This window comes from Streptomyces sp. NPDC028419 (assembly GCF_055565515.1).
On record NZ_JBVHUE010000010.1, the window covers coordinates 1 to 112,985 of the forward strand.

Consider the following 112,985-nt stretch of genomic DNA (forward strand, 5'->3'; position numbering starts at 1 on the left):
GGCTCCACACCTACAATCACCACCGCGGACACACCGCACTCGCAGGCAAACCACCCGCCAGCCGCGTCCCCAACCTCACAGGGCAATACACCTAGCCCTCCTCGTGGGCGCGCGTGATCAGGTCCATCGCCACCTCCAGGGCGGCCAGCCGGGTCTCCTCCGGGTCGGCCTCCACGTGCTGGAGGAACATCATTCCCGCGTGCAGCGTGAAGATCGCGCTGACGCAGCGCACCTGGTCCGGCAGCGGGGCGTCGTCCGTGCGCAGCAGGTCGACCATCTTCAGCATCCGCTTCTTGACGGTCTCGCCGATGCTCAGCTCGCGCATCGTGGCCTGGTTCTCCTGCATGAAGCGGTACAGCTGCGCGCCCGAGCACATCGCCTCGCTGTAGCGGCGCAGCATCTCCTTCTTCGTCGCCAGCGTGCGCGGCTGCTCCCCGGCCCACGCGATCAGCTCGTCGATCGGACGCGTCGTGTCGTCGAAGATGCTGATCAGGATCTCTTCCTTGGTCTTGAAGTGGTAGTACAGCGCCGCCTTCGTGACCTCCAGTCGCTCCGCCATCTCCCGCAGTGACGTCTTCTCGTACCCCTGCTCGGCGAAGAGCTCCAGTGCGACGTCCTGGATGAGCTGGCGCGTGTTGCCACGGCGCTGCTGCGGACTGCTGGACATGGGGCACGCTCCAATTACTTACTTGACGCCCGGCTAGTTACGGGTCTAATTTCCCCAGTGTAGTGAACTAGCCGGGCGGCAAGTAAGTACCCGGGTGTCATTGGGGAGCGGACGGACATGAGCAAGACGACACAGGCGGAGCCCGGAGCGGGGACGGAGGCGCCGGAGGGCGGGGCCAAGCCGCGCAGCGTGCGCGTCGTGCTGCTCGCGCTCATGATCGCCATGCTATTGGCGATGCTGGACAACATGATCATCGGCACCGCGATGCCGACCATCGTCGGCGAGCTGGGCGGCCTGGAGCACCTCTCCTGGGTGGTCACCGCCTACACCCTCGCCACCGCCGCCTCCACCCCCATCTGGGGCAAGCTCGGCGACATGTACGGGCGCAAGGGCTCGTTCCTCACCTCCATCGTGATCTTCCTGATCGGCTCCGTGCTCAGCGGCATGGCCCAGAACATGGGCGAGCTGATCGGCTTCCGCGCGATCCAGGGTCTCGGCGCCGGTGGCCTGATGGTCGGCGTCATGGCGATCATCGGTGACCTCATCCCGCCCCGCGAGCGCGGCAAGTACCAGGGCATGATGGCCGGCGTCATGGCCCTCGCGATGATCGGCGGTCCGCTGATCGGCGGCACCATCACCGACCACTGGGGCTGGCGCTGGTCCTTCTACATCAACCTGCCCCTGGGCGTCGTCGCCCTCGCGATGGTCACCGCCGTCCTGCACCTGCCCAAGAAGAAGACGCAGGGCAAGATCGACTACCTGGGCGCGGCCCTGCTCACCCTCGCGATCACCTCCACCGTCCTCGTCACCACCTGGGGCGGCACCGAGTACGCCTGGGGCTCCGCCGAGATCATCGGCCTGATCGCCGTCGGCATCGTCTCCATCGCCGGCTTCCTCTTCGTCGAGACCCGCGCCGCCGAGCCGGTCATGCCGCTGCACATCTTCCGCAGCCGCAACTTCACGCTCATGTCGGTGATCGGCTTCCTGACCGGTTTCGCGATGTTCGGCGGCGTGCTCTACCTGCCGCTCTTCCAGCAGTCCGTCCAGGGCGCCTCGGCCACCAACTCCGGCCTGCTGCTCCTGCCGATGCTCCTGTCGATGATGGTCGTCTCGCTGATCGCGGGCCGCGTCACCACCAACAGCGGCAAGTACAAGATGTTCCCGATCGCGGGCGGCGGCCTGATGGTCGTCGGCCTGTTCCTGCTCTCGCAGATGGACACCGGCACCAGCCGCCTGATGTCCGGCGTCTACATGGCGGTCCTCGGCGCCGGCCTCGGCTTCCTGATGCAGATCACCATGCTGGTCGCGCAGAACAGCGTCGAGATGAAGGACATGGGCGTCGCCTCCTCCTCCGCGACCCTCTTCCGCACGCTCGGCGGCTCCTTCGGCGTGGCCCTGATGGGCTCGCTGTTCACCAGCCAGGTCACGCAGACCATGACCGACCGGCTCGGCCCGGCCGCCGCCGCCAAGTCCGGCTCCGCGCAGCTCGACGCGGCGCACCTGGCGCAGCTGCCGTCCGTGGTGCGTGAGGCGTACCAGCACGCGGTGGCCGCCGGTACGCACTCCGCGTTCTTGCTCGGCGCGGGCATCGCGCTGATCGGCTTCATCGCCGCCTGGTTCGTCAAGGAGGTGCCGCTGCGCGGCGCCGGCCCCGCCGCCGGCGGAGCCAAGGACGCCGGCACGGACAAGGCCGCCGCGGGCGCGGCCGCCGCGCAGGCCCCCGTGGCCCACTGATACCTGCCGCGACGCCCGGCCCCCGTGGATGGACGGATCCACGGGGGCCGGGCCTTTTCGTTCCCGGCGCGTCGCCGGGTCAACCGCCCCGCCCGGCCGCGGGCTTGGGGCGCCGCTCCGCGGGGTAGGAGTTCGCGTACATGTGGTGCGGTTCCCCACGAGACCCGAAAAGGGACGATCAAGGACCAAAGTCCCTAAGCCCCTATACGTAGATTTTATGGTCAAAGCACCTGGAACCGGCCGTGGTTCACCGTCATCCTCCCTCACAGGACCTGCAAAGGCGGATGGGGAGTGGACGGTTCATGGAGCGCATCACGAGTCACATGGCACAGCGAGGGGTTCGGGCCCGGATAGCCGTGGCGGGAGCGGCCGCGGCCGTCGCGGCCACGGTGTGGGGGGTGGCGACGCTCGCCGCACCCGCGCACGACCCCGGCGACGGGCGCGACCACCAGAACGTGTCCCGGCAGAAGGACGCCCCCGAGGAGCGCGGCGACCCCGCGGACGATCCGAAGGGCGCCGGCGGCGCGGCGCGCCCGGGTTCCGGTGACGCCGAGCCGGGCCGGGTCCCCGACACCATCGCCCACGCCTCGGAAGCGGGCGGGGACGCCGTCAACATCACCATCGACGACGGCCCCGACCCGACCTGGACCCCGAAGGTCCTGGAGGTGCTCCGCAAGCACGACGCGAAGGCGACCTTCTGCATGATCGGGCCGCAGGCCAAGGCCCATCCGGACCTGGTGAAGCAGGTCGTCGCGGACGGCAACCGACTCTGCGACCACACCATGGACCACGACATCGGGATGGCCAAGAAGCCGGTGGACTACCAGAAGCAGCAGATCCTGGACGCGCAGAAGCTGATCGAGGACGCGGCCGGGGACGGCGCGAAGGTCGAGTACTACCGCGCGCCCGGCGGGGCGTTCACCCCCGAGAGCCGCGCACTCGCCGCGGCCGCGGGCATGCGCCCGCTCGGCTGGAACGTCGACACCAAGGACTTCAAGAAGCCCGGCACCGCCGCGATCGTGAACGCGGTGAAGCAGGAGCTGCGCAGCGGCCCCACCGTCCTCTTCCACGACGGCGGCGGCGACCGCAAGCAGACCGTCGACGCCCTCGACCAGGTGCTGACCTGGCTGGCGGAGCAGAACCGCCCCACCGGCTTCCCGGTCCGCACCGCGCCCTGACCCGCGCCGCCCCTGACACGCCGTCGGGTGCCGAACGGGTGAAGGTCGGTGCGCGGGACCCGGCCCCGGTGTTCCCTGGTCGGCGTACGGGTCCCCCGTACGTTCCCGTACGTCCCGCCCGTACGCACGCCGCACAGGAGACCCCGTGGCCCTCTCGCCCGACCAGCTGACCGACCCCGCCGTCCGCGCCTTCGTCACCGCCGTCAACGCGGGGGACAAGGCCGCGTTCTTCGCGGCCCTCGCCCCCGGCGCGACCATGTCCGACGACGGCTCGGACCGCGACGTCCAGGAGTGGACCGACAAGGAGATCTTCTCCTCCGACGGGCACATGGACGTCGAGTCCCAGTCCGACGACGGACGTGCCCTCGTCGTGAACTACCGCAACTCCACCTGGGGCGAGATGCGCACCGCCTGGCGGTTCGTGGTCGACGGCGCGGGCTCGATCAGCAGGTTCGAGACCGGTCAGGCCTGAGCGGCCGCCCGGGCCGAGGCCAGCACCGCCGCCGTCAGCGGACCGTTCTCCGGGGCGGTGCCGCCCGGGAAGCCGAAGCGGCGGCGCGTGTACCCGTACGCCACCTGGGTCACCGGGTCGGCGAAGCCGAGGCCTCCCGCGGCACCGCAGTGGCCGAAGGCCTCCGGTCCGACCTGCGGCTGCCGTTCGAAGCCCAGTCCGAAATGATCCTTCTCCGGCGTCACGAGGTCGTCACCCGGGGTGTGCAGCCTCGCGAACTCGGCGGCCGTCTCCGGCTTCAGCAGCGCGGGCCGCCCGGCCAGTTCGCCGATCGCCGCCGCGTACATCCCCGCGACGCCGCGCGCCGTGCCGACGCCGCCCGCCGACGCGGGACCCCGCGACTTCACCGCGGGGTGGTTCGCGTAGGCCACCAGGTCCATCGGGGGCCGGGTGTGCCAGTTGAACGCGGTCTCCATCAGCGCCGGCGGCGGCGGGCCGCCCGCCAGCGCCGCCAGCCCCGCGGCCGTCGGGACCTGCGGCAGCACCGGCTTCCAGCGCGGCTCCAGCTCCGCGGGGAGACCGATGTACAGGTCCAGCCCGTAGGGCGCGCGGATCCGCTCCTCGTAGACCTCCGGCAGGGTCTTGCCCGTGGCCCGGCGCACCACCTCGCCGGTCAGCGCGCCGATCACGAAGGCGTGGTAGCCGTAGCCCGTCCCCGGCTCCCAGTACGGCTTCTGCCCGGCGAGCCGGGCGGCGATCAGCGCGTCGTCCGCGACCTCGTCGAGGGTGAAGCCCTCCGGGGTGTTGATCAGGCCGGACTGGTGCGAGAGCAGCTGGCGCAGCGTCAGGCGCTCCTTGCCGTCCCCGGTGAACTCGGGCCAGTACCGCGACACCGGACGCTCCAGGTCCAGTACGCCGTCCTGCACGAGCAGGGCCACGACCAGGTGGGCCGCCCCCTTGGTGATGGAGTAGACGCCGGTCAGGGTGTCCGCCGCGGTGTCCTCGCCCGCCCACAGGTCCACCACGCGGCGCCCCTGGTGGTGCACGGCCAACTGCGCCTCGGGAGAGGTCTCCTCGGCCAGCGCGAAGGCCGCGAACGCCTCCCGCACCGGCTCCCAGCCCGCCGCCACCGTTCCGCCCACCTGTACCGCCATGTCGTCCCCCTGCCGGATCCGTGGATCCTTGATCGTCCCGCACCATCTCGTGTCAGCTGCGCCAACGAGCGCCGGTGGGGTCATATTCCTGACGCGCCGCAGTCCGTCACCTCGGTGCGCTCCCTTACGGGTGAACGCGCGCCCGGTGTCGTTCCGGCCCGCCCCGGGGGCCCGTTGGGCAGCGCATGAAGCGCACCCGTATCGCCGCCGTCGCCCTCGCCACCGCCGCCGCGGCCCTCGTGCCCGCACTCGTCGAGGCCGAGGCGGCCGAGGTGTCGTCGTACCTCCAGGACCCGTCCGGTGGCGAGAAGGCGATGAAGTCCCGCTGGACCAAGGACGAGATGCACAAGCTGGAGGCGCAGTTCCGCTTCCACCCCGGCGTCCAGTACGAGACGAGGACCGTCCCGGGCCCGTCCGGCGCCCCGGAGTGGGAGGCGAAGAAGGCCGACCCCAAGACGCTGGCCTGGCAGCCGAAGTTCGAGTTCGCGTGGTCCATCTCGGACTCCACGCTGGTGAAGAAGGCCGTCACCACCAAGAACGGCAAGCACCCCATCACCCTGTACGCGGTGGTGCGCAGGGCCGACGGGGTCGAGGCGGCGAAGGTCAGCAGCGACTCCAAGGACCGCCCGGCCGCCGGCCGCGCCACGGTCGGCGGGGACAAGCGGATCGCCTGCGACACGGGGGCGTACACGGTCGAGTGGTCGGCCACCCGCACCGGCTACGGCACCGTGAACGGCAGCCTGCGCTGGAACTCCAGCTGCGAGCAGTACCGCACCGCCTTCAACGGCGGCAACGGCCGGCACTAAGGGGCGTTGCAGAAGGCTCGTCGCCGGGCATTGCTCTTGTATGGGTGGGGTGATGCGGGCTGAGCGGGTGGGGGCGGAGACGTTCACGGGCTCGGGATTTCCTCGGCGACGGTCTGCCGTGTCATCCAGCGCCTGCGACCGCTCCTCCCGCTGGAGCCGGCCCGCGGCCGGTAGCCGCCGTCGAACGCTTGTGGATCGTGGACGGCACCCTGACCCCGGTCCGTGACCGCATCGCCGGCGCTTCGTCGAAGGACTACCGATTCTCGGCAAGCGTGCAGGTCATCATCGACGCGGTCAGTCGTCGTCGCCCTCGTCCACAGGCTCGGTGGTCGGGTAGCCGTCCTCGGTGACGACCGCCTTGCCCGTGGCCTTCTCGATGGCCTCGACCAGGGCCCGCTGGCGGGCGTCGAAGAACCCCGCGAAGTCGTCCTTCGCGAGCAGCTCCGGATCGGCCAGGTGGGTGCGGATGTGGTCGGCCACCGTGTCCGCGTCCACTTCGGCGCTCTTGGCGAGCCGCGGGAGGTACGAGGAGGGTGCCGCCCCGCCAATGATCCGGTTGGTGCGCCCGGTCAGTGGGGTCTTGTTGACGATCGAGTTGTAGCTCCCCCGCTCGATGCCCTCCCGCTCACACCACGCCTGCGGGAAGATGTGGTGGATGTCCACGGCCTCCGCGAAGTACTCGGTGATCTCGGTCTTCTCGCCGGTCCGCCAGTCGACTGCGCCCTCCTTCATCAGTAGGGCGTAGATGCCCTTGTAGGCGGCGCTGTTGCGGGTGCGCAGGGTCAGCAAGCGGCTCGCACTGAACCGGGAGTCGCGGACGGTGCGGGGTTCGGGGCCGGCCCCGCGCACCCAGGCCACCGTCTCGGGAAGGTCGTGGCTCAGCCGGGTTTCCGTCGTACCGCCGTACAGCTCCCCGAACACGCCGCACCAGTACCAGCGGGCCAGCTTCTGCTGGGCACCCGCCGGTTCGGCGTGCTCACCGAGCACGCTGAGGATCGCGGCGAGCGGGATGAGCTGCGTCCCGTACGGCAGGAACTTGGTGTCGAAGAGGTACTGCTGGCGCAGGAACTTGGCGGAGTCCTTGAAGCCCCGGACGACCAACGGCGCGAAGCGGCGGTACTCGTCCAGCCCCAGCTCCAACATGTCCTTGCGCTTGCAGCCGATGCGGGGCAGCCGCTCCTCGTCCACCCCGGAGTCGGCGGCCCGGGCCCGCCGGTCGGCCGTCGCCATCAGTGTGACGGCCTGCAGGAAGTCGGTGTTGGACACCTGCGTGAGGACGCGGTACTCGGGCGCCTTCCAGTCGGCCCGGACCTCTTGGTCCCAATGGCTGCGCAGGTCGAACTCGTCGGCGGCGTAAGTGGCGGTGAGCAGCTCGAAGACCGTGAGGGTGACGCCGCCCGTGTTGACCTTCTCGAAGACCTGGCAGACGGCCTGGCGCTCGGTCTGCTTGCCGAGTTCGATCACCGGAACCTGGTACAGCTCGAAGGGGCGGACGAACGCCTCCTCGAAGTCCCGCCACCCCTTGCGGCCGTCCTCGCCCCGGGCCTTCCAGTAATCCTCGTAGCCGTAGCTCCACTCACGGTTGTCGAAGAGCCGGGAGAGCGGGAAGAGGCGGGCCGCGTACTCCTGCTCCGGGGTCGAGCAGTCCTCGACGGGCTCGCCCCGGAAAGTGCGGACCACCCGGTCCGCCGGGAGCAGTCGGATGGCGTCCTCGCGGTCCGTCTGCGGGTCGAGGGCCTTGTCCATGTCGACGTAGAACCAGCCGGAGATCGGCTGCTTGCGCTGGTTCTGGGTCTCGACCGGCTTGCCGAGCATGAGCGACTGGAAGAGCGAGGTCATCCGCTGCTGGCCGTCGAGGATCAGGGTGTCCGGCCGTGTGTCGGGGGGCGGGGTGGCGCCTTCGACCGGGCGGTACTTGAACCGGACGTCACCGCCGGTCTCGAGCAGCATCAGGGTGCCGACCGGGTATCCGCGGGAGATCGAGGCGAGCAGACCGATGATGTTGTGGTCCGGCCACACCCAACCGCGTTGGAACTCCGGTAGCTGGGCCCTGCCCTCGGCCACGCTCCGCAACAGTGTGATCAGTTGGATCTTGTCGATTCCGAACGCTTGCTCCGGCATGGCCCGTCCCCCTCGTGGTGCTCGACCCTCGCGAGGGTATCGGGTGACCGGGCGGGTGCGCTGGCCGTTCCGCAAGGGTGCCGGGGCTGGTGAGCGGGGGTGCGGAGGTTCGTCGGGACCCGTCGCCCCGCGCGCCTTGTGGGCGCGGTGCGGGCGACCGGGCTGCGGCCTCTGATCGAGTGCCGTGACAGCCATCCTGGCGCACGCGGGGGGTGGTGGAGGCGGGCCGAAGGTCCCTGATGTCAGGGCCGAACAGGCGGGACCTGCGGGATGTCAGTGGCGCTTGGACGCTTCGCGGGCCTTCTCCGCGATGCCCTCCAGGACGCCCTTCGGGTCGCCGGCGGGGTCCACGGCGCGGCCGACGTTGCGCTTGATGGTGTCGCTGACGGTCACCCAGGAGGGGTCGTTGACCGGGTAGAGCTGAGCGCCGCGCAGGGCGGTCAGGAACTGCTCGTCGCCCCTGTCGAGGCCGCCGCCCGCCGGGGTGCGCGACGCCGAGATGGTGGAGGGCAGCAGGTGGTAGCGGCCGGCGAAGTCGCTCAGGTTCTTGTCCTGGTAGACGAAGTCCAGGAAGCGGCCGATCTGCTCGCGGTGGCCGTTCTGCTTGAAGGCCATCATCCAGTCGGCGACGCCGACGGCCGGCGGGGTCTCGCCACTGCCCAGGGCGTCGTTGACCGGCATGGTGACCGTGCCGACGCCGATGCCCTTGGCCTTCGCCTCGTGGAGCAGCGACGGGTAGCCGTTGAGCATGCCGACCTCGCCGCGCAGGAAGGCGGCGAAGGCGTCCTGGCGGTTGAACTGGGCGGGCGGCACCGGCCCGAGCAGGCCCGGGCCGACCAGGTTGTCCTTGATCCAGCGGAAGGTCTCGACGTTGGCGTCGGAGGCCAGGCTGTAGTTGCCGCTGCTGTCGGCGTAGCCGCCGCCGTTGCTCAGCTCCCAGATCATCGCTTCCGCGTGGGCCTCTTCGGGGCCCAGCGGCAGGGCGTACGGGTACTTCACTCCCTTGTCCTTGAGCGCCTTGGCCGCGCTCTTGAGCTCCGACCAGGTCCGCGGGGCGTTCACGCCGGCCTTGGTGAAGAGGGCCTGGTTGTAGAAGAGCAGCCGGCTGCTCGCGACGAAGGGCAGGCCGTAGAGGGTGTTGCCGACCGAGCCCGCCTCGGCCAGCGGCGCCAGGAAGTTCGCCTCGGCGGTGACCGGCAGCAGTTCCTCGGCCGAGTAGAGCTTGCCCTGGGCAGCGAAGTCGGAGTACCCGCCCATGAGGGCCATGTCGGGCGCTTTGCCCGCCTTCACCATTTTGCTGACCTCGCGGTCGATGTTCGCCCACGGCAGCAGGGTGACCTCGACCTCGATGCCCGGGTGCGCGGCGGTGAAAGAGTCCGACATCTTGTCCCAGAAGGCCTTCGAGCTGGTGCTCGGGCCGTCTCCGTATTCGGCGGCGACCAGCCGCAGCGTCACGGCGTCCCCGCCGTCACCTGCGCCGGAACCGCAGCCCGCCAGGGGGAGCAGGAGACCGAGCACGGCCGCGCCCGCGGCCGTGCGGAATGTTCTTCGTCGCACGAGAGAATTCCCCGAATTTCTTTTGTAGCCCGACGTTACTTATGGGTTGCTCCGGGTCGGGGTGTCCCCGCACGGCCCGTTGGCCGGAATTCTCTCCTGGTGAAGGGCGATTGATTCCATTGGGGCACTACTTGTGGGCAATGCTCCAAGCGGTGGATTTCGCAATGGTGTTTTCCGATATGTGATCAACAATTCGGACGCGCGTAGACATACCGAAAAGCCCGCTTCCGGTCGGGAAGCGGGCTTTTCGGCAGGAGGAGTGTCGCGCCGGGGTCGCGGGTGGCGCGAAGCGGCCGTCAGTCGGCGAAGTCGCCCGCGTACGGGTCCGGCTCGCCCGTCTCGGGGTTGCGGCCCTCCTGCCAGCGGCGCTGGGCCTTGCGCCAGTGCACGAAGCCGAGCTGCTCGCCGTCCCAGAAGGTGATGCCGACGGGGCTCATGTCGAACTCGTCCGAGCACATCCGCAGCAGGAACTCCGCCATGCCGTACGGGTACACCGCGAAGACGTCGGCGGTGTGCCGCCCGCAGACCAGCACCGGCCAGCGGTCCGGATCGGGATCGGTGGTCAGCCAGCACAGGATGTCGGCGCCGCCGACCACGCCCCAGGCCAGGATCGACTCCGGATCGATGTCGAAGGCGGCCCGGCCGCCCTCCGCCGCCCACAGTGCACGGGCGTTCGCGGTCTCCTCGGCCATCTCGGCCGGGTCCCACTGCGGCCCCGGCTTGGGCAGCGGCAGCAGGATCGCCGCCTCGCCGTTGATCGTGCCCGCGCCGAAGCGCCCCATGAAGGCGACGTAGTCGGCGGGGAAGCGGGTGCCCCAGACCGCCTCGGCGGCCGGCCAGTCGATGTCCTCGTCGGCCCCGTGCGTGGCGGACATGATCTGTTCCAACGCCTTGACCCGCGCGTTCTCCGCCACGTCCGCTCCCCGACGATCCCTGCACCCCGCCCGATGCCCAACCGTCCCAACCTACCCCGCCCCGCGGGCCGGTCCCAGTGCGGTGCTCAGCCGGGGACGGACCCGTCCTCCGCCCCGCCCTCCGCCCCGTCCTCCACGCCGCCCCCGGCGCGCACCCGCACGCTCACGCCCGGCCGCAGTCCCCAGCCCGCCATCGCCCCCGCCGACGCCTCCAGCACGTGCCGCGCGCGCGGCCGCGGCAGCCCGAGCCGGCCCGGGACCATCGTGCGCACCGCCAGGACCCGCAGCCGCCGGTCCAGGTAGGCCACGTCGATCGCGAAGCGCATCCCGAAGGTGTGCACGCTGGCGGCCGGGGTCAGCAGCATCGCGCCCCCGATCCCGTCCCGTCCGAGCAGGCCCCGGGTCCGCGCGCGGTACGAGGCCGCGATCTCCAGGGCGACCGCGCCGCCCTCCGGGAGGTCGAGCGCGCCCGGTCCGTCCTGCCAACGCCGTGCCATCCGCATCCCCCGTCTCGGCGGCCGCCCGCCCCGGCGGGGCCCCGGCCGGGACCAGTCTCCGCCGGGGCGGGCGGCCGGGCCATGGGTCCCCGGGCCCATGACCCCGGGGGCGCGGGGGCCTACGGTCGGCGGGATGGGCGTGGTCGTGATCATCCTTGCCGCCGGCTACGGCGCGGCCGCCGGGCTGCTCCTGCCGCTGGCCGCCTACCGGCTCGGGGTCGAGCCGCGGGAGCCGTGGAGGGCGAGCTGCCCCCGGGGGCACCCGCTGGGCCGCGGGCCGCGCGGCTGGCTGGGGCCCGCGCGGTGCTCGGGCCGCCCGTACGGGCCGAGCGCCCCCCGTACGGCCGTACTCGCCGCGCTGGTCTGCGCGGCGCTGGCCGCGGCCGCCGGGGCCCGGCCGGAAACCGCGGTCTTCGTCGCGCTGGCGCCCGTACCGGTCCTGCTCGCCCTGGTGGACCTGGCCGTGCACCGGCTGCCCGACGTGCTGACCCTGCCGCTGGCGGCCGCGGTGGCCGCGCTGCTCGGGGTGGCGGCCCTGCTGCCGGGGACCGCCGGGTCCTGGCCGCTCGCGCTGCTGGGCGGGGGCGCGCTCGGGGCGGCGTACCTCGTGCTCTTCGTCGTCAACCCGGCCGGACTCGGCTTCGGGGACGTCAAGCTCGCGCTCCCGCTCGGGGTCGCTCTTGGGTGGTACGGGTGGGGGGTATGGGCGACGGGCGCCTTCCTGGGCCTCCTCTACGGCGCCCTGTACGGCCTCGGCCTTGTGCTGCGGGGCCGGGCGCGAGGTCGGGACCCCTTCCCCTTCGGACCCTTCATGGCCGCCGGCGCGCTCACCGGAATGCTGCTCGGTGGTTTCGGAGCGTAATGCCGGCGCGCCGATGCACGCAGCAGGCTTTACGAAGGGTTATGGTGGAACCCCCCCCTCGGGCCGGTCCGTATCCCCCCCACGGACCGGCCCGTTTTTCTTCCCCGGTCCCCCGGACCCGAGGGTGCGGGGAACGCGCAGGTCATCCCCGCTGGGCCCAGATGTTGGTCCCCGGAGTCGAGACCGCGAAGGAATCGATCTCCTTCAGCTCCTCCGCCGAGAGCGGCGCCGCCGCCAGCGCGGCCACGTTCTCCTCCAGCTGCTTCACGCCGGACGCGCCGATCAGCGCCGAGGTCATCCGCTCGTCGCGCAGCACCCAGTTCAGCGCCAGCTGCGACAGCGACTGCCCGCGCCGGGCCGCGATGTCGTTCAGGCCGTTCAGCCGCCGGACCACGTCCTGCGAGAGCAGGTCCGGGTTGAGGGACTTGCCCTGGGTGGCCCGCGAGCCCTCCGGGATCCCCTTGAGGTACTTGCCGGTCAGTAGGCCCTGGGCCAGCGGCGCGAAGGAGATGCAGCCCATGCCGGCCTCCTCCAGCGCGTCCAGCAGCCCGTCCTCCTCCGTCCAGCGGTTGATCATGGAGTACGAGGGCTGGTGGATCAGCGGTCGCACGCCGAGGTCGCGCAGGATCCGCACCGCCTCGGCCGTCTGCTCCGCCGTGTAGGAGGAGACGCCGACGTACAGCGCCTTGCCCTGCTGGACCGCGGACGCGAGGGCGCCCATGGTCTCCTCCAGCGGGGTGTGCGGGTCGAAGCGGTGCGAGTAGAAGATGTCGACGTAGTCCACGCCCATCCGCTTCAGGGACGCGTCGAGGGAGCCGAGCAGGTACTTGCGGCTGCCCCACTCCCCGTAGGGACCGGCGTGCATCAGGTAGCCGGCCTTGGTGGAGAGGACCAGCTCCTCGCGGTGGGACGCGAAGTCCTGGGCGAAGATCTTGCCGAAGTTCAGCTCGGCGGAGCCGGGCGGCGGCCCGTAGTTGTTGGCCAGGTCGAAGTGGGTCACGCCGAGGTCGAAGGCCCGCCGCAGGATCGCCCGCTGGTTCGCCAGGGACGCGTCGTCCCCGAAGTTGTGCCACAGGCCCAGGGAGATCTCGGGGAGCTTCAGGCCGCTGCGGCCCGAGCGGCGGTACTTCATGGAGTCGTAGCGCGAAGGCTCTGCCCGATAGGGATTGGTATCAGTCACGTTGTCCTCCCTATCACGGACCTGTGACAGACCGAGTTGGGTGAGGCCCCCGCAAGCGCAGTAATGTTGCGGCCCTGAGGGGGGACCGCAATTCGCACGGGGGCATTGCACGGAGGGGCTGGAAGATCGTGAATCTGCGCGACCTGGTGTACAGGCTCTACGCACGCCGGGTGGAAGGCCGCATCGACCATGACGCGGCGCCCAAGCACATCGGCGTCATCCTGGACGGCAACCGGCGCTGGGCCAAGGCCTCCGGGGGCACCACGGAACAGGGCCACCAGGCCGGGGCCGAGAAGATCTCCGAGCTGCTCGGCTGGTGCGACGAGTCGGACGTCGAGGTCGTGACCCTGTGGATGCTCTCCACGGACAACCTCGACCGCCCCGAGAACGAGCTCGGCCCGCTGCTGACGATCATCGAGAACACCGTGCGGGGCCTCGCCGCGGACGGCCGCTGGCGCGTCCACCACGTCGGGAACATGGACCTGCTGCCCTCCCGCACGCAGTCCGTGCTCAAGGAGGCCGAGGAGGCCACCCTCGACCGCGGCGGAATACTGGTCAACGTCGCGGTCGGATACGGCGGCCGCCAGGAGATCGCGGACGCGGTGCGCTCGCTGCTCCTGGAGCACGCCTCGAAGGGCACCTCCTTCGAGGAGCTGGCCGAGATCCTCGACATCGACCACATCGCCGAGCACCTCTACACCCGGGGCCAGCCCGACCCGGACCTCGTGATCCGCACCAGTGGGGAACAGCGGCTCTCCGGCTTCATGCTCTGGCAGAGCGCCCACTCCGAGTACTACTTCTGCGAAGTGTTCTGGCCGGCCTTCCGCAAGGTGGACTTCCTGCGGGCGCTGCGCGACTACGCGGCACGTCACCGGCGTTACGGGACCTGATCCCCGACCGCTCCACGCCCTGCCCCACCACGGGCCCCGGACCTCCGTCCGGGGCCCGTACGCGCGTCCGGGCGCTCACCGTCACGATCCGCGCGCGGCCTTCACCAGGGATTCACCGAGCGTCCGTCATATGCCGTGGCATGGCAGTGGGTGTTCGAGGGCATACCCCATGCAGGTCGACGCCCGGTCCACGGGTGTCGAGTCTCAGCGGGCGGCACAGGGCCGTCCGCCCGGGAGGCCCTTTGCACCAGGACGCGCGTGCGGTTCGCACGGACGGATTGGAGGGCCGGTGCTCGGCCCTGGCATCGCGGCCGATGACCGGTCCGGTCTTCATGGCCCGACCTCTTCCGAGGGGGTACGTCCTTCCGTGGTGACCAGCACAAAGCGCCGCCTGCCCGACAGGCGGACCTACGTCCTCGACACCAGCGTCCTGCTGGCAGACCCCAACGCGATCTCCCGCTTCGACGAGCACGAGGTCGTGCTCCCGATCGTGGTGATCACCGAGCTGGAGGCCAAGCGGCACCATCCCGAACTCGGCTACTTCGCCCGGCAGGCGCTGCGCCTGCTCGACGACTTCCGCGTTCGCTACGGTCGCCTCGACGCACCCATCCCGTTGGGCGATCTCGGCGGCACCCTGCGTGTCGAGCTCAACCACTCCGATCCGGGCATCCTGCCCGCGGGCTTCAGGTTGGGGGACAACGATTCACGGATCCTCGCGGTCGCGCGCAACCTCCAGGCCGAGGGGTACGACGTCACGGTCGTGTCGAAGGATCTCCCGCTGCGCATCAAGGCCTCCTCCGTGGGGCTGATCGCCGAGGAGTACCGGGCGGAACTCGCCATCACCGATGCCGGGTGGACCGGCATGAGCGAGATCGCCCTCTCCGGCGAGCAGGTGGACCTCCTCTACTCCGAGGACCGGCTGTACGTCCCCGAGGCGGCGGAACTGCCCGTGCACACCGGGTTGGTCATCCAGTCCGAGCGGGGCAAGGCGCTGGGCCGGGTCACCGCGGACGGCAACGTGCGGCTCGTGAAGGGCGACCGCGAAGCCTTCGGGCTGCACGGCCGCAGCGCCGAGCAGCGCATCGCGCTGGACCTGCTGCTCGACCCGGAGATCGGGATCATCTCCATGGGCGGCCGGGCCGGTACCGGCAAGTCCGCGCTCGCGCTCTGCGCGGGCCTGGAGGCGGTGCTGGAGCGCCGGCAGCACCAGAAGGTGATGGTCTTCCGGCCGCTGTACGCGGTGGGCGGCCAGGACCTCGGCTACCTCCCCGGTGACGCGGCCGAGAAGATGAGCCCCTGGGCCCAGGCGGTGTTCGACACCCTCTCGGCGGTCGCCGGACGGGACGTCATCGAGGAGGTGCTGGGTCGCGGGATGCTGGAGGTGCTGCCGCTGACGCACATCCGGGGGCGTTCGCTGCACGATGCCTTCGTGATCGTGGACGAGGCCCAGTCGCTGGAACGCAACGTCCTGCTGACCGTGTTGTCCCGAATCGGGGCGAACAGTCGGGTCGTGCTGACCCACGACGTCGCCCAGCGGGACAACCTGCGGGTCGGCCGGTACGACGGAGTGGTGGCCGTGGTCGAGAAGTTGAAGGGCCATCCGCTCTTCGCCCACATCACGCTCTCCCGCTCCGAGCGCTCGCCCATCGCCGCCCTCGTGACGGAGATGCTGGAAACTCTCTGAAAACAATCCGAAAGGACCCATAGCGGTACGGAAGTTGGCGCCGTCCGGCAAAGGCGAGAGAGCCTAGCCGGGCGGCGCCGCGCTGCACAGGGATTCATCGAAAACAACGGCGTCGCAGCAGGTGTGACCTTTCCCACGCAACGGAGAATTGCCTCGCGGCGTCGAGGTCCGGCAGAGTCTGGTCTCCGTAAGGCCCCGCATACGGCACACGTGTATCCCTCGTGGCTGCACAGCTCAGCAACAACTCCACAGACGACCGCCGTATGCCGCCCGCAAGCACCATGTGGCACTCCCGACGAGGGAGTTGCCCACGGGCCCGCGCCTCCCGTGACCACAGACCATGGAGGCCAGCGTCAGGGGCATTCCTGCGTCCTGCGAGGTCACCGTCCGGACGCTGCTGGAAGGACACCGTGTGAGCCGCATCTCGGTCAGGGGATTCGCCGTGGCATCAGCCACCGCGGTCACCACCGTCGGCGCCGTCGTGGGTGTTGCCACAGGCGACCCCCAGAACTCGAACAACCTCGAGACGACCGCGTCGGGAGCGACTCTCCTCGCAGACATTCCCGCGGGCGAGCAGGCCCGTGTGCAGAACGCCTCGCTGACGCAGCAGGCCGACGCCCTCTCGCACGCCGCGGACACCGACGCCAAGCGCTCGACCGAGGAAGCCGCGCGCGTCCAGGCGGCCAAGGACGCCAAGGACAAGAAGTCCGAGGCCCTGGCCAAGGAGAAGTCGGAAGCCGAGGCGAAGGCGAAGAAGGAGCGCGAGGAGAAGGACGAGGTGGCCAGCCGCTCGGCCGGTCGCGACGCCTCCTCCTTCACCCCGAAGAGCTCGTACACGATCGCCGACGTCAAGGCGATCGCCCGGCAGATCGTGCCGGCGTCGCAGTTCCAGTGCTTCTCGAACATCGTCGACGCCGAGTCGACCTGGAACTACCAGGCCGTCAACTCCAGCTCGGGTGCCTACGGCCTGGTGCAGGCCCTGCCCGGCTCGAAGATGAGCTCGGTCGCCTCCGACTGGCGCACCAACCCGGCCACGCAGATCCAGTGGGGCCTGAACTACATGAACGAGCGGTACAACAGCCCGTGTGGCGCCTGGTCCTTCCACCAGGCCAACGACTGGTACTAGGCCGCACCCCCCGCTCAACCCCGAGGAGCCCCGCACCGTCCTACGGTGCGGGGCTCCTCGCGTGTACCGTCGTCGGGGTCGCGTAGGGACGGGTGGGGGGAAAGGGACGACATGTCGAAGTGGTCAGCCTGGCTGGGCAGAGTGGGACGAGGGCTGAGCCAGGTCGAGGCGAAGCTGGACGAACGACGGGCCGAGGTCGAGGCGGAGAACGCGGACCCGGACCTCGTCGCGCCCGGGCCCGCCCCGGCGCGCGCGGCCGCCGGCGGCGTCGAGGCGTCCGGGGCCACCGAGCAGAGCGCGGCGCGCCTGCGGCCCGACCCGGTGGCCGTGGTGCCCTGGGGGATGCGGGTGGCCGCCGAGGTCAGCTGGCGGCTGCTGCTGGTCGCCGGGATGCTCTGGGTCGTCATGAAGGTGATCAGCGAAGTCAGGCTCGTGGTGCTGGCCTTCGCCGCCGCCCTGCTCGTCACCGCGCTGCTCCAGCCCTTCGTGGTCCGGCTGCGCCGGCTCGGCCTGCCCCGCGGGCTCGCCACCGCCGTCACCGCCATCCTCGGCTTCGTGATCATCGGGCTGGTCGGCTGGTTCGTGGTGTGGCAGGTCATGGAGAACCTCGACCAGCTCTCCGCCCGGGTCCGCGACGGCATCGAGGAGCTCAAGCGGTGGGCCCTCAACAGCCCGTTCCACGTGACCGAGCAGCAGATCAACGACATCGCCAAGAACCTCAGCGACACCATCGGCACCAACACCCAGGAGATCACCTCCGCCGGGCTCCAGGGCGTCACGGTGATGGTCGAGGTGCTGACGGGCATCCTGCTCGCCATGTTCTCCACCCTCTTCCTGCTGTACGACGGCAAGAAGATCTGGGAGTGGGTGCTCGGCCTGGTGCCCACCGCCGCGCGCGCCGGGGTCGCGGGCGCCGGTCCGCGCGCCTGGCGCACCCTGACCGCCTACGTGCGGGGCACGGTCATCGTGGCCCTCATCGACGCCATCTTCATCGGCCTGGGCCTATGGTTCCTCGACGTGACGATGGCCGTGCCGCTGGCCGTCTTCATCTTCCTGTTCGCCTTCATCCCGCTGGTCGGCGCGGTCATCTCGGGAGCCCTCGCGGTGGTCGTGGCGCTGGTGACCCAGGGCCCGTTCACGGGCCTGATGGTGCTGGCCGTCGTCCTGGCCGTGCAGCAGATCGAGGGGCACGTGCTCCAGCCCTTCATCCTGGGCCGGGCGGTACGGGTGCACCCGCTCGCGGTGGTGCTCTCGGTGGCCGCCGGTGGCATGATCGCCGGTATCGGGGGCGCCGTGGTCGCCGTACCGCTGGTGGCCGTCACCAACACGGTCGTCGGCTACCTGCGGGTGTATTCCAGGGAACAGGACGCGCAGTTCGGACCGGGCCCGCACGGGGCCACGGCCGTGGACCGGGCGGCGGTCGAACAGGGGGAGTAGCGCGGTGATATCCGAGCCCGAGGCGGATGCAGGCTGGACCACCGAGGTGACCGGGTCGGCCGGCGGGCCACCGGGGTCGCCCGGGGAGGACCTCGCCACGGGTCCCGGCAGCGCCGGCCGGGGCGCCTCGCGGGGCGGCCGGTGGGCGTGGGCCCTGGGCGGGGCGGTCGTGGCCTGCGCCCTCTGGGCGGGCGGGCTGTACGCCTACGGGGACCGGCTGGACGCGCCGCCGATGGCCTACGCGCTGCCGGACAAGCTGTGCGACGCGCTGAAGGCCAAGGCGCTCACCGCCGCCGTGGGGGACCTGAGCACGGGCAATCCGAGCAGTCAGACCGCCGACCATCCGGCGATGAGCTGGGCGATGTGCATGACGGGCAGCCCGGCCGACACGGACCAGGACGTCAAGTACAACGTGTGGGCGTCCGTGCAACTGCACAGGAAGACCGACCCGGAGGCGGAGTTCGACGTCCAGAGCCCGTGGATGACGCTGACGAACGCGGGGGACCGGACCTCCGTGCCGGACCTCGGCGAACGGGCCGTGATGGCCCGCGCGGGCGACGGCCAGGGGCCCGAGCTGAAGGTGTTGGACGGCGGCGCGGTGTTCACGCTCTCGGTCATGTCCGTGACCACCAGGGTGCGCGACCCCGGGGCGAGCGACACCGTCGACTACGCCCCGATCGAGGCGGCCATGATCTCGGACATGCGCGACCTGATGGCGGCCCTGAAGAAGTAGCGTCGCGCTCGAGGAGCCGGACGCACAACGGGCCCCGCTGCCGTGGTGACGGCGGCGGGGCCCGGTGCGGTGCACGCGCGGGTAGCGCGGATCCGTGGGGTGTTACACGGTGGCGGTGGCCTCGGCGAGCACGGCCTCCGCGTCGAGGGTGACCGCGACGGCCTGGATCACCGAGGCGACCTTGAAGGCCTCCTGCACCGTCTCGCGGTCGACGCCGGCCTTGCGCAGGACCTGCTCGTGCGAGTCCAGGCACTGGCCGCAGCCGTTGACCGCGGAGACCGCGAGCGACCACAGCTCGAAGTCGACCTTCTCGACGCCCGGGTTGCCGATGACGTTCATCCGCAGGCCCGCGCGCAGCGTGCCGTACTCCGGGTCGGAGAGCAGGTGGCGGGTGCGGTAGAAGACGTTGTTCATCGCCATGATCGCGGCGGCGGACTTGGCCGCGGTGTAGGCCTCCGCGGACAGGTTCGCCTGGGCCTCCGGCTCCAGCTCACGCAGGACGCGCGGGGAGCGGGCGGCGATCGCGCAGGCCAGGACGGTGCCCCACAGCTGCTGCTGCGAGAGCTTGTCCTGGTTGCCGATGACCGAACCGAGGTTCAGCTTCAGGTCCTTGGCGAAGTCCGGTACGGCCGACTTCAGCGTGTCGAGGGACACGGGTCACTCACCGGCCAGCAGCGCGCCGGCGTCGAGGGTGCCCTCGCCCTTGTTCCAGTTGCAGGGGCACAGCTCGTCGGTCTGCAGGGCGTCGAGGACCCGCAGGACCTCCTTGGGGTTACGGCCCACGGAACCGGCGGTCACCATCGTGAACTGGATCTCGTTGTTCGGGTCGATGATGAAGACGGCGCGCTGGGCGAAGCCGTCCTCGCCCTGGACGCCGCAGTCGCGCATCAGCTCGTGCTTGGAGTCGGCCAGCATCGGGAAGGGCAGGTCACGCAGGTCGGCGTGGTCCTTGCGCCAGGCGTGGTGGACGAACTCGGAGTCGCCGGAGACGCCGAGGATCTGGGCGTCGCGGTCGAGGAACTCGTCGTTCAGCTTGCCGAAGGCGGCGATCTCGGTCGGGCAGACGAAGGTGAAGTCCTTCGGCCAGAAGAACACCACGCGCCACTTGCCCTCGTAGGCCTTGTGGTCGATCTGGGCGAACTCGCTACCGGCCTCCAGGGAGACACAAGCGGTCAGATCGTACGAGGGGAACTTGTCACCGACAGTGAGCACACGCACTCCAAGCGGAAGGGAAAGTGGCCCTTTTGGGGGCTTTCCAAGGGGGTTGGACGTATCTCACATGCTGGCACACCTGGATTGATTACAGAAATAGCTACTCTTGTGGTGGGTGATCGGAGGTACCTATCAGTGGCTGCCAGTAAGAGTGGAATGAAGGGCGCCGTGTCGGCCCCCGCCAAGAGCGGCGCGAAGACCGGCTCGAAGAGTGGCTCGAAACAGCCCACGCTGGCCCAGCTACGCGCCTTCGCGGCCGTCGCGGAGCACCTGCACTTCCGGGACGCGGCCGCCGCCATCGGGATGAGCCAGCCCGCCCTGTCCGGCGCCGTCTCCGCGCTGGAGGAGGCCGTCGGCGTACAGCTCCTGGAGCGCACCACCCGCAAGGTGCTGCTCTCCCCGGCGGGCGAGCGGATCGCCGCCCGCGCGCAGGTGGTCCTGGAGTCCGTGGTCGCGCTGATGGAGGAGGCCGAGGCGGTACGGGCCCCCTTCACCGGAGTGCTGCGGCTCGGGGTGATCCCCACCGTCGCCCCCTACCTGCTGCCGACCGTCCTCGGGCTCTTCCAGCGGCGCTACCCGCTGATGGACCTCCAGGTGCACGAGGAGCAGACCTCCTCGCTGCTGGAGGGGCTCACCGGCGGCCGCCTCGACCTGCTGCTGCTCGCGGTACCGCTCGGGGTGCCCGGGGTCACCGAAGTCCCGGTCTTCGACGAGGACTTCGTGCTGCTGGTCCCGCGCGAACACCCGCTCGCGGGGCGCCGGGACATCCCGCGCGAGGCGCTGCGCGGGCTCCAACTGCTGCTGCTCGACGAGGGGCACTGCCTGCGGGACCAGGCCCTGGACATCTGTCGCGAGGCCGGGCGCGGCGAGGGCGCGGACGTCACCACGACCGCCGCCGGGCTCTCCACCCTCGTCCAACTCGTCGCGGGCGGCCTGGGCGTCACCCTGCTGCCGCGCACCGCGCTGCGGCTGGAGACCACCCGCAACGAGTACCTCGCCACCGGGTACTTCGCCGAACCCGCGCCGTCGCGCCGGATCGCGCTGGCGATGCGGACGGGCACGGCCCGGGCGCAGGAGTTCCGGGCCGTCGCGCAGTCGCTGCGGCACGCGGTGCGCCCGCTCCCGGTCTGGACCGCCGAGTAGGCCGCGGGCCCGCGGCGCTCACTCGGTCCGCAGGCCGTCCGGGCGCATCATCCGCAGCAGCGGCGGCAGGCTGAGCAGTGTCACCAGGAGGACCAGGGCGCCGCCGGCCCCGACCATCGCCAGGATCACGTTCCACTCGATCACCACGGGCAGCCCCGTCATCCGCAACAGGACCGAACCCAGGGTCAGGCCCACGGCGCTGGCGAGGACCAGGGCCAGCGCGATCGGCAGCGCCGTCTGCCACAGCACCGACAGGCACAGCGTGCGGCGTGGGGTGCCGAAGGCGACCAGCGAGGACAGCAGCCGCGCCCGTTCGCGCAGTTGCTCCAGCTGCGCCACCAGCAGGCTCAGCCCGATGAGTACCAGCACCAGCACGGATCCGATGTACAACCCGCTCCGGATGGTGTCGTACTGGCCGTTGGTCTTGGCGTACTGGAGCTGGTACGCCCGGGCGAGCGGGTCCGCCCGGTAGGTGGCCGTGCGGACGTTCTCCACCGCCTCCGGCACCGCCGGGTCGAGCATGACGTACGCGTTCGCGAAGACCTGCGCGTCGGCCACCGGCGGTGCGACGGACGGAGTGGTCAGCAGGCCGGTGCCGAGGCCCCCGTCCGGGTCGAGGCGGGCGGAGACCTTCCGGACGCCCTGGGGGACCGTCCACTCGACCGGCTTGCCGTCGTCCGGGTCTCCCGACACGGCGCCCACGAAGAGCTTGGTGCCGGCCCCGGGCGGGACGGCGTCCGACGATCCGTCCGGGTTCGGGCTCCCCGTCAGGGCGAAGGAGTCGCCCTCGGCGCAGGTCTGGATCACCGCGACCTCGCGCAGCGCGTCACAGGTGCCCACGGTGATCTGGAGGCTCGACTCGCCGGCCGGCACTTTGGGGGCCGCGCTGGTCCTGGTCAGGGCGACGGTCTTGGTGACGCCCTCGGCCTGCGCGACCTTCGCGGCGATGTCCTCGATCCGCAGGTCGGACCCGGGCTGGCGGTCCGCGGTCACGGCCATCTGGGCCCGCGCGGGGTCGACGCCGACGAGGGAGGTGTACACGGACTCGGTGCCGGCGAAGAGGATCTGCAGCGCGATGGCCCCGGCGACCGCGACCGCGACGCCGTTGACCAGTCGGGCCGCCGTACCGCTGGCGACCTGGAGGCGGCGCACGGCGAGCTGCCAGGAGACGGGGCCGCGGGACAGTCGGGAGACGCTCCGCTCGACCAGCCAGGGCAGCACGGCGGTGATGCCCACGAGCAGCAGGACGACGCCCGTGCTCACCTGGCCCTGGTGGAAGCGCGTGGGGTCGTCGGTGCTCCGGTTCGCCAGCGGCGCGAGGAGCGCGATCCCGCCGAGCGGCGGCAGCAGCCGCCACCAGATCCGGCGCTTGGCGGGGGGCGCGGCCCGTACGACGCCCAGCGGTTCGATGCCCACGCCGCGCAGGGTGAAGAGGGTGACCGCGACCGAGAGCAGCGGTACGGCGACGGCGACGAGCGCCGCGAGCCAGGGGCTCGGGTCGAGATCGCCGGGGAAGACGCCGCGCCGCCCCAGCGCCGGGCTGGCGACCAACTGCCGTGAGACGAGGAAGAAGAGGACGCCGAGGCCCAGGCCGAGGACGGCCCCGGCCAGCGCCTCGCCCGCGGCGATCCGGCGCACCATCCGGACGTCGGCGCCGACCAGGCGGAGCGCGGCGAGGCGGCGGTCGCGCTGCTCGCCGCCGAAGCGGGTGGCGGCGGCGATGAAGACGGTGACCGGCATCAGCAGCGCGACGAAGGTCAGGACGACCATCAGGGCCAGGACCGGGTCGAGCCGGTCGCCTTCGTCGGCGGCGCCGAAGGCGTCGTAGCGCTGGACCTGTCCGTAGCGGGCGCCGCTGGTGCGCAGGTCGTCGGTGCCCGCGTAGAAGAACAGCTCGCCGGGGCCGATCAGGCCCGCATCGCCGATCACGGTGAAGGACTTGGCCCCGAAGCGCTCGCGGAGCCGCTGCCCGTCGGCGGACTTCAGCAGCGCGTCCAGGGCGGGGGAGACGGCGAATTCGTCCGGGCGGGGGAAGCGGGAGAGGCCGGGCGGGGCGGGGGCGTCCGGCCCCTCGGCCTTGATGCGGAACCCCTCGATGGTCTTGTGGTGGTACTCCTGGGAGGCCCGCGCGATCAGGAAGGTGTCCGGCCGGGGGCGCTCGGGGCCGGTCAGCGACATGTTCGTGCGGGCGTCGCCGCGGTCGGTACGGGCGGTCAGCGCGCTCGGCAGCGCGGTCGTGACCAGCAGCAGGGCGACGCCGAGCCCGACGCCGACCCCGGTGAGCAGCGTGCGGGTCCACCCCTGGCGGCCGCCGTTCAGGGCGAACCGGGCGCCCATGAGGAGGTCGCGGGCCCAGCCCTGCGCAGCGGTCATACGATGCGCTCCATGTCCTGCGTCCTGCCGTCCCGCACGACGACCTCGCGGTCCGAGAAGGCGGCGACCCGGGCCTCGTGCGTGACCAGGACGACCGCGGTGCTGGCGGCCCGCGCGGCTTCGGTGAGCAGCTGCATGACCAGTTCGCCGTTGAGCGTGTCCAGGGCGCCGGTGGGTTCGTCGGCGAAGACCACCCGGGGGCTGGTGACCAGGGCGCGGGCGATCGCGACGCGCTGGCCCTGGCCGCCGCTGGCCTCGCCGGGCCGCTGGGCGGCTATGTCCTCCACCTCCAGCCGGGTCATCCAGGCCAGGGCGGTGGCCTCGGCCTGTTTGCGCTTGACGCCGTTCAGGCGCAGCGGCAGGGCCACGTTCTCCAGGCAGGTCAACTCCGGGACGAGCTGGCCGAACTGGAAGACGAAGCCGAACTCGCTGCGGCGCAGGGCGCTGCGCTGGGCGTCGTTCATGGCGGACAGCTCGCGCCCGGCGTAGGTGATGGTCCCCGCGTCGGGCGCGACGATCCCGGCCAGGCAGTGCAGCAGCGTCGACTTGCCGGAGCCGGAGGGCCCCATGACGGCGACGACCTCGCCGGGGTGGATGGAGAACTCCGCCCCGATCAGGGCGGAGTTGGAGCCGTAGGACTTGTGCAGACCTTCGGCGGCGAGCAGGGAACCGGCGGGGATCACGGGCGCACCTCGTGGCGGAGCTGGTCCAGGCGGGCCGCGGTCAGCTCCAGCCAGCGCAGGTCGGCTTCCAGGTGGAAGAGGGCGTGGTCACAGATCAGTTGGGCGGCCAGGTCGCCCTTGCGCTTGCGATTGGTCAGCAGGCGCATCGTGCGCAGGTGCTCGGCGCGCTGGGTGTCGAGGAGCTGTTCGGCGCTGCGGCCGGTGAGCAGGGCCAGGACGACCTTGGCGTAGAGGGTCGACTGGAGGTAGGACTCGGGCTTCTCCGGGGACCCCAGCCAGACCTCGACGTCGGTGATCCCGGCGTCCGTGATGGCGTACCGCTTGCGCTCCGGACCGCCGTCGCCCTCGACGCCGTCGACCTCGACGAGGCCGTTCTCCAGGAGCCGGGCCATGGTCGCGTGGACCTCACCGTAGGCGAGCGGCCGACCCTGGCCGAACGTCTCGTCGAAGGCGCGCTTGAGGTCGTAGCCGTCGCGCGGCCCGGCCTCCAGGAGGCCGAGCAGTGTGTGACCTATGGACATGGACCGACTCTACCCACGGCGCACACGCCGCCCGCATACGAGGGCCGCGGGCCCGGGGCCGGCGCGCGAACGCCCCCGGCCCGGTGGGGCGGGGGCGTTCGCGCGGGCTCCCTATTCGGGAGCCGCCTTCGGGGGGCGGCCGCGGCGGGGCATCGGGCCCGGTGCGGAGGGGAGCCGGCCGGACTCGGCGAGCGCGCGGCGGAGCAGGAACTCGATCTGGGCGTTGGCGCTGCGCAGTTCGTCACCGGCCCAGCGGGCGAGGGCGTCGTACACCTGCGGGTCGAGCCGCAGCAGCACCTGCTTGCGGGCCGCGCGCCGGGCCGGGCCCGTGGCCGCCGCGGGTCGGTCGTCCTCGCCGGCCCCGTCGGGGGCCGGCGGCTCGCCGCCCGCCTTCACTGGTAGAGGGTTCCGGTGTTCACGACGGGCTGGGCCGCGCGGTCCCCGCAGAGCACCACCATGAGGTTGGACACCATGGCGGCCTTGCGGTCCGGGTCGAGGTCCACGACGTCCTCTTCCTGCAGGCGGGTCAGGGCCAGCTCGACCATACCCACGGCGCCCTCGACGATCAGGCGACGGGCCGCGACGACCGCGCCGGCCTGCTGGCGCTGGAGCATGGCCGAGGCGATCTCGGGCGCGTAGGCGAGGTGCGTGAAGCGGGACTCGATGATGTGGACGCCGGCCGCCTCGACCCGGGCGTGCAGCTCGACCGCGAGCTTCTCGGTGATCTCCTCGGCGTTGCCGCGCAGGGACAGGCCGCCCTCGTCGTGGGCGTCGTAGGGGTACTCGATCGCGATGTGGCGGACGGCGGCCTCGGTCTGGGTCTCGACGAACTCGGTGAAGTCGTCGACCTCGAAGACGGCGCGCGCGGTGTCCTCCACCTTCCAGACGACGACCGCGGCCAGCTCGATCGGGTTGCCGTAGGCGTCGTTGACCTTCAGGACGGCCGTCTCGTGGTTGCGCACGCGGGTGGAGATCTTGTCGCGGGAGGTCAGCGGGTTGACCCAGCGCAGGCCGTCGGTGCGGATCGTGCCCCGGTAGCGGCCGAAGAGCTGGACCACGCGGGCCTCGCCCGGCGCGACCGTGTTGAGCCCGCACATCGCGTAGAGCGAGCCGAGGATGACGACGATGCCGAAGGCGATCAGACCCGCCTTGGCGCCCACGGCGGTGAGGACGGCACCGGTGGCGATCAGGCCCGCTCCGAGCAGCAGCCCCAGCAGTCCGAGCAGCAGCGCCAGCCCGCCGCCCACGCTCTTCGCGGTGAACTCCCGTACCTGTGGCGCCGGCATTTCATTGATGTTCGTCATGGTTCGCCCCGTTTCGTTCAAGAGGAGCCGGTCGGACTCCCTAGCAAAGTGATATCACTTTTTTGGCGCACCGCAACTCTTCTGGTCTGCTAGGCGTCGGTTCATAGGGCGCGGGTGCTGATTCTCACGTCCGAATTGACCGTTATTGATCAGGATTGTGCAGCCCTTGTCACAGCCGCCGGTGTTAGCTTTCTGAGCTGACGTCGGGGGTTATTGAGCGGAGCGGGAGCGATGGGCCGAGCAGAAGCGCGACGGGCGCAGCAGCAGCGCGGGACGCGGCGTGCGTCGCGCGGTCGCGCGTCGAAGAGCGACCGCGGGAAGAGCGGTGCGGGCGCCGGCAAACGGACCGGCATACGCAGGTTCTTCACCTGGAAGAAGATCCTCGGCACCTTCTTCGGCCTGATCCTGCTCGGCATGGCGGCCCTGGTCGGCCTCTACTTCTACGTCGACGCGCCCAAGCCCAACGAAGAGGCGACGCTCCAGAGCAACGTCTACCAGTGGTCCGACGGCTCCGTCATGACCCGCACGGGCAAGTACAACCGCGAGATCCTGCCCTTCGACAAGGTCCCCGAGGACGTGCGCACCACGTTCATCGCGATCGAGAACAAGAACTTCTACAAGGACCAGGGCATCGACTTCAAGGGTCTGGTGCGCGGGTTCATCTCCACGGTGACCGGCAAGGGCAAGGCCGGTGGTTCGACGATCACGCAGCAGTACGTCAAGAACTACTACCTGAACCAGGACCAGACGGCGACGCGCAAGCTGAAGGAGATGGTCATCTCCCTCAAGACCGACCAGGACATGGGCAAGAACCAGATCCTGGAGGGTTACATGAACACCAGCTACTTCGGTCGCGGTGCTTATGGGATCCAGGCCGCCGCCCAGGCGTACTACGGCGTCGACGCGCAGAAGCTCACCCTGGAGCAGGGCGCCTACCTGGCCGCCGTCCTGCAGGCCCCCAGCTCCTACGACTGGGCGACCGCGGGCCCCAACGGCAAGCGCCTCGTCATGATCCGCTTCAACGCGACCCTCGACAACATGGTCGGCATGGGCAAGCTCGACGAGGCCAAGCGCAAGACCCTGAAGTTCCAGGAGCCCATCAAGCCCAAGCCCACCCCCGGGCGCGAGGGCCAGAAGGGCTACCTGATGGAGGCCGCCGACGCCGAGCTGAACCGGCAGGGCGTCCCCAAGGCCGCGATCGACGCGGGCGGCTGGACGATCAAGCTCAACATCGACAAGAAGAAGCAGGCCGCCCTGGAGAAGGCCGTCAACGACGAGCTGGAATCCAAGCTGGAGCGCAAGAACACCGCGGAGCGCCCGGTCGACCAGAACGTCCAGGCCGGCGCCACCTCGGTGGACCCGAAGACCGGGGCGATCGTCGCGATGTACGGCGGTACCGGCCAGGCCGAGAAGTGGTCCAGCAACGCGCTGCGCACCGACTTCCAGCCCGGCTCGACCTTCAAGCCGGTCGTGCTCGCCACCGCCCTGCAGAACGGCGCCAAGACGCAGGACGGCAAGCCGATCAACCCGAGCACCCTCTACGACGGCACCAGCGGCCGCCCGGTGGTCGGCAGCGACACCCCCTTCTCCCCGCAGAACCAGGACCAGGAGAACTACTGGGAGATCGGCCACAACGTCACCGTGCAGAGCGCGACCAACTCCTCGGTCAACTCCGTCTACGCGCAGATGACCGTCGACGCGAAGCCGCAGAAGGTCAAGGAGATGGGCCTCGCCCTCGGCATGCGGGACCGCGACGGCTGGCCCGCCGACAAGCCCGCCATGGCGCTGGGCACCATGAGCGCGAGCACCGTCGAGATGGCCGGCGTCTACGCGACCTTCGACCACCACGGCAAGAAGGTCACCCCGTCGATCATCAAGAGCGCGCAGAACCACGCGCGCACCTACAAGCCGGTGGTCCCCATCGGTGACCAGGTGATCGACACCTCGACGGCCGACACCGTGACGAAGGTGCTCACCGGAGTGGTCAGCGACGGCTCGGGCAAGAAGGTCTACAGCGACGCCTACCAGGCGGCGGGCAAGACCGGTACGACCGAGTCCAACTACGCGGCCTGGTTCACCGGCTACACCCCCGAACTGGTCACCGTCGTCGCGATGTTCGGTGAAGAGGTCAGCGGCGGCAAGCAGACCACCCTGACCGGGACCGCCGGTCTCGGCCGCGCGGGCGGCTCCAGCTTCCCCGCCGCCATCTGGAAGGCCTACACGCTGGCCGCGCTCTCGGGCGTCGACACCAGCAAGTTCGAGCTCCCGGACGCGGACATGGGCACCCCGCCCCCGAGCCCGACCCCGTCCACCTCGGCCTCGACCAGCCGCACCCCGGCGCCGACCAACAGCCGCTCCTCGTCCGGGTCGAGCAGCCCGAACCCGACCGGTTCGAGCTCGCGCAGCTCCAGCCCGGACCCCGGCCACTCCTCGCCCGACCCCGGCCACTCGTCGCCGGACCCGGGGCACTCCTCACCGGGCCCGACCCGTACCCAGGGCTTCCCGCCCTTCCCGTAGGCGCCGGCGCCCGCGGGCGCGCACGCACCACGAAGACCGCCGCCCGGCAGCAGGAACGCTGCCGGGCGGCGGTCTTCGTTCATCCGCGTCCATCGGGGGCCTGCGCGCGCCCGGTCACGGCCGGTCGGGCGCCGCCCCCGGCAGCGCCAGCTCGAACCAGACGACCTTTCCGCTGCTCAGTCGGGTGGCGCCCCAGCGCCGAGCCATCCGGTTGACCAGGAACAGGCCACGGCCGCCCTCGTCCGTGTCCCGGGCCCGGCGCTGGCGCGGCAGCTGCGGGGAGTCGTCCCCGACCTCGCAGCGCAGGACGTCCGTACGCAGCAGGCGCAGCGTCACGGGCCGCTCGGCGTACCGCACGGCATTGGTGACCACCTCGCTCACCAGCAGCTCCAGGGAGTCGCTCAGCTCCTCCAGGCCCCAACGGGTCAGGGCGCGGCGGGCGAAGCGCCGGGCGCGGCCCGGAGCGGTCTCCTCCGGGTCCAGGAACCAGTACGCGACGTCGCTCGGGGCGATCCCGTCGAAGCGGGCCGCGAGCAGCGCGATGTCGTCGTCCCGGTCGCCCGGCCCGAGCATGTCCAGGACGTCGTCGCAGAGCGCTTCCAGCGGCGGCGGGTGGTCCAGGCCGGTGAGCTGCGCGGTCGTGGCGAGGCGCTCGCGCAGCTGCTCGATGCCGGTCCACACGTCCCGCAGCCGGGACTCGACCAGCCCGTCCGTGTACAGCAACAGGGTGGCCCCGGCCGGTGCGTCCAGCTCGACGGCCTCGAAGTCGACGCCGCCGACCCCGATGGGGGCGCCGGGCGGCACCCTGAGCACCTCGGCGCGGCCGCCCAGGTGCAGCAGGACGGGCGGCGGGTGGCCGGCGTTGGCGATGGTGATCCGGTGCGAGACGGGGTCGTAGACCGCGTACAGGCAGGTCGCCATCCGGTCCGAGCCGAGCCGCTGGGCCTGCTCGTCCAGGTGGTGCAACACCTCGGCGGGCGGCAGGTCCAGCTGTGCGAGGGTCTGCGCGGTGGTGCGCAGCTGGCCCATGATCGCGGCGGAGGTCATCGAGTGGCCCATGACGTCGCCGACGACGAGGGCGACCCGGCTGCCGGGCAGCGGTATCGCGTCGTACCAGTCCCCGCCGACCCGGGCCGTCTCGGCGGCCGGGAGGTAGCGGCTGGCGAGCCGGACCCCGGTGGGCTGCGGGAGGCTGTCCGGGAGCATGGTGCGCTGGAGTTCGTCGGCGATGTAGGCCTCGCGGCCGTACAGGACGGCCTTGTCGATGCCGAGCGCCGTGTGGGTGGCCAGCTGCGCGGCGACGAGCAGGTCGTTCTGCTCGAAGGCGGGCCGGTCCGGGGTGCGCAGGAACACGGCGGCGCCGATGACCCGGCGCCGGCCCCGCAGCGGGGCCAGGATCGCCCGTTGGCCGCGCGGTACGGGGTGGTCCGCGCCCAGCAGTTCGGGCAGCGCGGCGCGCGCGGCGGCGGAGGACCCGAAGACGGGCCGCACCCCGCGCAGCACTTCGGCGAGGGCTCCGCCGGAGCGGATCTCGCACAGCTCGGCCGCGGGCAGGTCGCCCTGCGGTCCGACGAGCGCCAGCTGGCTGAAGTCCAGCTCGCCCCCGGCCCCGGCGACCGCGGAGAGGTCCAGCCCGGCGCCGATGGTGTCGCCGCCGCCGCGCAGGGCGTCGGTGAGGTCGTCGATCGGCCGCAACCGGTCGGTCCGGCGCAGCCTCAGGACGACGGGGCCGATGGGGCGCTCGTCGCCGACGGGCAGCGGATCGCGCAGGTACACGAGGATCGCGTCGGAGAAGGTGGGCACGGTGGCCCGGCACAGGCCGAGGACGATCTCGTCGAGGTCGATGCCGCGGGCGATCCGGCGGGTGGCGGCGCCGACGAAGCGGAGCCGGTCGCCCTCGCGGCGGGCGGCCCCCGGGTCCGGGACGCCCGGTATGCCGGCGGGGTCCCCCGCGGCGGCGCCCCAGCCGGAGCCGGAAGCGGAAACCCCGGCGGACGCGTCCGCGGGGCCGACCGCGGCGGGCGCGGGCCAGGTGGTCGCGGCGGGATCCGGCGCGGCGGCCGGCCCGGTGGCCTCGGGGTGCTCCGGCGCCGGTCCCGCCGCGGCGGCGTTGCGGGCGGCGGAGGCGTCCCGGGAGGGCGTGGTGCCACCGCGGCGGGCGGCCGGGATCGGGGCGGACCGGTCGCTGTCGGAGCCGCCACCGCCATCAGCACCGGAACCCGAAGCGGAGTCAGAACCGGAACTGGAACCGGGGTCGGGGGACCCGGGCCGGGTGTCCTGGGCGGCCGGGGCCGGGGTCTTGCCGTGGCCCGGGTCGTGACCCTGATCGTGGCCGCCGTCATGGCCGCTGTCGTGGCCGCGGATGTCGCCCCGGTCGTCGGAGCGGGGACCGGATCCGCCGCCCACGACGGAAGCGGTCGCACCAGTGGTCGCCGCACCGGAAGCTTCCGCACCCCGCCGTGCCGGGCGGGGCCCGGGCAGGTCGGAGCCGCCCGGCGCCGGTGTCGCGGCGGCCGCGGCAGGCTGCGGGCCCTCGTACGAGGTGGGGTACTCCGTCACGCGTGGAATTCCGTCCGTTTGCGCTGGATGTGCGCTGCACTCAACTCGGTCAGTCGCGGTATACCCGCTCAGCGGCGGGGGCACCGTCGCCCGCGGCACCTCCCCACACTTCGTCGGGGGGACCCCCGCCTCTCCATCCCTCTCGGTCTGCGTTGACCTCCGGTCAAGTCCCGCGCACAACACGTCAATTACGGGTGTACACCCTCGCATGAAGCCCTGTCTGCAAGCTTGCGGAGGCTGATCCTACGTTTGGCACCCGGGGGCGCATCAAGGGTCTCATGAGGTCATATGCGCCGGGGTGCGGTCCCAGTCCTCGGGCAGTACCGGAACCTTCCAGCCCGGATCGGGCCGCCAGTTCTCCCAGCCGTCGGAGAACGGCGCCCCCCACTCCTCGATCAGTCGCACCGCCGCCCGCCCGGCTTCCCGCACCCGCTCGGCCGTCCCCTCGTCGATCAACCCGCAGCGCAGCGCCTGCGCGAACTCGTCCTCGTCCCGCCACGTCCAGGTGCGGTCGGGGTAGACGGAGATGTCGAGGAAGTGGTCCACGGAGTCGATGCCGCCGGACCATCGGGTCCTGGGCTCCTCAAGGTTCACGTACCAGCTCCGGAAACGCCAGCCGTGGTCCCAGAACAGCCAGACCGACCACGGATCGTCGGGCCGGGCCAGCTTCAGCACGCCGGTGCCGAACCACCGCGAGCGGGCGGTGGTGCGCGGGGCGGTGTAGCGGGTGGCCAGCGGCTCGTCGTGCACCGAGGTCCCGTCGGCCAGCACCGGCTTGACGAGCTCGGTGTCCGGGGCCATCCACACGGCCAGCAGCTCGGGCGTGTCCTGGACTACCGTCACCGGACGGCAGATGTGGACCGGCCCCTCCGGGCCCGGGGCGTGGTCGCGGTAGCGCCACAGGACGTGCTCCCCGGGCGCCCAGCGCGAGCCCGTGGCGGCCTCGTGCGCGCCTTCGTACGCGCCCTGGCGCGCGTCGCCGTACGGGCGGCCGCCTGCATCGCCGCGGGCGCCGCCCCGGGCGTCACCGCGCGCCCCGCCGCCCCCGCGGCCTCCGGTACCTGTCATGCGCAGATCTTAGGGCTGGGCCCCCCGCGCCCGCTGCGGTGCAGGTCACGGAGGGGTTCGGGGACGGCATTCGACCGAAATCCGGCCCTCGCCCGAGGAGCCTGTGGGTGGGCAGGGGCGGGTCAGGGGTGGGTCATCCGCAGCACGTCAAGGGCTTCGTCGAGCTGCTCCAGGGTGAGCGAGCCGCGCTCGATGTAGCCGGATTCCAGCACGACCTCGCGGATCGTCTTGCGTTCCGCGAGCGCCTTCTTGGCGACCTTGGCCGCTTCCTCGTAGCCGATGTAGCGGTTCAGCGGGGTCACCACGGAGGGCGAGGACTCCGCGTACTCCCTGGCCCGGGCCGCGTTGGCGGTGATCCCGTCCACCGTGCGGTCGGCCAGCAAGCGGCTCGCGCTGCCCAGCAGTCGGATCGACTCCAGGAGGTTGCGGGCCATCACCGGGAGCATCACGTTCAGCTCGAAGTTGCCCGCCGCGCCGGCCACGGCGACCGTGGTGTCGTTTCCGGTCACTTGGGCGGCCACCATCAGGACGGCCTCGGCGACGACCGGATTGACCTTTCCGGGCATGATCGAAGAGCCCGGCTGGAGATCCGGGAGATTGATTTCGGCCAATCCGGTGCGCGGTCCCGAGGCCATCCAGCGCAGATCGTTGGCGATCTTCGTGAGCGAGACCGCGACGGTGCGGAGCATGCCCGAGGTCTCCACCAGCGCGTCCCGCGCGCCCTGGGCCTCGAAGTGGTTGCGGGCCTCGGTGAGCGGCAGCCCGGTCTCGGCGGCCACTTCGGCGATGACCGCGGCGGAGAATCCGGGCGGGGTGTTGATCCCGGTGCCGACCGCGGTGCCGCCCAGCGGCAGTTCGGCGAGCCGGGGGAGCGCCGCCCGGAGCCGCTCGACGCCGTAGCGCACCTGGGCCGCGTAGCCGCCGAACTCCTGTCCCAGCGTCACCGGGGTGGCGTCCATCAAATGGGTGCGTCCCGCCTTGACCACCCCGGCGAACTCGTCGGACTTGCGCTCCAGGGCGGCCGCGAGGTGCTCCAGGGCCGGGACCAGCTCGCCGGTGACGGCGGCGGTGGCGGCGATGTGGATCGAGGACGGGAAGACGTCGTTGGAACTCTGCGAGGCGTTGACGTGGTCGTTGGGGTGCACCTCGCGCCCCAGCCGCTCGGTGGCCAGGGTCGCGATCACCTCGTTGGCGTTCATGTTGGACGAGGTGCCGGACCCCGTCTGGAAGACGTCCACGGGGAAGTGCGCGTCCCAACGTCCTTCGGCCACCTCGGCGGCGGCCGACCGGATGGCGTCGGCGACGTCCCGGTCCAGGACGCCCAACTCCGCGTTGACCTTGGCGGCCGCGGCCTTGACCCGGGCGAGGGCGGCGATGTGCGCCCGTTCCAGGCGCTGCCCGGAGATGGGGAAGTTCTCCACGGCGCGCTGGGTCTGGGCCCGCCACTTGGCATCGGCGGGGACCAACACCTCGCCCATCGAATCGTGTTCCACGCGGAATCCCGCCGTCTGACTGGCCTGCTGGTCTTCGGTCATGTTCGTGGCCTCCTCAAAAAGTTGAGCAATTGTCTTGTTCGAAGTGTTCCCAACTCCCCTACCGGCCAGTAAATACCGGGGGTAACACCGACACCGGGGAGACATCCATGGCCCGCACCACACCCAGGCTCAGATCTACCGTCGCCGCGGTCGCGGCGATCGCGGCCGCCCTCGGCGGCGTCACCGCCATCACCCCCATGGCTCAGGCGGCCACCACCGCCCCGGCCGCGGCGACGCCCCTGTCGCCCGAACTGGAGGCGGTCCGCGCGGCGGAGGCCACCAAGATCTACGGCGACCCGGCGATCCGCCCCGTGGCCGACCGCAAGACCGGGCTGATCTCGCTGGGCGACAGCGAGATCTCGGGCGAGGGCGTCGGCGCCTACGACCCCGCGACCAACACCTCGTCCAACCAGTGCCACCGCTCGCCGGACTCGGCCATCCACCGCACCGGCATCCCCGCCGACCTCACCTTCAACGTGGCCTGTTCCGGCGGCTACACCGGCAACATCCGGATCGGCGGCAGCAAGCAGTACGCCGACGAGCTGGTCCAGAGCGACAACCTCGCCATCAAGGCCCGCAACACCCGCATCAAGATGGTGCTGCTGGTCGCCGGGGCCAATGACGACCTCCAGTTCGGCCCCGTCATGACCGACTGCGTGACCCGCTGGGTGCTCAGCCAGGGCACCTGCGAGCCCAAGTACGGGCCGGGCTGGCAGGCCCGGGTGGACGGCCTGCGGCCCAAGGTCGAGTCGACGGTCGCCGACCTCAAGACCGTCATGCGGGACGCCGGTTACGCCGACACCGACTACAAGCTGGTCGTGATGGGCTACCCGAGCCCGATCGGCCCCGACTTCTACGACAACCCGAACTTCCCCGGCAAGCTCCCCGGAGGCTGCGCGGGCTACGACTCGGACGCCGCGTGGGGCCGCAACTACGCGGTGCCCACCTTCGAGAAGGGCATGCGCGCCGCCGCCCTCGCCTCCGGCGCCTACTACCTCGACAACTCGCGGCTCTTCAACGGCCACGAGGTCTGCATGGAGGACACCTGGGCCCGCGGCCTCTACCTGGACCTGGGCGACCACTTCCCGTGGGACGAGAACACCGCCCGGCAGTCCTTCCACCCCAACTACCGCGGCCACGGCGCCTTCGCGTCCTGTCTGACCCAGCTCTACGACTCCGGCCTGCGCGAGGCCTCCTGCGCCGACCCGGCGAGCACCGGCACCCCCGTCCTGCAGGCCGGGGCCTGGGACGACCTGTACAAGCCGCTGAAGAACGAGGCCAATGGCACCTGCGTCGACACCAACGGCGGCTCCAGCGCCAACGGCACCGCGCTCCTCGGCTGGGACTGCCACGGCGGCCGCAACCAGGGCTGGTGGTACGACGCCCCTCGCAAGTCGCTGCACGTCGAACTGACCCAGGACCGCTGCCTGGACGTCCCCGGCGCCAACTACGGCGCGGGCACCGGCCTGATCATCTGGAACTGCCACGGCGGCGCGAACCAGCAGTTCGTCCGCAACGGCGCCACCCTCCGCCCGCAGGCCGCCCCCGGCATGTGCCTCACCGTGGGCGCCCCCCACGAAGCCGTACGCCTGCAGCCCTGCAACGGCGCGACGAACCAACGCTTCGCGTAACCCCCACCCGGCACCGCCACCACCCCCGCACCCCCACCCGGCCGGCGCACCCCGGCCGGGTGTTCCGCGTACGCTCCGGGCGGGCGGAGCTGCGCGCCCACCGGCGGCGGGGGATGGATACTCTGGCCGGGGCACCCCTTGGAGGACACCGTGACCACACAGCCGGACCACGGCGCGGCGCTGATCCCGCGACCTGAGCGCACCCCGGACGCCGTGCGCGTCGCCGTCGCCCGCATCGCCCCCCACCGCTTGGCGGAGCTGGAGCAGCACAAGGAGAACGCGCTGGCCGCCGCCATCCGCAGCGGGAAGGTCGGCCATCTCACTCACTGGCTCGACTGGTGGATGCGCGAGGTGGAGATCGAACGGCGTCCGGACCTCTTCAACCGCCGCAACGACGCCCTGGTCGCCCTCCACCGCACCACCGGCAAGGACGATCCGGCCTTCCGCCCCGCGATGGACGAGCTGGCCGCCGTCGAGGCCGAGGCCGCGCAGGCGGTGAGCGAGTGACCTGGAGGTGGGAGTACGACCCCACTGAGGAGTACGTCACCGCAGGCGCCCCGCCCGCCTTCGTGGCAGAGGTGGAGAGGGCCGCCGACGAGCTCGTGCGAGCAGCGGAAGCCCTCTACCTCGACGGAACCCTCTACCGGGACATGGGGCCGAAGGGGGCCGTCATGAACCTCGACGACGGCATGTTCGTCTACCTGACCATCCCGAGAAGCGAGTGCGTCTACATCCGTCAGGTGACCTACCTGTAACCGGGCCGGGGCGCCTCGCGCGCGCACGGCCCGGCCGTCGGTTACGCCAGGCCCGGGCCGCGGACCGGGATGTGGGTGAAGGTGGGTTCCGGGGCCGGGTTCTGGAAGAAGTCGTTGCCCTTGTCGTCGACCACGATGAAGGCCGGGAAGTCCTCGACCTCGATCTTCCAGACCGCCTCCATGCCGAGCTCCTCGTACTCCAGGACCTCGACCTTCTTGATGCAGTCCTGCGCGAGGCGGGCCGCCGGGCCGCCGATCGAGCCGAGGTAGAAGCCGCCGTGCGTCCCGCAGGCGTCCGTGACCTGCTGCGAGCGGTTGCCCTTGGCCAGCATCACCTTGGAGCCGCCCGCCGCCTGGAACTGCTCGACGTAGGAGTCCATCCGGCCGGCCGTGGTCGGGCCGAAGGAGCCGGACGCGTAGCCCTCGGGGGTCTTCGCCGGGCCCGCGTAGTAGACCGGGTGGTCCTTGAGGTACTGCGGCATCGGCGCGCCCGAGTCCAGCAGCTCCTTGATCTTGGCGTGCGCGATGTCGCGCGCCACGACCAGCGGGCCGGTCAGCGACAGGCGGGTCTTGACCGGGTGCTTGGTCAGGGTCGCCAGGATCTCGTCCATCGGCTGGTTGAGGTCGATGGAGATGACGTCCGCCGAGTCGGCGAGGTGCTCGTCGGTGGTCTCCGGGAGGAAGCGGGCCGGGTCGCGCTCCAGCTGTTCCAGGAAGACGCCCTCCGCGGTGATCTTCGCGGTGGCCTGGCGGTCCGCCGAGCAGGAGACCGCGATGGCGACCGGGAGGGACGCTCCGTGGCGGGGGAGGCGGACCACGCGGACGTCGTGGCAGAAGTACTTGCCGCCGAACTGGGCGCCGATGCCGATCTTCTGGGTCAGCTCGAAGACCTGCTGCTCCAGGGCCTCGTCGCGGAAGCCGTGGCCCAGCGCCGAACCCTCGGTCGGCAGCTCGTCCAGGTAGTGCGCCGAGGCGTACTTCGCGGTCTTGAGCGCGTGCTCCGCCGAGGTGCCGCCGACCACGATCGCCAGGTGGTAGGGCGGGCAGGCCGCCGTGCCCAGCGAACGGATCTTCTCCTCCAGGAACTTCATCATGGAGGCCTCGTTGAGGACCGCCTTCGTCTCCTGGTAGAGGAAGGACTTGTTCGCCGAGCCGCCGCCCTTGGCCATGAAGAGGAACTTGTACGCGCCGCCGTCGGTCGCGTACAGCTCGATCTGCGCGGGCAGGTTCGAGCCGGTGTTCTTCTCCTCCCACATGGTGATCGGGGCCATCTGCGAGTAGCGCAGGTTGAGGCGGGTGTAGGCGTCGTAGATGCCGCGGGACAGGGCCGCCTCGTCGGCTCCCGAAGTCAGCACGTTCTGGCCGCGCTTGCCCATCACGATCGCGGTGCCGGTGTCCTGGCACATCGGCAGCACGCCCGCCGCCGCGATGTTCGCGTTCTTCAGCAGGTCCAGCGCCACGAACTTGTCGTTCGCGCTGGCCTCGGGGTCGTCGATGATCCGGCGCAGCTGCGCGAGGTGCGCGGGGCGCAGGAAGTGCTGGATGTCGTGGATGGCCTCTTCGGCGAGCGCGCGCAGCGCCTCGGGCTCGACCTTGAGGAACGTACGGCCGTCGGCCTCGAAGGTGGAGACGCCCTCCGCGGTCACCAACCGGTAGGGGGTGGTGTCCTCGCCCAGGGGCAGCAGGTCGGTGTACGCGAACTCCGGCATCGTGTGGCCAATCCTCACTCGGCAGACAGCGCTGGCGCCCAATTGGCAGCGCAGTCCTCCAGCGTAGGACCTCTTCCGCCGGCTCCGGCTGTGAGGTAAGGCTCACTCAGCAGTATCGCGATCTATCGTGTCTCGCTATGCTGGGGGCGTGGACTTCGAAAAGCACCCCGCCGCGCCCGCGCCCGCAGCCGAATCCGCGCCCGTCGCGCTGCGCGCTTCCGACGCCGACCGTGACCGCATCGCGCAGATCATCGGCGACGCCCTCGCCGAGGGCCGGCTGACCGCGGAGGAGCATGCGGAGCGCCTCGACGCCCTCTACGCCGTCAAGACCGTCGCCGAGCTGGAGGTGCTGGTCCGGGACCTCCCCGCCGCTCCGGGAGCCGCCTACGCCGCCGCCGTGCCCGCTTCCGGTCCCGCCTGGCCGGTTTCCGGACCGCCCGGTGGCGGTTACGTCGAGAACGTGGTGGCGGTGTTCAGCAGCGCCACCCGCAAGGGCCGCTGGCGCCCGGCGTCCCACACCCGGGCCGTCTCGGTCCTCGGGGACATCACCATCGACCTCACCGAGGCCGTCTTCGAGCAGCAGGTCACCGAGATCAACGTGACCTGCGTGCTCGGCAACGTCGAGGTCAAGGTCCCGGAGAACGTCACCCTGCGGGGGTACGGCAGCGGGGTCCTCGGCAACTTCGAGGTGCACGGCGAGGGGGAGGCCGTCGCCGACCCGCAGGCGCCCGTCGTGATCGTCCGCGGCTTCACCGTCCTCGGCAACATCGAGGCCCGTCGCAAACTGGGCTCCCGCCTCGTCGATCTCGCGGAGAGGTTCCGCAAGCGTCTGGAGGGCTGAGCCGTCTCGTTCGGTTCACGGCCGAATGGTTCCGTTTGGCTTCCGGATGCGGTGGATTCCGGTCGAACTTCCCCCGGGTGGCACAGAGTGCATAGGGGGGCGTACAGCGGGTAGGGACAGGTGCATCGTCTCTCGCTCGCGAATACGTCGTCAGGAGTAGACCGTGCAGCATCCGCCGCATCAGTCCCTGCAGGTAGCCACCGTGCAGAGCGTTCGGGGTATCCCGGGCCCACGGACGCCCGCGAGGGAAGAGGACGGCCCATGGCACGCGGAGGCGGTGTGCCGGCGGGATGAGGCGGGCCTCTTCTTCGCTCCCTCCAAGGAGCCCACGGCGGCTCGGCTGGCCCGGGAGGAGGCGGCCAAGCGGGTCTGTGCCCGCTGCCCCGTGATGGTCGCCTGTCGGGAGCACGCGCTGCTCCAGCCCGAGCCGTACGGGGTGTGGGGCGGGCTCACCGCTGCCGAGCGGCGGGTGGTGCTGGCTCGGCGGCGGCGGCGGGCGGCCGAGTTGCGGCAGGGGCCGGGGTCCGAGCCGATCGCTGCCGCGGGCTGAGTGGTTCGACCGGGCCGTCGGGTCCGCCGGGGCCGTCCGTCCGCCCGGGCGGTTCGGCGCGGCGCGGCGCCGCTGCCGGGGGGCTCCGCCCCCGGACCCCCGCGCCTCAAACGCCGGCGGGGCTGTATGTGGCCCCGGCGGGCTGGATGTGGCCCCAAACGGGGCTGTATGTGGCCCCCCGCGGGCTGGATGTGGCCCCAGCGGGCTGGGTGTGGCCCCAAACGGGGCTGGGTGTGGCCCCCGGCGGGCTGGGGTGTGGCCTCCGGCGGGGCTGGATGTGCCCCCGCGCCTCAAACGCCGGCGGGGCTGGATGTGGCCCTCGGCGGGGGTGTCGGGGCCCCGTGGGTGTGTCGGAGGGGCGGTCCCGCCGCACGCGGTGACCGCCCCTCCTGGTGTGCCGGCCGCAGGCCTACTGCGCGCGGTCGAAGTCGATCGCGCTGTACGCCCGCAGCTTCGACAGGCGGTGGGTGGAGTCGATCTGCCGGATCGTGCCCGACTTCGACCGCATGACCAGCGAGGACGTGGTCGCGGTCTCGGAGCGGTAGTGGACGCCGCGCAGCAGCTCGCCGTCCGTGATGCCGGTGGCGACGAAGAAGACGTTGTCGCCGGAGACCAGGTCGTTGGTGTGCAGGACCCGGTCCAGGTCGTGGCCCGCGTCGATGGCCTTCTGGCGCTCGGCCTCGTCCTTCGGCCACAGCTTGCCCTGGATGGTGCCGCCGAGGCACTTGATGGCGCAGGCCGAGATGATGCCCTCGGGCGTGCCGCCGATGCCGAGGAGCAGGTCCACGCCGGTGCCCTCGCGGACCGCCATGACCGAGCCCGCGACGTCGCCGTCCGAGATGAACTTGATGCGGGCGCCGGTCTCGCGGATCTCCTTGACGATGCCCTCGTGACGGGGACGGTCCAGGATGACCACGGTGACGTCCTCGACGGCCATGTTCTTGGCCTTGGCGACCCGGCGGATGTTCACCGACACGGGGGCGTTGATGTCGACGAAGTCGGCGGCCTCGGGGCCGGTGACCAGCTTCTCCATGTAGAACACCGCGGACGGGTCGAACATGGTGCCGCGGTCGGCGGCGGCCAGGACGGCGATCGCGTTCGGCATGCCCTTGGCGTTCAGGGTGGTGCCGTCGATCGGGTCGACGGCGATGTCGACCTCGGCGCCGGTGCCGTCGCCGACCCGCTCGCCGTTGAAGAGCATGGGGGCTTCGTCCTTCTCCCCCTCGCCGATGACGACCACGCCGTTCATCGAGACGGTGGAGATCAGGGTGCGCATGGCGTTGACCGCGGCGCCGTCGGCGCCGAGCTTGTCGCCGCGCCCGACCCAGCGGCCCGCGGCCATGGCGGCGGCCTCGGTGACCCGGACGAGCTCCAGGGCGAGGTTGCGGTCGGGTGCCTCCGGAGAGACTTCGAGCTGGGGCGGCAGGTTGTGCTCGGTCATCGGAGCGCACCTTTCTGTACGGCGACGGCCGGAAGTGAGGGTGCTGGAACTCTATCGGTACGTCGATAAATTGAGCAGGGCGGGGCACGTATGAGCGGTATATCGGTCAGCGCATTGGCCTGAGCGGACGGATCGGGTCCCTCGCCGCGCCCCGCGCGGCCCCGCCGGGGCGACCCTGGTGATGATCGCGTACCGCGATGCGGGACGATGGTCCCGTGGCAGGCATGAAAGGCAAGCAGACGATCTGGGACATGGTCCGGTCGCTGGCGATCATCGGCGTGGTCGCGGGAGGGATCTACCTGGCCGTCCCGCACGACGACAAGGCCGACCCGACGCACGTCGTCGACTACCGCATCGAGACCCTCACGGCCCGCCGCGCGGCGCCGTACCCGGTGGGCTCTCCCGTCGGGCTCGCCAAGGAGTGGCGCGCGACCTCGGTGACCTACGACCGCAAGGACGCGAACGCCTGGCACCTGGGCTTCCTCGACCCGCGCGGCGAGTACGTGGCGGTGGAGCAGTCGAGCGACGCCTCGGCCAAGTACCTGGACAAGGTCACCCAGAAGGCCAAGGCCACCGGACAGACGCAGCAGGTCGGCGACCTGTCCTGGGAGCGCTGGGAGGGCCCGAAGTACCGCGCCCTGGTGCGCCAGGAGCAGGGCCACGCGACCGTGGTCACCGGCACCGGCGCCTTCGGGGAGCTGGCGGAGCTGGCCGGCGCGCTGGAGTTCAAGCAGGGCAGCTGAGCCGAGCGGACACGAAAAGGCCGCCCGCCCCGGGGGAACCGGGGTGGGCGGCCTTCTTCGTGCGGGTGCGCGGGTACGCGGGTACGTTCGGACGCGTACCGCGACGCTCGCCGGACTCAGACGGTCGTGACGACCTGGTCGAAGTCCAGGCGCGGGGAGCGCGGGTACCAGGCGTTCTCGCCCGGCTTGCCGATGTTGATGACCATCAGCGGGGTGTGGTCGTCGTCCAGGAACTCCTTCTGGACACCGGCGAAGTCCAGGCCCGTCATCGGACCGGCGGCCAGACCGGCGGCGCGGATGCCGACGATGAAGTAGGCGGCCTGCAGGGCCGAGTTCACCAGGGCGGACTGCTCGCGGACCGGACGCTCGGCGAAGAAGAGGTCCTTGGCCTGCGGGAAGCTCGGGAGCAGGGCCGGCAGCTCCTCGTGGAACTCGTTGTCCGCGGAGAGGATCGCGACCAGCGGGGCGGCCTGGGTCTTGGGCTGGTTGCCCGCGGCCATGTGCTTCACGAGGCGCTCGCGGGCCTCGGGGGAGCGGACCAGCGTGATGCGCAGGGGGGTCTGGTTGAAGGCCGTCGGGCCGAACTTGACGAGGTCGTAGATCGCCTGGACCTGCTCCTCGGTCACCGGCTCGTCCGAGAACGAGTTGGCGGTACGGGCCTCGCGGAACAGCAGGTCCTGAGCGGCGGAGTCAAGAACGAGGGACATCGGAAAGCCTTCTTCCATACGAAAACCGGGGTGAAGCGATGTCTCCGACACTACGCCGAAGAAATTGAAATTTCAACTACTAGTGCGACGGGGTGAGCGGCCTCACGCGGTGACGCCCCCTCGGGGGCTAGTCGGCGTCCCCGTCGGGCGCGCCCGCTCCGTCCCGCCCCGCCAGGGCCGAGTCCAGTCGGGCCCGGGCGCCCTCCAGCCAGTTCCGGCAGACCTTCGCCAGCTCCTCGCCGCGCTCCCAGAGGGCCAGCGAGTCCTCCAGGGAGGTGCCGCCCGCCTCCAGCTTGCGCACGACCTCGATCAGCTCGTCCCGAGCCTGCTCGTACCCCAGCGCCGTACCGGCCTCAGTCATTCCCGCTCCGATCGTATTCTGCGTGACACAAGGAAATTGTTTCGGGAACATGGCGGCTTCCGGAGCCGCCCGCGGTCCCGCCGGCAGCCGTGGTCAGCCGGCTTCGGTGACGCGGACGGCGAACTCGCCCTCCGCGACCCGTGCCCGCAGCACCTCGTCCGCCCCCAGCTCGGCGGGGGAGCGCACCACGTGCCCGTCCGCCCGCTGGAGCACCGCGTACCCGCGCTCCAGCGTCGCCGCGGGGGACAGCGCCACGACCCGGGCGCGGGTGTGTGCCAGCTCGGACTCGGCCCGGTCCAGCAGGTGGCCCACGGTCCGCCGGGCCCGCGCGAGCAGGGCGTCCAGCTCGGCCTCCCGGGTCTCCACCATCCGCTGCGGGTGCACGAACACCGGCCGCGCGAGGGCGTGCGCGAGCCCGCGCTCCTCCCGGTCCAGCAGGCCGCGCACCGCGCGCAGCCCCCGGCCCTGCAACTGGCGCACCCGCTCCAGCTCCTCGCCGACGTCCGGGACCACCTTCTTCGCCGCGTCGGTGGGCGTGGACGCCCGTACGTCGGCGACCAGGTCCAGCAGCGGGGAGTCCGGCTCGTGCCCGATCGCCGAGACCACCGGGGTGCGGGCCGCGGCCACCGTACGCACGACCTCCTCGTCGGAGAAGGGCAGCAGGTCCTCCACGCTGCCGCCGCCGCGCGCCACGATGATCACGTCGACCTCGGGCAGCGCGTCCAGCTCCCGGACCGCCTCGATCACCTGGGGCACCGCGTGGACGCCCTGCACGGCGACGTTGCGCACCTCGAAGCGGACCGCCGGCCAGCGGCGGCGCGCGTTCTCCAGCACGTCCCGCTCGGCCGCCGAGGCCCGACCGACCACCAGCCCGATCAGCTGCGGCAGGAACGGCAGCGACTTCTTGCGGTCCAGCGCGAACAGGCCCTCCGAGGCCAGCGACCGCTTGAGCTTCTCCAGCCGCGCCAACAGCTCGCCGATGCCCACGGGCCGTATCTCGGTGGCCCGCAGGGACAGCTGGCCGCGCGGCGCGTACCACTCGGGCTTGGCGAGGACGAGGACGCGCGCGCCCTCCGACACGGAGTCCGCGACCTCGTCGAAGACCTGCCGGAAGCAGGTCACCGCCACCGAGATGTCGTGCGACGGATCGCGCAGGGTCAAGAACACCACCCCGGCCCCCGGTCGCCGCGACAGCTGGGTGATCTGCCCCTCCACCCACACCTGGCCGAGGCGGTCGATCCACCCCCCGATCAGCCGGGACACCTGACCGACGGGCAGCGGCGACTCCGGCGATGAATTCAGACCCATGCAGGCAGGCTAACGGCCGGGACCGACAGCGTGGCCAGGTCCGCCCGGTCCCCGCCCCGCGCGCCGCCCCCGCTGCGCCACCAGCACCGCCAGTCCCACGGCCAGCCAGAGCGCGCCGACCCACTGGGCGGTGTGCGAGGCCTCGACGATCACCGCGACCGTCACGGCCGCGCCCAGGACCGGCACCACCAGGTGCTTCCACCAGCTCGGGGGGCCCGCGGAGCGGTGTACGACGAACCAGCCGACCACGGAGGCGTGCAGCAGGGTGAAGGCCACGAGCGCCCCGATGTCGACGACGGAGACCAGGTGGTCCAGCCCGTCGTCGCGCCGGGCCGCCCAGACGGCCGCGACCAGCGTCACCGTCGCCGCGACCAGCAGCGCCGGGCGCGGGGTGCCGCCCGAGGTCCGCGCGAGCGGCTTCGGCAGCCGCCCCTCCCGGGCCATCGCGAACAACAGCCGACCGGCCGCCGCCTGCCCGGCGAGCGCCGCGAAGGCCGCCCCGATCGCCTTGCTGGCCGCGACCAGGTCGTGCAGCCAGGGCCCGACGGCGGACTCGACGGTGGTGTAGAAGGCCGGCCCCTGGAGCCCCGGATCGGCCGCCAGCTCGGCGGCGGAGACCGGGGTCAGCAGCGCCGCCAGATAGGTCTGGGCGATGAAGAGCACCCCGGTCAGCGCCAGGCAGAAGAGCACCGCCCGCGCCACCTTCGCGCTGCCTCCCGTCACCTCCTCCGCGAAGGAGGCGATCGCGTCGAAGCCCAGGTAGGAGAGCACCGCCACCGACACCGCTCCGAGCACCGCGCCCGTGGAGAAGCCGAGGGACCCGTCCCCGGTCAGCGGGGACAGCCAGCCGCGCCGGGCGCCGTCCTGGACCAGCGCGGTCACGGCGGCGACCAGGAACACCAGCAGGACCACCACCTCCAGGGCCAGCACGGCGAAGCCGACGCGGGCCGCCGCCCGTACGCCCCACAGGTTCAGCGCGGTGGTGACCACCACGGCCAGCGCCGTCCACACCCAGCGCGACACCTCCGGCACCAGCGCGTGCATCGCGATCCCGGAGAAGAGGTACGCCACCGCCGGGATCAGCAGGTAGTCGAGCATCGCCATCCAGCCGGCGATCAGCCCGGGCCCCTCGCCCAGGCCCTTGCGGGCGTAGGTGAAGACCGAACCGGCCTGCGGCGCGACCCGGACCATCTGCGCGTAGGAGAAGGCGGTGAAGGCCATCGCCACGGTGGCGGCGAGGTAGACCAGGGCCACGGCGCCGTGCGACTTCGCGTCGAGCGTGCCGAAGATGCCGACCGGGGCCATCGGCGCGATGAAGAGCAGACCGTAGACGACCAGGTCACGGAAGCCGAGGCTGCGCCGCAGCCGCCCCTCGGGGGCGGTACCGGGTGACGGCCCGGCCTCCGTGCCGGGATCCGTATCGGACACCATCCGCCCTCCGAGTGATGTAGTGGACACGCTTTCGGTCCAGTGTGTGTCGAACGGGGGACGACCGGCCTGCTGGACACCCCCGTACGATGGACGCCATGACTGCTTCCGCTTCCCGCCGTGTCCTGCTCGCCGCCCCCCGCGGGTACTGCGCGGGCGTCGACCGAGCCGTGATCGCCGTCGAGAAGGCCCTTGAGCAGTACGGTGCGCCGGTCTACGTCCGCCACGAGATCGTCCACAACAAGTACGTCGTCCAGACGTTGGAGAAGAAGGGGGCCATCTTCGTCGAACGGACGGCCGAGGTCCCCGAGGGCTCCATCGTGATGTTCTCGGCGCACGGCGTCGCCCCCGTCGTCCACGACGAGGCCGCCGAGCGCAAGCTCGCCACCATCGACGCGACGTGCCCGCTGGTCACCAAGGTGCACAAGGAAGCGGTCCGCTACGCCAACGAGGACTTCGACATCCTCCTCATCGGCCACGAGGGCCACGAGGAGGTCATCGGCACCTCCGGCGAGGCCCCGGACCACATCACCATCGTCGACGGCCCCGAGGACGTCGCCAAGGTCACCGTCCGCGACGAGTCCAAGGTCGTCTGGCTGTCGCAGACCACGCTCTCGGTCGACGAGACGATGGAGACGGTCGACGCGCTGAAGACCAAGTTCCCGCTGCTCGTCTCGCCGCCCAGCGACGACATCTGCTACGCCACCTCGAACCGGCAGGCCGCCGTCAAGGTGATGGGCGCCGACTCCGACCTCGTCATCGTCGTCGGCTCGAAGAACTCCTCGAACTCGATCCGGCTGGTCGAGGTCGCCCTCGACGCCGGCGCGGCCGCCGCGCACCTCGTGGACTTCGCGAGCGAGATCGACGAGGCCTGGCTGGAGGGCGTCACCACGGTCGGCCTGACCTCGGGCGCCTCGGTCCCGGAGGTCCTCGTCGAGGAAGTGCTGGAGTGGCTGGCCCAGCGCGGCTACGCCGACGTGGAGATCGTCAAGACGGCCGAGGAGTCGATCGTCTTCTCGCTGCCCAAGGAGCTGCGCCGCGACCTGCGCACCGAGGCCGCGAACCTGCTCGCCGGCAAGTAGCCGGGTCGCCCCGCTTGTCCCGGGGTCTTTTCGTACGGTGAGTCCATGCAGATCTTCGGTGTGGACATCGGCGGTTCCGGGATCAAGGGCGCTCCCGTGGACCTTGACCGCGGCGACCTGGCGCAGGAGCGCCACAAAGTACTGACACCGCATCCGGCCACCCCCGACGGGGTGGCCGACCGCGTTGCGGAGGTCGTACGGAACTTCGACTGGAAGGGCCCGGTCGGCGTCACCTTCCCCGGGGTCGTGACCGGCGGCATCACCCGCTCGGCCGCGAACGTCGACAAGGGATGGGTCGGCCTGGACGCGGCCGGCCTCCTCTCGGAGCGCCTCGGCGGCCTCCCGGTCACGGTCCTGAACGACGCGGACGCGGCGGGCGTCGCGGAGATGACGTACGGGGCCGGCCGCGGTCGCGGCGGTACGGTCATCCTGCTGACCCTCGGCACCGGCATCGGCAGCGCCCTCTTCACGGACGGGCACCTGGTCGCCAACAGCGAGCTGGGCCACCTGGAACTGCGCGGTCACGACGCGGAGACCCGGGCCTCGGTGAAGGCCAAGGAGGACGGCGACCTCAGCTGGGAGCGCTGGGCGCACCGGTTGCAGAGGTACCTGGCCCACGTGGAGATGCTGTTCTCCCCGGACCTCTTCATCCTCGGCGGCGGGGTGAGCCGCAAACCGGAGAAGTTCCTGCCGCTGATCGAGGGCATCCGCGCCGAGATCGTCCCCGCGAAGCTCCAGAACAACGCGGGCATCGTGGGCGCGGCGATGGCGGCGCGCCAGGCGCTCTGAGGTCCCCTGAGGTGCCTTGAGGTGCCTTGAGGTGCCTTGTGGCGCTCCGCGGCGCCCTGAGCGGGTCCGCTCAGGCGACGCGACGGGGCATGGTGCGCCGCCGCCCGATCAGCACGGCCTTGCGCACCACCGCGATCAGACCGGCGATCAGGGTCCCCGCGTACAGCCAGCCGGCGTGCAGGGACAGCGCCGTGACCACGCCCATCAACTGGCCGCCGAAGCCGCCGGAGCCGCCCGCGATGGGCCACACTCCGGCGGTGAAGGCGATGGGGGCGGCGATCGGCGCGGTGATCAGGTCGGCGGGGCGCACCCAGAGCGCGGTCGCGGCGGCGACCGGCATGAAGAGCAGCCCGTACCCGAGCATCGACGCGTCGAAGATCAGCCAGTCGATCCCGGAGGCCAGCACCATCGCGGCGCAGGCGAACAGCCCGCCCCCGAGCCCGGTCAGCTTGGGCCGGGGCAGCCTCCGGGCCACCGCGGGCCGGGTCCTGGGCCGGCTGCCACCGCCCTGCGGGGGTACGGCGGGCCGCCGGGCCGCCTCCGGCTGTCGCTGCGGGTGATATGCCGATCGCATCCTGTCTCGCTCCACTGGACCAAGCTAGGCGGCGCGGACCCCGGATGGGTGCCTGGACACGCGTACATCCACCGCTGGCCATCGGAAAGTAAACTGTCCGATGGCCCGTACCCGGGTCAGCCCCCTCCAGCTACGGGAAGTCGCCAACGTGTCGCTCACGATCGGAATCGTCGGCCTGCCGAATGTCGGCAAGTCGACCCTTTTCAACGCCCTGACCAAGAACGACGTGCTGGCGGCCAACTACCCGTTCGCCACCATCGAGCCGAACGTCGGCGTCGTCGGCGTCCCGGACGCCCGCCTCGCCGTCCTCGCGGGCATCTTCGGCTCCCAGAAGGTCCTCCCGGCGACCGTCGACTTCGTCGACATCGCGGGCATCGTCCGCGGTGCCTCCGAGGGCGAGGGCCTCGGCAACAAGTTCCTCGCGAACATCCGCGAGTCCGACGCGATCTGCCAGGTCATCCGCGCCTTCGCCGACGAGAACGTCGTCCACGTCGACGGCAAGGTCTCGCCGAAGGACGACATCGAGACGATCAACACCGAGCTGATCCTCGCGGACCTCCAGTCGATCGAGAAGGCGGTGCCGCGCCTGACGAAGGAGTCCCGCCTCCAGAAGGAGAAGGTCGCGGTCCTCGGGGCGGTCGAGAAGGCCCAGAAGATCCTCGAAGCGGGCGACACCCTCTTCTCGCACGGCATCACCAAGGGCACGGAGCAGGGCGACCTCCTGCACGAGCTGCACCTGCTGACCGTCAAGCCGTTCCTCTACGTCTTCAACGTGGACGAGGACGAGCTCACCGACGACGCCTTCAAGGCGGAGCAGAGCGCCCTCGTGGCCCCGGCCGAGGCGATCTTCCTGAACGCCAAGCTGGAGGCGGAGCTGATCGAGCTGGACGACGAGGAGGCCCTCGAACTCCTCCAGTCCGTCGGCCAGGAAGAGCCGGGCATGGCCACCCTGGGCCGCGTCGGCTTCGCGACCCTCGGCCTCCAGACCTACCTGACGGCCGGCCCGAAGGAAACCCGCGCCTGGACCATCAAGCAGGGCGCCACGGCCCCCGAGGCGGCCGGCGTGATCCACACGGACTTCCAGCGCGGCTTCATCAAGGCCGAGGTCATCTCCTTCGCGGACCTGGTCGAATGCGGCTCGGTCGCCGAAGCCCGCGCCAAGGGCAAGGCCCGCATGGAGGGCAAGGACTACGTCATGCAGGACGGCGACGTGGTGGAGTTCCGCTTCAACGTGTAGCGGCGTCCATACTGTACGTTAACTGATTAGTCAAACGTGCAGGCCAGGGGGGTCGGGCTCCGTCGAGTCCGACCCCTTCTGTATTCCCGTGCTGACTTGGTGCTGACTTGGAATCGCGGTGTCAGGCCGACTGGCCCGGTGCCAGCTTGTCCAGATCGAGGCTGATCTCGAACGGCAGGGATCGCTGGAGCGTGTGGCGGAAGATTCCTGCCGGCGCGTACGAGCTGGTCGGCTCGTCGAGCTCGTAGACGTGCACGGCGGGGACGGTGTCCTCGTCCTCGATGCACCAGTAGTGCCGGATGCCGGCCTCGGCGTACTTGCGAAGCTTGACGGTCCGGTCGCGGTGGGCAGATTCCGGCGAGACGACCTCGACGACGAGCTGGACATCTTCGGGAGCGAACCAGGTGCAGTCAGGGTCGTACGGGGCCGTGGTCACCAGGAGGTCCGGTTCCGGGCGGTTCCGGGCATCGAGGCGGATGGTCATCTCCCGGCCGACCCTGAAGCCCGCTGGGGCCTGCGCCCTGAGAGCCAACGTGAGGTCGGTGACGACCTCTCCGTGCCACCAGCGCTGGGGCGACATCATGAATACGAGAGCTCCGTCGATCAGCTCGGTGTGGCGCGGTGCTTCCGGGAGGCGGTCCAAGTCCTCCGCGAACCAGCCTTCCGCGCGCGGCGGGCGCATCCAGTCGGGCAGTGCGGTCATGGTTTCACGGTAGCGGTCAGTAGCTCAGGCTGGGGAGCAGACGATCTCAGCCGGATGATTTTCGGCAACTTTCCACGCTGCAACCAGCCACCTGGCTAGCATCCGGTCGTGAGCGACTCATCGGTTCAGATCGCCACGGTGGTCATTTCCGTGGCGGCTCTCGTCTTCTCCACGACGGCCGCGTTCTGGTCTCTCGTCTACAACCGGCGTCAGGTGAGGGCGGTTGCCGAGGCCAACGCCCTCACGGAGAGGGCCCAACGCGAGCAGGCGGAACCGTACGTCATCGTCGACATCAGGCCCCGCGTCCCTGGTTCTTCATTGCTTGTGCTGGTGATCGAGGACATCGGCCAGACGCTGGCCCGCAACGTGCGCATCTCGGTGAGTCCTCCGCTCCAGACCACTCTGGGTGCCGAGCGGGCCGAGACCCTCAACCGTGCTGTTGGTCGGCGCATCGCAACCGTTCCCCCCAAGCGCCGCATTCCCTTCGTCATGGATGTGGGCCATCAACTCTTCTCCTCGGAACTGCCCAAGGTGTACGAGTTCCAGGTTGACGCGGACGGCCCCTTCGGTCGTGTGGGCACGCTGACCTACACAGTGGATCTTGAGGCCCTGAGGGATAGCGCCCTTGAGACCGACTCTGTGGAGTGGAGTGCGCATCAGGTCGCCAAACACTTTGGGGAGACCGTGAAAGCGCTGGGGCGGCAGGCGCGGTCGCTTGACGAGTTGAGTCAGCAGATTCAGCGGAGTGTTGAATGGCAGGACTCGGAGCGCCGGTCGGGTGCTGACGTTCCCGACTTGGTGGAACGTGCCCTCCCTGAGATCCCTATGGCGCCGTTGAGTGACGATGGCGATCCGGCGTAACGGTCGTACTCCCGTGCTGATTCTGCGCTGACTTAGCCCGCCAAAAACCACGTTTCCGCAGGTGGGAGCGTTGTGCTATGCGTTCCGCTTCAACGTCTGACCGTGTGAATAGGCACCACGTCGTCCACTGGGCGAATCGGCGGGTCAGGCGGGCCCACCTCCTCGGAGGTGGGTCTTTGGCTTTTCCCGTTCTGGGACGGTGCTGGGATGGCTGACCATCCATCAGTCTTTCCCCCTCCTGGGAGACGCTGGGAGTGGTACGTTATTAGGTACCACTTGATGGGAGAGGTCGGGACATGTCCATCACCGCGAGCGAAGCCCGCAAGGAACTCTTTCCGCTGATCAAGAAGGTCAACGAGAACCACGAGGCCATCGAGATCGTCTCCAAGCACGGCAATGCCGTGCTCGTCTCGGCCGAGGATTACGCCGCGCTGCGCGAGGGCTCGTACCTGCTGCGCTCGCCGGCGAACGCCCGACGGCTGCTCAAGGCGTACGAGAACGCCCTGGCCCACATCAACGTCTCGGAGCGCGAGCTGATCGATCCGGACTCGGCGGACGCTGGTGCGGGTGCCGCGTGAGGCTTGTCTTCGAGGATCAGGGCTGGGAGGACTACACCTCCTGGCTCAAGAACGACCGCAAGGTGCTCGCCCGGATCAACAAGCTCATCGAGGACGTCAGGCGTGACCCGTTCTCAGGGATCGGCAAGCCCGAACCTTTGAGGTACCACCTGCCCGGGGCGTGGTCGCGGCGGATCGACGACGAGCATCGCCTCGTCTACCTGGTGACGGACAAGGAGATCGTCATTCTCGCGGCCCGGTACCACTACTGACCGCCCGTGCTGGGAAGGTGCTGGGAGAGGCTCCTCCGGAACGACGTTTCCGCAGGTCGCAGCTCTGTACTCGATGTTCCGCTTCAACGTGTAGTTGATCGGCAAAGCTGCAGGCCGGAAGGGGTCGGACTCCGGTGGGTCCGACCCCTTCCGGCCCGTCGAGCTCGTAGACGCACCAGTAGTGCGGGATGCCGGCCTCCGCGCATGGACAGCGATGTCGCCGCGGACCACGAAGCTCATCGAGGACGTCAGGCGTGACCGCTTCCGTGGGGCTCGTGTGCCGGGATGCCCCGTGCTGGAGCGGTGCTACGTGCCGTAGGCCGTGGAGCGGTGTCCGGCGTGCACGACCCATACCACCAGCTCTCCGTTGTCGACCGTGTAGACGACCCGGTGGTCGCCGACCCGCAGGCGGCGGCGCTCGGGCTGGGATACCAGTGCGGTGGTGTCGAAGCCGAAGGGGTCGCGCTCCAGTCCGTCAGTTTGGCCAGCATGCGAAGCGCCACGTCGCGCGGGATCTTGCGCAGCTCGGCCTGGGCCTCGGGCCGGAAGACGGTTCGGTACTCATTCACCGCGCGCCAGCGTCTCCCTCATGACGTCCTCGATCGGGATGCCGGGTGCCGGGTTGGCCATGCGCTCGTCGATGATGCGGTTGATCTCGCGCTCTTCCCACTCCTGGTACTTGCGCAGCACCTCGATGGAGACGACGGCGGCGACCTGCTTGCCGCGACGGGTGATGACCGTGGGCACGTCGTCGCGGTCGGCCCGCTCCACGACCTCCGCCAGGTGGGCGCGCACGTCGCGGATGGACTCTATGGGCAGCGGCTGCGTCATGCGCTCAGGCGTACCGAGTGTGCCATGTGTACACCAACGATTACGGGTGGGACCAGTCGTTGGCGAAGGTGCACTGGTGGTCGGTCCAGCGGTGCTGTTCGTCGGGTGTGTGGCTCGGGTCGCCGCGGAGGTGGTCCAGGGCGTTGACCCACTGGTCCCAGAGGCCCTCGGGCTCCGTGAAGCGGTCGGCGTGGTGGGTGCCGAGGCGGGCGTCGAGGTGGAGGAGGGCGCCGAGGGCAGCCGGCTGGTCGTAGCGGAGGTCGGTGCGGGGGAGGTAGCGGGCGAGGTAGGCGGTGAGGATCTCGGCGTCCGCGCGCGTGCCGAGGCGGGCCAGGGCGAAGCAGTACGCGCTGCCGGAGAAGCAGACCTCGCTGGCCAGGAGCAGTTCGCCGATGCGCTCGCGGAACGAGGTGCGGCGGTCGACGCCGATCAGCCAGGCGGCGGTGAGGCGCGCGCGCCATTCGTAGCCGAGGAGGGCTTCCAGTTCCTCGTCGGTGATCGCGGTGGCGTCATTGATCAGGTGTCGGGCGAAGCGTGCGGTGTGCCGCCAGCGCGGGCCGAGGAAGCGTCCGCTGTTCAGGACGAGGTAGCGCGGGAGGCCCGAGTACGTCCTCGTCACGTAGCGCTCGATCACGTGACCGTGGCCGACTTCCTTGGGGTGTTGGAACGGCATCGGTCACCTCTCCGGGTGCAGGTCGGCGTGGTCGATCCAGGTGGGGGCGACGAAGACGTCGGCGGCGACCGGGGCTTCGAGGGCTTCCAGCAGGGACCAGGTGCGGGCTTCCTCGACCAGGTGCTCCCACGGCGCGGTCCAGTCGAGCTGCCAGCCGAGGTCGGCGACGGTGAGGCTGTACGTGTGGCCGGCGTCCACGCGCCAGAACTGCGAGTAGAGGATCAGCTGGGAGTGGTCGGCCAGGTCGGCGACGATCTCCGCGAAGTGGGCCGAGGGCCAGCCGGGGCTGTCGGGTCCCGTACCGGTTTGGAGTCGGGCGGTCAGGGATGGGACGACGGGGCTACGGGCGCCGAGGTCGGTCAGGGCCCAGCGGAGGGCGACGGGTTCGCACTCGTCGGGGGGAGTCCGCCGGTCCAGGCAGGCGCGGTAGGCGTGGCGTAGGGGCTCGACCGCGCCCTCGATCTTCAGGCTCGCCAGGGCCGTGGCCGCCCACTGGCGGACGATGGGGTCGTCGCCGTCGAGCAGGGCGATCAGGGCGGGGCCGCCAGCGAACCCGAGGTGGATCAGCTCCGCGCGGGCGTCGTAGGACGCGCCGGACTCACCGTCGAGCTGCTGGACGAGTCTCTCGATGTGGGTGGTCATGAGAGCGCCGAGCGGTCGTCGGGCCGCAGGGTGTGTTCCTCGGTCGCCCAGCGCTCGAAGGCCATGGTCGGCCGGCGGAGCTGGACCCCGTCGTCCTCCCGGAAGCGGACGGGGCGGATCGCGTACGAGCCGGGCAGGGAGTCGAGCACGCGGTGCCCGCAGCAGGGGCGGGGGTGGCGATCGTTCACCTGGGCAGTCTCGTCGCGGGTCCGGGCGGTGCGCCATGGGTTTCTCCTCGACGCACGTCGACGAGGTGACCGGGGGCGGGCGTGGCTGCGCGGGAGTCCAGGCGGCGGAGGAAGGCGAGGACGCCGGCTGAGCCCGCGGACCAGGTGGCGGTGGAGGCGGTCAGGGTGTTGTCCGGGAACGCGGGGCGGGAGCTCGGGCCGCCGCTGCGGCTCAGGATGATCAGCGCGACCTTCTCGGCGGCGTCCCGGAACTCCTCAGCGGCGCCGGCGTGCGCGACGTCCAGCAGGAGTTCGCCCACGCCCGACAGGCCGCAGCACTGGCCGACCAGGGGCATGCGCGGGGCGAGCGTCGCGCAGGTGCGGGCGCCGCGCCCGGCCAGGGTCAGGTAGCCGGGTTCGTCGAGGAGGGCGGCGGCCCGGACCAGGACCGTGCCGATCCCGGCGAGGCCGCGGCACCACGAGCCGTAGCGGCGCGTCGCGCCCGGTGCGCCCGCCGCCGCGATGATGTCCGGGGTGAGGGCGGCGAGCCGCGCGCACGCCCGCCGGGCCCGGTCGATCGCGGCCGGGTCGCCGGTGGCGGCGCCGTACTCCAGCAGGAAGAGCGCGACCCCCGCCGTGCCGTGCGCGATGCCCTCGCCCAGTGCGGCGCTGCCGGGCGTGCCCGGGCCCGTGGCCGACAGCCGGGCCTCCCCGGACGCGAGCATCCGGGCGCACTCGGCGGCGAGGGCGGCGTGGTCGCCCGTACCGCCGGGGTGCCGGGCCAGCGCGAGGTGCCCCAGGCCGATCCCGGCGGCGCCCTCGATCAGGTCGGCTTCGGGCGGCCCGCCGTCCGGAGTGCGGGCGGGCAGGAGCGGCACGGGCGGGACGGGCGCGGGGGAGGGCCGGGCCGCACCCGCCGACGTGAGGAAGAGCTCCACGCCGGTGTGGCCCGCGTAGAAGCCCGGTGACATGTTCTTGGACCTGGGCTGCGCCGCGGTCCACCGCGCCAGCGCGGCCACGGCGTCGCGCACGCCCGGCCGGTGCCGGTGGTGGAGGAGTTCCAGGCCGAGCCCGGAGGCGCCGCCGTAGACGTCGATCGGTGTCGGGACGTGCAGGCGGGCGGCGCGCACCGGGTCCACGATCCGCAGTGCCTCCGCGACGCAGAAGGCCGTGGTGTGCTCGATGATCTCCGTCAGCCGGTCGTCGTCGAGTCGGTGCGGCCGGGGTGGCTGGTCCGGCCGGGGTGGCTGGTGCGGCGGGTGTGCGGGGCCCGTACCGCCGCGGAGCCGGGCCGCGGTGGCGGTCCGTACGGTCGGGTCCAGGCTCGTCAGGCCGGTGATCGCCGACCGGATCCCCTCGTGGGCCGGTCCGGGCAGGGCCCAGGCCAGGGCGTCGAGGGTCCGGTCCCGGTTGACCGCGGCGTCGGCGTCGACGATCACGGGGTCCAGGCCGGTGGCGGCGAAGCCCAGGGTCGCGCCCAGGGCGTAGTAGTCGTCGGCGGGGGCGGCCGGCCCGGTTGCGGGCAGGACCGGCCCGCCGTAGCCGGGGGTCGCGCCGCCCGGGCCGGCGCCGTCCCGCTCGCTGATCCCGAAGTCGATCAGGTGGCACCGGCCCGCCCCGTCGAGGACCACGTTGTCGGGCTTGAGGTCGCGCACCACGACGCCCCGGGCGTGCACCTCGTCGAGGGTCCGCAGCAGGCGGGTCGCGAGGTGGGTGAGGGTGAGCACCCCGTAGGGGCCGTTCTCCTGGACGTCCCGGCGCAGGTCCCGGTCGCCGCAGTCGGTCAGCACCAGGTACTCGTCCGGCGCGTGCAGGAAGTAGTCCAGGCCGCGCGGAACGCCCGGGACGGAGTCGAGCGCGGCGAGGATCCGGCGTTCGTTGCGCAGCCGGTCGCGGGTGTCCGTACCGGCGGCGTCCTCGGATACGAAGGCCCGCGCCTGCTTGATGACCACGGGGCGTCCGGTGGCCCGGTCCAGGGCGCGGTAGACGTTCCCCTGGGGCTTGCGGACGATCCCGGCCGTGACCGCGTAGCGACCGCCCACGCCGAAGCCGGAGCCGGGTCCGGGTCCAGCTCCGGGTCCCGGCGCCGCCTCCGGGGTCGCCGCGGGGGCCGGCGCGAACGGGTCCTCGGCCCAGGGCGGGCAGCGGTACGCGTTGCTCGCCAGCCCGTCGAAGAGCTGGCCGTCCGGTCCGGCCATGACCGATTCGAGCCGCCCGCCGCGGCCGGTCCGGTAGTCGCCGGTGAAGGGCCCGTAGCGGTAGTAGACGGGCGCGTGCGGATCGACCTGCCGGTCGCTGACGACGCGCGGTCCCTCGCGGCCGCGCAGTACGTCGACCAGCTCCGTGGCCAGGGCGACGACGACGCCGGGGCCGGGATAGACGGTGATCGCCTTGCCCACGAGGCCGGGGCCGGACGCCCCGGAATTGATGGTGCGCAGCGTCTGGCGGTCCTTGGCGAACTTCGCGTGGCACACGTGCCGGCCAAGGACGGGCAGGACGAGGGCGCACACCTCGGCCAGTGCGCCCGGGCGGGCCGACACGTGCAGCTTCCAGCCGTGGTCCATCGCCGGCATCCGCGGATCGTTCAGGTACGACCACGTGTCATCGGACCAGCCGGCCGCGCCGGCGATGGACCCGGTCACCGCTAGGAGTTGTTCTCGCAGGCGAAGCGGGTGGTGGCGGTCACCCACGGGTCGGCGAGACAGGCGGTGTGCTCGCGGTCGCTGCGGTCGTCGTCCTCGAACGCGATCGTCTCGTCGTCGACGAGCAGCGGACCCGCGTCGAGGAACTCGTCGAGCTCCGCGGTGGCGGTGGCAGTGGGCATGTGACGCCTCCATGTCGTGTCGTGTGGCGTGTCGTACGTGCTCAGGCGGGTGCCTGATTCCCCGAAGGTAGGGAGGCCCGGTCCGGCCGACCAGGGCCAAAAGCGCAGCCTCCCCGGCGGGGGAGCGCGTCCGGACCGATCGGGGTTCCGGTGCCCATTTGGTGAGATCCAGGTCATTTATTTGCCTGGATTTGAAACCTCGGGCGGGATTCGGCCATCAGGAGGAGAGGGGATGCCCAGCCGTTCTGTCCCGCGAGGGCAGTCATGACCGTTCGGAGCGATGTCAGTGCACGAGTACCCGCAGCGCCAACGGCCCGCTGACCAGCCGTCCGGGGGCCGGCCGTACGAGCCCTACGAGCCGTACGGGGCCCAGCCCCACCAGGACCAGCGGTACGGCGCCCAGCCGCTCTCCGACGGCCCGGGCGGCTCCGGTCGGCGCGGTCGGGCGCGGCCCAAGCGGTCCCGGCGCGCGGTGTGGATCGGCGCGGCCCTCGCCGTCGTGCTGCTGGCGGGCGGCGGCGGCTTCGGGGCCTGGAAGGCGGGCTGGTTCTCCGGCGACGGCGACCCGGTGAGCTTCGGCAAGACCCCGCCGCCGGCCGCGGACTCCGCCACTCCGGGCGGCGGCCAGTCGGCGAAGCCCAGCGGCGACCCGGACGTGCAGCTGCCGACGGGGCCGAAGGCGGACTTCAAGCAGACCGGCAGCCTCGACGACGGCACGAAGATAGCCAAGACCCGGCTGACCGGGGCGAAGTCGGGCTTCACGGGTGACGTGTGGGTGTGGGCGCCGAAGGAGTACGACGACCCGAAGTACGCGAAGAGCGCCTTCCCGGTGATGATCGCGCTCCCCGGCGGAAACGGTTTCCCCAGCAACTACTGGTCCGACCGCAGCCTCGGCCTCCAGAAGGCCATCAGCGACGGCGTCCAGGCGGGCACCAGCCTGCCGTTCGTGCTGATCATGCCGGTGCTGAACCCGGACGAGAAGAACTACTACGACGGCTCCGACATCCCGGGCCAGCCCAAGATGGGCACCTGGATCGCCGATGACATCCCGGACTTCGCCCGGGCCAATTTCCGCACCTACAAGTCGCGCGACGGCTGGGCCTTCATGGGCTCCTCCTCCGGCGCCTTCGTCGGGCTCAAGCAGGTGCTCCAGCATCCGGACCGGTTCAAGGCCGTGATCGCGAGCGGCGGCGAGATAGTTCCCGACTCCCCGCTGTGGAAGGGGAACACCCAGCTGATGGACGAGAACAACCCGCGCAAGCTCGCGCAGAAGCTCATCGACGGCAAGGGCCCCGAGGTCTACGTCAACTTCCAGCTCGGGACCAAGGAGAAGGACCGGGCCCGGATGGAGAAGTTCCAGGCCGAGTTCGGCAAGGGCCCGATCAAGGTCACCATCCGGGACATCCAGAACGGCGAGCACAACGGCTGGCACTACGTGCGCGGCATGAAGGAAGGCTCGCTGGAGTGGATCAGCAAGGCGATGAAGGGCCCCAAGCCCGCCGAAGGCTGACCCCGGCCGCGCCCTCGCTCCCGCGCGCCCCGGCGCACGTCGAGTTCGGATGCACATCACGGTCGTCCCAGGCAACCCGACCCGCCGATACTCCCTCTCATAGGGGTGTAAGGGGGACCAAACGGTCCTGCCCGCCTTCGTCGCGGGCGCCGGAAAGGAACGGGACGCTTCCGTGCAGCAAGACCAGCAGCTCGACCACCCGCAGTCGGACCCGCAGTCGGATCCGCAGTCGGGCGGCGGCTCCTCGACCGGGGCCCGCCGCTCCCGGTGGTTCCGCCCCCGCCGCCGCCTGATCGGCGGCGCGCTGGCCCTGGCCCTGACCGCCGGGGGCGGCGCGGCGGCGTACGGCTTCGGGCTCTTCTCCGACATAGGCGACCCGATGTCCTTCGGTCGCGTCCAGGAGATCGCGAACGACGTCACCGACGCCGACACGGGCACGGGCGGCGCGGTGAACGGCGTACGCCTGCCCACCGGCCCCCGGGCCGTCTTCGAGCGCTCCGGCCGGCTCCCCGACGGCACCGAGATCGGGAAGACCACCCTGGTCGGGAAGAAGTCGGGCTTCACCGGCGACGTGTGGGTGTGGGCGCCGAAGGAGTACAACGACCCGCGCTACGACAAGAGCGCCTTCCCGGTGCTGATCGCCCTGCCCGGCGGCCGCGGCTACCCCACCAACTACTGGGGCACCGGCCCCGGCCTCGGCCTCCAGCAGGCCGTGATCGACGGGGTGAAGTCGGGCAAGAGCCTGCCCTTCCTGCTCGTCATGCCCGTGATCAACGCCGACACGAAGCACCACTTCGACGGCTCGGACATCCCGGGGCAGCCCAAGATGGGCACCTGGATGGCCGATGACGTGCCGGATTTCGTGAAGGCCAATTTCCGCACCTTCACCTCCCGCGACGGCTGGGCCTTCATGGGTTCCTCCTCCGGCGGGTTCGGCGCCTTCAAGCACGTCCTGAAGTACCCGGACCGGTTCAAGGCCGTCATCGCCAGCGGCGTCGACTTCGTGCCCGATTCCCCGCTGTGGAAGGGCGACGTCAAGGCGATGGACGAGAACAACCCGGAGAAACTGGCCGAGAAGCTGATCAAGGCGGGCGGTCCGGACGTCTACATCAACTTCCAGATCGGCACCAAGGAGAGCGGCCGGGACCGGGCAGAGAAGTTCATGAGGGACTACACCAAGGGCCCGGTGCACACCCGCCTGCAGGTCATCCAGGATGGTGAGCACAATGGGAAGTCCTACGTCCGTGGCATGAGGGAGGGTTCGCTGGAGTGGATCAGCAAAGTACTGCTGCCCCCGACCCCCGGACCGAGCGCGAGCACCAGTCCTGGGACGGGCCCCGCGACGGCTTCGGCCACGACCCCGGCCGCGGCCCCGGCTCCCGTGTCCGCCGCGCGATGAGCAAGCCGGTGGTGATGGGCGCGTCCGCCGCGGCCGTCGGTCTCGTGGCGGTCGCCGCCATCGTGGCCTTCGACTCGGCCGGTGCCGAGAAGCCCGAGGCGATGCCCTTCCCCACCGTCGGCGTGCTGATGGCCAACGGCGAGCACTGGTGCACGGCGAGCGTGGTCGACAGCCCCAAGGGCAACGTCGTCGCCACCGCCGCGCACTGCGTGGCCCCGGCGGGTGAGGACGGTTCGCCCGGCGAGGTGGCCCACGACGGCCTCGCCATCGGCGAGCTGTCCTTCGCCCCGGCCTTCTCCGGCGAGGGCAAGGGCTCGCAGCCCCTCGGGCGCTGGAAGGTCAGCGCGATCCACGTGGACGACCGCTGGACGAAGTGGGGCGACGACACCGCCGACTTCGCCTTCCTGACCGTGGAGCCCGACAAGAGCGGTCGCACCCTCCAGCAGGCGGTCGGCGACGGCGAGGCGCCGACCCCCGACTGGGCCTCGGGCTACGAGCGCGACGTCACCGTGGTCGGCTACCCGGACTCCGCCTTCAACCCGAAGAACCGGCCGGTCTCCTGCACCACCCAGACCGCGCACGACACCGAGGACCCGAACATGCTCCACATCAGCTGTGCGGGCTTCTGGACGGGCACCAGCGGCAGCCCCTGGATCGCCGACCGCGGCGGCCCCGGCTCGCCCGGCCGCCTCATCGCGGTGCTCAGCGGCGGGGACACGGACGTGGACTCCACGGCCGCGCTCTTCGACGGGCGCGCGAAGGCCCTGTACGAGAAGGCCGCCCGCGGCTGACCGGACCCGCGCCACCCCGCCCGGCCCCGCGCGGCGGCGGCCCCGCCCGGCCCCGGTCGGGCGCCGCTAGTTGCGGCGTTCGGTGCTCACGATCGCGCACACCGCCGCCACCACGATCCCGCCGCCGACCAGGATCGGCCAGGTCAGCTCCTCGCCCAGGACCAGCGCGCCGAGGGTGACCGCGACGACCGGATTGACGTAGGCGTAGGTCGACACGAGCGAGAGCGGCGCCGACTGGAGCAGCCAGACGTACGCCGTGAAGCCGACCAGCGACCCCACGAGGATCAGGTAGCCCAGCGCCAGCCACGAGCGGGTGGAGATGTCCGCCGGGTCGAGACCGTGCTGCTCGCCCCGCGCCAGGCCCACCACCAGGGCGGCGGCGCCGCCCGCGAGCATCTCGTAGGCGCTGGCCGCGAAGGGGTTGGCCGGCATCGGCAGCCGGTTCGAGGAGTACGAGCCCAGCGACCACAGCAGCGACCCGGCCAGGATCGTCAGCACGCCCCACAGCTCCACCTCGCCGCTGAGCCCCGGGCTGGTCAGCACGGTCAGCCCCGCGAGGCCCACGAGCACGCCGCCCAGCGTGCGCACCGGCGGCCGGTCGCCCCCGGTCAGGCGCAGCAGCACCACCCACATCGGCACCCCGGCCACCAGCAGGGCGGCCAGACCGGACGGCACGGCGGTCTCGGCCAGCACCACCAGGCCGTTCCCGCCGAGGACCAGCATCAGGCCCACCAGCACGGCCGAACCCAGCTGCGCCCGGGTCACCCGGAGCGCGGCCGGGCCGGACCGCCAGGCGACCAGGGCGGCCAGCAGCACGCCCGCCGAGAGGAAACGGGCCCCGGCGGAGAGGAAGGGCGGCATCGTCTCCACGACGACGCGGATGCCGAGGTAGGTCGAGCCCCACACGACGTAGACGAGGGCGAGGGCGGCCCACACGGCGCCGGAGGCCGCCCGGGGCCGGGGGGAGTCGATGAGGGTCGTCACCCCGGGATCCTACGAGCGGATCAGCGGACCGTCTGCGGGCGGCCCCCGGCTGTGTCAGCTCGCCCCGCGCCCGCCCGGATCAGCCCTTGAACAGGGAGTTCACCTCGCCGTAGGAGAGGGACCCGGAGAGCGCGCCGTAGGTGCCGTCCGAGAGCAGCTCCTCGGTGGCGCGCCGGACCACGGCGTACGCGGCCTCCGCGACCCACGAGCCGAGGCTGACCCGGGCCACGCCCAGCTCGCCCAGCGCGGCGACGCTCGGCGCGTCCGGGCCGACCAGCACGTTCAGCGGGGCGTCGATGCCGCGGGCCAGCTCGGTCACGGTCGCCGGGTCGTAGACGCCGGGCACGAAGATGCCGCTGGCCCCCGCCTCCAGGTAGGCGGCGGCGCGGGCCAGGGTCTCCTCCACCCGGGCCGGACCGGGCTCGCCGAGGCCGAGGAGGTAGGTGTCCACGCGGGCGTTGATGTAGAGCGGGACGTCGAGGGCGTCCGCGGCCGCGCGGGCGGCGGCGAGGCGCTCGACCTGCTCGGCGGGGTCCCGGAAGCGGTCCTCGATGTTGACCCCGACCGCTCCGGCGGCCAGCACCCCGGCGACGGTCTGTCCGACCCCCTCGGCGTCGGCGCCGAAACCGCCCTCGATGTCGGCGGTCACCGGTACGTCGACGGCGCCGACCACGCGGGCGATCAGGTCGAGGGCGCGGTCCCGGGCCAGCAGGTCCCCGTCGGGGGAGCCGAGGGACCAGGCGACACCGGCGCTGGTGGTGGCGACGGCGGGGGACCCGGCGGCCTCGACCAGGCGGGCGCTCGCGACGTCCCAGGCGTTGGCGAGGGCGAGCGGGGCGGCGGGGGTGTGCAGGGCGTGGAAGGCGCGGACGCGGGAGAGGTCAACTGACTTAGTCATGCGGGCATTTCATCAGAAGGGGGCGGGCCCGGGCTGGCGAAAACCGGACATCTGCGTGGACCGGAGCCATGCCCCGGGCCCCGCCACCGGCCCCGGCGCCGAGCGGGCGCCGAGTCGGCGCCGGGGGCCGCGGTTCAGGGGGCCAGGCCCGTCTTGGCGCCGGCGCCGCAGAGCGGGACGACCGCCGAGCGGCCCGCGAGCGGGTCACCGGGCGCGCCCGGGCCGACCGCGGCCCAGCACGCCGCGGCCGTCGGCTCGACGAAGAGCCCCCGCGCCGCCAGGTCCCGCTGGGCCGCGCGGATCCGCTCCTCGGACACCGTCAGGAAGGTGCCCCCCGACTCCCGCACGGCGGCCAGGATCTGCCGGGCCCGGGGCGGGGCCGGGATCGCGATCCCCTCCGCCAGCGTCGGCACGGGGTCCGGGACCGGGGCCGTCGGTTCGCGCTCGCCGGCGGCGAAGGCGCGCGCGAGCGGAGCCATGGCCCGCGCCTGGACGGCGATCAGCGCGGGGGCCCGTACGCCCGCGCGCGCCAGCTCCCGGGCCGCCAGCGCCGCGCCGAGCAGCAGCGTGCCGTTGCCCACGGGCACCACCAGGGCCTCGGGCAGCTCGCCGCCCAGCTCCTCCCACAGCTCGTACACGTACGTCTTCGTGCCGTGCAGGAAGTAGGGGTTGAAGACGTGGCTCGCGTAGAAGACGCCCGGCTCGTCGGCGGCCGCCCGCGCGGCGCGGGCCGCCGCCTCGCGCCCGCCCGGCACCACCCGGACCCGCGCCCCGTGCGCCCGCATCTGCTCGGTCTTCTTCTCCGAGGTGCCCTCGGGCACGAAGACCTCGCAGGCCAGGCCGGCCCGCGCGCTGTAGGCCGCGACGGAGGTGCCGGCGTTGCCGCTGCTGTCCGCGACCAAGCGCTCCGGGCCGAGCCGCCGGGCCAGCTCGGCGAGCATCACCGCGCCCCGGTCCTTGAAGGACAGGGTCGGCATCAGGAAGTCGAGTTTGGCGGAGATCCGCCCGGTCAGCGGGACCAGCGGGGTCCGCCCCTCGCCGAGGGTCACCGCGGGCGCCCCCGGCAGCGGCAGCGCGGACCCGTAGCGCCACAGCGAGTTCGGGCCGGAGTCGAGCTCGACGGCCTTCGGCGGCTGCGGCGCGAAGTCCAGGTCCCAGGGGCCCGCGCAGACGGGGCAGCACCAGGGCGCGGTGCGGACGTCGGCGCGGGCGCCGTCGTCGGGGCAGACGTAATCGGGGCAGACGTCATCGGGAAGTGCGTGCGTCAGTGCGTGCGTCATGCGCGAACGGCTCCGCTCCGTCGGGTCTTCACGGGCCCTTTCCCGGGCTCCGTCGTGAGCTCGTGCAGGGGTTCGGGGGTGGCCCGTCTCCGTGACGGATCGTACGCGGGGGTGTCCGCCGGGTGAGGGGCGCGGGGGCGAGCGGCCGGCCGACCGTTGCCCTTGCGTACTATTCGCGCAGTCGTTCGCGCAGCGCCGCATCCCCCCGCACCCCCGCATGATGGAGCAGCTCACGCCGTGAGTACCCCGCCGCAGCCCCCTCCCCCGCCCCCTCCGCCGCCCCGCGATCCGTGGGCCGCCCCGCCGACCGGGGCCCCTTACGGCTACGGCCACCCCGGCGCTCCGGCGCCGGGCGGCAGGCCTCCGCTCAACGGCTTCGCCCTGGCCGCGCTGCTGGTCGGGCTGCTGTGCTTCCCGCCGCTCGGAGTGGTCTTCGCGGTCGTGGCGCTGGTCCAGATCGCCGCGCGCGGGGAGCGGGGCAGGGGACTGGCGGTCACCGGGCTCGCGGTCTCGGTGTTGATGTCGGGCGCGCTGGCGCTCGTCGCCGTGGAACTGGTGGGTCCGGTCGGTGAGCGACTGGCCCGGGCGGCCGATCGCGGCACGGCCGGTACGGGCGGCAAGGGGAGCGCCGCCCGTGACGTGGAGGGGGATCCGGCGGACCTGGAGCAGGTCCGGGCCGGGGACTGCTTCAACGTGCCGGGTGCGGACCTGCTCGCCGAGGCGCCCCTGGTCTTCAAGGTGGCGTGCACCCGCCCGCACCACGGCGAGATCACCGCGTCCTTCCTCGCGGACCCGGGCGCCTTCCCCGGTGAGGAGGCCCTCGCGGCGCGGGCCGAGGAGCGCTGCTGGCTGGCGCAGGACACGTACGCCATGGACACCTGGGCCCTGCCGGAGTTCGCGGAGATGTACTTCTTCGCGCCGAGCGAGGACGAGTGGGAGCAGGGCAGGCGCAGCGTGCTGTGCGTGCTCGGCACCACGGAGGGCGAGCAGCGCGGGAGCCTGAAGCGCGACGCGACGATGCTGACGGCCGGGCAGGCGTCCTTCCTGGGCGCCGCGAACCGGCTGGACTCCGCGCTGACGGCCGCCCCCGTGACCGACCTCAAGGACTCGCTGCCCCAGTACCGGGCGTGGGCGGCCAAGGTGGAACCGGCGATGGCGGCCGAGGCCGCCGTGCTGCGCGAGTCCACGGCCGGCGCGCCGGCCGACGCGCTGCTCAAGGAGGTCGAGGCGGCCCGCGTGCAGTGGCGGGCGGCGGCGGACGCGCGGCGGCCGGAGGACTTCCGCGCGGCGTGGAGCCGGGCGGTGGACGCGACGTCGGTCGAGACGGAGCGCACGCTGCGCGGGGCGCTCGGGCTGGCGACGAAGGTGCCGTCGTGGCTGGAGGATTCGGACGGCTCGGACACGGGCTGGCTCGACGGCGAGGGTGCCGGGTCGCAGTCGGTCTAGTTCTGGGCCGCTCTCCCGGATCGCGCCGGGAACGCGACTGTAACGCAGGGTAACGGGTTTCAGTGACCTGGCTTCATCACTTCGGGTGAAACTTTGGCCCTTGCTTGCGGTGCACAACCGTAGGTTGCCAGGCTGTAGCTGTCTGTCAACCTGATGGGAGTGGCTAGTGACTTTCGGTGAGCAGCCGGCCTATCTTCGCGTCGCCGGTGACCTGCGACGGAAGATCGTCGATGGGTCCCTGCCCCCGCATGCGCGGCTCCCCTCGCAGGCCCGCATCCGCGAGGAGTACGGGGTCTCCGACACCGTCGCCCTGGAGGCCCGCAAGGTCCTCATGGCGGAGGGGCTCGTCGAGGGCCGCTCCGGTTCGGGGACGTACGTGCGGGAGCAGCCGGTGCCCCGCCGGGTGGCCCGTGCCGGGTACCGCACGACGGGGGCGTCCACCCCCTTCCGGCAGGAGCAGGCGGACTCGGGCAGCCGCGGCACCTGGGAATCCAACAGCGAGCAGACCGAGGCGCCGGCCGAGGTCGCCGCCCGGCTGGGCATCGAGCCGGGGGAGCGGGTGATGCGCACGCGCTACGTCTTCCGCGACGCGGGCGAGGCGATGATGCTCTCCACCTCGTGGGAGCCCCTGTCCGTGACCGGTCGCACGCCGGTGATGCTGCCGGAGGAGGGCCCGCTCGGCGGGAGCGGCGTGGTGGAGCGGATGGCCGCCATCGACGTCGTCGTGGACAACGTGGTGGAGGAGGTCGGCGCCCGGCCCGGGCTGGCCGAGGAGATCCTGGCGCTGGGCGGAGTGCCGGGGCACGTGGTGCTGGTGATCGGGCGGACGTACTTCGCCTCCGGCCGCGCCGTGGAGACGGCGGACGTGGTGGTCCCGGCCGACCGCTACCGCCTCGCCTACCACCTACCGGTCCGCTAGTGCCGTGCGGGGCGCCGCGACTCGGTGAACCGGTCCGGTCACGGCGCCAGGGCGCGGTGTAACGCCCCGGTCATGCGCGGGCCCCGGGCGTAACCCCGGGGCAATGCGGTGAGGTGACGGGCCGTCACGCGCGGGGCCTAGCCTCGGCGCGCATGACGGACGCCACCACCACCCCCGCCGCCCCTGCCGCCGCTCCCGCCGCCACGCGCGGGGCCCCGGAGCCGGGCCGCCGCTACGCCCGGCTCGCCGCGGACGAGAGCCGCGAGGACTTCTCCCTGCGGTACGCGCCGCACTCCTACCGCCGCTGGGGTCCCGCCACGGTCGCCGGCACGGCCCTCGGCGGGATCGCCTACCTCGCCGACTTCGCGATCGGCGCCTCCATCGTCTTCGCCTACGGCTTCACCAGCGGGCTCGCCGCGATCCTGACCGCGGCCGCGGTCATCTTCCTCACCGGCATCCCGATCGCCCGGGCGTGCGCGACGTACGGCCTGGACATGGACCTGGTCACCCGGGGCGCGGGCTTCGGATACTTCGGCTCGACCCTCACGTCGCTCATCTACGCCTCGTTCACCTTCATCTTCTTCGCCCTCGAAGGCTCGATCATGGCCCAGGCCATGCACCAGGCCGTCGGACTGCCGCTGGAGATCGGGTACCTGCTCACCACCCTGATCGTCATCCCCATCGTCTTCCGCGGGATGGGCGCGCTCGCCAAGGTGCAGGCGTGGACCCAGCCCGTCTGGCTGATCGGCCTGGTGCTGCCGTTCCTGGTGCTCGCCTTCGAGGACCCCGGCGCGTTCGGCGCGTTCACCCACTTCGGCGGGACCGCGGGCGCCGGGTCCGGCTTCTCCTGGATCGGCTTCGGCTTCGGCACCGGCATCGCCCTGTCCCTCATCGCGCAGATCGGCGAACAGGCCGACTACCTGCGGTTCATGCCCGCCCGGACCCCGGCCACCAGCCGCCGCTGGAAGCTCGCCGTGCTCGCCGCCGGACCCGGCTGGGTGGTCATCGGCGCGGCCAAGCAGCTCGGCGGCGCCTTCCTCGCCTTCGTCGCGCTCGCGGCGGTGGGCGAGACCCGCGCCCTGGAGCCGATCGCCCCGCAGATCGAGGCCCTGCGCCCCTGGCTCGGCGGCCTCGCGCTGCCCGCCGCCGCGCTCTTCGTCATCGTGTCCCAGGTGAAGATCAACGTCACCAACGCCTACAGCGGCTCGCTGTCCTGGTCGAACTTCTTCTCCCGGATCACCCACCGGCACCCGGGCCGGGTCTGGTACATCTTCCTCAACCTGGCCATCGCGCTGACGCTGATGGAACTCGACATGTTCGCGATGCTCGGCAAACTGCTGGGCTTCTACTCCAACGTCGGCATCGCCTGGATCGCGGCGGTCGCCGCCGATCTGGTCATCAACAAGCGGCTCGGGCTGAGCCCGCCGTACATCGAGTTCAAGCGCGCGTACCTGTACGCCGTCAACCCGGCCGGCTTCGGGGCGATGGTGATCGCGTCCACCGTGTCGATCCTGGCCTTCGCCGGGGTCTTCGGGACCTACGCGCAGGCCTTCTCGACCTTCATCGCGGCCCTCCTCGCGCTCGTCCTGTGCCCCCTGATCGCCTGGGCGACCGGGGGGAAGTACTACCTGGCCCGGCCGAACACGCTGACCGGCCCGGGCGTGGAGGTCGCGGACCTCACCGCGACCCACACCTGCGGGGTCTGCGAGAGCGCGTACGAACTCCCGGACATCGCCGACTGCCCCGTCCAGGCCGGGCCGATCTGCTCGCTGTGCTGTTCGCTCGACGCCACCTGCGGGGACGTCTGCCGCAAGGGCGCCGGGGGAGGTGCGGTCGTCCTGCCGCTGCCGACGGTGCGCCGGCTCTGAACCGGCGTGCACGCCCCCTCGCACGCATGGCCGGATGAGTACGCCTGCGAGGTACCTCTTCGTGAAAAACCGTATCCGCTGAGTAAAGGTCGGGCGTAAGCTCGGGCATATGCGTAATGCGGTTTCCTGGGCAGGTACATCGGCGGAGGGTGGAGCGCGATGAGCGACAACGGTGCTCTGCTCCCATGGCTGGTCATACGGCAGGACGACAACGGCAACCGCTACCGCGTGGGCCGTTACCCCACGCGCGCCGAGGCCCAGAAGGTCGTCGACAGCCTCGATGACCGCGGGCACAAGCAGCTCTACTGGGTCGAGCGGATCGGGCAGAACGCCACCACCGCCAACTGACGGCACATAGGTGTGACATAGGCAGTGACATAGGCTCCGCCCATGACGGAACGCGTGGTCGTGGGCGGAGCCCTTTGTCGTGACGGGCGCCTGCTGGCCGCCCGGCGCAGCGCCCCGCCCGAGCTGGCCGGCCGTTGGGAGCTGCCGGGCGGGAAGGCCGAACCGGGTGAATCCGTCCCCGAGGCCCTCGTACGGGAACTGCGCGAAGAGCTGGGCGTGGAGAGCGAAGCCCTGGAGCGGATCCCGGGGGAGTGGCCCCTGAAACCCGGCCTGGTGCTGCACGTGTGGACCGCGCGCCTGGTCTCCGGCGAGCCCGCGCCGCTGGAGGACCACGACGAGCTGCGCTGGCTCGGGCCGGACGAGTTGGACTCCGTGGACTGGCTCGACCAGGACCGCCCCGCCGTCGCCGAAGCCGGTCGACGGCTGCGCGAGCGCTAGGTCGTACCGGGTGGTGGTCGCGCCGGGGTCAACGGCGCGTCACCGGGGCGCGGCAGCTGGAGCGGGGGCGGCGGAGGGGCGCGGGGGCGCGTAAGGCTCACGGTGTAGGCCAGGTGCACCACAGTGCGCCGGTGCCTGGGGGGTCGGATGGTACGACGCCGCGAATATCGGGTATGTCGCTATTAGTCCCTATCTCGTCCCTCCTCGTCGCTGACGAACCGGACTGGGGTCCGCTGCTGGCCCGGGAAGTGATCGGCGTGATCGACGCAGATGGTGAATGTGCCGAATGGGACTTCCCTGCCGAGCCCGGCGCCGTCCGCACCGCCCGCCACGCCGTGCGCGGCAAGCTCCGCGCCTGGGGTCTGGAGGCGGTCTGCGACGTCACCGTCCTGCTGGTCAGCGAGCTGGTCACCAACTCGCTGCGGTACGCCTCCGGCCCGATCGGGGTCCGATTGGTACGGCGCGATTCCGCCACCGCCCAACCCGCCGCGGGTCCCGCCCTCCTCGTGGAGGTCTCTGATCCGCTTCCGGATCCGCCGCGCGAGCGGGTCGCCACATCCGACGACGAGGGCGGTCGCGGGTTGCACCTGGTGGCGGTTTCGGCGCAGCGGTGGGGGACCCGGCACGGGAAGTCGGGCAAGACAGTGTGGTTCGAATTGGCCCTACCTGGTGAGTAACAAGGAGAAGGGTCTCTGACGATCATCGGGTGTGGCTCGAAATGAACGAGACCGTGCTGTGATCGTGAACGCCGTGCCGAGCGTGCCCGTGGTGCTGAATACTGCGGTCATGGCCGGTCCGGTTGCGGTGAGCTGGAGGGGACGGTCGCGTGAGCGAAATACCTGCGCAGGCACATCAGGCCCATGTGTCAGGGGAGGCGTGGAACGACTCCTTGTGGCACAGCAGCCCGCCTGGCTCGATATATGACTACATAAAGGTCGCATCCTTCTCGATCGGGCCCGACGGCCTCATCGACCAGTGGAGCCTGCGCGCCGAGGAACTCTTCGGGCTGAGCGCCGCCGAAGCGGTGGGCCGCGATCCGGTCGATGCCTTCATGCCCCCGGAACTCCGCCCCGGCGCGCACCGCAGGGTCGCCGAGATCCTCGACGGCAAGGAGTGGACCGGCTTGATCCCGTTCCGCATCCCCGATGGGGACGGCGAACACGGCGTGGCCGAGATCTACGTGATGCCCACCCAGACCGAGACCGCCGAGCGGGCCGCGCTCTGCGTCGTGGTCGATGTCCGCGCGCTGCGCCGGATCGAATCCGATCTGGCGGCCTCTCAGGCGATATTCGGTCAATCTCCCTTCGGCTTCCTGCTCTTTGGTACGGACCTCACCGTGCAGCGCGCCAACCGCCGCTTCGCCACCGTCTTCGGGGGCGGGGTGGAGGAGCACCGGGGGCGCACCGTCCACGACTACCTGCCCCCGCACGAGGCCGACCGGATGGCCGAGGCGCTGCGCCGCGTCCTGGAAACCGGCGATTCGGTCACCGACCTGCGCATCACCGGCGCGGCCCCCGGCAGCCGCGACAACCGGCACTGGTCCATCAACCTCTACCGGGTGCACGGCGGCAACGGCCTGCCCATCGGTGTCGCGGGCCTGGGCACCGACGTCACCCGCCGCCACCTCGCCGCCCGCGAGGCCGCGGGCGTCCGCCGCAACCTCGCCCTCCTCAACGAAGCGGGCCACCGGATCGGGAACTCCCTCGACCTGGAGACCACCGCCCGCGAACTCCTCGACGTCACCGTCCCCGGCTTCTGCGACCTGGCCGCCGTGGACCTCTACCAAGGGCTCCTGCTCGGCGACGACGACCGCGACCGCCCCGCCCGGCCGCACGGACCCGGGGTCCCCTCGCTCCCCGGGGGCGGTCCCGGGCGCGCGCCCTCCGCACCGCTGCGCCGGGTCGCCTTCGCCTCCGCCGTCTCCGACGCACCGCTGTCCGGGCCCGGCCCCGGCGCGCTGGTCGCCGTGGGCGAGGTCCACCGCTACCCGCCCGCCTCGCCCGGCACCCTGGCCCTGCGCACCGCCCGGCCGCGGCTGCTGGAGGGCGCCGCGCCCGACGACCTGATCCAGTCCACCCTCGTCGTCCCGCTCGTCGCGCACGACACGGTGGTCGGCCTGGCCCAGTTCTCCCGCACGAAGGGCAGCGAGCCCTTCGGCGAACGGGACCGGGCCGTCGCCGTCGAGCTCGCCGCGCGGGCCGCCGTATGCATCGACAACGCGCGGCTCTACCGGCGCGAACACGAACGCGCGCTGATACTCCAGCGCAGCCTGCTGCCCCCCGGCGATCCGGCCGCGGCGGGCCTCGACATCGCCTGCCGTTACCTGCCCGGCAACGCGGCGACCGAGGTCGGCGGCGATTGGTTCGACGTCATCGAGCTGCCCGGGCACCGCACCGCGCTCGTGGTCGGTGACGTGATGGGCCGCGGCCTGCGGGCCGCCGTCGCCATGGGCGAACTGCGCACGGCCGTACGCACCCTGGCCCTCCTCGACCTGGAACCGGCCGAAGTGCTCACGGCGCTGGACGAGGTGGCCCGGGGCCTGGGCACCCCGGGCGGTTCGCAGCAGGCCTCGCGGGCGGCCCTGCAATCCCGCGACGCCGACCTGAACGACCTGTCGGAGGTCTACCTCGCGACCTGCGTCTACGCCGTCTACGACCCGGTGACCAGGCGCTGCACCATAGCCAACGCGGGCCACATGCCGCCCGTCCTGGTCGAACCGGCCGAACCCGGGGGCCCGCCCCGGCCCGCGCTGCTGCTGGAGGTGCCGCCCGGGATGCCGCTCGGGGTCGGCGGTGAACCCTTCGAGGAGGTCGAGGTGGACCTCCCCGAAGGCGCACTGCTCGCCCTGTACACCGACGGGCTCGTCGAATCCCGCGACCACCCGCTGGAGGAGGGACTGCGCGGGCTGCGGGAGGCGCTGGCCGATCCGGTGCGGCCGCTGGAGGACGTCTGCGACCACGTCCTCGGCTCGCTGCACACCCGGCACGGCGAGGACGACATCGCCCTGCTGCTGGCCCGGGTGCAGGGGCTGCCGATCGACGCGGTCGGCGACTGGCAACTGCCGCGCGAGGCCCGGTCGGTGGGGCGGGCGCGGGAGCTGGCCCGGGCGAAGCTGCCCGCGTGGGGCCTGGAGGGGCTGCTCGATACGACCGAACTGCTGGTCAGCGAGCTGGTGACGAACGCGCTGCGGTACGGGGAGGGCGAGATCAGGCTGCGGCTGCTGTTGGACCGGACCCTGGTGTGCGAGGTGTGGGACGGGAACCTGGTGCAGCCCCGGCGGCGGCGGGCCCGGGACACGGACGAGGGCGGGCGCGGGCTGCAGCTCGTCGGGCTGCTGTCGGCCGGGTGGGGTACGCGGCGTACCCACCGGGGGAAGACGGTGTGGTTCGAACTGCCGTTGCCGGGGGTGGCGGGGGAGGCCGTCGCCGAGCTGTCGGCGGAGCAGTTGCTCAGCATGTACGGGTAGGTCCGGGGGTGGGGGCCGATGGGTCCGTGCGGGCCGGCTTCCCGGGGCTCCGCCCCGGACCCCGCGCCTCAATCGCCGGCGGGGCTGGATGGGCCTGGCCCGGAGGCTGGACCCGTCCAGCCCCGCCGGAGGTACCTTCCCCCGGGGCTCCGCCCCGGACCCCGCGCCTCAATCGCCGGCGAGGCTGGATGGGCCCGGCCCGGAGGCTGGATCCGTCCAGCCACGCCGGCGGGGGCTTGGTCAGGAGCGCCCCGATTTCAGGGCTGCCAGGCGGGCTTCGATTTCGGTGTTCTTGTCCAGGTCGTCCAGGGCTTCGAACTGGGCGTCCAGGGTGGAGGCGGCCAGTTCCTGCTTGCCCAGGGCCATCGCTTCCTCGCGGCGGACCTTGTCCTCGAAGCGGTTCAGGTCGCTCGTCGGGTCCATCACGTCGATGTTCTTCACCGCGTCCATCATCGTGTTCTGCGCCTGGGCCGTCTTCGCGCGCGCCACCAACTCGTCGCGCTTCGCCTGGAGCTCCGTCAGCTTGGTCTTCATCGAGTTCAGACCGGCCTTGAGCTTCTCGACGACCTCCGTCTGCGCCGCGATCGTCGGCTCCGCCGTCTTCGCCTCCTTCTCCGACTGGAGCTGGCGGCCCAGCGCGACCTTCGCCAGGTTGTCGAACCTGTCCGCGTCCGTCGGTGTGCCCGGGGTCCCCGCCGTCCGCAGCTCGTCGGCCTTGCGGCTGGCCGCCAGGGCCTTGGCGCCCCACTCGGCCGCCGCGTTCACGTCCTCCGCGTGGTCCGCCTCCAGCATCCGCAGGTTGCCGATCGTGGTGGCGACGGCCTGCTCCGCCTCGGAGATGTTGTTCGTGTAGTCCCGGATCAGCTGGTCCAGCATCTTCTGCGGGTCTTCCGCCTGGTCCAGCAGCGCGTTGATGTTGGCCTTCGCGAGCTGGGTGACGCGGCCGAGGATGGTCTGCTTGCTCATGGGTGCCTACTCCTAGGGGAAAAAGGGGGGGTGGGTGACGTCAGAAGCGGCCGCCACCGCCCATCCGGCCGCGGGTGCCCCCGCCGCCGAAGGAGCCGGGACCTGGGCCGCCACCCCCGAAGCCGCCGCCTCCGCCGCCGAAGCCGCCGTACCCGCCCCCGCGGCCGCCGCGGCCGCCGCCGAGGATCTCGCCGAGGATGATCCCGCCCAGCACCGCGCCGCCCATGCCGCCCTGCTGCGAGCGGCGGCCGCCGTACGGGTCCTGGTACGCCCGCACGTCCGCCTCCGCCAGCTGCTGCGCCTGCCGCGCCAGCGAGTCCGCCTGCTGCGCCTCGGCCAGCGCGGCCGCCGGGTCCGAGCCCGTCACCGCGAGCGAGCGCTCCAGGTGCCGCTGCGCCTCCGCCAGCCGGGTGCGGGCCTGACTGCCGACGGCTCCGCGGCTGGTGGTGACGTAGTCCGCGGCCGCGCCGATCGCGCTGCGGGCCGACAGCAGGGCCTGGTCCAGCAGGGCCGCGGCCCGTTGCCGGCCCGACTCGCGCTCCCGGGCTCCGGCGAGCGCCTCGTCCAGGGCCGCGTCGGCCTCCTCGATCCGGCGCAGGGCGTCGATCGGGTCGTACCGGCCCGCGCCCTGCTCCGCCCGGACGTCGGCCAGTACCGACTCCGCCCGGCCGATCCGGCCCCGCAGGTCCGCCGTGGAGACGCCCTCGGCGGTTCCCGTCAGCAGCCCGCGGGCGTCCGCGAGGTCGGTCTCGGTCTCGTTCAGGGCGCCGGTCAGCTTGCCCGCCGCCTCGGCCAGTTCCCGCGCGCGCCGCTCCACCGCGTCCACCAGGGTGGTCGCCTGGTCGACGGCGCCCTCGGCCGCCCGCACGTGCACGGCCGCCTTGCCGTTGTCCCCGCCGTCGACGGCGGCGCGCGCCTCGCCGAGGCTGGTGGTGGCGAACAGCAGCCGGTCCTTGGCCTGTTCGGCGTTGGAGGCCACGGGGGCGGACGCGGAATCGGCGTACCGCTGGGCCAGGGCGGTCAAGGTCGCCACGGCCGTGGAGGTCCGGCCGGTCAGCGCGCGGAAGTGCGCCTGTACGGTCTCCAGCGCCTGCGGTGCGTTCTTCTCCAGGGCGCGCAGCCGGTCGAAGTCGGCGGATTCGGCGTCGAGGCGCCGGCTCGCCTCCGTGCAGCGCGCCACGATCTCGTCCAGCATCCGGCGCCGGGTCGCGTCGTCCTCGGGATAGGCGTCGTCGAGCTGCTGGCGCAGCCGGAAGGCGTGCGTCAGCTCGTCCTTGGCGTAGGCCACGGCCGCGGTGAACGGCCCCACCGCCTCCTCGCCGAACTGGGCCGAGGCGAAACCGAGTTCCTCGGTGCTGGTGCGGACCGCGTCGTCGGTCTCCACCAGCAGCGACTTGGCCTTGGCGTCGAGTTCGGCGAGCGGGAGCCGGGGCGGGCCCTGCTCGCCCCAGCCCGAGCGGGCCGTCGTACCGCGGTCGGTCGTTCCCTTGCGCTTGCGGCGGCTGTAGGCGTAGGCGCCGAGCGCGCCCACGGCGCCGACCGCGACCACCGGCAGCACGTAGTCACCGGCCCCGCTCTCGCCGCCCGCCCGGTCCCCACCGGGATCGGCCACGCCCGGGGTGATCGCGGGGACCGGCACCGGCCGCCCCGCCAGCACGGCGTCGTAGCCGCCCGCCGCGCCGATCGCCGCGCCCGCCCAGTCGTTCTCCTTCAGGGCGGGCTCGATGGCGCTGCGGGCGACGCTCGCCAGCTGTTCCTTGGTGAAGCCGGAGTCGACGTCGGCCGAGTAGGCGTACTGCCGGGCCCCGGTCGCGACGGCGAGCAGGACGTCGTTCTGCCCGAGGCCGCTGCGCTGCGCGGTGGCATCGGCCCAGCTCTGGGCGGAGCGTCCGGAGAAGTCGCGGACGTACGCCACGAACAGCTGGACGCGCTGGTCGGTGTACAGCTTGTCGAGGGCGGCGGCCACGGCGGGCTCGCGGTCGCCCAGGGCGCCCACCCGGTCGGTGATCTGGCCCTCCTGCGACAGGGTGACGGGATCGTCGGCCCGGGCCGGCGGGGCCTCGGCCGCGCCCAGGCCGCCGAGCGCGAGCAGCGCGGCGGCCAGGGCGAGCACGGCCCGCAGGGATATCCGGGAGGTGGCGCTCGGCTTCGTCCTGCTTCTCGGCGGGATCACATTTGGGAGGTTATGGGGGGTTTCGCGCCCCCGCACCCCGAGCCCCCGCACCCCGAGCCCCCGCCCCCGGGATCAGTCCTTGCGACGGCCGATCTTCGAGCCCAGCCAGACCAGCGGGTCGTACTTGCGGTCGACCGCCCGCTCCTTCAGCGGGATCAGGGCGTTGTCGGTGATCTTGATGCCCTCGGGGCAGACCTCCGAACAGCACTTGGTGATGTTGCAGTAGCCCAGCCCGTGCTCCTCCTGGGCCGTCCGCTTGCGGTCCAGGCCCTGCTCGGCGGCCGCGTCCAGCGGGTGCATGTCCAGCTCCGCCACCCGCATCAGGAACCGCGGCCCCGCGAAGGCGGCCTTGTTCTCCTCGTGGTCGCGCACCACGTGACAGGTGTCCTGGCACAGGAAACACTCGATGCACTTGCGGAACTCCTGCGAGCGCTCCACGTCCACCTGCTGCATCCGGTACTCGCCCGGCGCCACCCCCTCGGGCGGCACGAACGCCGGGACCTCCCGCGCCTTCGCGTAGTTGAAGGACACGTCCGTCACCAGGTCCCGGACCACCGGGAACGCCCGCAGCGGAGTGACCGTGATCGTCTCCTCGCGGGAGAAGGTCGACATGCGGGTCATGCACATCAGCCGCGGCCGGCCGTTGACCTCCGCGCTGCACGAGCCGCACTTGCCCGCCTTGCAGTTCCACCGGACCGCGAGGTCGCCGGCCTGGGTGGCCTGGAGCCGGTGGACGATGTCGAGGACCACCTCGCCCTCGTTCACCTCGACGGTGAAGTCCCGCAGCTCACCGCCCTCGGCGTCGCCCCGCCAGATCCGGAACGCGGCGTCGTAGCTACTCACTCGTAGAGCTCCTCTTCGGCGAGGTACTTGACCAGCTCTTCCTTCTCGAAGAGCGCGAGCAGGTCCGGGCGGACGGGCTCGGTCCGGGTGTGTTCCAGGGCGATCCGGTCGGCCGCCGGGCCGGCGGGGTCCGCCGGGTCCACGGGCACCGGCCGGCAGAGCAGGTTCACCGGGCGCCAGGCCCGGTCCATGGCCGGGTAGTCCTCCCGGGTGTGGCCGCCGCGGCTCTCGGTGCGCTCCAGGGCGGCCCGGGCCACGCACTCGCTGACCAGCAGCATGTTGCGCAGGTCCAGGGCCAGGTGCCAGCCCGGGTTGAACTGGCGGTGCCCCTCCACCCCGGCGCGGGCGGCCCGTACGCGCAGCCCCGCCAGCCGCTCCAGCGCCTCGGCCATCTCGCCCGCGCGCCGGATGATGCCGACCAGGTCGTTCATCGCCTGCTGGAGCTCCTGGTGGAGGGTGTACGGGTTCTCCGCGCCCTCCTCGGCGTGGAAGGGGGCCAGCGCCTCCTCGGCCGCCGCGTCGACCTCCCGCTGCGGGGCCACGGGCGGGGCGCCGGCCAGATCGGCGGCGTACGCGGCCGCGTGCAGTCCCGCCCTGCGGCCGAAGACCAGCAGGTCGGACAGGGAGTTCCCGCCCAGCCGGTTCGAACCGTGCATCCCGCCCGCGACCTCGCCCGCCGCGAAGAGCCCGGGCACCCCGAGGGTCGCCGCCGTCTCCGAGTCGACCGCGATCCCGCCCATCACGTAGTGGCAGGTCGGGCCGACCTCCATCGGCTCCGCGGTGATGTCCACGTCCGCCAGCTCCTTGAACTGGTGGTACATCGACGGCAGTCGCCGCCGGATCCGCTCGGCGGGCATCCGGGTGGACACGTCCAGGAAGACCCCGCCGTGCGGGGAGCCGCGGCCCGCCTTGACCTCGGAGTTGATCGCGCGGGCCACCTCGTCGCGGGGGAGCAGCTCGGGCGGGCGCCGGTTGTGGTCCGGGTCCTCGTACCAGCGGTCGCCCTCGGCCTCCGACTCGGCGTACTTCTCCTTGAAGACGTCCGGGACGTAGTCGAACATGAACCGCTTGCCCTCGCTGTTGCGCAGCACGCCGCCGTCACCGCGCACCGACTCGGTGACGAGGATGCCCTTGACCGAGGGCGGCCAGACCATGCCGGTCGGGTGGAACTGCACGAACTCCATGTTCAGCAGCGGCGCCCCGGCCAGCAGGGCCAGGGCGTGGCCGTCGCCGGTGTACTCCCAGGAGTTCGAGGTGGTCTTGAAGGACTTCCCGATCCCGCCCGTGGCCAGCACCACCGCGGGGGCCTCCAGGACGAAGAAGCGGCCGGACTCGCGCTCGTAGCAGAAGACCCCCGCGACCCGCCCGCCGTCGCCCCGGCCGTGGTCCTTCAGGACGCGGGTGACGGTGCACTCCTGGAAGACCTTGAGCCGGGCCTCGTGGTCCCCGTACTCCTTGAAGTCCTCCTGCTGGAGCTGGACGATCTTCTGCTGGAGGGTCCGGATCAGCTCCAGTCCGGTGCGGTCGCCCACGTGCGCGAGGCGCGGGTACTCGTGGCCGCCGAAGTTGCGCTGGGAGATCCGCCCGTCGGGCGTCCGGTCGAAGAGCGCCCCCCAGGTCTCCAGCTCCCAGACCCGGTCGGGGGCCTCCTTGGCGTGCAGCTCCGCCATCCGCCACTGGTTCAGGAACTTCCCGCCGCGCATCGTGTCGCGGAAGTGGACCTGCCAGTTGTCGCCCTCGTTGACGTTGCCCATGGAGGCGGCGATGCCCCCCTCGGCCATCACCGTGTGGGCCTTGCCGAAGAGGGACTTGCAGATCACGGCGGTACGGGCGCCCCGCTCGCGGGCCTCGATCGCGGCCCGCAGCCCGGCGCCGCCCGCACCGACCACGACCACGTCCCACTGCTGCCGGTCGACTTGAGCCATGTCAGAAGATCCTCGGGTCGTCGAGCGCACCGCTGGCCAGCAGGTACACGTAGAAGTCGCAGAGCGCGACGCTGATCAGGGAGGCCCAGGCCAGCTGCATGTGACGGGAGTTGAGCCGGCTCACCCAGCCCCACAGCCGGTAGCGCACCGGGTGCTTGGAGAAGTGCTTCAGCTTGCCGCCCATGATGTGCCGGCAGGAGTGGCAGGACAGCGTGTAGGCCCAGATCAGCGCGATGTTGACGAGGAACAGCAGCGAGCCGAGGCCCATGTGGCCCCAGGCGTAGTGCGCGTCGCGGAAGGTCAGCACGGTGTCGTAGGTGAGGATGCCCGCGACCGGCAGCGCCGCGTAGAAGAAGTAGCGGTGCATGTTCTGGAAGACCAGCGGGAAGCGGGTCTCGCCGGAGTACTTCGCGTGCGGCTCGGCGACCGCGCAGGCCGGGGGCGAGGCCCAGAAGCCCCGGTAGTAGGCCTTGCGGTAGTAGTAGCAGGTGAGCCGGAAGCCGAGCGGGAAGACCAGCACCAGCAGCGCGGGGGACAGGCCCCACCAGCTGCCGAAGAGGTCCCAGTTGGGCCCGTCGCGCATCTCCCGGCAGTTCTCCGCGAGGCACGGGGAGTAGAAGGGCGAGACGTAGGGGGCCGCGTAGTAGTCGGCGTTGGAGAAGGCCCGCCAGGTCGAATAGACGATGAAGGCGAGCAGCCCGGCCGCGGTGCCGGCGGGGGCCAGCCACCACCGGTCGGTGCGCAGGTGCCGGGCGGTGATCGCGGCGCGGGAGGCGCCGTGCACGCCGGTCAGGGGTCGGGGTGGTTCCGTGCCTGTGGCCAAAGGGGACTCCGGGAGGAGTGGAGGGGTGGCCCAGGAGACCCGGCCGCCGGGTGGCGGCGGGGCCTGATGGGGAGTGCCGGGCGAAACCGGCCGTCGCGTGCCGCGTGCCGTGTGTCGTGCTCCGTGTGCTGCGTGCTGCGTGCTGCGTGCTGCGTGCTGTGTGGCGTGTGGCGTGTGGTGCGGGCCGTGCGCGTGCGGTGCCGTACGGCTCAGGGCGCCCGGCGGTCGCGGGCGCCGAGGCCCTCGTCGTCGGAATCCGTCCACAGCGTGCTGTCGTACGGGGTGTCCGGGACGAAGACCGTCCCCTCCCCGCCCGGGGGCCCCGAGGCCGCGGGCGCCTGGCGCGCGACGTCCCGCTCCAGTCGCTCGACCGAGCGGACCAGCTCGTTCAGATTGCGTCGTACGGCGGTCAAATCGTCCTGCAGGGACATGACTTGCCCTCACTTCCGCAGGTTGCGGTGGCAACGCTCATGTGCGCCTGCGAGTGTCGCGCCTGAGGGCGCCGGTTGTGAAGGGACGTGACGGTATTGCGGGCGCGCAGGCCGGAACCGTGCGCCCCCGGTCCGCCGGCCCCGGATCCCCCGAACGGGTCAGCGCGCGCCCGGCGCGCGCCCGGGATTGGTCCGCACGGGTGGGGTTCGCGGCGTGGCGCGGGTCGGCTGCGAAGGGTGCGCGAGGCGGTCGATTTCAGTGGGTTCATCACCAGTGTGATCAGCTCCATATACCGCCAAACGTGATCAAGCCACCCCACCGAGTCCCGCCCCGCTCGGCCCCGCTCCGGAGGTACCACCCATGTCCCAGAGAAGGCGCAGGTCCTTGGCGCTGCTGACCTCGGGAGTCCTCGCACTGCCGCTGCTGACGGGCTGCGGCGGCGCCGAAGACGAGGGCGGCCCGGCCGCCGCCGGTCAGGACATCTCGTCCACCACCCGCGACCTGGTCGCGGACGGCGGGTCGGTGCGCTGGGCCGTCGACGCGCTGCCCGAGACCCTCAACACCTTCCAGGCGGACGCCGACGCCACCACCGGGCGGATCGCCGGAGCCGTCCTGCCGCAGCTCTTCGTCATGGACGCCAAGGGACGGCCCGCCGCCAACCCCGACTTCCTGGAGAAGGCCGAGGTCATCGAGCGCGAGCCCAAGCAGGTCGTGCTCTACAAGCTCAACCAGCAGGCGGTGTGGAGCGACGGCCGCGAGGTCGGCGCACCCGACTTCGTCGCGCAGTGGCGGGCCCTGAACGGCAAGGACTCGGCGTACTGGACGGCCCGCAACGCCGGCTACGACCGGATCGAGAAGATCGAGCGCGGCGCCAACGACCTGGAAGTCAAGGTCACCTTCGCCAAGCCCTACACCGACTGGCGCTCCCTGTTCAGCCCGCTCTACCCCAAGCAGGTCACCGGCAGCCCCGAAGCCTTCAACGAGGGCGCGCGCGGCGCCCTCAAGGTGACGGCGGGCCCCTTCAACCTCGGCGCCATCGACAAGAAGACCGGCACCGCGGCACTCTCGCGCAACCCGCGCTGGTGGGGCCGCCCCGCCAAGCTCGACTCCCTCGTGCTGACCGCCGTCCCCCGCGCCGAGCGCGCCGCCGCGCTCGCCGCCGGGAAGCTGGACCTGGCCGAGATCGACCGCGGGGCCGCCGACCGCGTCGCGCTCGCCCACCGGGACGCCGCCCACCAGGGCGCCCCCGCCCACGGCCCCGGCGCCGCGGTGACCGCCGCCCAGGCCACGCTCTCCTGGGCGGTCGCCTTCGGCGCCGACGAGGGCAAGGCCCGGGACGAGCAGGAGAGCCGCAAGAAGAACGCCGAGGCCGCCGCCGCCTACGCCGCCCAGCAGAAGGCCCTGCGCTCCTTCACCGTGCGCAAGTCGCTGGAGCCCGCCTACACCCAGCTCGCGCTCAACGGCGCCTCCGGGCCGCTGGCCGACGAGCGGGTGCGCCGGGCGGTGGCCCGGGCGCTGGACCGCCAGGGCCTCGCCGACATCGTGCTGAGGCCGCTGGGCCTGCCCTCGAAGCCGGTCGGCAGCCACGTGGCCCTGGCCGGGCAGCGCGCGTACGCCGACAACAGCGACGCCCTCGGCGGCCAGGACACCCAGGCCGCCCAGGCCCTCCTCGCCGACGCGGGCTGGCGCAAGGGCGGCAAGCTGTCCGACCCCTCCGGCGCCAAGGCCGGCTCCGAGAGCGAGAAGAAGGACGACGGGAAGACCCTCGGCCGCCGCGCCCCCGCCGCCCCCGCCGACGGTGACGGCACCGGCAACGACGGCCTGTACATCGTGGGCCAGGACGACCGGGGCGGCGCCCGCCCGCCCGCGGCCCTGAACCCGCTGCGCCCGGCCCTGCGCCCCGGCGACCGGCCGGCCCGCCAGGAGGACGAAGCCGCCCGCCGGCCCGAGGGCCCGGTCGAGCCGCAGGCCGGCGGACTCCCCGAGGGCGACGCCCGCTACGCCCCGGACGGCGAGATCGTCGACGCCGACCGCTTCGCCACCGGCGCCCACCAGCCCTCCCCGGTGCTGGCGGCCGTACCGCTCGCCGAACAGCAGGAGGCCGCGCTCCTGGCCCAGGCCGCCGCGGTCGACGACGGCAAGCGCAACCCGTCCCTGGACGCCGGGGTCGCCCCGGCCGAGGAGCAGGGCGCCAAGGCCAGCCCGGCGCCGGCGCCCGCCAAGCACACCGTCCGCAACTCCGGCGCCATGCTGGCCAAGGACGGCAAGCCGCTCACGCTGCGCTTCGTGCTCCCCTCGGGCCCCGGCTCCGAGGCGCTGCGCACGGTCGGCGAGCGGATCTCCCAGATGCTCCAGAAGATCGGCGTCAACACGGAGCTGACCAAGGTCGCCGACGACAGCTTCTTCAAGGACCACATCGCCTCGGGCCAGTACGACCTGGCCCTGTACTCGTGGCCCGCGACCGCCTTCCCGGCGACGGACGCCCGACCGATCTTCGCCAAGCCCGCGCCCGCCGCCGACGGCTCGCTGCTCGTCGAGCAGAACTACACCCGCGTCGGCACCGACCGGATCGACCAGCTCTTCGACCAGGCGCTCGGCGAGCTGGACGAGGAGCAGTCCCGCGACCTGATGCGCAAGGCGGACGCCCGGATCTGGGCCGCGGCCGGCTCCATCCCGCTCTTCCAGCGCCCCGAGCTGGTGGCGGCCAAGCCCGGCCTGGTCAACGCGGGTGCCTTCGGACTGGGGGCGCCCCGCTTCCAGGACATCGGCTGGATCAAGCCCGCCGGCGCGGCGAAGTCGGGATCGGAAAAGGCCGCGAAGAAGAGCTGACGTGACACCCAAGGTCGGGTGAACAAGCTCAGAAGTGACTCAAGTCCCTTGCCCGCCGCTCACCTCGGCGGGCAAGGTCGTACGTAGCCATTGACCCGCAAGAACACCGGCCGGGACCCCCCACCCCAACCCCGGCCCAGCACCGTCCGCGACCCCGTCGCGGTCAGCCCTCCGGCCTCTTGACAGACCCCCCGGCGTGCGGTTCCCGCCACGCAACGTACGATGGGGTAAGGCCGTGGCAGGTTTTTCCGCCCGGCGGGCGCGCGTGCCGGACCGTACGCGACGCCATCCACGATTCCGGGAGAAGCGCCGCCAGTATGACCACGCGCCACGACATTCGTAATGTAGCCATCGTCGCCCACGTCGACCATGGCAAGACGACCCTCGTCGACGCCATGCTGAAGCAGGCAGGTGCCTTCGCCGCCCACCAGCACCTCGACGACCGCATGATGGACTCGAACGACCTGGAGCGCGAGAAGGGCATCACCATTCTCGCGAAGAACACCGCGGTCAAGTACCACCCGAAGGAGGGTGGCGCGCCGATCACGATCAACATCATCGACACCCCGGGTCACGCCGACTTCGGTGGTGAGGTCGAGCGCGGCCTGTCCATGGTCGACGCGGTCGTCCTGCTCGTCGACGCCTCCGAGGGCCCGCTGCCGCAGACGCGCTTCGTGCTCCGCAAGGCGCTGCAGGCGAAGATGCCCGTCATCCTCTGCATCAACAAGACCGACCGCCCCGACTCGCGGATCGACGAGGTCGTCAACGAGACGTACGACCTCTTCCTCGACCTGGACGCGGACGAGGAGCAGATCGAGTTCCCGATCGTCTACGCCTGCGCCCGTGACGGCGTCGCCTCGCTGACCAAGCCGGAGGACGGCACCGTCCCGGCCGACAGCGAGAACCTCGAGCCGTTCTTCTCGACGATCCTGGCGCACGTGCCGGCCCCCGAGTACGACGAGGCCGCCCCGCTCCAGGCCCACGTCACCAACCTCGACGCCGACAACTTCCTGGGCCGCATCGCCCTGGTCCGCGTCGAGCAGGGCGAGCTGCGCAAGGGCCAGACCGTCACCTGGATCAAGCGCGACGGTTCGCAGTCGAACGTCCGCATCACCGAGCTGCTCATGACCGAGGCGCTCACCCGCAAGCCGGCCGAGGTGGCGGGCCCGGGTGACATCTGCGCGGTCGCCGGTTTCCCCGACATCATGATCGGCGAGACCCTCGCCGACACGGAGAACCCGATCGCGCTCCCGCTGATCACGGTCGACGAGCCGGCGATCTCCATGACCATCGGTACGAACACCTCCCCGATGGTCGGCCGCGGCGGCAGCGGCAAGGGCGCGGACGCCAAGTCCGCGGTCAAGGACCGCAAGGTCACCGCCCGCCAGGTCAAGGACCGTCTGGACCGCGAGCTGATCGGTAACGTCTCGCTCCGCGTCCTGGACACCGAGCGCCCCGACGCCTGGGAGGTGCAGGGCCGCGGTGAGCTGGCGCTGGCCATCCTGGTCGAGCAGATGCGCCGCGAGGGCTTCGAGCTGACCATCGGCAAGCCGCAGGTCGTCACCCAGCTCGTCGACGGCAAGGTGCACGAGCCGGTCGAGCGCATGACCATCGACGTGCCCGAGGAGCACATGGGCGCGGTCACGCAGCTCATGGGCGTCCGCAAGGGCCGTATGGACAACATGTCGAACCACGGTTCCGGCTGGGTCCGCATGGAGTTCGTCGTCCCGTCCCGCGGCCTCATCGGCTTCCGTACGGAGTTCCTCACGAACACCCGCGGTACGGGCATCGCCCACTCGATCCACGAGGGCCTGGAGCCGTGGTTCGGCGAGCTGAAGACCCGTAACAACGGTTCGCTGGTCGCCGACCGCGCCGGTTCGGTCACGCCGTTCGCGATGATCAACCTGCAGGAGCGCGGCGTCCTGTTCACCGACCCCGGCACCGAGGTGTACGAGGGCATGATCATCGGCGAGAACTCGCGCGCCGACGACATGGACGTGAACATCACCAAGGAGAAGAAGCTCACGAACATGCGTGCGGCTTCCGCGGACAACACGGAGAACGTGGTGCCCCCGCGCAAGCTGTCGCTGGAGCAGTCCCTGGAGTTCTGCCGCGACGACGAGTGCGTCGAGGTGACCCCGGAGGCCGTCCGCATCCGCAAGGTCGTTCTGGACCAGAAGGAGCGCGGTCGCACCTCTTCGCGCGCCAAGCGGTAATTGCCGCGAAGGTCACTTTTTGTGACTCGACCCCTTCCCCACGGGCTCCGTGGTGGAGGGGTCGTTCGCTTTTGTCAAGCGGATTGTCTCGTTCATGTGTCCGTATATCGGGCGTCACACTCCGGAAGGTGTACTAACCGTCCGTTTCGCGGGTGTCTGTCTAGGCTCAGTTTGTCCGTATTTCGGGCTACTGACCTGTAGTGATGTTGTCAAAACGAGACCCTTTAAGTGTGGTTTACGGGTCGGCCGTACTTAATAGTTGGCACCAAGCTCGGGTCAATGGGTCACGCACTGTGGGGAGTGTCGACTCACGAGCACACTGTGGGTAACTCATCGCGTCATCGCTGTCAGGGGTGTCAGCGTGCGATCGAGTACCCCGTCTTGTAGTGACAAGTGGACTCATGAGGAGGAAACCCATGCGTGGTGCTCAGAGCGCCAAGTGGGTCGCGGGCGCGGCAATCATTGCCCTCGCCGCGACTGCCTGTGGTGGCGGCGGGGAGAAGAAGGCGGCGGGTCCCGAAGGCGGTACCTTCCGCCTCGGTATCACCGAGCCGGTGGCGATCGACCCGTACAACACGCAGGAGTCTGAGGGCGCCCTGGTCGCGCACAACCTCTTCACCGGCCTGTACAGCGCGACGCCGGACGGCAAGCTGAAGCCGGCTCTGGCCGAGTCGTTCACCACGAGCGACGACGGCAAGACCTGGACCTTCAAGATCAAGGCCGGCACCAAGTTCTCCAACGGTGAAGCGGTCGACGCGGAGTCGTTCATCCGCGGCTGGACCCGCACCGTCGCGAAGGCCTCGGCCTCCGACGTCGCGTACCCGATGGACGGAATCGTCGGCTACAAGGAGCTCAACGGCGGCACCAGCGACAAGTTCGCCGGTCTGTCGGCTCCGGACGCCAACACGCTGAAGGTCGAGCTGTCCGCGGCTGACTTCGAGTTCGACAAGAAGACCGTCCACACGGTCTTCAGCCCCGTTCCGAAGGTCGCCGGCGCCGCCAACAACAAGGCGTACAACGACGCTCCCATCGGCAACGGCCCCTTCAAGATGGAGGGTTCGTGGCAGCACAACAAGTCCATCACCATGGTCCGTAACGACGACTACGGCCTGGAGAAGGCGAAGCTCGCCAAGGTTGAGATCTCGATCCTCAACTCGGCCAACGCCGCCACCCTCGAGTACCAGGGTTACCAGGCGGGTAGCTTCGACTGGGCGCGCATGCCCACGCCGCAGCTGCCGGTCGCCAAGGCCAAGTACTCGGCCAAGAAGCAGTGGATCGAAGCCGACACCTCGGGTATCAACTACCTGGTCGTCTTCAACCAGAACGCGCCGATGAACAACGTCGACGCGCGCAAGGCGATCTCCTACGCGATCGACCGCGAGGCCATCGCCAAGGGCGTCTTCCAGGGCATGCAGAAGCCCGCCACGTCCGTGCTCCCGCCCTCGTTCGCGGACACGTACACCAACAACCTCTGCACCTCCTGCATCAAGCAGGACCCGGCCAAGGCCAAGGAGCTCGCGGCCAAGGGCGGCCTGAAGCCGGGCACCGTCCTGGACTTCGGCTACAACACCGGTGGCGGCCACGAAGAGTGGGTCCAGGCCATCGCGCAGCAGCTGAAGGACGTCCTCGGCCTCGAGGTCAAGCTGAACGGCAAGCCGTTCAAGGAGGCCCTGGCGCAGCAGCAGGACAAGGCGACCGCCGGTATCTGGCGTTCGGCCTGGGGCGCGGACTACCCGACCCCGGACAACTTCCTGTTCCCGCTGCTCGACTCGGGTTCGATCAACGAGGACCCCGCCACGGGCAAGGCCCAGGGTGACAACCGCGGTCGCTACAACAACCCGAAGTTCGACGAGCTGATCACCAAGGCTCGCGCCACCAAGGACCCGGCCGCTCGCGCCGCGGTCTACAAGGAGGCCGAGAAGATCGCCGTCGAGGACGACCAGGCGCTGATCCCGACCTGGAAGCGGACGCAGTACCGCCTCGCGAACACGGACAAGTTCAGCAACATGGCGATGGACTTCTTCGAGGACCCGAACCTCGCGGAAATCTCCGCCAAGTAGTCGTACTTCTTCACCAGTAGGTAGGCGAAGGCTGTGGGGGTCGGAGTAACTTCTTCGGTCCCCACGGCCTTCGCTCAGTCCCGGGCGCACCCCTCATCTCTCCCGTTCCGCGCCCGGAAGCGGCCAATCTCCCGATCGGATGATGCCGCCAACCCCCACGCTCAGTATGTGAAGGAGGCATCGTGGGCAGATATGTGATCCGGCGGCTCGGACAGATGGTGGTCGTCCTCTTCGGTGCGACGATTATTCTCTTTGGCTGTCTCTTCGTGCTCCCGGGCGACCCGGTGGGTTCGCTCGGCGGTGACAAGGCCCGCGACCCGGCGGTGGTCGAAGCGCTCCGTGAACGCTACGGACTCAACGACCCGCTGCCGGTCCAGTACGGCAACTTCGTCAAGAACCTCGTCCAGGGCGACCTCGGTGAGGACTTCACCCAGCGCCGCCCCGTGACCGAGGTGCTCCAGCCCAAGCTCGTGAACACCGCCGAGCTCGCGCTGTTGGCGATCGTCCTCGACATCGCGATCGGCCTGTTCGCCGGTCTGATCGCGGCGCTGTTCAGATACTCCTTCTGGGACGTACTGATCACGCTCCTGACGACCATGGCCGTGGGCTTCCCGTCCTTCGTGATCGGCATGGTCTTCCAGAAGGTCTTCGTGATCCAGCTCGAATGGGTCCCGCTGATCTCGGACGGCACCTTCAAGTCGATGATCCTGCCGGCCTTCGTGCTCGCGATCCTCGACGCGGCGCTCGTGGCGAGGCTCATGCGCGGCACCATGCTGGAGGTCCTGCGGGCCGACTACGTCAAGACGGCCGTCGCCAAGGGTCTGCCCCGGCGCACGGTGCTCTTCAAGCACGTCATGCGGAACTCGATCATCCCGGTCGTCACGTACCTGGGTATCTCCTTCGGCTCGCTGCTCGGTGGCGCACTCATCACCGAGGCGATCTTCAACTGGGACGGCATCGGGCTCGCCCTGGTGCAGGCGGTTCAGCAGCAGAACAACCCGATCATCATCGGCGTGGTGACCTTCGGCGTCGCCGTGTTCGTCCTGCTCAACCTGATCGTCGACCTCTTGTACGCGGTCCTCGACCCCCGCATCCGTCTCGCCTGATCCCAGGCAGCCCGTTCTAGGAGTCATACCCATGACCGAGCTCACCAAGAGCACATCGGTGGCGGGGGACGCGACCGCCGTGGCAGGGGGCGCGAAGGCCGTAGAGGCCGAACCCGCGATCGCCCGTGTCACCCAGTGGGGCGAGATCCGCCACCGCTTCCTCGCCAACAAGCTGGCCGTCGTCGGCCTCGCCCTCGTCGTCGGGCTGTTCGCGGTCGCGCTGTTCGCGCCGCTGATCGCCCCGCACGACCCGTACGCGCAGGACCTGACCAACACCCTGCAGGCCCCGGGCGGTGCGCACTTCCTCGGTACGGACGCGCTCGGCCGCGACCAGTTCTCGCGCATCATCTACGGCAGCCGCATCGCGGTCATCGTCGGTCTCGCGTCGATCTTCCTGGCCTGTGCGATCGGCATCGTCATCGGCGCCATCGCGGGCTACTTCGGCCGCGGGACGGACTCCGTCCTGATGCGCATCGCCGACGTGTTCTTCGCCTTCCCGCTGCTCATCGGCGCGATCGTGATCATCATCGCGATGGGCCGTGGTGTCACCCCGGTGATCATCTCGCTGGCCATCTTCTCCTGGCCGACGGTCGCCCGTCTGCTGCGCAGCTCGATCCTGTCGGTCCGCGAGGCCGACTACGTGCTGGCCGCGCGCGCCCTCGGCGCGGACACCCGGCGGATCATCATCCGGCACATCCTCCCCAACTCCGTCGCCGCGGTGATGGCGTACGCCGCCTTCAGCGTCGGTGGAGCCATCGTGGCCGAGGCCTCGCTGTCCTTCCTGGGCGTCGGCGTGAGCCCGGAGATTCCCGAGTGGGGCAACATGCTCGCCGGTGCCAAGGACTTCATGGGCGTCAAGGACTACCTGTGGACGTACCCCAGCATCGCGATCGTGCTGACGGTTCTCGGCTTCGTTTTCGTCGGCGACGGGCTCCGCGACGCCCTCGACCCGAAGCTGCGCTAGAAGGGCGGCACCACTTATGACTACTTCAAGCGTCACCGCAGAAGTGCCCCACCAGAGGGCAGCGGGTGCCGAGGCACCCGTGCTCGAAGTGCGCGACCTGCACGTCGAGTTCAAGACCCGCGAAGGCGTGGTCAAGGCCGTCAACGGCGTGAACTACAGCGTTTCCTCAGGTGAGACGCTGGCAGTCCTCGGCGAGTCCGGTTCCGGCAAGTCCGTGACCGCGCAGGCCATCATGGGCATCCTCGACTCGCCCCCCGGGCGGGTCTCCCAGGGCGAGATCCTCTTCAAGGGCCAGGACATCCTGCAGCTCCCGGAGAGCGAGCGGCGCAAGCTGCGCGGTCCGAAGATGGCGATGATCTTCCAGGACGCGCTCTCCGCGCTGAACCCGGTGTACTCCGTCGGCAACCAGCTGGGCGAGATGTTCCGCGTCCACCAGGGCATGTCGAAGAAGGACGCCAAGACCAAGGCCATCGAGCTGATGGAGCGGGTGAAGATCCCGGCTGCCCGCAGCCGTGTCAACGACTACCCGCACCAGTTCTCCGGCGGCATGCGCCAGCGCATCATGATCGCGATGGCGCTCGCCCTGGAGCCCGACCTGATCATCGCGGACGAGCCCACCACGGCGCTCGACGTGACGGTCCAGGCCCAGGTCATGGACCTGCTGGCGGACCTGCAGCGCGAGTACAACATGGGTCTGATCCTGATCACCCACGACCTCGGCGTCGTCGCCGACGTCGCGGACAAGATCGCCGTGATGTACGCGGGCCGCATCGTCGAGCAGGCTCCGGTCCACGAGCTGTACGGGCGCCCCGCGCACCCCTACACGCGCGGTCTGCTGGACTCGATCCCGCGCCTGGACCAAAAGGGCGAAGAGCTCTACGCGATCAAGGGGCTGCCGCCCAACCTGCTCAAGATCCCGACGGGCTGCGCCTTCAACCCGCGCTGCCCCAAGGCGCAGGACATCTGCCGCACCGACGTCCCGGCCCTGCTGCCGGTGACCGAGCGCGACGGCATCGAGCTGGTCGGCCGCGGCAGCGCCTGCCACTTCTGGGAGGAGCAGATCCATGGCTGAGCTGAGCAAGAAGGACAACGCCGTGGACGACGCCACCCCGAGCCTGGCCGAGGTCGAGACCGTCGACGTCGCGTCCGAGGAAGCGGCCCTGGAGGCCATCGCGGCCCCCGTGGACCGCGGCGAGCCGATCCTGCAGGTGCGCAACCTGGTCAAGCACTTCCCGCTGACCCAGGGCATCCTCTTCAAGAAGCAGATCGGCGCCGTCCGCGCGGTCGACGGGATCTCCTTCGACCTGCACCAGGGCGAGACCCTCGGCATCGTCGGCGAGTCGGGCTGCGGCAAGTCGACCGTCGCCAAGCTGCTGATGCTGCTGGAGACGGCCACGTCCGGCGAGGTGTTCTACAAGGGCACGGACATCACCAAGCTGTCGGGGAAGGCCCTCAAGGTCGTCCGCCGCAACATCCAGATGGTGTTCCAGGACCCGTACACCTCGCTGAACCCGCGCATGACGGTCGGCGACATCATCGGCGAGCCGTACGAGATCCACCCCGAGGTGGCTCCCAAGGGCGACCGGCGCCGCAAGGTCCAGGAACTCCTGGACGTCGTGGGCCTGAACCCGGAGTACATCAACCGCTACCCGCACCAGTTCTCCGGCGGTCAGCGCCAGCGCATCGGCATCGCCCGCGGCCTCGCGCTCAACCCGGAGATCATCATCTGCGACGAGCCCGTCTCGGCGCTCGACGTGTCGGTGCAGGCGCAGGTCATCAACCTGATGGCGAAGCTGCAGGACGAGTTCAACCTCTCCTACATCTTCATCGCGCACGACCTCTCGATCGTCCGGCACATCTCGGACCGCGTGGGCGTGATGTACCTCGGCAAGATGGCGGAGATCGGCACCGACAAGCAGATCTACGACCACCCGACGCACCCGTACACGCAGGCACTGCTGTCCGCCGTGCCGGTGCCGGACCCGACCGCCCGCGAGGGCCGGGACCGGATCATCCTGTCGGGCGAGATCCCCTCGCCGGCCAACCCGCCGTCGGGCTGCCGCTTCCGCACCCGCTGCTGGAAGGCCGAGGACAAGTGCTCCTCGGAGGAGCCGCTCCTCGCGATCCCGGAGCGCTTCAAGGGCCAGGAGTCCCTGGCCGCGCACGAGTCCGCGTGCCACTTCGCCGAGGAGAAGGCCGTCCTGGCCGTCTGACCCCGGTGCGACGAGCGCCCGGTAGCCGGAAGTCCCTTTCCGGCCGCCGGGCGCTCGCGCGTTCCCGGACGGGCCCGATCCCGCGCCCCTGATAGGGGAAAATCCCGTTGCGTCCGCCGGGCCGCCCCCTCGACAGTGGAGCGATGCTGACCGTACGCCCCGCAGGGCCCGGTGACGCCGGTGACATCTGCGCCCTCCTGAATGCCGTCGACCGGATCGAGATCGGCAGGCCGGAGACGGATCTGCACTCGGTCGAGGCCGACCTCAACCACCCCGAGGTGGACCTGGCCACCGACTCCTGGCTCGCCTTCGACGACGGGCGGCTCGTCGCCTACGCCATCGTCTGGGCGGACTCCGGGCCGGGCCGGATCGACTCCGACCACTACGTCCTGCCCGACCGGCAGGCCGCGGGCGCGAAGCTGCTGGAGCTGATGGAGGCGCGGGCCCGGGAGATGGCCGCAGGCGCCCCCGGAGCCCGGCTGCGGCTCCAGCTCAACGTACGGCCGACCCTGGACCTCGGCATCATCGCCGGGTACGGCTGGAGCACCGTGCGCCACTACCAGGTGATGACCCTCGACCTCACCGCGGACCCGCGCCCGGAGCCGGCGCCGCCCGCCGGGCTGGACGGCCTGGTGCTGCGCGACTGCGCCGCCGACCCGGCCGACCCCCGGCGGGCCCACGCCCTGATCGAGGAGACCTTCGCGGCGCACTTCGGCCACGTGGACCGCCCGTACGAGGGCTGGCTGGACTACCTCGACGCGCGCGAGCTGGACTGGTCCCTGGTGTGGATCGCGAGCCTGCCGGGGCAGGGGGACGTGGGCGTGCTGCTGACCCGGGACGACCGCACGGCCATGGGCTGGGTCAGCCACATCGGCGTACGGCCCGACCAGCGCGGCCGAGGGATCGGCGGCCACCTGCTGCGCCACGCCTTCGCCGTCTACGCGGCGCGCGGACGCACCACGCTCGGCCTGGGCGTCGACACGGAGAACGAGACCGGGGCGCTGGGCCTGTACGAGCGCCACGGGATGGGCGTGCACTTCGCCGTGGACACCTGGGAGCTGCCGCTTCCCTGACCGTCCGTCCACTCGCAGGGGTGACAGAGGTCCCCCGGGCGTGCCCAATCGGGCGCGCTTGGGGTGCGCGGGCGCATCGGTCGGGTGACATTGGGTCTCCAGCGAGTCTCGGTGAGTCTCGGGAGCCCAAGGAGGCACTCCATGCGCGGAGCCACCCACGCCAAGTGGGCCGCTTGTGCGGTCGCCGTCGCCCTCACGGCGACGGCCTGCGGCGGCGGAAGCGACAGTGGCGGCGGTGGCGCCGGCATCATCAGCTCCTCCTGGGGCGACCCGCAGAACCCCTTGGAGCCGGCCAACACCAATGAGGTGCAGGGCGGCAAGGTCCTCGACATGCTCTTCCGGGGTCTCAAGCGCTACGACCCGAAGACCGGCGAGGCCAAGAACATGGTCGCCGACAAGATCGAGACGACCGACAGCCAGAACTTCACGATCACGCTGAAGGACGGCTGGAAGTTCAGCAACGACGAGCCGGTCACCGCCCAGTCCTTCGTCGACGCCTGGAACTACGCGGCGGACGTGCGCAACAAGCAGAACAACTCGCCCTTCTTCGCGGACATCGTCGGCTACGCCGACCTGCACCCGGAATCCGGCGACCCCAAGGGCAAGACGATGTCGGGCCTGGTGGTCAAGGACGCCAAGACCTTCACGGTCGCCCTCAAGGAGAAGTTCTCCACCTGGCCCGACACCCTCGGCTACCAGGCGTTCTCCCCGCTGCCCAAGGCCTTCTTCACCGACCACGCGGGCTGGCTGAGCAAGCCCGTCGGCAACGGCCCCTACACCGTGGACTCCTACACCAAGGGCACGGCGATCAAGATGCGCAAGTGGGAGGGGTACGCGGGCGCGGACAAGGCGCAGAACGGCGGCGTGGACCTCAAGGTCTACACCGACAACAACACCGCCTACACCGACCTGATCTCCGGCAACCTCGACCTCGTCGACGACGTGCCGGCGCAGCAGCTGAAGAACGTCAAGAAGGACCTGGGCGACCGGTACATCAACCAGCCCGCCCTGATCATCCAGACGCTGACCTTCCCGCTGTACGACGCCGCCTGGGGCAAGCCGGGCATGGAGAAGGTCCGCCGCGGCATCTCGATGGCCATCAACCGCGACGAGATCACCAAGCAGATCTTCCAGGGCACCCGCACCCCCGCCAAGGACTGGACCTCCGCGGCGCTCGGCGACAAGGGCGGCTACTCCGCCACCGCGTGCGGCGACGGCTGCGCGTTCGACCCGACGATGGCGAAGAAGCTGATCGAAGAGGGCGGCGGACTGCCCGGCGGCAAGGTCACGCTCACCTCGAACGTGGACACCGGCTCGCACCGCGAGTGGATGGACGCCATCTGCAACAGCATCAACAACGCCCTGGGCAAGGGCGCGGTCTGCACGGTCAATCCGGTCGGCACCTTCGCGGACTTCCGCAACCAGCAGAGCGCCTTCAAGCTGACCGGCCCCTTCCGTTCCGGCTGGCAGGCCGACTACCCGCTGATCCAGAACTTCCTGGAGCCGCTGTACTACACGGGCGCCTCCTCCAACTACGGGAAGTTCAACAACAAGGACTTCGACAAGCTCGTCGACGAGGCGAACCAGGAGAGCGACACGGCCAAGGCGACGGCCAAGTTCCAGGACGCGGAGAAGATCCTCGCCGAGCAGATGCCCTCCATCCCGCTCTGGTACCAGAACGGCAGCGCGGGCTTCTCGGAGCGCCTCTCGGGCGTCGAGCTCAACCAGTTCAGCGTGCCCGTGTACGACCAGATCAAGGTCAGCTGACCCGTCCCCACCAGAGACCGGGCCTGCCGCCACCACCGTCACCATCAGTGAACCGGTGGCGGCAGCCCCGCCGACACCCTGGAGGCCTCCATGGGACGGTACGTGATCCGGCGGCTGCTCCAGATGATCCCGGTGTTCATCGGCAGCACGTTCCTGATCTTCTTCATGGTCTACGCGCTCGGTGACCCCGTGGCGGCGCTCTTCGGCGACAAGGCCCCCGACCCGGCCACCGCCGCGCGCATCCGCAAGGACCTCTTCCTCGACCAACCCCTGTGGAAGCAGTACCTCCACTACATGGGCCAGATCTTCAAGGGCGACTTCGGCACCGCCTTCAACGGGCAGAAGGTCACCTCCCTGATGTCCACGGCCTTCCCGGTCACCCTGCGCCTGACCATCGTGGCCATCGTCATCGAGGTCGTGGTCGGCATCACCCTCGGCGTGGTCAGCGGGCTGCGCCGCGGCAAGGCCATCGACACCACGCTGCTGGTGCTCACCCTGGTCGTCATCTCGGTGCCCACCTTCGTGACCGGGTACCTGCTCCAGTTCCTGCTCGGCGTGAAGTGGGGCTGGGTCCGACCCACCGTCTCCCCGGACGCGCCCTTCGACGAGCTGATCCTGCCCGGCATCGTGCTCGCACTGGTCTCCCTCGCCTACGTCACCCGGCTCTCGCGCACCTCCATCGCCGAGAACGTCAAGGCCGACTACGTCCGCACCGCGGTGGCCAAGGGCCTGCCGCGCGGCCGGGTCATCACCCGCCACCTGCTGCGCAACTCGCTCATCCCCGTGGTCACCTTCATCGGCACCGACATCGGCGCCCTGATGGGCGGCGCGATCGTCACCGAGCGCATCTTCAACATCCACGGCGTCGGCTACCAGCTCTACCAGGGCATCCTGCGCAACAACGCCCCCACGGTCGTCGGCTTCGTGACCATCCTCGTCATCGTCTTCCTGCTGGCGAACCTGCTCGTCGACCTGCTCTACGCGGTCCTGGACCCGAGGATCCGTTATGCCTGATCCCGAGCGTTACGACCCGCTGCGACCCGGCAAGGGGGAGGCGATCGCCCCCACCGGACAGGGCGGCGCCATGGACCTCGCCCTGGAGGAGGCCGAGAGCCTGGAGAAGCCGCTCGGCCCCGGCGGCGGAGCCACCGGGCCCCAGGAGAAGGCGCGTTCGCTGTGGTCCGACGCCTGGCAGCAGCTGCGCCGCAACCCGGTCTTCATCCTCTCCGCCCTCCTCATCGCCTTCCTCGTCGTCATCGCGATCTGGCCGCAGCTGATCGCCGACGGCGACCCGCTGCGGTGCGACCTGTCCAAGTCCCAGCAGGGCCCCGCCTCCGGCCACCCCTTCGGCTTCGACACCCAGGGCTGCGACGTCTACACGCGCACGGTGTACGGCGCCCGCGCCTCCATCACCGTCGGCGTCTGCGCCACCGTCGGCGCGGCCCTCCTCGGCTCCTTCCTCGGCGGCCTGGCCGGATTCTTCGGCGGCTGGGGCGACGCGCTGCTCTCCCGGGTCGCCGACATCTTCTTCGGCATCCCGGTCGTCCTCGGCGGTCTGGTCTTCCTCTCGGTGGTCACCAGCACCACGGTCTGGCCGGTGGTCGGCTTCATCGTGCTCCTGGGCTGGCCGCAGATCGCCCGCATCGCCCGAGGCTCCGTCATCACCGCCAAGCAGAACGACTACGTCCAGGCCGCCCGCGCGCTCGGCGCGAGCAACAGCCGGATGATGCTGCGCCACGTGGCGCCCAACGCCGTCGCTCCGGTCATCGTCGTCGCGACGATCGCGCTCGGCACCTACATCGCCCTGGAAGCGACCCTGTCCTTCCTCGGCGTCGGGCTGCGCCCGCCCACGGTCTCCTGGGGCATCGACATCTCCAACGCCGCCTCGCAGATCCGCAACGCCCCGCACATGCTGCTCTACCCGGCGGGCGCGCTGAGCCTGACCGTGCTCGCCTTCATCATGCTCGGCGACGCGGTGCGCGACGCCCTCGACCCCAAGCTGCGCTGAGGAGTGGGCACCATGCTGCTCGAAGTCCGCGACCTCCACGTGGAGTTCCGTACCCGCGACGGGGTCGCCAAGGCGGTCAACGGCGTCACCTACTCGGTGGCGGAGGGCGAGACCCTCGCCGTGCTCGGCGAGTCCGGCTCCGGCAAGTCCGTCACGGCGCAGGCCATCATGGGCATCCTGGACACGCCCCCGGGCAAGATCGCGGGCGGCGAGATCCTCTTCAAGGGCCAGGACCTGCTGACCATGAAGGAGGAGGCCCGCCGCAAGATCCGGGGCGCCGAGATGGCGATGATCTTCCAGGACGCGCTGTCCTCGCTGAACCCGGTGCTCAGCGTCGGCGCCCAACTGGGCGAGATGTACGAGGTGCACCGCGGGATGTCCCGCAAGGCCGCCCGCGCCAAGGCGGTCGAGCTCATGGACCGGGTCAAGATCCCGGCCGCGAAGCAGCGGGTGGGGGACTATCCGCACCAGTTCTCCGGCGGAATGCGCCAACGCATCATGATCGCCATGGCGATGGCCCTGGAACCCTCGCTGATCATCGCGGACGAGCCGACCACCGCCCTGGACGTCACCGTCCAGGCCCAGGTCATGGACCTGCTCGCGGAGCTCCAGCGCGAGCTCAACATGGGCCTGATCCTGATCACCCACGACCTGGGCGTGGTCGCGGACGTAGCCGACAAGATCGCCGTGATGTACGCGGGCCGGATCGTCGAGGCCGCCCCGGTGCACGAGATCTACAAGAACCCGGCGCACCCCTACACCCGCGGCCTGCTCGATTCCATCCCGCGCCTGGACCAGAAGGGCCAGGAGCTGTACGCCATCAAGGGCCTGCCGCCCAACCTGCTGGCCATCCCGCCCGGCTGCGCCTTCAACCCGCGCTGTCCGATGGCACAGGCCGTCTGCCGGGGCGAGGTACCGCCGCTGGCGCAGGTGGCCGAGGACCGCACCAGCGCGTGCTTCTTCTGGAAGGAGTGCCTCGGTGCCTGAAGCGATCCTCGAAGTCACCGACCTGGTCAAGCACTACCCGCTGACCCAGGGCATCCTCTTCAAGAAGCAGGTCGGCGCGGTCAAGGCGGTCGACGGGGTGTCCTTCTCCCTGACCCGGGGCGAGACCCTCGGCATCGTCGGCGAGTCCGGCTGCGGCAAGTCCACGGTCGCCAAGATGCTGGTGAACCTGGAACGGCCCACGGCGGGCGCGATCTCCTACAAGGGCGAGGACCTCACGAAGTTGTCGGGCAAGGCCCTCAAGGCCGTCCGCCGCAACATCCAGATGGTCTTCCAGGACCCGTACACCTCGCTGAACCCGCGCATGACGGTCGGCGACATCATCGGCGAGCCGTACGAGATCCACCCCGAGGTGGCCCCCAAGGGCGACCGGCGCCGCAAGGTCCAGGACCTGCTCGACGTGGTCGGCCTGAACCCGGAGTACATCAACCGCTACCCGCACCAGTTCTCCGGCGGCCAGCGCCAGCGCATCGGCATCGCCCGCGGCCTGGCCCTGCGTCCCGAGATCATCGTCGCGGACGAACCGGTGTCCGCGCTGGACGTCTCCGTGCAGGCACAGGTGGTCAACCTGCTGGAGCGGCTCCAGGACGAGTTCGACCTGTCGTACGTGTTCATCGCCCACGACCTCTCGATCGTCCGGCACATCTCGGACCGGGTGGGCGTGATGTACCTCGGCCGGGTGGTGGAGATCGGCACCGACACCCAGATCTACGACCACCCGACGCACCCGTACACACAGGCCCTGCTCTCCGCCGTGCCCGTCCCGGACCCGGAGGCGCGCAAGCACCGCGAGCGGATCATCCTCTCCGGGGACGTGCCCTCCCCGGCCGATCCGCCGTCGGGCTGCCCCTTCCGCACCCGCTGCTGGAAGGCGGAGAACCGGTGCGCCCAGGAAGTGCCGCTGCTGGCGGTCCCGCTGGAGCTGCGCGCGGCGGGGGGCGCGGCGGCCCATCCGTCGGCCTGTCACTTCGCGTCGGAGAAGCCGTCGACCCGGCCCGCGCCGCCATCGGAACCAGGACCTCCGGATCCGCCCGAAGCGTAGTGCGCGACGCGCCGAAGAAGATCGCACGAGGCCGGCAACCGGCTTAACATGGAGGCAACTTGACCGTCTCGGCGACGAGATCCGGGCGGGGGAACCTGATCGCCGTACGGTCCGTGCGGGTGCCGTCAACCGTCCGGCGGGGTGTGAGCCCCGCCGGACGGTCGCACGTGGTGCCGATGCTCCTCCGTATGCGCGGTGTGCGCCCCTCGTGCTGCCGGTTCTCGATCGATGCGCTGGTACGGATAGTTATGATCCATAGCGCACGGTGGGTATGTGTCCGCCGAGCACGCGAATCGATTCGATGTCCGCTCGACGTGGAGGTGAACCGCCGTGGCACTCTCGATCTCGGCCGTGGTGCTACTGGGGATCGTCGTCTTCCTGCTGGTCCGGAAGTCCGGACTGAAGGCGGGGCACGCGGTCGTGTGCGTGTTGCTGGGCTTCTACCTGTCCAGTTCCTCGATCGCTCCCACTCTCAGCCAGCTGACCACGAACGTCGCGGGCATGATCGGTGGCCTCAAGTTGTAGGGCCGCCTCGTAGGCTGGCCCCATGAACGGTCTTCCCGCCCGTCGTCTCCTCCTCGTGCACGCGCACCCGGACGACGAGTCGATCAACAACGGCGTCACCATGGCCAAGTACGCGGCCGAGGGCGCCCACGTCGCGCTGGTGACCTGCACGCTGGGCGAGGAGGGCGAGGTCATCCCGCCCGGCCTCGCCCACCTGACCGCCGACCGGGAGGACGCCCTCGGGGCGCACCGGATCGACGAGCTGGCCGCCGCCATGCGCGAGCTGGGCGTCACCGACCACGGATTCCTGGGCGGCCCCGGCCGGTTCCGGGACTCCGGGATGATGGGCGCCGAGCAGAACGAGCACCCCGGCGCCTTCTGGTCCGCCGACGTGGACGAGGCCGCCGGCTTCCTGGTCGAGGTGATCCGCCGCGTCCGGCCCCAGGTGCTCGTCACCTACGACCCCGACGGCGGCTACGGCCACCCCGATCACATCCAGGCCCACCGGGTCGCCACCCGCGCCGCCGAACTGGCCGCGGACCCGGCGTACGCGGACCACCTCGGCGCGCCCCACGCGATCGAGAAGGTCTACTGGAACCGGGTGCCGCGCTCGGTCGTCGAGGAGGGCTTCGCGCGGCTGCGCGCCGCGGAGCGGGCGCCCTTCCCCGGCATCGCCGTGCCCGACGACGTGCCCGGCGTGGTCGCCGACGAGCGCGTCACCGCCGAGATCGGCGCCGCGGACGGCGAACCGTACGCGGCGGCCAAGGCGGCCGCGATGCGCGCCCACGCCACCCAGGTCGCCGTCGCCGACGGTGAGGGCGTCTTCGCGCTCTCCAACGACCTGGCGCAGCCGCTGTTCGCGCGGGAGTACTACGAGTTGGTGGCCGGCCGCTCCGGCGCCCCGGCGGGGGAGCGCGAGAGCGACCTCTTCGCGGGCGTCACCGACGTGGCGGGAGCGGGCGCGTGACCACCACCTGGACCCCGGCCCGGATCGTCGCGCTCCTCGGCCTGCTGGTGCTCGGCGCGCTGGCCGGCGCGGCGGGCTGGCTCGTCGTCGACCTCTGGTTCCCCGGCGGCCTCGTCCTGGCCCTGCTGGCCCTGCTCGGGCTCTTCCTGGCGGGCCGTCTGGTCATCGGCAACGGGATCGGCGTGGGCGTGCCCGTCATCGGCTGGTTCCTCGCCTACGTGTTGGTGGGCGCCCCGCGGCCCGAAGGGGACTTCCTGCTCAGTTCGACCGGAATCGGGATGTATGCCTACCTCCTCGGCGGCATCGTGATCGCTGTGATGTGTGCCACCCTGCGCGGCCCGGTCGAGCAACCGGTTTCGGCCGGGAGGCCCGGCAGGTGACGTGCCGTTGGGTGCTACACCGTGACGTGCGCCCGGGGTTGTGAAACCGCCCGGCACGCCCCCTTTGCCCCATGCGCCGGTCCCCCCGGGGAATGCCATTGCCCCCGGTGGTCAGTTGCGCGCCGGCGGCGGCCAGTATGGTGGACGGGCCGCCGAGCTGCCCGCGCACGGCACGCGGGCGGCGGAGCCAACCGGGAGATCCTGCCTTGACTCGTGAAACCGACCGTTCGTCCTCCGGGCCCCAGGGCCTCGGTGGAGCCGCCTACCCGTCGGGTACACCGCCGTATGGAACCGGCCAGTACCCGTCCACGGACGCCGCGGGTAACGCCCCGGAGGAGAAGCCTGTGACCTCGAAGCCGTCCACGCCTGCCGCGGACTCCGACGGACCCAAGACCGAGACGACGCTGACGACGCGGATCCGGATCAACATCCCGGGTTCGCGGCCGATCCCGCCCGTCGTCGTCCGCAAGCCGGTCGGCGCCGGTGAGCCGGAGCAGCGCCCGCAGGCGCCCGCGGCGCCGGCCGCGCCCGGCGGTCCGTCCGGCGCTTCCGGTGCGCCCTTCGGCCGCGCGGCCGGGGCGCCCGCGCCGTCGCCGCAGGGTCCGCCGCCGCCTCCCGCCGCGCCCGAGCCCGCGGAACCGGCGAGCAACTGGTTCGCCCCGCGCAAGGCCGGTCCGGGCGACGCCCCGGAGCCCGGTCAGGGTCCGGCCGCCGGCCAGGGCCCCGGCCCGGCCCAGGGTCGCCCCGGGCTGCCCGCACGTCCCGGCCCGGTGGCCCGTACGAGCGGCCCCGGCGCCCAGTACCCGGCGGGTCCGCCCGCCCCACCGGTCGACGGCTTCGGCGGCGACTACCAGGGCGGCGCGCCCGGCGGCGCCCCGGCCCCGGCGCCCGGCTACGGCACGGGTCCCGCCGCGGCCCCGGCCGGCCCGACCAGCGGTCCCGTCCACGGCACCGTGCCCGTCGGCGGCCCGCCGCGGCTCGACGACGACACGGCCAACTTCGCCGCCCCCCGCTGGCCCGGGCCCGAGCTGAACGGCACCGGTGGCGCGGCCACCAGCGCCTTCCCGATGGCCGACCCGCCGCCCCCGGCCGGCTTCAACCCGCCGCCGCCGGCCGGTTTCACGCCGCCGCCCCCGGCGCCCGCCGCCGCGGAGCCCCAGGGCAAGAAGGGCAAGAAGGGCAAGCAGCCCAAGGCCGCGGCCCGGCCCGCCGGGTCCGCCGCCCCGGCGGCCTCCGCCAAGAAGGCCAAGAAGGGCCGCTCCAAGGTGGTCCTGCTCGGCGGCGCCCTCTTCGGCGTGGTCGGCATCGCCTACGGTGCCGGTCTGCTGCTCAACCACTCCGACGTGCCCAAGGGCACCACCGTCTTCGGCGTGGACATCACCGGTACCCGCGACGAGGCGGTGGCCAAGCTCCAGAGCGCCTTCGGCCCCCGCAGCAACGCCCCGGTCAAGCTCACCGTCGGCGGCAAGCAGGTCGAGCTGAAGCCCGAGAAGGCCGGGCTGACCCTCGACGCCCAGACCACCGTGCGCAACGCGGCCGGCAGCGACTACAACCCCGTCACCGTCATCGGCTCGCTGCTGGGACAGAAGCGGGTGGCCGAGCCGGTCATGCCGGTCGACGAGGAGAAGCTCCAGGTCGCCCTGGAGGAGCTGGCCGGCACCGCGGGGTCCGCCTCCGAGGGCACGATCAAGTTCGAGCCGAACAAGGTCGTGGCGGTCCCGGGCAAGGAGGGCACCTCCCTGGACGTGGACGCCTCCATCACCAAGGTGGTGGCGGCCTACCGCAGCCAGGTCGGCACCGGCGAGGCCGCTCCGGTCGAGCTGCCGACCGCCAAGCGGGCGCCCGTCGTCAACCAGGCGGAGCTGGACCGGGCGATGAAGGAGTTCGCCGAACCGGCGATGTCGGGGAACGTCACGGTCAAGGCGGGCGGCAAGTCCGTCCCCTACGGCCCCGCCCGGTCGCTGCCCAAGATCCTGAGCATGACGGCGGTCGACGGCAAGCTGGTCGACAAGTACGACCTCGAAGCGATCAAGGAGCTGACCGGGACCCAGTTCGACGGGGTCCTGATCACCCGCGGCAACGGCGAGAAGACCGCCGTCACCCCGCAGGACATCGTCGGCGCCCTGCGCAAGGGACTGCGCGGCAAGACCGCCGCCGAGCGGACCGTCACGATCGACACCAACCCCAGCTGATCCCCCCGCCTCGCGGCGGGAACAGCGGGTCGCAGGCCCTGTCCGGAGCTCCGGACAGGGCCTGCGCCGTTCCCGGCCGGCGCCGTCCGTGACCCGCCCCGTCCGCGGCCCGCGCCGCCCCTGACCTGCACTGTCATGCCTTGTGCATGACATTTGTCAGTCCGGACGCACGACGGCGGACACTGCCGCCGCCACCCCCGCCCGGGGGAGTCTTTCCCCATGACGACGACCACTGCGAAGACCACCGGGACCCCCGTGGTGAGCTTCGAGAACGTGACCAAGAGCTACGGCGCGGTCCGCGCGGTCGACGGCCTCTCGCTGGAGCTGCACCCGGGCGAGACCGTCGCACTGCTGGGCCCGAACGGTGCCGGGAAGTCCTCCACCCTCGACCTCCTGCTGGGCCTGCGCCCGGCGGACACCGGCTCGGTCACGGTCTTCGGCGGCACCCCCGGGCAGGCCATCGCGGCCGGCCGGGTGGGCGCGATGCTCCAGAGCGGCGGCCTGATGGAGGAGGTCACCGTCCGCGAGCTGGTCACCCTCGGCTGCGCGCTGCACCCCCGGGCCTACCCGGTCGAGGAGGTGCTGACCCGGGCCGGCATCACCGCGATCGCCGACCGCAAGGTCAACAAGCTCTCCGGCGGCCAGGAGCAGCGGGTCCGCTTCGCCCTCGCCACGGCCGGTGCCAACGACCTGATCGTCCTCGACGAGCCGACGACCGGCATGGACGTCACCGCCCGCCAGTCCTTCTGGGCCACCATGCGCGAACAGGCCGACCAGGGACGTACGGTCCTCTTCGCCACGCACTACCTGGAAGAGGCCGACGCGATCGCCGACCGCGTCATCGTCCTGCACCGCGGCCGGATCCTCGCCGACGGCTCCGCCGCCGAGATCAAGGCCAAGGCGGGCGCGCGCAAGGTCTCCTTCGACCTCACCGAGCCCTTCGAGGAGGAGCGGCTGCGCGAGCTGCCGTTCCTGACCCGGCTCGACGTCCACGGCTCCACCGTCAAGCTCCAGTCGCGCGACGCCGACGCCACCGTGCACGCCGTCTACGGCCTGGGCCTCTACCCGCGCAACCTCGAAGTCGCCGGGCTGGGCCTGGAGCAGGCATTCATCGCCCTCACCGAGGCCGAGGAGGCCGCCGCATCATGAAGACCCTCGTCAAGCTCGAAATCACCCGGGCCCTGCGCAACAAGAAGTACCTGTTCTTCACCGTGATCTACCCCGCGGCGCTCTTCCTGATGATCGGCGGCACCCAGAGCGGCACCACCAAGGTCTACGGCACCGACCTGACGATGCCCGCCTTCTACATGGTGGCGATGGCCTCCTTCGGCGCCCTGACCGCCGTCCTGGTGGGCCAGAGCGAGATGATCGCCAAGGAGCGCGAGAAGGGCTGGGTGCGCCAGCTGCGGCTGACCGCCCTCCCCGGGCACGGCTACGTCCTCGGCAAGATCTCCAGTGCCGCGATCCTCTCGCTGCCCGCGATCGTGGTCGTCTTCCTGGTCGCCGCGATCCTCAAGGGCGTACGGTTCGACGCCTGGCAGTGGGTCGCGCTCACCGCGGCCATCTGGGCCGGCAGCCTCGTCTTCGCCGCGCTCGGCGTGGCCATCGGCTACCTGGTCAGCGGCGACAGCGCCCGCCCCATCGTGATGATCGTCTACTTCGGCCTGTCCATCCTCGGCGGCCTGTGGATGCCCACCTCGGTCTACCCGCAGTGGCTCCAGAACATCACCCAGTGGCTCCCCACCCGCGCCTACGCCGGACTCGGCCAGGCCATCGAACTGGGCGGCGCGCCGCACCTCAAGGACGTGGCGATCCTCGCCGTGTACTTCGTACTCTTCGCGGGCGGTGCCGCCTGGCTCTACCGCAAGGACACACTGAAGGCGTGAGCATGACACGCACGAAGACGGGGCCGGCCGTCGCTCCACTGGAGAGCGACGGTCTCGACCGCATCGGACAGGCCCCCGAGAACCGCCGCCAGACGGTCGTGAAGTCCCTCTGGGTCGGCATCTGGCTCTTCTACCTCAGCGCCCCGGTGACCGACCTGGTCAGCGGCGGCCACAGCTGGTACGCGGTGCTGCTCGGCGCCTTGGGCCTGGCCGCCTTCGTCGGCTGGTACCTGACCCTGGTCTTCCGCACGGTCCGACAGTTCGCCCGGCAACGGGTGTTGATCTCGCTCGCGGTCATGTCCGCGCAGGCGATCGCGCTGTCCCTGTGCCTGGGCCGGGAGTGGCTGGTCCTCTTCGTGTACGTCTCGGTCTCCTCCGGGGCCGCGCTGCCCGGCCGGCTCTCGCGCTGGGCCGTGCCCGCCGCCACCGCGCTCCTGACGCTGACCTCGCTGGCCGTGCCCGCGGGCCGGGACTTCCTGGCCGGGCTGCTCGTACCCGCCTTCCTGGGCGGCTTCGCGATGGTCGGCATCCGGCAGATGATCGCCACCACCGTCGAACTGCGCCAGGCGCGGGCCACGGTGGCGCAGCTCGCGGCCAACGAGGAGCGCCTGCGGATGGCGCGCGACCTGCACGACCTGCTCGGGCACTCGCTCTCCCTGATCACGCTCAAGAGCGAACTGGCCGGGCGGATGCTCCCGGAGCACCCCGACCGGGCGGCCCAGCAGATCGCCGACATCGAGCAGGTCAGCCGGCAGGCGCTGACCGACGTACGGGAAGCGGTCAGCGGCTACCGGCGGCCGACCCTGCCCGGCGAACTCGCCGGGGCCCGGACCGCGCTGACGGCGGCCGGCGTGGCCGCCGACCTGCCGGCCGCCGAACCGGAGGTGGAACTGCCCGAGGAGGCCGAGTCCGCGCTGGCCTACGCGCTGCGCGAAGCGGTCACCAACGTGGTCCGGCACAGCGGGGCCGCGCGGTGCACCATCAGGCTGGCCGTGCGCCAGACGCTGGCCGGACCCGTGATGGAGCTGACGGTCACCGACGACGGCAAGTGCGACCCCGGCACGCCCGGCAACGGCCTGACCGGCCTGACGGAACGGCTGGTGGCGGTGGGCGGCACGCTGACCGCTGGCCCGGTGTCCCCGACCGCCCACCGCGGCTTCCGGTTGGCCGCGCAGGTCCCTCTAGGATCGCCGTCATGACCCCAGCGCCGATCCGGATCCTGCTCGCCGAAGACCAGTCGATGGTGCGCGAGGCGCTCGCGGCGCTGCTCGGGCTGGAGTCGGACATCGAGGTCGTCGCCCAAGTCGCCCGCGGGGACCAGGTGCTGGCCGCGGCGCGGGCGCACGACGTGAACGTGGCCCTGCTGGACATCGAGATGCCGGGGCTGACCGGGATCGAGGCGGCGGCGCTGCTGCGGGACGGGGTGCCGGGGCTCAAGATCGTGATCCTGACGACCTTCGGCCGGCCGGGCTACCTGCGCGGGGCCATGGAGGCGGGGGCCTCGGCCTTCCTGGTCAAGGACGCGCCCGCCGCGCAACTGGCCGAAGCGGTACGGAGGGTGCTCGCGGGGGACCGGGTCATCGACCCCACGCTCGCGGCGGCGGCCCTGGCGGAGGGGGCGAACCCGCTGACGGACCGCGAGCGGGAGGTTCTGCGGGGGGCGGAGGGCGGGGCGACGAACGCCGAACTGGCGGCCCGGTTGCACCTGTCCCAGGGCACGGTGCGCAACTACCTCTCGACCGCGATCCAGAAACTGGCCGCCCGCAACCGCCAGGAAGCGGCAACCATCGCCCGCACCAAGGGCTGGCTGTAGCCACCCCCAGCAGCCTGCCACCCGCGCCTCCGGCAGGCCGCACCACCCTCTCGCGTGGCTCCGCCCCACACCCGGCGCCTCAATCGCCGGCGGGGCTGGATGTTGCTCGGCGGCATCACCCTCTCGCGTGGCTCCGCCCCGCGCCCCGCGCCTCAAACGCCGGCGGGGCTGGATCTGTTCGGCGGTGTCGGCCTCTCGCGGGGCTCCGCCCCACACCCCGCGCCTCAAACGCCGGCGGGGCTGGATGTTGCTCGGCGGTGTCGGCCTTTGGCGGGGCTCCGCCTCGCACCCCGCGCCTCAATCGCCGGCGGGGCTGGGTCTGTTCGGCGGTGTCGGCCTTTGGCGGGGCTCCGCCCCGCGCCCCGCGCCTCAAACGCCGGCGGGGCTGGATTTGTTCGGCCCAGTCGGCTGCATCGGCCCCCACCAGCCTCGCCGGCGTTTGAGGCGCCGCCGGAGGCGAGTCTGGCGCGTGTTGGGGGGCTGGCGGGGTCAGTTCAGGCGGGCTCGGGCGGCTACGGCTTCGGCTCGGATGCGGGACGCGGCCTCCTTGTCTATCGCGTCGACGACCACCGCGTACCCCTCCAGCTCCACCGCACCCTCCGTGTAGGAGCCCCGCTCGACCAACAGCCGCGCCCGCTCGTACCGCAGCGCCGCCGGATGCGACGGAAGCAGCAGCGCCAGGTCCAGCGCCCACAGCGCCACCCCGGAGTGCTCGGGCCGGGTCGAGGCCCAGGCCCGGACGTTGTTCAGGATCCGCAGGACGATGTCCAGCGTCCGGGCCGCCAGCCGAGGCCCCTCCGCCAGCTCCGCCGGCCCGGCCCCCAACGCGGCCCCGCTCGCGAAGGGATCCACCACGACCCCCTCCTCGGGATCCCCGAAGCCGACCACGAAGTGCCCCGGCAGGGCCAGCCCGTACACCGGCGCACCGGCCCGCCGGGCCACCTCCAGCCACACCACCGACAACAGGATCGGCAGCCCGCGCCGCCGCCGCAGCACCTCGTGCAGCAGCGAGGACGACAGCCGGTCGTAGTCGGCCGGGGTCCCGTGGAACGCCATCCGCCCACCCAGCAGCTCCGTCACCGCCGAAGCCCAGGCCCGCGCCCCGCGCAGCCCGTAGGGCAGCAGCCCGGCCAGCCGGTCCAACTCGATCTGCGCCTCGTCGACGGCCCGCTGGTCCAGCGCGGGATCCGCCTCGGCGGCCAGGTAGAGGCACAGCAGCGCGAGGTCGGGCCGCTCCGCCCGGGCCTCCGCCGCGAACTCCTCGCGGAACCCCATCACCGCGCCCGGAAGTGGTGGTAGGAGTGGTGCGGCGCGAAGCCGAGCCGGTCGTACAGCGCGAGCGCCCCGGCGTTGTCGTCCTCCACCTGGAGCCACGCCGCCGACGCGCCCTCGTCCAGCGCGCGCCGGGCGAGCGCCGTCATCACCGAGGTGGCCAGCCCCTCCCGCCGGTGCGCGGGATCGACCTCCACCGCCGCGAAGGAGGCCCAGCGGCCGTCCACCACGCACCGCCCGATCGCCCGCCCCGCGACCTTCGCGAACCACACCGAGGGGCCCGCCGACAGCACCTGCCGCGCGACCGGGGCGAGGGCGCCCGTACGCCCGTACCGGCCCAGCCACTCCTCGTCGCACGCGCGCGTCAACTCCACGCCGCTGACGTCCGCGTCCAGGTCGCCGATCGGCGCGAGCGCGGCGATCCGCGTCTGCGCCGAGACCTCGCGGACCCAGCCGAGGCGTTCCAGCTCCGCGCAGAGCAGCTCCTGGGTGCCGAGGGCGCCCGTCGCGGCCTGGACGTAGGCGGGAAGTCCGCGCCGCGCGTACCAGGCCGTCACCCGCGCGAGTGCTTCCTCGACCGGCATTCCCGGGTCACCCAGCGGGAGCGCCGAGTTGGCCCGCCGGGTGAACCCGGCGGCCGCCCGCAGCGTCCACCCGCCCAGCGCCTCGCTCTCCAGGGGCTGCCAGGCCCGCGCGGCGGAGCGGGACAGCTCCTCGAAAGTGGCCGAAGGGCCCCTGCGGCGGGCCGGCGCGGGCGGCACGACCTTGCCCGCCACCAGCAAGGATTCCGCGATACGGACGCTCTTGCCGTTCTTTTGTGTGATCAGCAGCACACCACCGGTCCACGATGTGAGCACACCCAGGGTGTCCGTGAACGTGACAGACCGGCCCGATGCGGTCTCCACCCGTCGTACAGAGACCCGTTTGCCCACGTCAGCCTGGGTGATACGGATTTCCATCAGTGCGCCGGCAGTGATTTCCACAGCTGTCTCCGCCCCTCCTGTTCGGATCGTGCCCGGGAACGGAGATACTAGATGCGGGCATCGACGACGCCGCGCTCCCGCGCGATATGGAAAGCCCTACCGAGGAGGAACGAGAGCGTGACCTACGTCATCGCGGAGCCTTGTGTCGACGTCAAGGACAAGGCATGCATCGAAGAGTGCCCCGTCGACTGCATCTACGAGGGCCAGCGGTCCTTGTACATCCACCCGGACGAATGCGTCGACTGTGGTGCGTGTGAACCGGTCTGCCCGGTCGAGGCCATCTTCTACGAGGACGACACTCCGGAAGAGTGGAAGGACTACTACAAGGCGAACGTCGAGTTCTTCGACGAGCTCGGCTCGCCCGGTGGTGCCTCCAAGCTCGGCCTGATCGAGCGCGACCACTCCTTCATCGCCGCGCTGCCGCCCATGAACGGCGAGCACTGACCGTCTTAGGCGGGCGCGTCCCTCGGTCCCGTACGGCGAACGCGCCGCACGGGACCGAGGTGTTTTCCGAATCCGGTGCGCACGGCCCGTCCGTGCACGCACCGGTACGCAGAGCACGCAGAGAGAGAGCAGAGACCACCGTGGCCGCAGTATCCGCTCGCCTTCCCGCTTTCCCCTGGGACAAGCTGGAGCCGTACAAGGCAACCGCCTCCGCGCACGCGGACGGCATCGTCGACCTGTCCGTCGGTACCCCCGTGGACCCGGTGCCGGACCTGATCCAGCGCGCCCTGGTGGCGGCCGCCGACTCCCCGGGTTACCCGACCGTGTGGGGCACGGCCGCGTACCGCGACGCGATCACGGACTGGGTGCGCGGGCGCCTCGGCGCGAGCAACGTCGGGCACCGCAACGTGCTGCCGGTGGTCGGCTCCAAGGAACTGGTGGCCTGGCTGCCGACCCAGCTGGGCCTGGGCGCGGGCGACAAGGTCGCCTACCCGCGCCTCGCGTACCCGACCTACGAGGTCGGCGCGCTGCTGTGCGGTGCCGAGGCGGTGGTCTACGACGACCCGACCGAGCTCGACCCGACCGGGCTGAAGCTGCTGTGGCTGAACTCGCCGTCCAACCCGACCGGGAAGGTCCTCGCCAAGGAGGAGCTGATCCGGATCGTGGCCTGGGCGCGCGAGCACGGGATCCTGGTCTTCAGCGACGAGTGCTACCTGGAGCTGGGCTGGGACGCCGAGCCCGTCTCCGTACTGGACGACGAGGTGAGCGGCGGCTCCTACGACGGCCTGGTGGCCGTCCACTCCCTCTCCAAGCGCTCCAACCTGGCCGGCTACCGGGCGGCCTTCATCGCCGGTGACGCCGCCGTCCTCGCCGAGCTGCTGGAGATCCGCAAGCACGGCGGGATGATGACGCCTACCCCGGTGCAGGCCGCGGCCGCGGTCGCGCTGGGCGACGACGCGCACGTGCGGGAGCAGCGCGAGCGCTACGCGGCCCGCCGCGAGGCGCTGCGCGCGGCCCTGGAGGCGCACGGCTTCCGGATCGAGCACAGCGAGGCCAGCCTCTACCTGTGGGCGACGCGCGACGAGCCCTGCTGGGAGACGGTCGCCTACCTCGCCGGACTCGGCGTGCTGGTCTGCCCCGGCGACTTCTACGGCGAGGCGGGCGCGAACCACGTGCGCGTCGCGTTCACGGCGACGGACGAGCGGGTGGCCGCGGCGGTCAAGCGCCTCGGCTGAGGCCGCCGCCGGCGACCACCGCGGTCGGTACGGCCCGAAGGGGCCGGGAGTTCGTGCTCCCGGCCCCTTCGGCGTTCCGCGTCCCGCGTCCCGCGTACGGGCGTCAGCCGCCGAGCGGCAGACCACCCAGCGGCAGCGACTGGAGGGGGGTGAGGGCGGCCGCCCCGGGCAGCCCGTCGGTCGGCAGAGCAGAGGCGGGGGCGGGGACGGGGGCGGGCGCCGGCGCGGCGGGCGCGTCGGCGGCGGGTGCGTCGGCGGCGGGTGCGGCGGGCGCGGGCGCGGCGGCCGGGGCGGTGTCGGTGGGCAGGCCGCCCATCAGCTTCCCGGTGAGCGCGTCCGTCGGCAGGCCGCTCTTGCCGGCGACACCGTCCACGGCGTGGCCGAGGCCCGCTGAGTCCAGGGCGGTCAGCGAACCCAGCTGGGGTGCCGACTCCAGGCCCACGGCGCTCGCCGAGCCGGCCGCGCCGACCACGGGCGCCGCTCCGGCTGCGAGCAGCAGTGCGGCACGGGCGATCCGGCGGGTCAGGGGGAGGGACATGGTGCTCCTAAGCGTCGTCGTGCGGGCTGAGTACGCCGTGCACAACTCCCTCGGGGGCGCCCTGAGTTGCGGAGCGGGTGGGTAAAGGCTTGGCAACGCGTCGTTTTATCCGCTTCGGTGACAAGCGCATCAGATGTGCGATGAGCTGGCCTTCTGCCCCCCTCGCGCACCGAAGTGCGCCGCTGCGCACCGGCCCCGTGCGGGTGACGTCCCGCACGGTTGACCGGGTGCGCTGATCGGCCGGCAACGGCCCGGCCGGTGGCCGGTTCGCACCGTCAGGGGCTCAGCGGTTCAGCGGCTCAGCGGTTCAGTGGGGCGACGAAGATCCGCACGTCGTCCGGGCCCGCGTTGCGCGGGTCGCCGTCACCGGACGTGCCCGGCGGCTTGTCGATCCACCGCCCCTTGTTCTTGCCCGCGATCCACGCCTTGTCGCCGTAGGAGACCCGCTGGACGCCGAGTTCGGCGGCGTGCGCCACCGTCCAGCTCGCGAGCTCCCAGCCGCGCCGCTGGTCGGCGGGACCCTGGTAGTCCTTCCCCGAGACGGACAGGGTGACCTCGGAGTCGTCGGCGGGCGCCCGCTGCGCGGCGACCCGGGAGGCGGGCGGGCCCGCCTTCGGTGCCAGCGCGCTGCCGAACACCTTCACCAGCTCCGCCTTGACCCGCGTCGCGTCCCCCGTCTCCTGCGGGAGCGGCCCCGAGCAGCTCAGGGCCCCCGGGGCCCGTCCCGTGAAGGCCGCCGCGAGCAGGACGGCGTCCGACTCGTGCTTCGCGTAGGCGTCCGGGAAACCGCTGCGCTGCACCTTCTGCGCGGCCACCGTGAGCGGGAGGTCCGCGTAGTCGGGCACGTCCTCCTTGAGGCGGTCGTAGAAGATCCCGGCCGAGTAGACCGGGTCCATGATCTGCGCCGGGGTGCCCCACCCCTGCGAGGGCCGCTGCTGGAAGAGGCCCAGCGAATCCCGGTCCCCGTGGTCGAGGTTGCGCAGTGCGGACTCCTGCATGGCCGTGGCCATCGCGATCGTCACCGCCCGCTCCGGCATCTTCCTGGCCGTGCCGACCGCCGCGATCGTGGCCGCGTACCGGGCCTGTTCGAGGTTCATGGAGTACGAACCGCGCGCCTCCCCGCCGCCCGGCCCGGCGGCCACCACGGTGCAGTGCGGGGCGCCGTCGCCGCCCGTCGATTCGTTCTGGACGAGGTAGTAACCGGCGAGCCCGAGCAGCACGAGCAGCGCCGCGGCCAGCCTGTACGGGCGGCGGCGACGACGCGGTCGGGGAGCCGTGTGGTGAGTCTCGGACACGCGGCCCACCGTACTTGAGCCGTTCGACTCGTCCATCGGCCGGACGGTCCGGCCTTCCGGTCGAGGTGGGGCATTAGGGTCGGAGCCATGTCCGAATCCGAGCTGGACCTCACCCTGGACGCTGCCGAGCTGACCGCCCGGCTCGTCGACATCCCTTCCGTGAGCGGCGACGAGAAGGTCCTCGCGGACCTCGTGGAGCTGGCCCTGCGACGCCTGCCGCACCTCACCGTCGACCGCTTCGGCAACAACGTCGTGGCCCGCACGCACCTCGACCGCGCGGAGCGCGTCGTGCTCGCCGGGCACCTCGACACCGTGCCGATCGCCGACAACGTCCCCTCGCGGCTGGACGAGGACGGCGTCCTGTGGGGCTGCGGCACGACCGACATGAAGTCCGGGGTCGCCGTCCAACTGCGGATCGCGGCCACCGTGCCCGAGCCGAACCGGGACCTCACCTTCGTCTTCTACGACCAGGAAGAGGTCGCCGCCCACCTCAACGGCCTGGGCAAGGTCGCCGAGGCCCACCCGGACTGGCTGACCGGCGACTTCGCGGTCCTCCTGGAGCCTTCCAACGCGGAGGTCGAGGGCGGCTGCCAGGGCACCCTGCGGGTGATCCTGCACACGGCCGGCGAGCGCGCCCACTCCGCGCGCAGCTGGATGGGGTCCAACGCGATCCACGCGGCCGGGCCGATCCTCGCGAAGCTCGCTGCGTACGAGCCGCGCCGCCCGGTCATCGACGGGCTGGAGTTCCACGAGGGCCTCAACGCCGTACGGATCGAGGGCGGCGTCGCCAACAACGTGATCCCCGACGCCTGCGCGGTGACGGTCAACTTCCGCTACGCCCCCGACCGCAGCGCGGCCGAGGCGCTCGCGCACGTCCGCGAGGTCTTCGCCGACTGCGCGATCACGGAGTTCGTGGTGGACGACAGCTCCGGCGGGGCGCTGCCCGGCCTGTCGCATCCGGCGGCGGCCGCGTTCATGGCGGCGGTCGGCGGTCGGGCCATGCCGAAGTTCGGGTGGACGGACGTGTCGCGCTTCAGCGCGTTGGGCGTCCCGGCCGTCAACTACGGCCCGGGAGACGCGCTGCTGGCCCACAAGGTCGACGAACGGGTCAGCGCGAAGGCGATCCTGCACTGCGAGGACCGACTCCGTGCCTGGCTGACCTCCTGAATTCCGCTTCTCGTCACCTTTGTGCGCCTACCCTGATCCGAACGATCAGCAGGAGGGAGCACATCATGGGCAACCCTGAGGGCGGCCGGGGCAAGCCGGCGGAGCAACAGCTGGGTCCCGTACTGCGACGGCGTGACCAGGTCCAGGCGGGAAGCACGACCGACCAGCGGCTGCTGGACTCCGCGGGACCCTCCGAGTGGGTGCACACCGACCCCTGGCGGGTCCTGCGCATCCAGTCGGAGTTCATCGAGGGCTTCGGCACCCTGGCGGAGCTGCCGCCGGCGATCAGCGTGTTCGGCTCGGCCCGCACCCCGGCGGACTCGGCGGACTACGAGGCGGGCGTGGCCATCGGCCGGGCCCTCGTCGACGCGGGCTTCGCGGTCATCACCGGCGGCGGTCCGGGCGCGATGGAAGCCGCGAACAAGGGCGCCCGCGAGGGCAACGGGATCTCGGTCGGGCTCGGCATCGAGCTGCCCTTCGAGCAGGGGCTCAACCAGCACGTCGACCTCGGCCTGAACTTCCGGTACTTCTTCGTCCGCAAGACGATGTTCGTCAAGTACAGCCAGGGCTTCGTGGTCCTGCCGGGCGGCCTGGGCACGCTCGACGAGCTGTTCGAGGCGCTGACGCTGGTCCAGACGCAGAAGATCACCCGCTTCCCGATCGTGCTGTTCGGCACGACCTACTGGAGCGGGCTGATCGACTGGCTGAGGAACACCGTGGTCGCCCAGGGCAAGGCCTCGGAGAAGGACCTGTACCTCTTCCACGTCACGGACGACGTGGACGAGGCGATCGCCCTGGTGACGAAGGAAGTCGGGAAGTAGCACCCGGCGCGGGGGGGGGGGGGGGGGGGGGGGGGGGGGGGGGGGGGGGGGGGGGCGATCATGGCTTTGTCAAACAGTCCGGCTGAGCGAGGGTGGCAGGTGCG

The 112,985-nt window shown here is 71.4% G+C and carries 103 protein-coding genes and 2 pseudogenes; 60 read left to right on the plus strand and 45 right to left on the minus strand.

Annotation, left to right across the window (positions count from 1 at the left end):
- Positions 1-91: 91 nt before the first annotated feature.
- Positions 92-667, minus strand: a complete 576-nt coding sequence (locus ACZ4UB_RS13825) for a TetR/AcrR family transcriptional regulator (RefSeq protein ID WP_354379694.1) — start codon at positions 665-667, stop codon at positions 92-94.
- Between the two features lie 117 nt (positions 668-784).
- Between ACZ4UB_RS13825 and ACZ4UB_RS13830 the strand changes: the two genes are divergently transcribed.
- From ACZ4UB_RS13830 to ACZ4UB_RS13840, 3 genes are all read left to right on the plus strand, one after another.
- Positions 785-2,401: an MDR family MFS transporter gene (locus ACZ4UB_RS13830; protein WP_468070304.1), complete on the plus strand. Its 1,617-nt coding sequence runs from the start codon at positions 785-787 to the stop codon at positions 2,399-2,401.
- Between the two features lie 323 nt (positions 2,402-2,724).
- Positions 2,725-3,579 carry a polysaccharide deacetylase family protein gene (locus tag ACZ4UB_RS13835; RefSeq protein ID WP_468070305.1) on the plus strand — a complete coding sequence of 285 codons (855 nt, stop codon included), beginning with the start codon at positions 2,725-2,727 and terminating at the stop codon, positions 3,577-3,579.
- A gap of 145 nt (positions 3,580-3,724) precedes the next feature.
- Positions 3,725-4,051, plus strand: a complete 327-nt coding sequence (locus tag ACZ4UB_RS13840) for a nuclear transport factor 2 family protein (protein ID WP_468070306.1) — start codon at positions 3,725-3,727, stop codon at positions 4,049-4,051.
- Here ACZ4UB_RS13840 and ACZ4UB_RS13845 read toward each other — a convergent pair.
- Positions 4,042-5,184, minus strand: a complete 1,143-nt coding sequence (locus tag ACZ4UB_RS13845; RefSeq protein WP_468070307.1) for a serine hydrolase domain-containing protein — start codon at positions 5,182-5,184, stop codon at positions 4,042-4,044. The genes ACZ4UB_RS13840 and ACZ4UB_RS13845 overlap by 10 nt on opposite strands.
- Positions 5,185-5,369: 185 nt before the next feature.
- Here ACZ4UB_RS13845 and ACZ4UB_RS13850 point away from each other — a divergent pair, with 185 nt between their 5' ends.
- The gene (locus ACZ4UB_RS13850; RefSeq protein WP_468070308.1) at positions 5,370-5,990 is read left to right on the plus strand and encodes a hypothetical protein; all 621 of its coding nucleotides are present in this window, start codon (positions 5,370-5,372) and stop codon (positions 5,988-5,990) included.
- Positions 5,991-6,083: 93 nt separating this feature from the next.
- Positions 6,084-6,292: pseudogene (locus tag ACZ4UB_RS13855) on the plus strand (IS5/IS1182 family transposase); the annotation flags it as partial.
- Here ACZ4UB_RS13855 and ACZ4UB_RS13860 read toward each other — a convergent pair.
- The 4 genes from ACZ4UB_RS13860 to ACZ4UB_RS13875 all read right to left on the minus strand — a co-directional run bounded on the left by ACZ4UB_RS13860 (position 6,285) and on the right by ACZ4UB_RS13875 (position 11,079).
- Positions 6,285-8,111, minus strand: a complete 1,827-nt coding sequence (locus ACZ4UB_RS13860) for a GmrSD restriction endonuclease domain-containing protein (protein ID WP_468070309.1) — start codon at positions 8,109-8,111, stop codon at positions 6,285-6,287. The pseudogene ACZ4UB_RS13855 and the gene ACZ4UB_RS13860 overlap by 8 nt on opposite strands.
- A 273-nt stretch (positions 8,112-8,384) precedes the next feature.
- Entirely contained in the window at positions 8,385-9,668 is a 1,284-nt protein-coding gene (locus tag ACZ4UB_RS13865) for an extracellular solute-binding protein (protein ID WP_468070310.1), read from the minus strand.
- A 296-nt stretch (positions 9,669-9,964) separates the two neighbouring features.
- Positions 9,965-10,582, minus strand: coding sequence for an SMI1/KNR4 family protein (locus ACZ4UB_RS13870; protein ID WP_468070311.1), 618 nt, complete (start codon positions 10,580-10,582; stop codon positions 9,965-9,967).
- Between the two features lie 86 nt (positions 10,583-10,668).
- Entirely contained in the window at positions 10,669-11,079 is a 411-nt protein-coding gene (locus tag ACZ4UB_RS13875; protein ID WP_468070312.1) for a DUF192 domain-containing protein, read from the minus strand.
- A 133-nt stretch (positions 11,080-11,212) separates the two neighbouring features.
- Here ACZ4UB_RS13875 and ACZ4UB_RS13880 point away from each other — a divergent pair, with 133 nt between their 5' ends.
- Positions 11,213-11,941, plus strand: coding sequence for a prepilin peptidase (locus ACZ4UB_RS13880; protein WP_468070313.1), 729 nt, complete (start codon positions 11,213-11,215; stop codon positions 11,939-11,941).
- 142 nt (positions 11,942-12,083) lie between these two features.
- On the opposite strand, the gene mgrA is transcribed toward ACZ4UB_RS13880, so the two are convergent.
- Positions 12,084-13,121 (minus strand): L-glyceraldehyde 3-phosphate reductase, encoded by a 1,038-nt coding sequence (gene mgrA, locus ACZ4UB_RS13885; RefSeq protein ID WP_467960688.1) that lies wholly within the window; start codon positions 13,119-13,121, stop codon positions 12,084-12,086.
- Positions 13,122-13,249: 128 nt separating this feature from the next.
- On the opposite strand from mgrA, the gene ACZ4UB_RS13890 reads away from it, so the two are divergent.
- The 5 genes from ACZ4UB_RS13890 to ACZ4UB_RS13910 all read left to right on the plus strand — a co-directional run bounded on the left by ACZ4UB_RS13890 (position 13,250) and on the right by ACZ4UB_RS13910 (position 18,991).
- Entirely contained in the window at positions 13,250-14,011 is a 762-nt protein-coding gene (locus ACZ4UB_RS13890; RefSeq protein WP_330332363.1) for an isoprenyl transferase, read from the plus strand.
- A 367-nt stretch (positions 14,012-14,378) separates the two neighbouring features.
- Positions 14,379-15,695, plus strand: coding sequence for a PhoH family protein (locus ACZ4UB_RS13895; protein ID WP_354379683.1), 1,317 nt, complete (start codon positions 14,379-14,381; stop codon positions 15,693-15,695).
- Positions 15,696-16,107: 412 nt separating this feature from the next.
- Entirely contained in the window at positions 16,108-16,821 is a 714-nt protein-coding gene (locus ACZ4UB_RS13900) for an aggregation-promoting factor C-terminal-like domain-containing protein (protein WP_468070314.1), read from the plus strand.
- Between the two features lie 111 nt (positions 16,822-16,932).
- Positions 16,933-18,258 carry an AI-2E family transporter gene (locus tag ACZ4UB_RS13905; RefSeq protein ID WP_468070315.1) on the plus strand — a complete coding sequence of 442 codons (1,326 nt, stop codon included), beginning with the start codon at positions 16,933-16,935 and terminating at the stop codon, positions 18,256-18,258.
- A gap of 4 nt (positions 18,259-18,262) precedes the next feature.
- Positions 18,263-18,991, plus strand: coding sequence for a hypothetical protein (locus tag ACZ4UB_RS13910; RefSeq protein ID WP_468070316.1), 729 nt, complete (start codon positions 18,263-18,265; stop codon positions 18,989-18,991).
- Positions 18,992-19,093: 102 nt separating this feature from the next.
- Here ACZ4UB_RS13910 and ACZ4UB_RS13915 read toward each other — a convergent pair whose 3' ends face one another.
- Both ACZ4UB_RS13915 and ACZ4UB_RS13920 read right to left on the minus strand, forming a co-directional pair.
- The gene (locus ACZ4UB_RS13915; RefSeq protein ID WP_468070317.1) at positions 19,094-19,645 is read right to left on the minus strand and encodes an alkyl hydroperoxide reductase; all 552 of its coding nucleotides are present in this window, start codon (positions 19,643-19,645) and stop codon (positions 19,094-19,096) included.
- A gap of 3 nt (positions 19,646-19,648) precedes the next feature.
- Positions 19,649-20,203 carry a peroxiredoxin gene (locus tag ACZ4UB_RS13920; RefSeq protein ID WP_354379678.1) on the minus strand — a complete coding sequence of 185 codons (555 nt, stop codon included), beginning with the start codon at positions 20,201-20,203 and terminating at the stop codon, positions 19,649-19,651.
- A gap of 156 nt (positions 20,204-20,359) precedes the next feature.
- Here ACZ4UB_RS13920 and ACZ4UB_RS13925 point away from each other — a divergent pair, with 156 nt between their 5' ends.
- Positions 20,360-21,346 carry a hydrogen peroxide-inducible genes activator gene (locus ACZ4UB_RS13925; RefSeq protein WP_468070439.1) on the plus strand — a complete coding sequence of 329 codons (987 nt, stop codon included), beginning with the start codon at positions 20,360-20,362 and terminating at the stop codon, positions 21,344-21,346.
- Between the two features lie 18 nt (positions 21,347-21,364).
- Here the strand turns inward: ACZ4UB_RS13925 and ACZ4UB_RS13930 are convergent, their stop codons facing one another.
- The 5 genes from ACZ4UB_RS13930 to ACZ4UB_RS13950 all read right to left on the minus strand — a co-directional run bounded on the left by ACZ4UB_RS13930 (position 21,365) and on the right by ACZ4UB_RS13950 (position 26,227).
- Positions 21,365-23,719: an ABC transporter permease gene (locus ACZ4UB_RS13930; RefSeq protein WP_468070318.1), complete on the minus strand. Its 2,355-nt coding sequence runs from the start codon at positions 23,717-23,719 to the stop codon at positions 21,365-21,367.
- Positions 23,716-24,402 carry an ABC transporter ATP-binding protein gene (locus ACZ4UB_RS13935; protein ID WP_468070319.1) on the minus strand — a complete coding sequence of 229 codons (687 nt, stop codon included), beginning with the start codon at positions 24,400-24,402 and terminating at the stop codon, positions 23,716-23,718. Before ACZ4UB_RS13935 ends, ACZ4UB_RS13930 begins: the two co-directional genes overlap by 4 nt.
- On the minus strand, positions 24,399-24,923 hold the full coding sequence (locus tag ACZ4UB_RS13940; protein WP_468070320.1) for a PadR family transcriptional regulator: 525 nt from the start codon (positions 24,921-24,923) through the stop codon (positions 24,399-24,401). The genes ACZ4UB_RS13935 and ACZ4UB_RS13940 overlap by 4 nt, the downstream gene beginning before the upstream one ends.
- A 111-nt stretch (positions 24,924-25,034) precedes the next feature.
- Positions 25,035-25,319 (minus strand): type II toxin-antitoxin system antitoxin, encoded by a 285-nt coding sequence (locus tag ACZ4UB_RS13945; protein WP_468070321.1) that lies wholly within the window; start codon positions 25,317-25,319, stop codon positions 25,035-25,037.
- Positions 25,316-26,227 (minus strand): SPFH domain-containing protein, encoded by a 912-nt coding sequence (locus ACZ4UB_RS13950; protein ID WP_354379672.1) that lies wholly within the window; start codon positions 26,225-26,227, stop codon positions 25,316-25,318. The genes ACZ4UB_RS13945 and ACZ4UB_RS13950 overlap by 4 nt, the downstream gene beginning before the upstream one ends.
- Positions 26,228-26,458: 231 nt before the next feature.
- Between ACZ4UB_RS13950 and ACZ4UB_RS13955 the strand changes: the two genes are divergently transcribed.
- Positions 26,459-28,744, plus strand: a complete 2,286-nt coding sequence (locus ACZ4UB_RS13955; RefSeq protein WP_468070322.1) for a transglycosylase domain-containing protein — start codon at positions 26,459-26,461, stop codon at positions 28,742-28,744.
- Between the two features lie 114 nt (positions 28,745-28,858).
- Here ACZ4UB_RS13955 and ACZ4UB_RS13960 read toward each other — a convergent pair whose 3' ends face one another.
- The 3 genes from ACZ4UB_RS13960 to ACZ4UB_RS13970 all read right to left on the minus strand — a co-directional run bounded on the left by ACZ4UB_RS13960 (position 28,859) and on the right by ACZ4UB_RS13970 (position 33,906).
- Positions 28,859-31,303 (minus strand): SpoIIE family protein phosphatase, encoded by a 2,445-nt coding sequence (locus ACZ4UB_RS13960; protein WP_468070323.1) that lies wholly within the window; start codon positions 31,301-31,303, stop codon positions 28,859-28,861.
- A gap of 276 nt (positions 31,304-31,579) precedes the next feature.
- Complete coding sequence (gene fomD, locus ACZ4UB_RS13965; RefSeq protein ID WP_468070324.1) at positions 31,580-32,371, minus strand: cytidylyl-2-hydroxypropylphosphonate hydrolase; 792 nt, start codon at positions 32,369-32,371, stop codon at positions 31,580-31,582.
- A 122-nt stretch (positions 32,372-32,493) separates the two neighbouring features.
- Positions 32,494-33,906 carry a class II fumarate hydratase gene (locus ACZ4UB_RS13970; RefSeq protein WP_468070325.1) on the minus strand — a complete coding sequence of 471 codons (1,413 nt, stop codon included), beginning with the start codon at positions 33,904-33,906 and terminating at the stop codon, positions 32,494-32,496.
- 107 nt (positions 33,907-34,013) lie between these two features.
- Between ACZ4UB_RS13970 and ACZ4UB_RS13975 the strand changes: the two genes are divergently transcribed.
- The 3 genes from ACZ4UB_RS13975 (at position 34,014) to ACZ4UB_RS13985 (ending at position 36,292) form a co-directional block, all read left to right on the plus strand.
- On the plus strand, positions 34,014-35,537 hold the full coding sequence (locus ACZ4UB_RS13975; RefSeq protein ID WP_468070326.1) for a ricin-type beta-trefoil lectin domain protein: 1,524 nt from the start codon (positions 34,014-34,016) through the stop codon (positions 35,535-35,537).
- A 150-nt stretch (positions 35,538-35,687) separates the two neighbouring features.
- Positions 35,688-36,044, plus strand: coding sequence for a hypothetical protein (locus ACZ4UB_RS13980; RefSeq protein WP_468070327.1), 357 nt, complete (start codon positions 35,688-35,690; stop codon positions 36,042-36,044).
- The gene (locus ACZ4UB_RS13985; RefSeq protein ID WP_468070328.1) at positions 36,041-36,292 is read left to right on the plus strand and encodes a hypothetical protein; all 252 of its coding nucleotides are present in this window, start codon (positions 36,041-36,043) and stop codon (positions 36,290-36,292) included. The genes ACZ4UB_RS13980 and ACZ4UB_RS13985 overlap by 4 nt, the downstream gene beginning before the upstream one ends.
- Positions 36,293-36,333: 41 nt before the next feature.
- Here the strand turns inward: ACZ4UB_RS13985 and ACZ4UB_RS13990 are convergent, their stop codons facing one another.
- Positions 36,334-38,001: a fumarate hydratase gene (locus tag ACZ4UB_RS13990; RefSeq protein ID WP_468070329.1), complete on the minus strand. Its 1,668-nt coding sequence runs from the start codon at positions 37,999-38,001 to the stop codon at positions 36,334-36,336.
- A gap of 148 nt (positions 38,002-38,149) precedes the next feature.
- On the opposite strand from ACZ4UB_RS13990, the gene ACZ4UB_RS13995 reads away from it, so the two are divergent.
- A complete protein-coding gene (locus ACZ4UB_RS13995; protein ID WP_468070330.1) occupies positions 38,150-38,842 on the plus strand; it encodes a DUF1707 SHOCT-like domain-containing protein in 693 nt (230 codons plus the stop codon).
- Positions 38,843-39,005: 163 nt separating this feature from the next.
- Positions 39,006-39,392 carry a WhiB family transcriptional regulator gene (locus ACZ4UB_RS14000; RefSeq protein ID WP_354379663.1) on the plus strand — a complete coding sequence of 129 codons (387 nt, stop codon included), beginning with the start codon at positions 39,006-39,008 and terminating at the stop codon, positions 39,390-39,392.
- 409 nt (positions 39,393-39,801) lie between these two features.
- Here the strand turns inward: ACZ4UB_RS14000 and glpX are convergent, their stop codons facing one another.
- Complete coding sequence (gene glpX / locus ACZ4UB_RS14005; RefSeq protein WP_354379662.1) at positions 39,802-40,833, minus strand: class II fructose-bisphosphatase; 1,032 nt, start codon at positions 40,831-40,833, stop codon at positions 39,802-39,804.
- A gap of 224 nt (positions 40,834-41,057) precedes the next feature.
- Between glpX and ACZ4UB_RS14010 the strand changes: the two genes are divergently transcribed.
- Complete coding sequence (locus ACZ4UB_RS14010) at positions 41,058-41,576, plus strand: DUF4245 domain-containing protein (RefSeq protein WP_467960752.1); 519 nt, start codon at positions 41,058-41,060, stop codon at positions 41,574-41,576.
- A 116-nt stretch (positions 41,577-41,692) separates the two neighbouring features.
- Here the strand turns inward: ACZ4UB_RS14010 and ACZ4UB_RS14015 are convergent, their stop codons facing one another.
- The 4 genes from ACZ4UB_RS14015 to ACZ4UB_RS14030 form a co-directional block, all read right to left on the minus strand.
- Positions 41,693-42,283, minus strand: a complete 591-nt coding sequence (locus ACZ4UB_RS14015; protein WP_354379661.1) for a malonic semialdehyde reductase — start codon at positions 42,281-42,283, stop codon at positions 41,693-41,695.
- A gap of 127 nt (positions 42,284-42,410) precedes the next feature.
- Positions 42,411-42,644: an exodeoxyribonuclease VII small subunit gene (locus ACZ4UB_RS14020; RefSeq protein ID WP_468070331.1), complete on the minus strand. Its 234-nt coding sequence runs from the start codon at positions 42,642-42,644 to the stop codon at positions 42,411-42,413.
- Positions 42,645-42,737: 93 nt separating this feature from the next.
- Positions 42,738-43,952, minus strand: a complete 1,215-nt coding sequence (gene xseA, locus ACZ4UB_RS14025) for an exodeoxyribonuclease VII large subunit (protein ID WP_354379659.1) — start codon at positions 43,950-43,952, stop codon at positions 42,738-42,740.
- A 9-nt stretch (positions 43,953-43,961) separates the two neighbouring features.
- Positions 43,962-45,383, minus strand: coding sequence for an APC family permease (locus ACZ4UB_RS14030; protein WP_468070332.1), 1,422 nt, complete (start codon positions 45,381-45,383; stop codon positions 43,962-43,964).
- 86 nt (positions 45,384-45,469) lie between these two features.
- On the opposite strand from ACZ4UB_RS14030, the gene ACZ4UB_RS14035 reads away from it, so the two are divergent.
- Together ACZ4UB_RS14035 and ppgK are read left to right on the plus strand one after the other, a co-directional pair.
- Positions 45,470-46,462: a 4-hydroxy-3-methylbut-2-enyl diphosphate reductase gene (locus tag ACZ4UB_RS14035; RefSeq protein WP_354379657.1), complete on the plus strand. Its 993-nt coding sequence runs from the start codon at positions 45,470-45,472 to the stop codon at positions 46,460-46,462.
- Positions 46,463-46,507: 45 nt separating this feature from the next.
- Complete coding sequence (gene ppgK, locus ACZ4UB_RS14040) at positions 46,508-47,251, plus strand: polyphosphate--glucose phosphotransferase (RefSeq protein WP_468070333.1); 744 nt, start codon at positions 46,508-46,510, stop codon at positions 47,249-47,251.
- Between the two features lie 70 nt (positions 47,252-47,321).
- On the opposite strand, the gene ACZ4UB_RS14045 is transcribed toward ppgK, so the two are convergent.
- Positions 47,322-47,825 (minus strand): DUF6542 domain-containing protein, encoded by a 504-nt coding sequence (locus tag ACZ4UB_RS14045; protein ID WP_468070334.1) that lies wholly within the window; start codon positions 47,823-47,825, stop codon positions 47,322-47,324.
- A gap of 148 nt (positions 47,826-47,973) precedes the next feature.
- On the opposite strand from ACZ4UB_RS14045, the gene ychF reads away from it, so the two are divergent.
- Complete coding sequence (gene ychF / locus ACZ4UB_RS14050) at positions 47,974-49,062, plus strand: redox-regulated ATPase YchF (RefSeq protein ID WP_467960750.1); 1,089 nt, start codon at positions 47,974-47,976, stop codon at positions 49,060-49,062.
- A gap of 121 nt (positions 49,063-49,183) precedes the next feature.
- Here the strand turns inward: ychF and ACZ4UB_RS14055 are convergent, their stop codons facing one another.
- Positions 49,184-49,765, minus strand: a complete 582-nt coding sequence (locus ACZ4UB_RS14055; protein ID WP_468070335.1) for a Uma2 family endonuclease — start codon at positions 49,763-49,765, stop codon at positions 49,184-49,186.
- Positions 49,766-49,873: 108 nt separating this feature from the next.
- Between ACZ4UB_RS14055 and ACZ4UB_RS14060 the strand changes: the two genes are divergently transcribed.
- The 3 genes from ACZ4UB_RS14060 (at position 49,874) to ACZ4UB_RS14070 (ending at position 51,455) form a co-directional block, all read left to right on the plus strand.
- Positions 49,874-50,626 carry a hypothetical protein gene (locus ACZ4UB_RS14060; RefSeq protein WP_468070336.1) on the plus strand — a complete coding sequence of 251 codons (753 nt, stop codon included), beginning with the start codon at positions 49,874-49,876 and terminating at the stop codon, positions 50,624-50,626.
- 296 nt (positions 50,627-50,922) lie between these two features.
- A complete protein-coding gene (locus ACZ4UB_RS14065) occupies positions 50,923-51,204 on the plus strand; it encodes a type II toxin-antitoxin system Phd/YefM family antitoxin (RefSeq protein ID WP_267032894.1) in 282 nt (93 codons plus the stop codon).
- Entirely contained in the window at positions 51,201-51,455 is a 255-nt protein-coding gene (locus ACZ4UB_RS14070; protein WP_468070337.1) for a Txe/YoeB family addiction module toxin, read from the plus strand. Before ACZ4UB_RS14065 ends, ACZ4UB_RS14070 begins: the two co-directional genes overlap by 4 nt.
- Positions 51,456-51,761: 306 nt before the next feature.
- Here ACZ4UB_RS14070 and ACZ4UB_RS14075 read toward each other — a convergent pair.
- The 7 genes and pseudogenes from ACZ4UB_RS14075 to ACZ4UB_RS14105 all read right to left on the minus strand — a co-directional run bounded on the left by ACZ4UB_RS14075 (position 51,762) and on the right by ACZ4UB_RS14105 (position 56,592).
- Positions 51,762-52,024: pseudogene (locus tag ACZ4UB_RS14075) on the minus strand (type II toxin-antitoxin system RelE family toxin).
- Complete coding sequence (locus tag ACZ4UB_RS14080) at positions 52,017-52,286, minus strand: type II toxin-antitoxin system Phd/YefM family antitoxin (RefSeq protein ID WP_381310553.1); 270 nt, start codon at positions 52,284-52,286, stop codon at positions 52,017-52,019. The pseudogene ACZ4UB_RS14075 and the gene ACZ4UB_RS14080 overlap by 8 nt, the downstream one beginning before the upstream one ends.
- A gap of 40 nt (positions 52,287-52,326) precedes the next feature.
- Positions 52,327-52,959 carry a DUF6000 family protein gene (locus tag ACZ4UB_RS14085; RefSeq protein ID WP_468070338.1) on the minus strand — a complete coding sequence of 211 codons (633 nt, stop codon included), beginning with the start codon at positions 52,957-52,959 and terminating at the stop codon, positions 52,327-52,329.
- Positions 52,960-52,962: 3 nt separating this feature from the next.
- A complete protein-coding gene (locus tag ACZ4UB_RS14090; RefSeq protein WP_468070339.1) occupies positions 52,963-53,601 on the minus strand; it encodes a HEAT repeat domain-containing protein in 639 nt (212 codons plus the stop codon).
- Entirely contained in the window at positions 53,598-53,789 is a 192-nt protein-coding gene (locus ACZ4UB_RS14095) for a CPCC family cysteine-rich protein (protein WP_468070340.1), read from the minus strand. The genes ACZ4UB_RS14090 and ACZ4UB_RS14095 overlap by 4 nt, the downstream gene beginning before the upstream one ends.
- Positions 53,786-56,410, minus strand: coding sequence for a class IV lanthionine synthetase LanL (gene lanL, locus ACZ4UB_RS14100; protein ID WP_468070341.1), 2,625 nt, complete (start codon positions 56,408-56,410; stop codon positions 53,786-53,788). The genes ACZ4UB_RS14095 and lanL overlap by 4 nt, the downstream gene beginning before the upstream one ends.
- Before the next feature lie 2 nt (positions 56,411-56,412).
- Positions 56,413-56,592 (minus strand): SflA family class IV lanthipeptide, encoded by a 180-nt coding sequence (locus tag ACZ4UB_RS14105; RefSeq protein ID WP_467960626.1) that lies wholly within the window; start codon positions 56,590-56,592, stop codon positions 56,413-56,415.
- Between the two features lie 286 nt (positions 56,593-56,878).
- Here ACZ4UB_RS14105 and ACZ4UB_RS14110 point away from each other — a divergent pair, with 286 nt between their 5' ends.
- The 3 genes from ACZ4UB_RS14110 to ACZ4UB_RS14120 all read left to right on the plus strand — a co-directional run bounded on the left by ACZ4UB_RS14110 (position 56,879) and on the right by ACZ4UB_RS14120 (position 60,292).
- Complete coding sequence (locus tag ACZ4UB_RS14110) at positions 56,879-58,102, plus strand: alpha/beta hydrolase (RefSeq protein WP_468070440.1); 1,224 nt, start codon at positions 56,879-56,881, stop codon at positions 58,100-58,102.
- A 172-nt stretch (positions 58,103-58,274) separates the two neighbouring features.
- A complete protein-coding gene (locus ACZ4UB_RS14115) occupies positions 58,275-59,501 on the plus strand; it encodes an alpha/beta hydrolase (protein ID WP_468070342.1) in 1,227 nt (408 codons plus the stop codon).
- The gene (locus tag ACZ4UB_RS14120) at positions 59,498-60,292 is read left to right on the plus strand and encodes a trypsin-like serine peptidase (protein WP_468070343.1); all 795 of its coding nucleotides are present in this window, start codon (positions 59,498-59,500) and stop codon (positions 60,290-60,292) included. Before ACZ4UB_RS14115 ends, ACZ4UB_RS14120 begins: the two co-directional genes overlap by 4 nt.
- A 66-nt stretch (positions 60,293-60,358) precedes the next feature.
- Here ACZ4UB_RS14120 and ACZ4UB_RS14125 read toward each other — a convergent pair whose 3' ends face one another.
- The 3 genes from ACZ4UB_RS14125 to ACZ4UB_RS14135 form a co-directional block, all read right to left on the minus strand.
- On the minus strand, positions 60,359-61,276 hold the full coding sequence (locus tag ACZ4UB_RS14125; protein ID WP_468070344.1) for an EamA family transporter: 918 nt from the start codon (positions 61,274-61,276) through the stop codon (positions 60,359-60,361).
- Positions 61,277-61,355: 79 nt separating this feature from the next.
- Positions 61,356-62,174 carry an isocitrate lyase/PEP mutase family protein gene (locus ACZ4UB_RS14130; RefSeq protein WP_468070345.1) on the minus strand — a complete coding sequence of 273 codons (819 nt, stop codon included), beginning with the start codon at positions 62,172-62,174 and terminating at the stop codon, positions 61,356-61,358.
- Positions 62,175-62,308: 134 nt separating this feature from the next.
- On the minus strand, positions 62,309-63,454 hold the full coding sequence (locus tag ACZ4UB_RS14135; RefSeq protein WP_468070346.1) for a threonine synthase: 1,146 nt from the start codon (positions 63,452-63,454) through the stop codon (positions 62,309-62,311).
- A 237-nt stretch (positions 63,455-63,691) separates the two neighbouring features.
- Here ACZ4UB_RS14135 and ACZ4UB_RS14140 point away from each other — a divergent pair, with 237 nt between their 5' ends.
- The 7 genes from ACZ4UB_RS14140 (at position 63,692) to ACZ4UB_RS14170 (ending at position 71,939) form a co-directional block, all read left to right on the plus strand.
- The gene (locus ACZ4UB_RS14140; protein WP_468070347.1) at positions 63,692-64,900 is read left to right on the plus strand and encodes a DUF4190 domain-containing protein; all 1,209 of its coding nucleotides are present in this window, start codon (positions 63,692-63,694) and stop codon (positions 64,898-64,900) included.
- Between the two features lie 166 nt (positions 64,901-65,066).
- Positions 65,067-65,819 (plus strand): GntR family transcriptional regulator, encoded by a 753-nt coding sequence (locus ACZ4UB_RS14145; RefSeq protein WP_354379638.1) that lies wholly within the window; start codon positions 65,067-65,069, stop codon positions 65,817-65,819.
- Positions 65,820-65,971: 152 nt separating this feature from the next.
- Positions 65,972-67,687: a purine-cytosine permease family protein gene (locus ACZ4UB_RS14150; protein WP_468070348.1), complete on the plus strand. Its 1,716-nt coding sequence runs from the start codon at positions 65,972-65,974 to the stop codon at positions 67,685-67,687.
- Between the two features lie 159 nt (positions 67,688-67,846).
- Positions 67,847-68,035, plus strand: a complete 189-nt coding sequence (locus ACZ4UB_RS14155; RefSeq protein ID WP_468070349.1) for an SPOR domain-containing protein — start codon at positions 67,847-67,849, stop codon at positions 68,033-68,035.
- A 42-nt stretch (positions 68,036-68,077) separates the two neighbouring features.
- Positions 68,078-68,473 carry a (deoxy)nucleoside triphosphate pyrophosphohydrolase gene (locus ACZ4UB_RS14160; protein WP_354379635.1) on the plus strand — a complete coding sequence of 132 codons (396 nt, stop codon included), beginning with the start codon at positions 68,078-68,080 and terminating at the stop codon, positions 68,471-68,473.
- A gap of 248 nt (positions 68,474-68,721) precedes the next feature.
- Positions 68,722-69,150 (plus strand): ATP-binding protein, encoded by a 429-nt coding sequence (locus ACZ4UB_RS14165; RefSeq protein WP_354379896.1) that lies wholly within the window; start codon positions 68,722-68,724, stop codon positions 69,148-69,150.
- A gap of 149 nt (positions 69,151-69,299) precedes the next feature.
- Entirely contained in the window at positions 69,300-71,939 is a 2,640-nt protein-coding gene (locus ACZ4UB_RS14170; protein ID WP_468070350.1) for a SpoIIE family protein phosphatase, read from the plus strand.
- A 240-nt stretch (positions 71,940-72,179) separates the two neighbouring features.
- Here the strand turns inward: ACZ4UB_RS14170 and ACZ4UB_RS14175 are convergent, their stop codons facing one another.
- From ACZ4UB_RS14175 to ACZ4UB_RS14200, 6 genes are all read right to left on the minus strand, one after another.
- Entirely contained in the window at positions 72,180-72,905 is a 726-nt protein-coding gene (locus ACZ4UB_RS14175; protein WP_468070351.1) for a PspA/IM30 family protein, read from the minus strand.
- Positions 72,906-72,945: 40 nt separating this feature from the next.
- Positions 72,946-75,033: a TPM domain-containing protein gene (locus ACZ4UB_RS14180; protein ID WP_468070441.1), complete on the minus strand. Its 2,088-nt coding sequence runs from the start codon at positions 75,031-75,033 to the stop codon at positions 72,946-72,948.
- Positions 75,034-75,150: 117 nt separating this feature from the next.
- Entirely contained in the window at positions 75,151-75,921 is a 771-nt protein-coding gene (locus ACZ4UB_RS14185; protein ID WP_385780063.1) for a succinate dehydrogenase/fumarate reductase iron-sulfur subunit, read from the minus strand.
- Positions 75,918-77,846 carry a fumarate reductase/succinate dehydrogenase flavoprotein subunit gene (locus ACZ4UB_RS14190; RefSeq protein ID WP_468070352.1) on the minus strand — a complete coding sequence of 643 codons (1,929 nt, stop codon included), beginning with the start codon at positions 77,844-77,846 and terminating at the stop codon, positions 75,918-75,920. The genes ACZ4UB_RS14185 and ACZ4UB_RS14190 overlap by 4 nt, the downstream gene beginning before the upstream one ends.
- A 1-nt stretch (position 77,847) precedes the next feature.
- Complete coding sequence (locus ACZ4UB_RS14195; protein ID WP_468070353.1) at positions 77,848-78,669, minus strand: hypothetical protein; 822 nt, start codon at positions 78,667-78,669, stop codon at positions 77,848-77,850.
- 209 nt (positions 78,670-78,878) lie between these two features.
- Positions 78,879-79,100, minus strand: a complete 222-nt coding sequence (locus tag ACZ4UB_RS14200; RefSeq protein ID WP_354379630.1) for a hypothetical protein — start codon at positions 79,098-79,100, stop codon at positions 78,879-78,881.
- A gap of 361 nt (positions 79,101-79,461) precedes the next feature.
- Here ACZ4UB_RS14200 and ACZ4UB_RS14205 point away from each other — a divergent pair, with 361 nt between their 5' ends.
- The 21 genes from ACZ4UB_RS14205 to ACZ4UB_RS14305 all read left to right on the plus strand — a co-directional run bounded on the left by ACZ4UB_RS14205 (position 79,462) and on the right by ACZ4UB_RS14305 (position 105,126).
- The gene (locus ACZ4UB_RS14205; protein WP_468070354.1) at positions 79,462-81,930 is read left to right on the plus strand and encodes an ABC transporter family substrate-binding protein; all 2,469 of its coding nucleotides are present in this window, start codon (positions 79,462-79,464) and stop codon (positions 81,928-81,930) included.
- Between the two features lie 317 nt (positions 81,931-82,247).
- Positions 82,248-84,146 carry a translational GTPase TypA gene (gene typA / locus ACZ4UB_RS14210; protein ID WP_468070355.1) on the plus strand — a complete coding sequence of 633 codons (1,899 nt, stop codon included), beginning with the start codon at positions 82,248-82,250 and terminating at the stop codon, positions 84,144-84,146.
- Positions 84,147-84,562: 416 nt separating this feature from the next.
- Complete coding sequence (locus ACZ4UB_RS14215) at positions 84,563-86,206, plus strand: peptide ABC transporter substrate-binding protein (RefSeq protein ID WP_468070356.1); 1,644 nt, start codon at positions 84,563-84,565, stop codon at positions 86,204-86,206.
- A 182-nt stretch (positions 86,207-86,388) separates the two neighbouring features.
- A complete protein-coding gene (locus ACZ4UB_RS14220) occupies positions 86,389-87,312 on the plus strand; it encodes an ABC transporter permease (protein WP_354379626.1) in 924 nt (307 codons plus the stop codon).
- 31 nt (positions 87,313-87,343) lie between these two features.
- Positions 87,344-88,276, plus strand: a complete 933-nt coding sequence (locus tag ACZ4UB_RS14225) for an ABC transporter permease (RefSeq protein ID WP_468070357.1) — start codon at positions 87,344-87,346, stop codon at positions 88,274-88,276.
- A 16-nt stretch (positions 88,277-88,292) separates the two neighbouring features.
- Positions 88,293-89,348: an ABC transporter ATP-binding protein gene (locus tag ACZ4UB_RS14230; RefSeq protein WP_385780043.1), complete on the plus strand. Its 1,056-nt coding sequence runs from the start codon at positions 88,293-88,295 to the stop codon at positions 89,346-89,348.
- A complete protein-coding gene (locus tag ACZ4UB_RS14235; RefSeq protein ID WP_385780040.1) occupies positions 89,341-90,489 on the plus strand; it encodes an ABC transporter ATP-binding protein in 1,149 nt (382 codons plus the stop codon). The genes ACZ4UB_RS14230 and ACZ4UB_RS14235 overlap by 8 nt, the downstream gene beginning before the upstream one ends.
- Before the next feature lie 143 nt (positions 90,490-90,632).
- Positions 90,633-91,562, plus strand: coding sequence for a GNAT family N-acetyltransferase (locus tag ACZ4UB_RS14240; RefSeq protein WP_468070358.1), 930 nt, complete (start codon positions 90,633-90,635; stop codon positions 91,560-91,562).
- 141 nt (positions 91,563-91,703) lie between these two features.
- Positions 91,704-93,329, plus strand: coding sequence for a peptide ABC transporter substrate-binding protein (locus ACZ4UB_RS14245; protein ID WP_468070359.1), 1,626 nt, complete (start codon positions 91,704-91,706; stop codon positions 93,327-93,329).
- 90 nt (positions 93,330-93,419) lie between these two features.
- The gene (locus ACZ4UB_RS14250; protein WP_468070360.1) at positions 93,420-94,343 is read left to right on the plus strand and encodes an ABC transporter permease; all 924 of its coding nucleotides are present in this window, start codon (positions 93,420-93,422) and stop codon (positions 94,341-94,343) included.
- Positions 94,336-95,337 (plus strand): ABC transporter permease, encoded by a 1,002-nt coding sequence (locus ACZ4UB_RS14255; protein WP_468070361.1) that lies wholly within the window; start codon positions 94,336-94,338, stop codon positions 95,335-95,337. Before ACZ4UB_RS14250 ends, ACZ4UB_RS14255 begins: the two co-directional genes overlap by 8 nt.
- A gap of 12 nt (positions 95,338-95,349) precedes the next feature.
- Positions 95,350-96,324, plus strand: coding sequence for an ABC transporter ATP-binding protein (locus tag ACZ4UB_RS14260; RefSeq protein WP_468070362.1), 975 nt, complete (start codon positions 95,350-95,352; stop codon positions 96,322-96,324).
- Complete coding sequence (locus ACZ4UB_RS14265) at positions 96,317-97,384, plus strand: ABC transporter ATP-binding protein (RefSeq protein WP_468070363.1); 1,068 nt, start codon at positions 96,317-96,319, stop codon at positions 97,382-97,384. The genes ACZ4UB_RS14260 and ACZ4UB_RS14265 overlap by 8 nt, the downstream gene beginning before the upstream one ends.
- Before the next feature lie 330 nt (positions 97,385-97,714).
- Positions 97,715-97,909 (plus strand): hypothetical protein, encoded by a 195-nt coding sequence (locus ACZ4UB_RS14270; RefSeq protein ID WP_283459796.1) that lies wholly within the window; start codon positions 97,715-97,717, stop codon positions 97,907-97,909.
- A 22-nt stretch (positions 97,910-97,931) separates the two neighbouring features.
- Positions 97,932-98,855: an N-acetyl-1-D-myo-inositol-2-amino-2-deoxy-alpha-D-glucopyranoside deacetylase gene (gene mshB / locus ACZ4UB_RS14275; RefSeq protein ID WP_468070364.1), complete on the plus strand. Its 924-nt coding sequence runs from the start codon at positions 97,932-97,934 to the stop codon at positions 98,853-98,855.
- Complete coding sequence (locus tag ACZ4UB_RS14280) at positions 98,852-99,235, plus strand: DUF6113 family protein (protein WP_468070365.1); 384 nt, start codon at positions 98,852-98,854, stop codon at positions 99,233-99,235. Before mshB ends, ACZ4UB_RS14280 begins: the two co-directional genes overlap by 4 nt.
- Positions 99,236-99,441: 206 nt before the next feature.
- A complete protein-coding gene (locus tag ACZ4UB_RS14285; RefSeq protein ID WP_468070366.1) occupies positions 99,442-101,427 on the plus strand; it encodes a peptidoglycan binding domain-containing protein in 1,986 nt (661 codons plus the stop codon).
- A gap of 219 nt (positions 101,428-101,646) precedes the next feature.
- Positions 101,647-102,576 (plus strand): ABC transporter ATP-binding protein, encoded by a 930-nt coding sequence (locus ACZ4UB_RS14290; protein WP_468070367.1) that lies wholly within the window; start codon positions 101,647-101,649, stop codon positions 102,574-102,576.
- On the plus strand, positions 102,573-103,313 hold the full coding sequence (locus ACZ4UB_RS14295; protein WP_468070368.1) for an ABC transporter permease: 741 nt from the start codon (positions 102,573-102,575) through the stop codon (positions 103,311-103,313). The genes ACZ4UB_RS14290 and ACZ4UB_RS14295 overlap by 4 nt, the downstream gene beginning before the upstream one ends.
- A gap of 2 nt (positions 103,314-103,315) precedes the next feature.
- The gene (locus ACZ4UB_RS14300) at positions 103,316-104,512 is read left to right on the plus strand and encodes a sensor histidine kinase (RefSeq protein WP_468070442.1); all 1,197 of its coding nucleotides are present in this window, start codon (positions 103,316-103,318) and stop codon (positions 104,510-104,512) included.
- Complete coding sequence (locus ACZ4UB_RS14305) at positions 104,509-105,126, plus strand: response regulator (RefSeq protein ID WP_468070369.1); 618 nt, start codon at positions 104,509-104,511, stop codon at positions 105,124-105,126. The genes ACZ4UB_RS14300 and ACZ4UB_RS14305 overlap by 4 nt, the downstream gene beginning before the upstream one ends.
- Before the next feature lie 489 nt (positions 105,127-105,615).
- Here ACZ4UB_RS14305 and ACZ4UB_RS14310 read toward each other — a convergent pair whose 3' ends face one another.
- On the minus strand, positions 105,616-106,401 hold the full coding sequence (locus ACZ4UB_RS14310; protein ID WP_354379610.1) for a transglutaminase-like domain-containing protein: 786 nt from the start codon (positions 106,399-106,401) through the stop codon (positions 105,616-105,618).
- Positions 106,401-107,381, minus strand: coding sequence for a GNAT family N-acetyltransferase (locus ACZ4UB_RS14315; protein WP_468070370.1), 981 nt, complete (start codon positions 107,379-107,381; stop codon positions 106,401-106,403). Before ACZ4UB_RS14315 ends, ACZ4UB_RS14310 begins: the two co-directional genes overlap by 1 nt.
- Before the next feature lie 117 nt (positions 107,382-107,498).
- Between ACZ4UB_RS14315 and fdxA the strand changes: the two genes are divergently transcribed.
- Positions 107,499-107,825: a ferredoxin gene (gene fdxA, locus ACZ4UB_RS14320; RefSeq protein ID WP_283459813.1), complete on the plus strand. Its 327-nt coding sequence runs from the start codon at positions 107,499-107,501 to the stop codon at positions 107,823-107,825.
- 140 nt (positions 107,826-107,965) lie between these two features.
- Positions 107,966-109,060: a succinyldiaminopimelate transaminase gene (dapC, locus tag ACZ4UB_RS14325; RefSeq protein WP_468070371.1), complete on the plus strand. Its 1,095-nt coding sequence runs from the start codon at positions 107,966-107,968 to the stop codon at positions 109,058-109,060.
- A gap of 103 nt (positions 109,061-109,163) precedes the next feature.
- On the opposite strand, the gene ACZ4UB_RS14330 is transcribed toward dapC, so the two are convergent.
- Both ACZ4UB_RS14330 and ACZ4UB_RS14335 read right to left on the minus strand, forming a co-directional pair.
- Positions 109,164-109,598, minus strand: a complete 435-nt coding sequence (locus ACZ4UB_RS14330) for an ATP-binding protein (RefSeq protein WP_468070372.1) — start codon at positions 109,596-109,598, stop codon at positions 109,164-109,166.
- Between the two features lie 299 nt (positions 109,599-109,897).
- Positions 109,898-110,929 (minus strand): hypothetical protein, encoded by a 1,032-nt coding sequence (locus ACZ4UB_RS14335; protein ID WP_468070373.1) that lies wholly within the window; start codon positions 110,927-110,929, stop codon positions 109,898-109,900.
- A 51-nt stretch (positions 110,930-110,980) separates the two neighbouring features.
- On the opposite strand from ACZ4UB_RS14335, the gene dapE reads away from it, so the two are divergent.
- Complete coding sequence (dapE, locus tag ACZ4UB_RS14340) at positions 110,981-112,060, plus strand: succinyl-diaminopimelate desuccinylase (protein WP_468070374.1); 1,080 nt, start codon at positions 110,981-110,983, stop codon at positions 112,058-112,060.
- Positions 112,061-112,125: 65 nt separating this feature from the next.
- Positions 112,126-112,881, plus strand: a complete 756-nt coding sequence (locus ACZ4UB_RS14345) for an LOG family protein (RefSeq protein WP_468070375.1) — start codon at positions 112,126-112,128, stop codon at positions 112,879-112,881.
- Positions 112,882-112,985 lie beyond the last annotated feature (104 nt).

What these genes read in the sequence shown, in the direction of transcription:
- ACZ4UB_RS13925 (WP_468070439.1), top strand. Translation starts at nt 20,360, where the DNA reads ATGAAGGGCGCCGTGTCGGCCCCCGCCAAGAGCGGCGCGAAGACCGGC.
- ACZ4UB_RS13860 (WP_468070309.1), bottom strand. Translation starts at nt 8,111, where the DNA reads ATGCCGGAGCAAGCGTTCGGAATCGACAAGATCCAACTGATCACACTG.
- glpX (WP_354379662.1), bottom strand. Translation starts at nt 40,833, where the DNA reads ATGACCGAGCACAACCTGCCGCCCCAGCTCGAAGTCTCTCCGGAGGCA.
- ACZ4UB_RS13875 (WP_468070312.1), bottom strand. Translation starts at nt 11,079, where the DNA reads ATGGCACGGCGTTGGCAGGACGGACCGGGCGCGCTCGACCTCCCGGAG.
- ACZ4UB_RS14260 (WP_468070362.1), top strand. Translation starts at nt 95,350, where the DNA reads ATGCTGCTCGAAGTCCGCGACCTCCACGTGGAGTTCCGTACCCGCGAC.
- ACZ4UB_RS13955 (WP_468070322.1), top strand. Translation starts at nt 26,459, where the DNA reads ATGGGCCGAGCAGAAGCGCGACGGGCGCAGCAGCAGCGCGGGACGCGG.
- ACZ4UB_RS14200 (WP_354379630.1), bottom strand. Translation starts at nt 79,100, where the DNA reads ATGTCCCTGCAGGACGATTTGACCGCCGTACGACGCAATCTGAACGAG.
- xseA (WP_354379659.1), bottom strand. Translation starts at nt 43,952, where the DNA reads ATGGGTCTGAATTCATCGCCGGAGTCGCCGCTGCCCGTCGGTCAGGTG.
- ACZ4UB_RS14250 (WP_468070360.1), top strand. Translation starts at nt 93,420, where the DNA reads ATGGGACGGTACGTGATCCGGCGGCTGCTCCAGATGATCCCGGTGTTC.
- ACZ4UB_RS13835 (WP_468070305.1), top strand. Translation starts at nt 2,725, where the DNA reads ATGGCACAGCGAGGGGTTCGGGCCCGGATAGCCGTGGCGGGAGCGGCC.
- ACZ4UB_RS14295 (WP_468070368.1), top strand. Translation starts at nt 102,573, where the DNA reads ATGAAGACCCTCGTCAAGCTCGAAATCACCCGGGCCCTGCGCAACAAG.
- ACZ4UB_RS13880 (WP_468070313.1), top strand. Translation starts at nt 11,213, where the DNA reads ATGGGCGTGGTCGTGATCATCCTTGCCGCCGGCTACGGCGCGGCCGCC.
- ACZ4UB_RS13950 (WP_354379672.1), bottom strand. Translation starts at nt 26,227, where the DNA reads ATGACGAACATCAATGAAATGCCGGCGCCACAGGTACGGGAGTTCACC.
- ACZ4UB_RS14045 (WP_468070334.1), bottom strand. Translation starts at nt 47,825, where the DNA reads ATGCGATCGGCATATCACCCGCAGCGACAGCCGGAGGCGGCCCGGCGG.
- ACZ4UB_RS14085 (WP_468070338.1), bottom strand. Translation starts at nt 52,959, where the DNA reads ATGCCGTTCCAACACCCCAAGGAAGTCGGCCACGGTCACGTGATCGAG.
- ACZ4UB_RS14190 (WP_468070352.1), bottom strand. Translation starts at nt 77,846, where the DNA reads ATGGCTCAAGTCGACCGGCAGCAGTGGGACGTGGTCGTGGTCGGTGCG.
- ACZ4UB_RS14035 (WP_354379657.1), top strand. Translation starts at nt 45,470, where the DNA reads ATGGACGCCATGACTGCTTCCGCTTCCCGCCGTGTCCTGCTCGCCGCC.
- ACZ4UB_RS14055 (WP_468070335.1), bottom strand. Translation starts at nt 49,765, where the DNA reads ATGACCGCACTGCCCGACTGGATGCGCCCGCCGCGCGCGGAAGGCTGG.
- ACZ4UB_RS14245 (WP_468070359.1), top strand. Translation starts at nt 91,704, where the DNA reads ATGCGCGGAGCCACCCACGCCAAGTGGGCCGCTTGTGCGGTCGCCGTC.
- mshB (WP_468070364.1), top strand. Translation starts at nt 97,932, where the DNA reads ATGAACGGTCTTCCCGCCCGTCGTCTCCTCCTCGTGCACGCGCACCCG.
- ACZ4UB_RS13940 (WP_468070320.1), bottom strand. Translation starts at nt 24,923, where the DNA reads ATGTCCATAGGTCACACACTGCTCGGCCTCCTGGAGGCCGGGCCGCGC.
- ACZ4UB_RS14240 (WP_468070358.1), top strand. Translation starts at nt 90,633, where the DNA reads ATGCTGACCGTACGCCCCGCAGGGCCCGGTGACGCCGGTGACATCTGC.
- ACZ4UB_RS13990 (WP_468070329.1), bottom strand. Translation starts at nt 38,001, where the DNA reads ATGCCGGAGTTCGCGTACACCGACCTGCTGCCCCTGGGCGAGGACACC.
- ACZ4UB_RS14080 (WP_381310553.1), bottom strand. Translation starts at nt 52,286, where the DNA reads ATGACGCAGCCGCTGCCCATAGAGTCCATCCGCGACGTGCGCGCCCAC.
- ACZ4UB_RS14300 (WP_468070442.1), top strand. Translation starts at nt 103,316, where the DNA reads ATGACACGCACGAAGACGGGGCCGGCCGTCGCTCCACTGGAGAGCGAC.
- ppgK (WP_468070333.1), top strand. Translation starts at nt 46,508, where the DNA reads ATGCAGATCTTCGGTGTGGACATCGGCGGTTCCGGGATCAAGGGCGCT.
- ACZ4UB_RS13830 (WP_468070304.1), top strand. Translation starts at nt 785, where the DNA reads ATGAGCAAGACGACACAGGCGGAGCCCGGAGCGGGGACGGAGGCGCCG.
- ACZ4UB_RS13970 (WP_468070325.1), bottom strand. Translation starts at nt 33,906, where the DNA reads ATGACCGAAGACCAGCAGGCCAGTCAGACGGCGGGATTCCGCGTGGAA.
- ACZ4UB_RS14010 (WP_467960752.1), top strand. Translation starts at nt 41,058, where the DNA reads ATGAAAGGCAAGCAGACGATCTGGGACATGGTCCGGTCGCTGGCGATC.
- fomD (WP_468070324.1), bottom strand. Translation starts at nt 32,371, where the DNA reads ATGACAGGTACCGGAGGCCGCGGGGGCGGCGGGGCGCGCGGTGACGCC.
- ACZ4UB_RS14175 (WP_468070351.1), bottom strand. Translation starts at nt 72,905, where the DNA reads ATGAGCAAGCAGACCATCCTCGGCCGCGTCACCCAGCTCGCGAAGGCC.
- ACZ4UB_RS14235 (WP_385780040.1), top strand. Translation starts at nt 89,341, where the DNA reads ATGGCTGAGCTGAGCAAGAAGGACAACGCCGTGGACGACGCCACCCCG.
- ACZ4UB_RS13930 (WP_468070318.1), bottom strand. Translation starts at nt 23,719, where the DNA reads ATGACCGCTGCGCAGGGCTGGGCCCGCGACCTCCTCATGGGCGCCCGG.
- ACZ4UB_RS14120 (WP_468070343.1), top strand. Translation starts at nt 59,498, where the DNA reads ATGAGCAAGCCGGTGGTGATGGGCGCGTCCGCCGCGGCCGTCGGTCTC.
- ACZ4UB_RS14090 (WP_468070339.1), bottom strand. Translation starts at nt 53,601, where the DNA reads ATGACCACCCACATCGAGAGACTCGTCCAGCAGCTCGACGGTGAGTCC.
- ACZ4UB_RS14015 (WP_354379661.1), bottom strand. Translation starts at nt 42,283, where the DNA reads ATGTCCCTCGTTCTTGACTCCGCCGCTCAGGACCTGCTGTTCCGCGAG.
- ACZ4UB_RS14130 (WP_468070345.1), bottom strand. Translation starts at nt 62,174, where the DNA reads ATGACTAAGTCAGTTGACCTCTCCCGCGTCCGCGCCTTCCACGCCCTG.
- ACZ4UB_RS14205 (WP_468070354.1), top strand. Translation starts at nt 79,462, where the DNA reads ATGTCCCAGAGAAGGCGCAGGTCCTTGGCGCTGCTGACCTCGGGAGTC.
- ACZ4UB_RS14155 (WP_468070349.1), top strand. Translation starts at nt 67,847, where the DNA reads ATGAGCGACAACGGTGCTCTGCTCCCATGGCTGGTCATACGGCAGGAC.
- ACZ4UB_RS14330 (WP_468070372.1), bottom strand. Translation starts at nt 109,598, where the DNA reads ATGTCCCTCCCCCTGACCCGCCGGATCGCCCGTGCCGCACTGCTGCTC.
- ACZ4UB_RS13905 (WP_468070315.1), top strand. Translation starts at nt 16,933, where the DNA reads ATGTCGAAGTGGTCAGCCTGGCTGGGCAGAGTGGGACGAGGGCTGAGC.
- ACZ4UB_RS14215 (WP_468070356.1), top strand. Translation starts at nt 84,563, where the DNA reads ATGCGTGGTGCTCAGAGCGCCAAGTGGGTCGCGGGCGCGGCAATCATT.
- ACZ4UB_RS14310 (WP_354379610.1), bottom strand. Translation starts at nt 106,401, where the DNA reads ATGGGGTTCCGCGAGGAGTTCGCGGCGGAGGCCCGGGCGGAGCGGCCC.
- ACZ4UB_RS14160 (WP_354379635.1), top strand. Translation starts at nt 68,078, where the DNA reads ATGACGGAACGCGTGGTCGTGGGCGGAGCCCTTTGTCGTGACGGGCGC.
- ACZ4UB_RS13850 (WP_468070308.1), top strand. Translation starts at nt 5,370, where the DNA reads ATGAAGCGCACCCGTATCGCCGCCGTCGCCCTCGCCACCGCCGCCGCG.
- ACZ4UB_RS13825 (WP_354379694.1), bottom strand. Translation starts at nt 667, where the DNA reads ATGTCCAGCAGTCCGCAGCAGCGCCGTGGCAACACGCGCCAGCTCATC.
- ACZ4UB_RS14065 (WP_267032894.1), top strand. Translation starts at nt 50,923, where the DNA reads ATGTCCATCACCGCGAGCGAAGCCCGCAAGGAACTCTTTCCGCTGATC.
- ACZ4UB_RS14290 (WP_468070367.1), top strand. Translation starts at nt 101,647, where the DNA reads ATGACGACGACCACTGCGAAGACCACCGGGACCCCCGTGGTGAGCTTC.
- ACZ4UB_RS14225 (WP_468070357.1), top strand. Translation starts at nt 87,344, where the DNA reads ATGACCGAGCTCACCAAGAGCACATCGGTGGCGGGGGACGCGACCGCC.
- ACZ4UB_RS14230 (WP_385780043.1), top strand. Translation starts at nt 88,293, where the DNA reads ATGACTACTTCAAGCGTCACCGCAGAAGTGCCCCACCAGAGGGCAGCG.
- ACZ4UB_RS14105 (WP_467960626.1), bottom strand. Translation starts at nt 56,592, where the DNA reads ATGCCCACTGCCACCGCCACCGCGGAGCTCGACGAGTTCCTCGACGCG.
- ACZ4UB_RS14345 (WP_468070375.1), top strand. Translation starts at nt 112,126, where the DNA reads ATGGGCAACCCTGAGGGCGGCCGGGGCAAGCCGGCGGAGCAACAGCTG.
- ACZ4UB_RS13845 (WP_468070307.1), bottom strand. Translation starts at nt 5,184, where the DNA reads ATGGCGGTACAGGTGGGCGGAACGGTGGCGGCGGGCTGGGAGCCGGTG.
- ACZ4UB_RS14305 (WP_468070369.1), top strand. Translation starts at nt 104,509, where the DNA reads ATGACCCCAGCGCCGATCCGGATCCTGCTCGCCGAAGACCAGTCGATG.
- ACZ4UB_RS14150 (WP_468070348.1), top strand. Translation starts at nt 65,972, where the DNA reads ATGACGGACGCCACCACCACCCCCGCCGCCCCTGCCGCCGCTCCCGCC.
- ACZ4UB_RS13975 (WP_468070326.1), top strand. Translation starts at nt 34,014, where the DNA reads ATGGCCCGCACCACACCCAGGCTCAGATCTACCGTCGCCGCGGTCGCG.
- ACZ4UB_RS14255 (WP_468070361.1), top strand. Translation starts at nt 94,336, where the DNA reads ATGCCTGATCCCGAGCGTTACGACCCGCTGCGACCCGGCAAGGGGGAG.
- typA (WP_468070355.1), top strand. Translation starts at nt 82,248, where the DNA reads ATGACCACGCGCCACGACATTCGTAATGTAGCCATCGTCGCCCACGTC.
- ACZ4UB_RS14135 (WP_468070346.1), bottom strand. Translation starts at nt 63,454, where the DNA reads ATGACGCACGCACTGACGCACGCACTTCCCGATGACGTCTGCCCCGAT.
- dapE (WP_468070374.1), top strand. Translation starts at nt 110,981, where the DNA reads ATGTCCGAATCCGAGCTGGACCTCACCCTGGACGCTGCCGAGCTGACC.
- ACZ4UB_RS14030 (WP_468070332.1), bottom strand. Translation starts at nt 45,383, where the DNA reads ATGGTGTCCGATACGGATCCCGGCACGGAGGCCGGGCCGTCACCCGGT.
- ACZ4UB_RS14020 (WP_468070331.1), bottom strand. Translation starts at nt 42,644, where the DNA reads ATGACTGAGGCCGGTACGGCGCTGGGGTACGAGCAGGCTCGGGACGAG.
- ACZ4UB_RS14335 (WP_468070373.1), bottom strand. Translation starts at nt 110,929, where the DNA reads ATGGACGAGTCGAACGGCTCAAGTACGGTGGGCCGCGTGTCCGAGACT.